The organism is Brevibacillus laterosporus (genome assembly GCA_007833815.1).
In the GTDB taxonomy this organism is placed as follows: Bacteria; Bacillota; Bacilli; order Brevibacillales; family Brevibacillaceae; genus Brevibacillus_B; species Brevibacillus_B laterosporus_D.
The window spans coordinates 4447816-4563158 of record CP033464.1 but is presented as its reverse complement, the minus strand read 5'-3'; the positions used below and the strand labels follow the sequence as shown (position 1 = coordinate 4563158).

General features: G+C 34.7%; 131 protein-coding genes, 1 tRNA gene, 1 pseudogene and 1 riboswitch (2 of these 134 only partly in view). Of the genes and pseudogenes, 78 read left to right on the top strand and 55 right to left on the bottom strand.

Annotated features, from left to right (window positions below; genetic code table 11):
* Both EEL30_22435 and EEL30_22430 read left to right on the top strand, forming a co-directional pair.
* Window positions 1-2 (top strand) — tRNA-Tyr (locus EEL30_22435) (it extends 83 nt beyond the left edge of the window).
* A gap of 418 nt (window positions 3-420) precedes the next feature.
* Window positions 421-612 carry a hypothetical protein gene (locus tag EEL30_22430; protein ID QDX94801.1) on the top strand — a complete coding sequence of 64 codons (192 nt, stop codon included), beginning with the start codon at window positions 421-423 and terminating at the stop codon, window positions 610-612.
* Between the two features lie 173 nt (window positions 613-785).
* Here EEL30_22430 and EEL30_22425 read toward each other — a convergent pair whose 3' ends face one another.
* On the bottom strand, window positions 786-1520 hold the full coding sequence (locus EEL30_22425; protein ID QDX94800.1) for an esterase family protein: 735 nt from the start codon (window positions 1518-1520) through the stop codon (window positions 786-788).
* Window positions 1521-1784: 264 nt separating this feature from the next.
* Between EEL30_22425 and pdhA the strand changes: the two genes are divergently transcribed.
* From pdhA to lpdA, 4 genes are all read left to right on the top strand, one after another.
* Entirely contained in the window at window positions 1785-2870 is a 1086-nt protein-coding gene (gene pdhA / locus EEL30_22420) for a pyruvate dehydrogenase (acetyl-transferring) E1 component subunit alpha (GenBank protein QDX94799.1), read from the top strand.
* Between the two features lie 3 nt (window positions 2871-2873).
* Complete coding sequence (locus tag EEL30_22415; GenBank protein ID QDX94798.1) at window positions 2874-3851, top strand: alpha-ketoacid dehydrogenase subunit beta; 978 nt, start codon at window positions 2874-2876, stop codon at window positions 3849-3851.
* Between the two features lie 70 nt (window positions 3852-3921).
* On the top strand, window positions 3922-5241 hold the full coding sequence (locus EEL30_22410) for a 2-oxo acid dehydrogenase subunit E2 (GenBank protein QDX94797.1): 1320 nt from the start codon (window positions 3922-3924) through the stop codon (window positions 5239-5241).
* A 4-nt stretch (window positions 5242-5245) separates the two neighbouring features.
* Window positions 5246-6658, top strand: a complete 1413-nt coding sequence (lpdA, locus tag EEL30_22405) for a dihydrolipoyl dehydrogenase (GenBank protein ID QDX94796.1) — start codon at window positions 5246-5248, stop codon at window positions 6656-6658.
* A gap of 103 nt (window positions 6659-6761) precedes the next feature.
* On the opposite strand, the gene thiC is transcribed toward lpdA, so the two are convergent.
* The 3 genes from thiC to EEL30_22390 form a co-directional block, all read right to left on the bottom strand.
* Window positions 6762-8534 carry a phosphomethylpyrimidine synthase ThiC gene (gene thiC, locus EEL30_22400; GenBank protein ID QDX94795.1) on the bottom strand — a complete coding sequence of 591 codons (1773 nt, stop codon included), beginning with the start codon at window positions 8532-8534 and terminating at the stop codon, window positions 6762-6764.
* A 121-nt stretch (window positions 8535-8655) separates the two neighbouring features.
* A riboswitch (TPP riboswitch) is annotated at window positions 8656-8772 on the bottom strand.
* Window positions 8773-8809: 37 nt separating this feature from the next.
* Complete coding sequence (locus tag EEL30_22395) at window positions 8810-9577, bottom strand: hypothetical protein (GenBank protein ID QDX94794.1); 768 nt, start codon at window positions 9575-9577, stop codon at window positions 8810-8812.
* Window positions 9578-9684: 107 nt separating this feature from the next.
* A complete protein-coding gene (locus tag EEL30_22390) occupies window positions 9685-9834 on the bottom strand; it encodes a small acid-soluble spore protein P (GenBank protein ID QDX94793.1) in 150 nt (49 codons plus the stop codon).
* A 108-nt stretch (window positions 9835-9942) separates the two neighbouring features.
* Here EEL30_22390 and EEL30_22385 point away from each other — a divergent pair, with 108 nt between their 5' ends.
* Window positions 9943-10623 (top strand): hypothetical protein, encoded by a 681-nt coding sequence (locus EEL30_22385; GenBank protein QDX94792.1) that lies wholly within the window; start codon window positions 9943-9945, stop codon window positions 10621-10623.
* A gap of 68 nt (window positions 10624-10691) precedes the next feature.
* Window positions 10692-11558, top strand: a complete 867-nt coding sequence (locus tag EEL30_22380; GenBank protein QDX94791.1) for a hypothetical protein — start codon at window positions 10692-10694, stop codon at window positions 11556-11558.
* Window positions 11559-11694: 136 nt separating this feature from the next.
* On the opposite strand, the pseudogene EEL30_22375 reads toward EEL30_22380, so the two are convergent.
* A pseudogene (locus tag EEL30_22375) lies at window positions 11695-11889 on the bottom strand (low molecular weight phosphotyrosine protein phosphatase).
* A 115-nt stretch (window positions 11890-12004) separates the two neighbouring features.
* On the bottom strand, window positions 12005-13078 hold the full coding sequence (locus tag EEL30_22370) for a phosphodiester glycosidase family protein (GenBank protein ID QDX94790.1): 1074 nt from the start codon (window positions 13076-13078) through the stop codon (window positions 12005-12007).
* Window positions 13079-13559: 481 nt separating this feature from the next.
* Here EEL30_22370 and EEL30_22365 point away from each other — a divergent pair, with 481 nt between their 5' ends.
* The 3 genes from EEL30_22365 to EEL30_22355 all read left to right on the top strand — a co-directional run bounded on the left by EEL30_22365 (window position 13560) and on the right by EEL30_22355 (window position 17427).
* Window positions 13560-14792 (top strand): DEAD/DEAH box helicase, encoded by a 1233-nt coding sequence (locus EEL30_22365; GenBank protein ID QDX94789.1) that lies wholly within the window; start codon window positions 13560-13562, stop codon window positions 14790-14792.
* 556 nt (window positions 14793-15348) lie between these two features.
* Entirely contained in the window at window positions 15349-16506 is a 1158-nt protein-coding gene (locus tag EEL30_22360) for a DUF3900 domain-containing protein (GenBank protein QDX94788.1), read from the top strand.
* Window positions 16507-16575: 69 nt separating this feature from the next.
* Window positions 16576-17427, top strand: coding sequence for a DUF1444 family protein (locus EEL30_22355; GenBank protein ID QDX94787.1), 852 nt, complete (start codon window positions 16576-16578; stop codon window positions 17425-17427).
* A 357-nt stretch (window positions 17428-17784) separates the two neighbouring features.
* Here the strand turns inward: EEL30_22355 and EEL30_22350 are convergent, their stop codons facing one another.
* The 4 genes from EEL30_22350 to EEL30_22335 form a co-directional block, all read right to left on the bottom strand.
* Complete coding sequence (locus EEL30_22350; GenBank protein QDX94786.1) at window positions 17785-18861, bottom strand: DUF2515 domain-containing protein; 1077 nt, start codon at window positions 18859-18861, stop codon at window positions 17785-17787.
* A 130-nt stretch (window positions 18862-18991) separates the two neighbouring features.
* Window positions 18992-19441, bottom strand: coding sequence for a DUF441 domain-containing protein (locus EEL30_22345; GenBank protein QDX94785.1), 450 nt, complete (start codon window positions 19439-19441; stop codon window positions 18992-18994).
* 28 nt (window positions 19442-19469) lie between these two features.
* Window positions 19470-19778 (bottom strand): DUF1811 family protein, encoded by a 309-nt coding sequence (locus tag EEL30_22340; protein ID QDX94784.1) that lies wholly within the window; start codon window positions 19776-19778, stop codon window positions 19470-19472.
* Window positions 19779-20122: 344 nt separating this feature from the next.
* Entirely contained in the window at window positions 20123-20887 is a 765-nt protein-coding gene (locus EEL30_22335; protein ID QDX94783.1) for a spore cortex-lytic protein, read from the bottom strand.
* A gap of 666 nt (window positions 20888-21553) precedes the next feature.
* Between EEL30_22335 and EEL30_22330 the strand changes: the two genes are divergently transcribed.
* Complete coding sequence (locus EEL30_22330; protein ID QDX94782.1) at window positions 21554-22237, top strand: transposase; 684 nt, start codon at window positions 21554-21556, stop codon at window positions 22235-22237.
* Window positions 22231-23127: an IS3 family transposase gene (locus tag EEL30_22325; GenBank protein QDX94781.1), complete on the top strand. Its 897-nt coding sequence runs from the start codon at window positions 22231-22233 to the stop codon at window positions 23125-23127. The genes EEL30_22330 and EEL30_22325 overlap by 7 nt, the downstream gene beginning before the upstream one ends.
* A gap of 112 nt (window positions 23128-23239) precedes the next feature.
* Here the strand turns inward: EEL30_22325 and EEL30_22320 are convergent, their stop codons facing one another.
* Window positions 23240-23953 carry a peptidylprolyl isomerase gene (locus EEL30_22320; protein QDX94780.1) on the bottom strand — a complete coding sequence of 238 codons (714 nt, stop codon included), beginning with the start codon at window positions 23951-23953 and terminating at the stop codon, window positions 23240-23242.
* 57 nt (window positions 23954-24010) lie between these two features.
* Here EEL30_22320 and EEL30_22315 point away from each other — a divergent pair, with 57 nt between their 5' ends.
* Entirely contained in the window at window positions 24011-24268 is a 258-nt protein-coding gene (locus EEL30_22315; GenBank protein QDX94779.1) for a hypothetical protein, read from the top strand.
* Window positions 24269-24334: 66 nt separating this feature from the next.
* Here the strand turns inward: EEL30_22315 and EEL30_22310 are convergent, their stop codons facing one another.
* The 3 genes from EEL30_22310 to EEL30_22300 are packed head-to-tail and all read right to left on the bottom strand — an operon-like array spanning window position 24335 to window position 25860.
* Window positions 24335-24649: a hypothetical protein gene (locus EEL30_22310; GenBank protein QDX94778.1), complete on the bottom strand. Its 315-nt coding sequence runs from the start codon at window positions 24647-24649 to the stop codon at window positions 24335-24337.
* Window positions 24650-24680: 31 nt separating this feature from the next.
* Entirely contained in the window at window positions 24681-25457 is a 777-nt protein-coding gene (locus EEL30_22305; protein ID QDX94777.1) for an N-acetylmuramoyl-L-alanine amidase, read from the bottom strand.
* Between the two features lie 16 nt (window positions 25458-25473).
* Window positions 25474-25860, bottom strand: a complete 387-nt coding sequence (locus EEL30_22300; protein ID QDX95857.1) for a hypothetical protein — start codon at window positions 25858-25860, stop codon at window positions 25474-25476.
* 257 nt (window positions 25861-26117) lie between these two features.
* Here EEL30_22300 and EEL30_22295 point away from each other — a divergent pair, with 257 nt between their 5' ends.
* Both EEL30_22295 and EEL30_22290 read left to right on the top strand, forming a co-directional pair.
* The gene (locus EEL30_22295) at window positions 26118-27401 is read left to right on the top strand and encodes an XRE family transcriptional regulator (GenBank protein QDX94776.1); all 1284 of its coding nucleotides are present in this window, start codon (window positions 26118-26120) and stop codon (window positions 27399-27401) included.
* Window positions 27402-27837: 436 nt separating this feature from the next.
* Window positions 27838-28014: an aspartyl-phosphate phosphatase Spo0E family protein gene (locus tag EEL30_22290; protein QDX94775.1), complete on the top strand. Its 177-nt coding sequence runs from the start codon at window positions 27838-27840 to the stop codon at window positions 28012-28014.
* A gap of 16 nt (window positions 28015-28030) precedes the next feature.
* Here EEL30_22290 and EEL30_22285 read toward each other — a convergent pair whose 3' ends face one another.
* Complete coding sequence (locus EEL30_22285) at window positions 28031-28255, bottom strand: hypothetical protein (protein QDX94774.1); 225 nt, start codon at window positions 28253-28255, stop codon at window positions 28031-28033.
* A gap of 92 nt (window positions 28256-28347) precedes the next feature.
* Between EEL30_22285 and EEL30_22280 the strand changes: the two genes are divergently transcribed.
* Both EEL30_22280 and EEL30_22275 read left to right on the top strand, forming a co-directional pair.
* The gene (locus EEL30_22280; GenBank protein ID QDX94773.1) at window positions 28348-29145 is read left to right on the top strand and encodes a hypothetical protein; all 798 of its coding nucleotides are present in this window, start codon (window positions 28348-28350) and stop codon (window positions 29143-29145) included.
* A gap of 156 nt (window positions 29146-29301) precedes the next feature.
* The gene (locus EEL30_22275) at window positions 29302-29934 is read left to right on the top strand and encodes a hypothetical protein (protein ID QDX94772.1); all 633 of its coding nucleotides are present in this window, start codon (window positions 29302-29304) and stop codon (window positions 29932-29934) included.
* Between the two features lie 260 nt (window positions 29935-30194).
* Here the strand turns inward: EEL30_22275 and EEL30_22270 are convergent, their stop codons facing one another.
* The 37 genes from EEL30_22270 to EEL30_22090 form a co-directional block, all read right to left on the bottom strand.
* Entirely contained in the window at window positions 30195-31649 is a 1455-nt protein-coding gene (locus EEL30_22270; protein QDX94771.1) for a DNRLRE domain-containing protein, read from the bottom strand.
* A gap of 31 nt (window positions 31650-31680) precedes the next feature.
* Window positions 31681-33837 carry a hypothetical protein gene (locus EEL30_22265; protein ID QDX94770.1) on the bottom strand — a complete coding sequence of 719 codons (2157 nt, stop codon included), beginning with the start codon at window positions 33835-33837 and terminating at the stop codon, window positions 31681-31683.
* A gap of 11 nt (window positions 33838-33848) precedes the next feature.
* Window positions 33849-34511 (bottom strand): hypothetical protein, encoded by a 663-nt coding sequence (locus EEL30_22260; protein ID QDX94769.1) that lies wholly within the window; start codon window positions 34509-34511, stop codon window positions 33849-33851.
* Window positions 34512-35111, bottom strand: coding sequence for a hypothetical protein (locus EEL30_22255; GenBank protein QDX94768.1), 600 nt, complete (start codon window positions 35109-35111; stop codon window positions 34512-34514).
* A gap of 87 nt (window positions 35112-35198) precedes the next feature.
* Window positions 35199-35672, bottom strand: a complete 474-nt coding sequence (locus EEL30_22250) for a hypothetical protein (protein ID QDX94767.1) — start codon at window positions 35670-35672, stop codon at window positions 35199-35201.
* A gap of 24 nt (window positions 35673-35696) precedes the next feature.
* Window positions 35697-36899, bottom strand: coding sequence for a hypothetical protein (locus EEL30_22245; GenBank protein ID QDX94766.1), 1203 nt, complete (start codon window positions 36897-36899; stop codon window positions 35697-35699).
* A gap of 17 nt (window positions 36900-36916) precedes the next feature.
* Entirely contained in the window at window positions 36917-37363 is a 447-nt protein-coding gene (locus EEL30_22240) for a hypothetical protein (GenBank protein QDX94765.1), read from the bottom strand.
* A 36-nt stretch (window positions 37364-37399) separates the two neighbouring features.
* Window positions 37400-38251 carry a hypothetical protein gene (locus EEL30_22235; GenBank protein ID QDX94764.1) on the bottom strand — a complete coding sequence of 284 codons (852 nt, stop codon included), beginning with the start codon at window positions 38249-38251 and terminating at the stop codon, window positions 37400-37402.
* 79 nt (window positions 38252-38330) lie between these two features.
* Complete coding sequence (locus tag EEL30_22230) at window positions 38331-42167, bottom strand: hypothetical protein (protein ID QDX94763.1); 3837 nt, start codon at window positions 42165-42167, stop codon at window positions 38331-38333.
* Window positions 42168-42194: 27 nt separating this feature from the next.
* Entirely contained in the window at window positions 42195-42836 is a 642-nt protein-coding gene (locus EEL30_22225; protein ID QDX94762.1) for a hypothetical protein, read from the bottom strand.
* Between the two features lie 12 nt (window positions 42837-42848).
* Window positions 42849-44171 (bottom strand): hypothetical protein, encoded by a 1323-nt coding sequence (locus EEL30_22220; protein QDX94761.1) that lies wholly within the window; start codon window positions 44169-44171, stop codon window positions 42849-42851.
* Entirely contained in the window at window positions 44146-44763 is a 618-nt protein-coding gene (locus EEL30_22215) for a phage tail protein (protein QDX94760.1), read from the bottom strand. Before EEL30_22215 ends, EEL30_22220 begins: the two co-directional genes overlap by 26 nt.
* Window positions 44760-50945, bottom strand: coding sequence for a phage tail tape measure protein (locus EEL30_22210; protein ID QDX94759.1), 6186 nt, complete (start codon window positions 50943-50945; stop codon window positions 44760-44762). Before EEL30_22210 ends, EEL30_22215 begins: the two co-directional genes overlap by 4 nt.
* Window positions 50946-51120: 175 nt before the next feature.
* Window positions 51121-52134: a site-specific integrase gene (locus EEL30_22205; protein QDX94758.1), complete on the bottom strand. Its 1014-nt coding sequence runs from the start codon at window positions 52132-52134 to the stop codon at window positions 51121-51123.
* Between the two features lie 14 nt (window positions 52135-52148).
* Window positions 52149-52565 carry a hypothetical protein gene (locus tag EEL30_22200; GenBank protein ID QDX94757.1) on the bottom strand — a complete coding sequence of 139 codons (417 nt, stop codon included), beginning with the start codon at window positions 52563-52565 and terminating at the stop codon, window positions 52149-52151.
* A complete protein-coding gene (locus EEL30_22195; protein ID QDX94756.1) occupies window positions 52540-53031 on the bottom strand; it encodes a hypothetical protein in 492 nt (163 codons plus the stop codon). Before EEL30_22195 ends, EEL30_22200 begins: the two co-directional genes overlap by 26 nt.
* Before the next feature lie 27 nt (window positions 53032-53058).
* Window positions 53059-53502 (bottom strand): DUF1617 family protein, encoded by a 444-nt coding sequence (locus EEL30_22190; GenBank protein QDX94755.1) that lies wholly within the window; start codon window positions 53500-53502, stop codon window positions 53059-53061.
* 39 nt (window positions 53503-53541) lie between these two features.
* Window positions 53542-53922 carry a hypothetical protein gene (locus EEL30_22185; protein QDX94754.1) on the bottom strand — a complete coding sequence of 127 codons (381 nt, stop codon included), beginning with the start codon at window positions 53920-53922 and terminating at the stop codon, window positions 53542-53544.
* 3 nt (window positions 53923-53925) lie between these two features.
* Window positions 53926-54198: a hypothetical protein gene (locus EEL30_22180; protein ID QDX94753.1), complete on the bottom strand. Its 273-nt coding sequence runs from the start codon at window positions 54196-54198 to the stop codon at window positions 53926-53928.
* 18 nt (window positions 54199-54216) lie between these two features.
* Window positions 54217-54981: a hypothetical protein gene (locus EEL30_22175; GenBank protein ID QDX94752.1), complete on the bottom strand. Its 765-nt coding sequence runs from the start codon at window positions 54979-54981 to the stop codon at window positions 54217-54219.
* 20 nt (window positions 54982-55001) lie between these two features.
* Window positions 55002-55739, bottom strand: coding sequence for a hypothetical protein (locus EEL30_22170; GenBank protein ID QDX94751.1), 738 nt, complete (start codon window positions 55737-55739; stop codon window positions 55002-55004).
* Complete coding sequence (locus tag EEL30_22165; protein QDX94750.1) at window positions 55736-56233, bottom strand: hypothetical protein; 498 nt, start codon at window positions 56231-56233, stop codon at window positions 55736-55738. Before EEL30_22165 ends, EEL30_22170 begins: the two co-directional genes overlap by 4 nt.
* A gap of 8 nt (window positions 56234-56241) precedes the next feature.
* Window positions 56242-57354 (bottom strand): hypothetical protein, encoded by a 1113-nt coding sequence (locus EEL30_22160; protein QDX94749.1) that lies wholly within the window; start codon window positions 57352-57354, stop codon window positions 56242-56244.
* A 34-nt stretch (window positions 57355-57388) separates the two neighbouring features.
* Complete coding sequence (locus EEL30_22155) at window positions 57389-57619, bottom strand: hypothetical protein (GenBank protein QDX94748.1); 231 nt, start codon at window positions 57617-57619, stop codon at window positions 57389-57391.
* Complete coding sequence (locus EEL30_22150; protein QDX94747.1) at window positions 57616-58017, bottom strand: hypothetical protein; 402 nt, start codon at window positions 58015-58017, stop codon at window positions 57616-57618. The genes EEL30_22155 and EEL30_22150 overlap by 4 nt, the downstream gene beginning before the upstream one ends.
* A gap of 12 nt (window positions 58018-58029) precedes the next feature.
* Window positions 58030-58509: a hypothetical protein gene (locus EEL30_22145; GenBank protein ID QDX94746.1), complete on the bottom strand. Its 480-nt coding sequence runs from the start codon at window positions 58507-58509 to the stop codon at window positions 58030-58032.
* Window positions 58510-58561: 52 nt separating this feature from the next.
* Window positions 58562-59560 carry a hypothetical protein gene (locus EEL30_22140; protein ID QDX94745.1) on the bottom strand — a complete coding sequence of 333 codons (999 nt, stop codon included), beginning with the start codon at window positions 59558-59560 and terminating at the stop codon, window positions 58562-58564.
* 29 nt (window positions 59561-59589) lie between these two features.
* The gene (locus EEL30_22135; protein ID QDX94744.1) at window positions 59590-60123 is read right to left on the bottom strand and encodes a hypothetical protein; all 534 of its coding nucleotides are present in this window, start codon (window positions 60121-60123) and stop codon (window positions 59590-59592) included.
* 31 nt (window positions 60124-60154) lie between these two features.
* On the bottom strand, window positions 60155-61606 hold the full coding sequence (locus EEL30_22130) for a hypothetical protein (GenBank protein QDX94743.1): 1452 nt from the start codon (window positions 61604-61606) through the stop codon (window positions 60155-60157).
* Window positions 61607-61624: 18 nt separating this feature from the next.
* Window positions 61625-63148, bottom strand: a complete 1524-nt coding sequence (locus tag EEL30_22125; GenBank protein QDX94742.1) for a hypothetical protein — start codon at window positions 63146-63148, stop codon at window positions 61625-61627.
* A gap of 11 nt (window positions 63149-63159) precedes the next feature.
* Window positions 63160-64944, bottom strand: a complete 1785-nt coding sequence (locus tag EEL30_22120) for a hypothetical protein (protein QDX94741.1) — start codon at window positions 64942-64944, stop codon at window positions 63160-63162.
* Window positions 64944-65867, bottom strand: coding sequence for a hypothetical protein (locus tag EEL30_22115; GenBank protein QDX94740.1), 924 nt, complete (start codon window positions 65865-65867; stop codon window positions 64944-64946). Before EEL30_22115 ends, EEL30_22120 begins: the two co-directional genes overlap by 1 nt.
* A 259-nt stretch (window positions 65868-66126) precedes the next feature.
* Window positions 66127-66738, bottom strand: coding sequence for a hypothetical protein (locus EEL30_22110; protein ID QDX94739.1), 612 nt, complete (start codon window positions 66736-66738; stop codon window positions 66127-66129).
* 105 nt (window positions 66739-66843) lie between these two features.
* A complete protein-coding gene (locus tag EEL30_22105; GenBank protein ID QDX94738.1) occupies window positions 66844-68055 on the bottom strand; it encodes a hypothetical protein in 1212 nt (403 codons plus the stop codon).
* A gap of 11 nt (window positions 68056-68066) precedes the next feature.
* The gene (locus tag EEL30_22100; GenBank protein QDX94737.1) at window positions 68067-68282 is read right to left on the bottom strand and encodes a hypothetical protein; all 216 of its coding nucleotides are present in this window, start codon (window positions 68280-68282) and stop codon (window positions 68067-68069) included.
* Between the two features lie 256 nt (window positions 68283-68538).
* Window positions 68539-68859 (bottom strand): HU family DNA-binding protein, encoded by a 321-nt coding sequence (locus EEL30_22095; GenBank protein ID QDX94736.1) that lies wholly within the window; start codon window positions 68857-68859, stop codon window positions 68539-68541.
* Window positions 68860-68952: 93 nt separating this feature from the next.
* A complete protein-coding gene (locus EEL30_22090) occupies window positions 68953-70509 on the bottom strand; it encodes a hypothetical protein (protein ID QDX94735.1) in 1557 nt (518 codons plus the stop codon).
* A 128-nt stretch (window positions 70510-70637) separates the two neighbouring features.
* On the opposite strand from EEL30_22090, the gene EEL30_22085 reads away from it, so the two are divergent.
* The 6 genes from EEL30_22085 (at window position 70638) to EEL30_22060 (ending at window position 75586) form a co-directional block, all read left to right on the top strand.
* Entirely contained in the window at window positions 70638-71693 is a 1056-nt protein-coding gene (locus EEL30_22085) for a site-specific integrase (GenBank protein QDX94734.1), read from the top strand.
* An 818-nt stretch (window positions 71694-72511) separates the two neighbouring features.
* Complete coding sequence (locus tag EEL30_22080) at window positions 72512-72973, top strand: hypothetical protein (protein ID QDX94733.1); 462 nt, start codon at window positions 72512-72514, stop codon at window positions 72971-72973.
* On the top strand, window positions 72966-73157 hold the full coding sequence (locus EEL30_22075; GenBank protein ID QDX94732.1) for a hypothetical protein: 192 nt from the start codon (window positions 72966-72968) through the stop codon (window positions 73155-73157). The genes EEL30_22080 and EEL30_22075 overlap by 8 nt, the downstream gene beginning before the upstream one ends.
* 21 nt (window positions 73158-73178) lie before the next feature.
* A complete protein-coding gene (locus EEL30_22070) occupies window positions 73179-74417 on the top strand; it encodes a hypothetical protein (GenBank protein QDX94731.1) in 1239 nt (412 codons plus the stop codon).
* A gap of 275 nt (window positions 74418-74692) precedes the next feature.
* Complete coding sequence (locus tag EEL30_22065) at window positions 74693-75073, top strand: hypothetical protein (GenBank protein QDX94730.1); 381 nt, start codon at window positions 74693-74695, stop codon at window positions 75071-75073.
* 114 nt (window positions 75074-75187) lie between these two features.
* A complete protein-coding gene (locus EEL30_22060) occupies window positions 75188-75586 on the top strand; it encodes a hypothetical protein (protein ID QDX94729.1) in 399 nt (132 codons plus the stop codon).
* A 78-nt stretch (window positions 75587-75664) separates the two neighbouring features.
* On the opposite strand, the gene EEL30_22055 is transcribed toward EEL30_22060, so the two are convergent.
* Window positions 75665-75892, bottom strand: coding sequence for an XRE family transcriptional regulator (locus EEL30_22055; protein QDX94728.1), 228 nt, complete (start codon window positions 75890-75892; stop codon window positions 75665-75667).
* A gap of 144 nt (window positions 75893-76036) precedes the next feature.
* Here EEL30_22055 and EEL30_22050 point away from each other — a divergent pair, with 144 nt between their 5' ends.
* The 14 genes from EEL30_22050 (at window position 76037) to EEL30_21985 (ending at window position 86922) form a co-directional block, all read left to right on the top strand.
* Window positions 76037-76417, top strand: coding sequence for a hypothetical protein (locus tag EEL30_22050; GenBank protein ID QDX94727.1), 381 nt, complete (start codon window positions 76037-76039; stop codon window positions 76415-76417).
* Window positions 76418-76816: 399 nt separating this feature from the next.
* The gene (locus EEL30_22045) at window positions 76817-77434 is read left to right on the top strand and encodes a hypothetical protein (protein ID QDX94726.1); all 618 of its coding nucleotides are present in this window, start codon (window positions 76817-76819) and stop codon (window positions 77432-77434) included.
* Window positions 77435-77531: 97 nt separating this feature from the next.
* Window positions 77532-77792, top strand: coding sequence for a hypothetical protein (locus EEL30_22040; GenBank protein ID QDX94725.1), 261 nt, complete (start codon window positions 77532-77534; stop codon window positions 77790-77792).
* 30 nt (window positions 77793-77822) lie between these two features.
* Complete coding sequence (locus EEL30_22035; GenBank protein ID QDX94724.1) at window positions 77823-79685, top strand: hypothetical protein; 1863 nt, start codon at window positions 77823-77825, stop codon at window positions 79683-79685.
* Between the two features lie 132 nt (window positions 79686-79817).
* Entirely contained in the window at window positions 79818-81422 is a 1605-nt protein-coding gene (locus EEL30_22030) for a DUF4942 domain-containing protein (GenBank protein ID QDX94723.1), read from the top strand.
* Between the two features lie 279 nt (window positions 81423-81701).
* Window positions 81702-82139, top strand: a complete 438-nt coding sequence (locus tag EEL30_22025) for a hypothetical protein (GenBank protein ID QDX94722.1) — start codon at window positions 81702-81704, stop codon at window positions 82137-82139.
* Between the two features lie 72 nt (window positions 82140-82211).
* On the top strand, window positions 82212-82451 hold the full coding sequence (locus EEL30_22020) for a hypothetical protein (protein QDX94721.1): 240 nt from the start codon (window positions 82212-82214) through the stop codon (window positions 82449-82451).
* Window positions 82452-82502: 51 nt separating this feature from the next.
* Window positions 82503-82814, top strand: coding sequence for a hypothetical protein (locus tag EEL30_22015; protein QDX94720.1), 312 nt, complete (start codon window positions 82503-82505; stop codon window positions 82812-82814).
* Between the two features lie 257 nt (window positions 82815-83071).
* The gene (locus tag EEL30_22010; protein QDX94719.1) at window positions 83072-83302 is read left to right on the top strand and encodes a hypothetical protein; all 231 of its coding nucleotides are present in this window, start codon (window positions 83072-83074) and stop codon (window positions 83300-83302) included.
* Between the two features lie 83 nt (window positions 83303-83385).
* Window positions 83386-84936: a DNA cytosine methyltransferase gene (locus EEL30_22005; protein ID QDX94718.1), complete on the top strand. Its 1551-nt coding sequence runs from the start codon at window positions 83386-83388 to the stop codon at window positions 84934-84936.
* A gap of 324 nt (window positions 84937-85260) precedes the next feature.
* Window positions 85261-85596 carry a hypothetical protein gene (locus tag EEL30_22000; protein ID QDX94717.1) on the top strand — a complete coding sequence of 112 codons (336 nt, stop codon included), beginning with the start codon at window positions 85261-85263 and terminating at the stop codon, window positions 85594-85596.
* A gap of 56 nt (window positions 85597-85652) precedes the next feature.
* Window positions 85653-85943: a hypothetical protein gene (locus EEL30_21995; GenBank protein QDX94716.1), complete on the top strand. Its 291-nt coding sequence runs from the start codon at window positions 85653-85655 to the stop codon at window positions 85941-85943.
* A 226-nt stretch (window positions 85944-86169) separates the two neighbouring features.
* A complete protein-coding gene (locus EEL30_21990) occupies window positions 86170-86445 on the top strand; it encodes a hypothetical protein (protein QDX94715.1) in 276 nt (91 codons plus the stop codon).
* Between the two features lie 171 nt (window positions 86446-86616).
* Window positions 86617-86922 carry a hypothetical protein gene (locus tag EEL30_21985; protein QDX94714.1) on the top strand — a complete coding sequence of 102 codons (306 nt, stop codon included), beginning with the start codon at window positions 86617-86619 and terminating at the stop codon, window positions 86920-86922.
* 33 nt (window positions 86923-86955) lie between these two features.
* Here the strand turns inward: EEL30_21985 and EEL30_21980 are convergent, their stop codons facing one another.
* The gene (locus EEL30_21980) at window positions 86956-87348 is read right to left on the bottom strand and encodes a hypothetical protein (GenBank protein ID QDX94713.1); all 393 of its coding nucleotides are present in this window, start codon (window positions 87346-87348) and stop codon (window positions 86956-86958) included.
* A 428-nt stretch (window positions 87349-87776) separates the two neighbouring features.
* On the opposite strand from EEL30_21980, the gene EEL30_21975 reads away from it, so the two are divergent.
* The 6 genes from EEL30_21975 to EEL30_21950 all read left to right on the top strand — a co-directional run bounded on the left by EEL30_21975 (window position 87777) and on the right by EEL30_21950 (window position 92575).
* Entirely contained in the window at window positions 87777-88571 is a 795-nt protein-coding gene (locus EEL30_21975; GenBank protein QDX94712.1) for a hypothetical protein, read from the top strand.
* Window positions 88572-88668: 97 nt separating this feature from the next.
* The gene (locus EEL30_21970; GenBank protein QDX94711.1) at window positions 88669-90102 is read left to right on the top strand and encodes a TIR domain-containing protein; all 1434 of its coding nucleotides are present in this window, start codon (window positions 88669-88671) and stop codon (window positions 90100-90102) included.
* A 293-nt stretch (window positions 90103-90395) separates the two neighbouring features.
* Window positions 90396-91070 (top strand): hypothetical protein, encoded by a 675-nt coding sequence (locus EEL30_21965; protein QDX94710.1) that lies wholly within the window; start codon window positions 90396-90398, stop codon window positions 91068-91070.
* Window positions 91064-91591: an accessory regulator AgrB gene (locus tag EEL30_21960; protein QDX94709.1), complete on the top strand. Its 528-nt coding sequence runs from the start codon at window positions 91064-91066 to the stop codon at window positions 91589-91591. Before EEL30_21965 ends, EEL30_21960 begins: the two co-directional genes overlap by 7 nt.
* Window positions 91592-91710: 119 nt before the next feature.
* Complete coding sequence (locus tag EEL30_21955; protein ID QDX94708.1) at window positions 91711-92097, top strand: hypothetical protein; 387 nt, start codon at window positions 91711-91713, stop codon at window positions 92095-92097.
* Window positions 92098-92305: 208 nt separating this feature from the next.
* Window positions 92306-92575, top strand: a complete 270-nt coding sequence (locus tag EEL30_21950; GenBank protein QDX94707.1) for a hypothetical protein — start codon at window positions 92306-92308, stop codon at window positions 92573-92575.
* 117 nt (window positions 92576-92692) lie between these two features.
* On the opposite strand, the gene EEL30_21945 is transcribed toward EEL30_21950, so the two are convergent.
* Entirely contained in the window at window positions 92693-93013 is a 321-nt protein-coding gene (locus EEL30_21945; GenBank protein ID QDX94706.1) for an XRE family transcriptional regulator, read from the bottom strand.
* A 177-nt stretch (window positions 93014-93190) separates the two neighbouring features.
* Between EEL30_21945 and EEL30_21940 the strand changes: the two genes are divergently transcribed.
* The 34 genes from EEL30_21940 to EEL30_21775 all read left to right on the top strand — a co-directional run.
* Window positions 93191-93496 carry a hypothetical protein gene (locus EEL30_21940; GenBank protein ID QDX94705.1) on the top strand — a complete coding sequence of 102 codons (306 nt, stop codon included), beginning with the start codon at window positions 93191-93193 and terminating at the stop codon, window positions 93494-93496.
* A gap of 98 nt (window positions 93497-93594) precedes the next feature.
* A complete protein-coding gene (locus EEL30_21935) occupies window positions 93595-94737 on the top strand; it encodes a hypothetical protein (protein QDX94704.1) in 1143 nt (380 codons plus the stop codon).
* 79 nt (window positions 94738-94816) lie between these two features.
* Window positions 94817-95104 carry a hypothetical protein gene (locus EEL30_21930; GenBank protein ID QDX94703.1) on the top strand — a complete coding sequence of 96 codons (288 nt, stop codon included), beginning with the start codon at window positions 94817-94819 and terminating at the stop codon, window positions 95102-95104.
* Entirely contained in the window at window positions 95101-96240 is a 1140-nt protein-coding gene (locus tag EEL30_21925) for a hypothetical protein (protein QDX94702.1), read from the top strand. The genes EEL30_21930 and EEL30_21925 overlap by 4 nt, the downstream gene beginning before the upstream one ends.
* A gap of 155 nt (window positions 96241-96395) precedes the next feature.
* On the top strand, window positions 96396-96830 hold the full coding sequence (locus EEL30_21920; GenBank protein ID QDX94701.1) for a type II toxin-antitoxin system PemK/MazF family toxin: 435 nt from the start codon (window positions 96396-96398) through the stop codon (window positions 96828-96830).
* A gap of 161 nt (window positions 96831-96991) precedes the next feature.
* A complete protein-coding gene (locus tag EEL30_21915; protein QDX94700.1) occupies window positions 96992-97192 on the top strand; it encodes a hypothetical protein in 201 nt (66 codons plus the stop codon).
* A gap of 348 nt (window positions 97193-97540) precedes the next feature.
* Window positions 97541-98206 carry an SOS response-associated peptidase gene (locus EEL30_21910; GenBank protein ID QDX94699.1) on the top strand — a complete coding sequence of 222 codons (666 nt, stop codon included), beginning with the start codon at window positions 97541-97543 and terminating at the stop codon, window positions 98204-98206.
* 58 nt (window positions 98207-98264) lie between these two features.
* On the top strand, window positions 98265-98489 hold the full coding sequence (locus tag EEL30_21905; GenBank protein QDX94698.1) for a hypothetical protein: 225 nt from the start codon (window positions 98265-98267) through the stop codon (window positions 98487-98489).
* Between the two features lie 26 nt (window positions 98490-98515).
* Window positions 98516-98959 carry a hypothetical protein gene (locus tag EEL30_21900; GenBank protein QDX94697.1) on the top strand — a complete coding sequence of 148 codons (444 nt, stop codon included), beginning with the start codon at window positions 98516-98518 and terminating at the stop codon, window positions 98957-98959.
* A 66-nt stretch (window positions 98960-99025) separates the two neighbouring features.
* The gene (locus tag EEL30_21895) at window positions 99026-99481 is read left to right on the top strand and encodes a hypothetical protein (GenBank protein ID QDX94696.1); all 456 of its coding nucleotides are present in this window, start codon (window positions 99026-99028) and stop codon (window positions 99479-99481) included.
* 12 nt (window positions 99482-99493) lie between these two features.
* The gene (locus EEL30_21890; GenBank protein QDX94695.1) at window positions 99494-100021 is read left to right on the top strand and encodes a hypothetical protein; all 528 of its coding nucleotides are present in this window, start codon (window positions 99494-99496) and stop codon (window positions 100019-100021) included.
* Between the two features lie 34 nt (window positions 100022-100055).
* On the top strand, window positions 100056-100574 hold the full coding sequence (locus tag EEL30_21885) for a hypothetical protein (protein ID QDX94694.1): 519 nt from the start codon (window positions 100056-100058) through the stop codon (window positions 100572-100574).
* Between the two features lie 46 nt (window positions 100575-100620).
* The gene (locus EEL30_21880) at window positions 100621-102048 is read left to right on the top strand and encodes a hypothetical protein (protein QDX94693.1); all 1428 of its coding nucleotides are present in this window, start codon (window positions 100621-100623) and stop codon (window positions 102046-102048) included.
* Window positions 102049-102080: 32 nt separating this feature from the next.
* A complete protein-coding gene (locus tag EEL30_21875; protein ID QDX94692.1) occupies window positions 102081-102632 on the top strand; it encodes a hypothetical protein in 552 nt (183 codons plus the stop codon).
* Window positions 102633-102729: 97 nt separating this feature from the next.
* Window positions 102730-102918, top strand: a complete 189-nt coding sequence (locus EEL30_21870) for a hypothetical protein (GenBank protein ID QDX94691.1) — start codon at window positions 102730-102732, stop codon at window positions 102916-102918.
* Window positions 102919-102937: 19 nt separating this feature from the next.
* Entirely contained in the window at window positions 102938-103165 is a 228-nt protein-coding gene (locus EEL30_21865) for a hypothetical protein (GenBank protein QDX94690.1), read from the top strand.
* A gap of 30 nt (window positions 103166-103195) precedes the next feature.
* Window positions 103196-103480: a hypothetical protein gene (locus EEL30_21860; GenBank protein ID QDX94689.1), complete on the top strand. Its 285-nt coding sequence runs from the start codon at window positions 103196-103198 to the stop codon at window positions 103478-103480.
* Between the two features lie 91 nt (window positions 103481-103571).
* Complete coding sequence (locus tag EEL30_21855) at window positions 103572-104177, top strand: hypothetical protein (protein ID QDX94688.1); 606 nt, start codon at window positions 103572-103574, stop codon at window positions 104175-104177.
* 148 nt (window positions 104178-104325) lie between these two features.
* Complete coding sequence (locus tag EEL30_21850) at window positions 104326-105654, top strand: hypothetical protein (GenBank protein ID QDX94687.1); 1329 nt, start codon at window positions 104326-104328, stop codon at window positions 105652-105654.
* A gap of 404 nt (window positions 105655-106058) precedes the next feature.
* Window positions 106059-106454: a hypothetical protein gene (locus EEL30_21845; GenBank protein QDX94686.1), complete on the top strand. Its 396-nt coding sequence runs from the start codon at window positions 106059-106061 to the stop codon at window positions 106452-106454.
* Window positions 106455-106520: 66 nt separating this feature from the next.
* On the top strand, window positions 106521-107921 hold the full coding sequence (locus EEL30_21840; protein QDX94685.1) for a hypothetical protein: 1401 nt from the start codon (window positions 106521-106523) through the stop codon (window positions 107919-107921).
* Window positions 107914-108924, top strand: coding sequence for a hypothetical protein (locus tag EEL30_21835; GenBank protein ID QDX94684.1), 1011 nt, complete (start codon window positions 107914-107916; stop codon window positions 108922-108924). The genes EEL30_21840 and EEL30_21835 overlap by 8 nt, the downstream gene beginning before the upstream one ends.
* Before the next feature lie 181 nt (window positions 108925-109105).
* Window positions 109106-109294: a hypothetical protein gene (locus tag EEL30_21830; protein QDX94683.1), complete on the top strand. Its 189-nt coding sequence runs from the start codon at window positions 109106-109108 to the stop codon at window positions 109292-109294.
* Between the two features lie 65 nt (window positions 109295-109359).
* Window positions 109360-109542: a hypothetical protein gene (locus EEL30_21825; protein ID QDX95856.1), complete on the top strand. Its 183-nt coding sequence runs from the start codon at window positions 109360-109362 to the stop codon at window positions 109540-109542.
* Window positions 109543-109611: 69 nt separating this feature from the next.
* Window positions 109612-109977, top strand: coding sequence for a hypothetical protein (locus tag EEL30_21820; protein ID QDX94682.1), 366 nt, complete (start codon window positions 109612-109614; stop codon window positions 109975-109977).
* Window positions 109946-110203: a hypothetical protein gene (locus EEL30_21815; protein QDX94681.1), complete on the top strand. Its 258-nt coding sequence runs from the start codon at window positions 109946-109948 to the stop codon at window positions 110201-110203. Before EEL30_21820 ends, EEL30_21815 begins: the two co-directional genes overlap by 32 nt.
* A gap of 157 nt (window positions 110204-110360) precedes the next feature.
* Window positions 110361-110987, top strand: coding sequence for a hypothetical protein (locus tag EEL30_21810; protein ID QDX94680.1), 627 nt, complete (start codon window positions 110361-110363; stop codon window positions 110985-110987).
* 25 nt (window positions 110988-111012) lie between these two features.
* Window positions 111013-111228: a hypothetical protein gene (locus tag EEL30_21805; GenBank protein ID QDX94679.1), complete on the top strand. Its 216-nt coding sequence runs from the start codon at window positions 111013-111015 to the stop codon at window positions 111226-111228.
* A 75-nt stretch (window positions 111229-111303) separates the two neighbouring features.
* Window positions 111304-111645 (top strand): hypothetical protein, encoded by a 342-nt coding sequence (locus EEL30_21800; protein ID QDX94678.1) that lies wholly within the window; start codon window positions 111304-111306, stop codon window positions 111643-111645.
* A 12-nt stretch (window positions 111646-111657) separates the two neighbouring features.
* Entirely contained in the window at window positions 111658-111858 is a 201-nt protein-coding gene (locus EEL30_21795) for a hypothetical protein (GenBank protein QDX94677.1), read from the top strand.
* 34 nt (window positions 111859-111892) lie between these two features.
* Window positions 111893-112618: a hypothetical protein gene (locus EEL30_21790; GenBank protein QDX94676.1), complete on the top strand. Its 726-nt coding sequence runs from the start codon at window positions 111893-111895 to the stop codon at window positions 112616-112618.
* Window positions 112615-113937: a CCA tRNA nucleotidyltransferase gene (locus EEL30_21785; protein ID QDX94675.1), complete on the top strand. Its 1323-nt coding sequence runs from the start codon at window positions 112615-112617 to the stop codon at window positions 113935-113937. Before EEL30_21790 ends, EEL30_21785 begins: the two co-directional genes overlap by 4 nt.
* Before the next feature lie 17 nt (window positions 113938-113954).
* Window positions 113955-115139 (top strand): hypothetical protein, encoded by a 1185-nt coding sequence (locus EEL30_21780; GenBank protein ID QDX94674.1) that lies wholly within the window; start codon window positions 113955-113957, stop codon window positions 115137-115139.
* Between the two features lie 4 nt (window positions 115140-115143).
* Window positions 115144-115343: the 5' portion of a hypothetical protein gene (locus EEL30_21775; GenBank protein QDX94673.1), read on the top strand. 190 nt of this gene lie beyond the right edge of the window; 200 of the gene's 390 nt are visible here — the first part of the coding sequence; it begins with the start codon at window positions 115144-115146; its stop codon lies beyond the right edge, outside the window.

Sequence of the window (115343 nt, the reverse complement as noted above, 5' to 3'; positions counted from 1 at the left end):
CATATTTGTTAGGTAAGCACCTTGACTGTTGGTCACGGTGCTTTTTTTATACCATCATAACATGTAAAATATTTGGTTGAGATGAATAGGGTAAAACTAAGACTTTGTTTATGTTAGGACATGAGAAAGCTGACTTTGTAAATATAATCAACAGCCAAAATTATCTGGTAGAGCCAAGAAGTACCATAATCACATTTTTATTGAAAATAAATTAAATTTCACCTTGTCTAAATTGTGTATTCTTTTGATATTTCTCGCGTCTGAATAAAATAAGAGGGGTCAATTTGTCTGTTGTTGAGGTAAAGTAATAGGAGAGTTCTCTAAGCGAAAATATGGTGGAAGTAGTTCTTTGTCATGCGATTAAATGGTAGCTCTGTTTGTCATACTAGAAGATAGGAAATTATAAACTGAGGTGGTTACGTGATTTCACGAGAAGATATTATGAAGGTTCAAGAACAAATGAATCGGGAAGTAAGTAAACTTGTCAATATTGTATTATTAGACAGTCAACAAGTGGCCGGTGAAATTTCTGAAGTGACGCATGAGGGGATTCTTTTATCTGATGGGCGAACATACATGTATGAAAATATCAAGGAGATTAACGGATTGTAAAAATGAAAGCGGTAACAATCAGAAACCTGAAAAACAGAACTATCGCTATCTTGTTAGTTCTGTTTTCAATTGTGCTAAAAGGGACCTAAAAACCATCACGTATCAAGCTATTATACGATAAATACATCTTCTTTTTTGAAGGAATAGGGGGCTAAGACACCCCCTGACGTAGTTTACAGACCTGTGATGGGGAAGAAATATTTTAATGCATCGGGTAATACACGTTGCCAGAATCCCCAGACATGATCACCATGATCTTCAATGTAGGCAATACGTGCTTGCTTTTGTTCAAGAACAGTCTTCATTCGCTGGTTGTAATCCAAGAAATCGTAAGTACCTGTACTGGTTTCTACTTGCAACTCTTCCAAACCAACAATCATCCACATATGCATCCAGGATAAATCAGTTGTCTTTTCTGCTTCAACAATGGAGGCATCAAAGAACGCACCTGATAAAGAAATTATTTTATGGAACAGATGAGGGTAATCAAGGGCTAAATGGAAAGAGACTGTACCACCTAAAGAGTCACCAGCTAGAATCCGGCTATCCGTATCTTGGCGGATTGGATATTTTTCTTCAATATAAGGGACAAGTTCCTCTGCGAAGAATCGTTTGTACCCAGGGTTTCTTTCACCTACATGTGAGTATTCGCTGGTGCGTTTACTACGCTCGTTCGAGACACCGACAATAATCATAGGCTCCATGCCTTCTTCAAGAATAAGGCGATTAGCGATTGTAGCAATTCGACCCATTGTAAAGAACTCGTTTCCATCCTGACAGTAGATGACCGGGTAGGAGAGCATGTCGTTGTAGCCCGGTGGTAAATACACTTTCACTTGACGCGGAGCATCTAGGTAGCTACTGGTAAGTTCTTCTTTGATGATGGTTCGTTTTAGAATGTCTGACATCGAATGGAGACCTCCCGACAATTGTTCTCAGTTTAAAAAAATTTAATTAAAGACTTGCAAAAAAATGATACAGAACTTATCATTGATAATAACAGGAACAAGTAAAACCCTGTAATGACTATATTATAACACAAAAAACAGAGTCATGAACTGAAATATAACAGTTAAAATAACTTTTATATAGTTCGCGTATACAGGGCTTCTGTATCTTCTAAAAAATGTAATTTTACTCCAAACAAAAACTCCGTTAATGAGGTGAGCTAAATGACTGTATCTACTGCTGTAGAACATATCGGTCACAATGAGCCGTTGCAAATTCTGGCTCAGGATGGAACTGTCATTAATCCTGAAATGATGCCTAAGCTTTCTGATGAAGAACTTCGCGAAATTATGCGTCGTATGGTATTCACTCGCGTATGGGATCAACGTGCAATTAGTTTGCAACGTCAAGGTCGTCTTGGTTTCGTAGCTCCAGTTTCTGGACAAGAAGCTACTATGGTTGGTTCTGAATTTGCTTTGAGCAAAGAAGATTTCATCCTACCAAGCTACCGTGACCTTCCACAAATGGTATGGCATGGTGTTCCTATGTATCAAGTATTCTTATGGTCCCGTGGACATGTTGAAGGTGGACGTTACCCTGAGGGTGTTAACGTATTGATGCCACAAATCATCATTGCAGCACAATGTACGCAAGCGACTGGTGTAGCAATGGGCTTTAAACTTCGTGGAGAAAAGAAAGTAGCAATCAACTACTTCGGTGATGGTGCTACTTCTCAAGGTGATTTCTATGAAGCAATGAACTATGCGGGTGTATATAACCTGCCAGTTATCTTCTTTAACCAAAACAATGGTTATGCGATCTCCTTGCCGTTTGCTAAACAAACAAAATCCGAAAACATCGCTGTCAAATCTGTAGCAGCTGGTATCTCCAGTGCTCGTATTGATGGTATGGACGTTCTTGCAGTTGTAAAAGCGACTCAAGTTGCGAGAGAGCGCGGTATCAACGGTGGAGGAGCTACATTGATCGAAGCTCTTACATATCGTTTCGGACCTCACTCCATGTCTGGTGATGATCCAACTCGTTACCGTACAGGTGAAGAGCAATCCGAATGGGAACAAAAAGATCCATTAATTCGTTTCCGTAAGTTCTTAGAAACAAAAGGACTATGGAGCGAACAAGATGAAGAAGCAGTAATTGAAGAGGCAAAAGCCCATGTTGCTGAGCAAATCAAGAAAGCTGACGAAACAGCAAAAATGAAAGTTTCTGAGCTTATTGATGTGATGTTCGAAACTTTGCCTCCACACCTAGAAGAACAAAAAGCAGAATATCTGGCAAAGGAGTCGAAGTAAGCCATGGCAAATTTGACAATGATTCAAGCCATTACAGATGCAATGCGTATTGAATTGGCACGCGACCCTCAAGTTCTAGTATTTGGGGAAGACGTGGGTAACAATGGTGGTGTATTCCGTGCAACAGAAAATCTGCAAAAAGAGTTTGGCGAAGATCGCGTATTTGATACGCCTCTAGCTGAATCTGGTTTTGGTGGATTGGCAGTAGGTCTTGGGGTAAACGGATTCCGTCCAGTTGTTGAGATCCAGTTCTTTGGTTTCGTTTTTGAAACAATTGATGCGATTACAACTCAAGCTGCTCGTATGCGTTTCCGTTCTGGTGGAAAATTCACTAGCCCGATCGTATTCCGCTCTCCTTTTGGTGGTGGCGTAAAAACACCTGAGTTGCACTCTGACTCTCTAGAAGGTATTTTCCTTCAAACACCAGGTGTGAAAGTAGTAATTCCTTCTAACCCTTACGATGCAAAAGGCCTTTTGATTTCCGCGATCCGTGATAACGATCCGGTTATCTTCCTTGAGCATATGAAACTATATCGTTCTTTCCGTCAAGAAGTACCAGAAGGCGAGTACACTATTCCATTGGGTAAAGCCAATATCGTTCGTGAAGGTACTGATGTTACCATCATCACATACGGTGCAATGGTACAAACTAGCATGAAGGCTGCTGAAGAATTGGAAAAACAGGGGAAAAGCGTTGAAGTTATCGACTTGCGTACGATTTCTCCATTAGATATGGAAACTATTCTGGCTTCCGTCCAAAAAACAAATCGTGCAATTGTTGTACAAGAAGCTCAACGTACCGCTGGTGTTGCTGCTGAAATCATCGCGCAAATCAACGAAAAAGCTATCTTACATCTAGAAGCGCCTGTTCTTCGTATCGCACCTCCAGATTCCGTGTTCCCTTTTGCACAAGTAGAAGATGCTTGGTTGCCTGACGTAAAAGGTATTGTTGACGGCGTGAACCGCGTATTGGAGTTCTAAGATTCGTATAATCAACGGCGGAAAGTAAGCTTTCCGCCTTCTTTCTCGAAACCGATAGGAGGGAATTATAGTGGCACGATTTGAATTTAAACTGCCAGAAACCGGTGAAGGTATCCACGAAGGCGAAATTGCAAAGTGGCATATTGCTGTAGGAGATACAATTGAAGAGGATCAAGTTATCCTAGAAGTACAAAACGATAAATCCATGGTAGAACTACCGTCTCCTGTAGCAGGTAAAGTTCTTGAGATTACAGTTAGCGAAGGCACTGTTTCCATGCTAGGTGACACACTTTGTGTTATTGAAGTGGAAGGCGCATTACCTGAAGGTCAAGATCATGGTCATGGTGGCGAAAGTCATGCAGCACCAGCTCCTGCTACTCAAGAAGCTACTAAAGCACCTGCGGCAGCTCCTGCTCCACAAGCAGTTGCTCAAGGTGGTGCATCAATTGATCGCAAGCATGTGCTTGCTACTCCTTCCGTGCGTAAATATGCTCGTGAAAAAGAAATCGACTTGACATTTGTACCAGGTACAGGTGGTAAAGTTGGTCGCATTACAAAAGCTGATGTAGATGCTTATCTTGCTGGAGGCGCTACTGCACCTGCTCAAGAAACTGCAGCTCCTCAAGTGGCTCAAACTTCCCAAGCTGCAGCAGCTACACCTACACAACACTATGCAGCACAAGCTTTCGAATTGGAAGAGCGCGTACCTTTGAAAGGTATCCGTAAAGCCATTTCTAAAGCAATGGTTAAATCTAAATATACAGCTCCACATGTTACATTGTTTGACGAAGTAGACGTTACTGGCTTGGTGAACCTACGTAAAGAAGGTAAACCACTAGCTATGGAACAAGGAATTAAATTGACTTACCTTCCATTTATTGTTAAAGCAGTGGTAGCTGGTCTGAAAAAATTCCCAATCCTTAATACTTCTATGGATGATGAAGCACAAGAAATCATCTTCAAGAAGTACTACAACATTGGTATTGCAACATCTACAGAAGACGGCTTACTCGTACCTGTAGTTAAAAGCGCAGATCGCAAATCCATCTTCGAAATCTCAGCTGAGATTAACGAATTAGCTGGTAAAGCTCGTGATCGTAAAGCAACTGCCGATGAAATGAAAGGTTCTACTTTCAGCATCACAAACATCGGTTCCGCTGGTGGAATGTTCTTCACTCCAGTGATCAACCATCCTGAAGTTGCCATTTTGGGTGTAGGTCGCATTGAAGAAAAACCAGTAGTGAAAAACGGCGAGATTGTTATTGCACCAGTTTTAGCGTTGTCTCTAAGCTTTGATCACCGTCTAATCGATGGAGATCCAGCGCAACGTTTTATGAACTTTATCAAGAAGCTTCTGGAGAACCCAACACTATTGGTCATGGAGGGATAACAAGATGGTAGTAGGAGAATTCGTAGAAGAAATTGATGTAGTAGTCATTGGGGCAGGTCCTGGTGGTTATGTCGCAGCAATCCGCGCAGCTCAAATGGGGAAAAGCGTGGTTGTAGTAGAACGTGGTAACGTAGGTGGCGTATGCTTGAACGTGGGTTGTATCCCATCAAAAGCACTTATCCATGCTTCTCACGTTTATGAAAATGCACAACATGGTGAGGCCATGGGTATTACCATGGATAACGTTAAAGTTGACTATGCTAAAGTGCAAGAGTGGAAAAGTGGCATCGTGAAACAATTAACTGGCGGCGTTGCTTCTTTGTTCAAAGGCAATAAAATACGTCTAGTTTCTGGAGAAGCGTTCTTCTTGTCTGAAAATGAGATTAGCGTTTATGACGAAAATGAATCTCATAAATTTAAGTTCAACAATGCGATTATCGCAACTGGTTCCCGTCCGTTCGAACTTCCAGCGTTTAAATGGAGCAAGCGGGTATTGTCCTCTACTGAGGTATTAGGCCTTAGCGAACTTCCTAAACGTATGGTAGTTATCGGTGGTGGATACATTGGTGTTGAGCTAGGTACGGTTCTTGCTAAATTTGGTACAGAACTTACAATCCTTGAAGGTGCTGACCATATTTTACCAGGTTTCGAACAAGACATGACTCGTCTAGTAGAACGTCGTCTGAAAAAGCATAACGTCAAAATTCATACCAAAGCTCTTGCAAAAGGTGTGGAAGAAACAGAAAACGGTGTAGTAGTGAAAGCAGAAGTAAAAGGCGAAGAAATGTCCTTTGAAGCTGATTATGTACTAGTTACTGTTGGCCGTAAGCCTAACACAAATGATATCGGTCTTGAAGCAATCGGCGTGAAAATGAACGATCGCGGACTGATCGAAGTTGATAAACAAGGTCGTACAAGCGTACCAAGCATCTATGCGATTGGTGACATTGTTCCAGGTCTTGCTCTAGCTCACAAAGCTTCTTATGAAGGTAAAGTGGCGGCTGAAGCAATCGCAGGACACGCGGCAGAAGTGGATTACAAGTGCATTCCTTCCGTTGTATTCTCTGATCCAGAAATGTCCAGCGTTGGTATCTCCGAAAAAGAAGCAAAAGAACAAGGTCTAGATGTAGTTGTGGGTCGTTTCCCTTATGCTGCTAACGGACGTGCTCTATCTGTTAATGCAGGCGAAGGATTTGCAAAAATCATCGCTGACAAAGAAACAGGTGTAGTTCTAGGTGCACAATTTGTTGGTGAAGATGCTTCTAACATCGTATCTGAAGTAGCTTTGGCTATTGAAATGGGTGCTACATTAGAAGATATCGAACTAACTATCCATGCTCACCCAACCTTGGGAGAAGTAACATTGGAAGCCGCAGAATTGGCGCTTGGTCGTCCGATTCACGTGGTAGTAAAGTAAAAATATATAATGGCTATATAGAAAAAGGTTGCTGGAATATCCGGCAGCCTTTTTCTTTTTACACGTATAAGAATTCATAACTACTATGTCTTTTATATTTAGATTAAGGATAAATTTTGGAACCAGAGCGTTTAAACTCTTCTGCTTTTTGAGAAAGCCCTGTTTTAATCGTTGGATCATCAAGAATCGGCATATTTTTTTCTGTTATATTTTTGCCAACCATCTCCTTCAATTCATGACTAATCTTCATACTACAAAACTTCGGTCCACACATAGAGCAAAAATGCGCGGTTTTGGCTGGTTCAGCGGGAAGAGCTTCATCATGATAATCGCGAGCACGTTCGGGATCTAATGATAAATGAAATTGATCGTGCCAACGAAATTCAAAACGGGCTTTTGACATAGCATCATCCCAAGATTGAGCTAGTGGATGACCCTTTGCCAGATCAGCTGCATGTGCTGCGATTTTGTAGGCGATGACACCTTCTTTTACATCGTGCTTGTTAGGTAGTCCTAAATGTTCTTTTGGTGTTACATAACATAGCATCGCAGTACCAAACCAGCCGATCATGGCAGCACCAATGGCAGATGTGATGTGATCGTAGCCTGGTGCAATATCTGTAGTAAGTGGTCCCAGTGTATAGAAGGGGGCTTCCTGACAGATTTTTTGTTGAATATCCACGTTTTCTTTAATCTTGTGCATTGGAACATGTCCTGGTCCTTCAATCATGACTTGAACATCATATTCCCAAGCAATTTTAGTTAGTTCCCCTAAGGTTTCTAATTCTGCCATCTGAGCGGCATCATTAGCATCCGCAATAGAACCAGGACGTAGACCATCACCTAAGGAGAGGGAGATATCGTAGGAACTAGCAATCTCACATATCTCACGGAAATGTGTATATAAAAAATTCTCTTGATGATAGGTAAGGCACCAGGAAGCCATAATGGAACCTCCACGAGAAACAATGCCTGTCAGTCGACCCATGGTAAGTGGAATGTAGCGAAGCAAGAGGCCTGCATGCACCGTGAAGTAGTCTACACCTTGTTCCGCCTGTTCAATTAGCGTTTCTCGGTACAACTCCCACGATAAATTCTCGGGCTTTCCTCCTGCTTTCTCCAAAGCTTGATACAAAGGGACGGTTCCAACAGGCACAGGAGCATTGCGGAGAATCCATTCACGGGTCATATGAATGTTTTTGCCAGTAGATAGATCCATAATGGTATCTGCTCCCCAACGAATAGCCCAGACCATTTTTTCCACTTCATCTTCAATAGAAGAGAGAACAGCAGAATTTCCGATATTAGCATTAATTTTTACCAAAAAATGTTTGCCGATAAGCATAGGCTCTACCTCAGGGTGGTTAATATTAGCTGGCAGAATAGCTCGTCCACTGGCAATTTCTTTTCGCACCGTATCTGGATCCATTCCCTCGCGAATGGCTGCAAATTCCATTTCAGGTGTAATGATACCTTTGCGTGCGTAATGAAGCTGCGTAACTCGTTGTCCCAGGCGGGCTCGTAAGGGTTGACGTTTTTCAAAGGATTGAACGGGAAGTGGCTTCGTATTTATTTCAGTAGGGGGAGGATTTTTGCAGTATCCATATGACTCCGTATCATTTCGCTCGATAATCCAAGCAGACCGGAGTGGGGGAAGACCTTTGGTTACATCAAGCTTTTCATGTAGGGCTGCATCTGTGTAAGGACCGCTTGTATCATACACTAGCAAAGAAAGATTCGGTGTAACTCTACCTTGTTGATCGACAGTTGGAGAGAGCGTAATTTCACGAAACGGAACAAGGAGATCAAGTCGTGAGCCTGTCACATACTTTTTGCAGCTTGCAGGAAAAAAAGATGGAGTCGATAAAAAAGACATTGTTAAACCTCCCAACATGTTTTGGCAACTAGCTGGTACGGTAGGAGCGATAAACCAAAAAAGCCGTACAGCAAAGGCTGACGGCTCTTATCCATACAAAACAAACATGCTGAAATAAACGAAAGATTCGTATGGGATCGTTTCCTACGCTGGCATTATCCAGATCAGGTTTCACGGTCGGTAGCAGAGTACTCCACCCTCTCAGCCTGGCTTAATCCAAGCTCCCGTATCCATATGTAGTTGCTCTTATACCTTATCATATGGAAAAATGTGGGTCAATAGGATTGGCGCAACATTAACGATGGAAATGCCATCAGTAAAAGAGGGGGTTGTCCGAATGCTTCAGGTCGATATGTATATACAGGATGGCGTAAATACCAACTAATGTATAAGTGAAGGCTGTTTAGTGTTAACTCAACACCTTTGATTCTATTTTCAAAAAGAAGGATTGTCCCTATGCGATCTCCATTTCTTGCGCTGGGAAACATCGATAATAAAAAATGACTAATATGTTCACGTGAAGAATGAAAATGAGTAAGTAATTGTTGTTGCATGATAGTGAGTACGGGATACTGATTGTTCCAGGTAGAGTGAAAAATGAGTCGTATATAAGAGGTTAAGAATAATATAAATCGGTGGAATAGAAGCTCGGGATCATCATTGTAATCTTGTTCAATTGGAGGTGTATGTGAAGGTCTTCGTTCTTTGTATATGCGCATATTTTGTTCGAAGGAGTGCATAAAGGTACGAAGGGGTAAAGTAGTCACAAATTCAAATTGCTCTTCTAACTCTTGTATGCCACATGTCAGAATAGGGGTAAATAATAGGGGTATTTGATCAACAAACAGCGGGGTAAAGTAAAGTAGTTCATTAAATAAGTGTTCGTGTTTCATCATTTGTATCATTTCTACATACTCAGGGTGATGTAAAAAATGAACAAATCTTTGCGTAAGCATATGCAAGCTACCCGCTACTTCAAGCATAGGAGATATTTCAAGAAATACTAAAGCTTCCTCAGGTATATTCATATCAATTGAAATCATATAATCCCCCTTTCCCACTTATGTTTATCATAAACAAGAGGAGATGGACAAAATTAGAAAAACCGCCGCTCCAACCAAATGGAAAAGGCGATTTTTCTATCAGAAGATTAACCTTTGCGAGTCTTGATTTGATGGGTATGATTCTGTTGTTTTACCTTTTTCGTACCTGGTTGCGGTTCCCCTGTTTGTTCTAAACCACGAAATTGGTTATTATAAGTTTGATGCGGATTTTCTACTAAGAAATCATCTTTAGCCATCCTTATCAACTCCTTCGTGATTAGTATGGGAGGGAAAATGGTATCACATGCACAGGGAAGTGTTTGCAGACCTGTGAATTTTAGTTAAATAGGAGAGGACAGATTTCCATGAAAAAAAGAAGAATGTTTATGGCAGCGATGGCTAGCTTATTACTTGTGACAGGTTGTGGTGGAAACCAATCGGATACTACACCAACTGAACAAGCCCAAGATATAAAGGTAAATCAGGTAGATCTCACAGCTGAACTGAAACTCACAGAGAAAGCAGTTATTGGACAAACTACACTGGCTCAGCTGGAAAAAACATATGGACCTGCTGTAGAAAAAAAGACAATTAAAAGTAATTTTCGAAGCAATTTAAAAGCAGAGAATGGACCAAATCCAGAAGTGGAGCAAGAAGTAGCTTTTATCAAGATTAATCCGTTAACAGGAGCAAAGTGGGACAAGGCTTATCCCTTATATTTCACCAAAACCGCTGATCCTACATTGGTAGCTGCCCAAGTGATGTTAAAACGAGGAGATTTGATGAAAAAACTAGAGGGTGGCAAGCTAAGTATAGAAGATGTTAAAAAGGTTTATGGAGCACCAACTCGCGATTTAGGAAGAGTTCTGGAGTATTATGATTTCAAAAATAAAGCAGTCTTGCATGTAATTGTAACGGAGGATAATCAGATTTCTACCATGTTGACCCATTACGGGCTTTTGTATGCGGACAAGCCTGAAGATAGAATTGAAAATGAAAATATTATTAAACGTTTGAGTCAAGAAAAAGGATCAACTTCAAAATAAAACAGGAATCAGTCATTAAATGACTCACTTGACCTATTAATTAGCCGTAACGAATGGAGGGACACATCATGCCTACCTTGATTGCACCAGTGTTTAATACCGAAACAGATGAACCACTTCGTATACAGCTTAATGAGGATTTCTATTTGGTATCTGGCTTTGAGCCCCTATACAAGATTTGTCATGAACGCTTGCGTCCACAGATGAACGAGAATAGGCTCCATTTTGAAGAGAAAGTGAAACCAAATTCCCTTTTTCTTTATGCGGAGTATCCTACCTTAAAAGTAAAAGAGGATCGCCCCTTTATAACTGAGATAGAAAATCGATTAAATATGGCAAATGGAGAGGGGGTCTGTTCCATTCCTTACCTATTAACTATGGAGGAAAATCGGTATGGGATAAATTATTTAAAACGATCATTAGATGGACCAAAGTTTATGTATACCGATCAAACAGAGGGATTGTTCAAACGCTTGATGAATGAGGATATCTCGTTTCCGACCGTCCCGTATCGCAGGTATTTATTAGCCTTGGAAAAGAAATCGTTAGAGGATGAGTTGTTGGATTTATGGATTGCTTTGGAATCTTTGTTTGTTCCAGATGGAAAAAAGGGAGAAATTACGTACAAGGTGCGTGCCAGAATTGCTTATTATCTGGGGCAAACACCGGAAGAACGTATTAGAATTTCCAATTTTATTAAAACCTCTTACAATCATCGTTCTGAAGTGGTTCACAGTGGTAAGGATTTGGGAAATACGATTAAAGAAGAAATACAAATACTACGCCAGATTGCCAGAGCAACCCTCATTAATTTAGCATTGGAAAAAACGAATTTACAAAAATTGAGGGAACAACTGGATAATTTGGTGCTAACCGGTAAAACTTATAAAGAGCAGTATTCACCAGCCTATTTTGAGAAAATCGTCTTGCCATAGGAACGACGACGGTAAATGAAGTGGAATAGTAAACGGGTTATGTAAAAAGTAAACAAAAAAGCAGCTACTTTTTCTATGAGTAGCTGCTTTTTTTTGCACGCAAACAAATGCTTAAGAACGCTCAAACCTTTTGTTTTTAAGCAAGATTACGAATATGCTTGATTAAACCTATTGAACCTGCTTCGACTAACTCATACACATAATCAAATCTGCCTGTAAAGTATGGGTCTTCTACTTCTGTTTCTTTATAAGCTGGAGCGTAATCCATTAGCATAGTAACATTTTTAGCATCTGGAGCCAATGTGCGTAGTTTTTCTACGTTTGAATTGTCCGCAGACAAATAAAACACGAACCATGTGAAACCCCCTAACCTTCATCTGTACAAAACAAAAACCTCGGCCATCAAATCGCCGAGGTTATTTGTTAACCTGCTCACATACCTTTTATTAGTATACCATCCATGCATTTGGTAACCAACGACCACGTGGGTCGTCATTTGCGGATTTAGTGAGAACGTTACCTTTATCAACCATCATAGAAGAGGTACCGCCGTCCATTGCCATTCCATTTACGGCACCGTATTCTTCTAGCAGATCAGCCATATCTTTCATACTTGCCCCGATAGAATGCTTTTGGCGACCATCAATTACAATGAACAAAATGGTGCCATCAGCTGTCTGTCCAACAGCTGTACGTGGGGCGATTCCCCAGCTAATGGGGTCTTTCCCAGCGAAGAGATTCTTACCATTTACCATCAATTGTGGACGGAATGACATAGCATCTCTGATATTCATTTTCAGAAGTTCTTTGGAGGTATAACGTCCTGTGATTAATTTCCCGTTGTAATCAATCCCAAGCACGGTGTCCCCATTAGATGGATTGTAATCTTGTAGCAGTTTACCATCTACAATGACTAATCCAGCAGCTTGACTGCCGTACCCCATAAAATTGGGATCATAAAAGCCACTTGCATTTACCCCACCTATTGCATTTGTGCGCTCTGAAAACTCACTAATCCATTCACCACGTGGTTTTCCGCGGTTCTGCTTGTTCCCAGTGGTTTGAATTAAATGAACGCGATTTGGATCTGACACTTTCATGACGTATCCTTTAAAGTAATGAGCAGGATTAAAGTTTTTCTCAACGGGAATAACTTCAGTCAGTTCTTTTTGAACAGGATTTTCTTCTGGTTTATCTACTTTAGCAGGAGTTGTACTAATCTCTGCGGGCGAAACTGAATTAATCGCTTCTGGATTATTAATCTCAGCACGTAGGGAATTAAGCGCGTCTTCCCCTACCAGTGTATATTTAGCCCAACTGGAGTGTTGTGTGGTTAGCAACGTTCCAGCAAGCCATAGCCGCAAGTCATGTGTCAGGTAAAAGCCAGCGACTAGTACAACGAAGGTTACAATACTTGCGATCATTACTTTCATTCTGCGTTTCGCTTTCCTCTTTTTTGATCTTCGCATAGGCGGTTGATCTTTAGAGCTGCGAGAACGGGTTAAAGGTGCCTCTGACATGTATCTCATTCCTATCTAGCTTAATATGATATTCGAACGTGCAAGTAGTTCCATTTATATGACGCACATCTGAATAAAAGGTTACGACCTTTTTCACCTAGATCTAGCATAGCCTTTTGTCGTGCCATCAGCATGCTTTATCTGGATCTGGGCAAACTACTTGTGGAGGTGAGGTTCATGCGTGAATTTGATAAAGAGTTCCAAGACCAAGTAGAAGAGTACAGGAAAAATCCACCGGGTACTCTTAACCAGCATAGTGAGAAAGACCGTCATGACAAAATGGAAAAACGGGAGACGCGAGTGGACTCTAACTCCTAACCTGATACGTAAAGGCGATGACTCTCTATGAGAAATCGCCTTTTTAGTAAATACATATAATTAATAGAAGTAAGGATCGATTTTCATACCTTGGGTTTTCTTCTTGCCAAGAAAATGGTAAGCTAGTCTGTACGAACTATTTGGTTGTAGGAGGATTTCTTCAGTGTCTAACGATTTTATGCAAATTACACGAGGCCCCATTGTAACATTTCTAAGGGAACGTGGCTATGAAAAGCTAACTCCTATTCAAGCACAAACCTTACCTGTCATTCTAGAGGGAAAAGATGTCATAGCCGAATCCCCTACTGGATCGGGCAAAACGATGGCATATCTATTACCTCTTGTCCAAAAATTAGATGAAACAAAAAAAGAATTACAAGTGTTAGTTTTGGCACCTACTCAAGAGTTAGTTATGCAAATCTATCGCGAGGCAACGCAATTATTAGCTTCTATAGGTATGCATGCCGCTGCACTTATTGGTGGTGTCGATACGAAGCGCCAGGTGGAAAAGCTAAAAACCCATCCAGCTATTGTAATTGGAACGCCAGGCCGTGTAAAAGAACTACTGGAATTACGTAAATTAAAAGTTCACACAGTGCAAAGTGTAGTAATCGATGAGGCCGACCGCATGCTGGACCGTGGATTTGCTAATCCAGTACAGGACGTACTGCGCCGTTTAATGCGTGACACGCAACGTTTGTTTTTCTCAGCGACATTATCTAAACAAACACAAACCATGATAAACGGTATGGCTCGTGAACCGATAGTCATTGCGACTGAGGCTCCAGATAGCAAATACGAGGTGCTACATTTTTACTTAGTGGAAGAGGGACGTAAAAAAGCAGATGCGCTTCGTCGTCTAATTCGTTTGGTAGATGCCAAAAAAACACTTGTTTTTTTGAATACCATTGAACGAGTTGACGAAATCACAGATAAGTTAACTTACCATCATTTAGAGTGCGAGCTTTTACACCGTGATACGCCTAAAGTGGATCGAGCCAAAGCTCTGCAACATTTCCGTGATGGAAAACTCCCTGTACTGATCGTGACAGACGTGGCCGCCCGTGGTATTGATATCTCTGACGTTGAGCTGGTCATTCACTACGATCCAGCTACAGATGCGGATACCTATGTTCACCGGAGTGGTAGAACGGGACGTATGGGCAAGGCTGGGTTGGTGTTTTCAATTGTGTTGCCAAACCAGCGTTTTATCATCCAAAAATTCTCTAAACAAAAACAAATTCTTATCCAGGAAAAAACGATGTCTCATGGCGCATTAGTTGATCCGAGTGGGGAGCGAAAGCCTTATTCCGGGCAGAAAATGACACCACGTCGCGAGTCTTCAAATGGAGATCGCACACAAGGTAAGCGCGATCCTTCGAAAGGTCGTTCCTAAAACATTGTTCATTTGCCGAGAAAGTACATAAGCCTCCCCTAACTGTGACACATTAGTAGGGTACAAACATTCCTTGTTAACGGAAGGTGGAAGGGCTTGTGCGTAGAAATCGGTTGTATGAAGAGAAGCTATTGGTAAATGGGCCGATTGGTGGCGAAAAGTTGTCCAGTCAGGAGCGCCAAACCTTGCAAAACGAAGCAGAAGAATTAAAAGAGCGTATGGAACAAGCAAAACAGGAAGAGATTGTCGAATAGGGTTCCACGCTAAAAAGAGCGGCTGCTTAAGCCGCTCTTTTACCTTGATACAGTGATATCCTGATGGATGGTTTATTTAGGGCGTTTGGATAGCAGATAAAATAAAAAGCAAAAACTGATGCCAAGAATGATCATCCAGATAATGCTAGTAAAAGGCAAATTGCTCAATGTATTCTCTCCTCCTAATATGCCTAACCTGTTTATGCAAAATTGCTCCGTATCTCCAATGTAAGCAAATCATCTGTTATAATCAAGTTCTGATAGCTAGAACGTGGGAAATAGAGAGAAGGGGAAACATTTTTATGAATTTTAGTATCGACTGGATTTCCTTTTTTGTATTGGAGCAAATAGATGATGAGGGAACGAAGCAGGTACGCATGTCAAAAATTCTCTCGCATGATGAGTATGAGCGTAGCGAACTAAAAACGTTCCTTGATGGCGAATTTACAAAGATTGCTAAACGAAAAGTAGAGAAAAATCCCTTACATGATGCGGCTGCAACCAAATTAGGGCAATTTATTTTAGAGCCTGGACATCCGTTAGACTCTAATCCCAATTATGGATTGTTTAAACGTTTGTTGCATTCTACATCAAAAGAAGATATCAAAGCAAATTCTCTGGACCTGCTCCAATCCTATTTAAAAACTCCGCAAGTTCGTGGTGGCGTGCTTTTAATAGTCAAAGCCAAGTTGGACAAGCTGGATGATCATTTCTTATTTTTGTTAAAATGTGATTTTGAACAAAAAACAGCAGTGATTACGGATGAAAACAGCTTGATATCCAATGTAGAAATGGCGATTAATGCGAAAAATATGAAATCAATCATGTATCCTTTCATGGAAGAAGAGGGTATGGTAGACATCTATCATGTTAAAATTCACCAATTCTCGCATGCTCGCTATTTCGAAGAGTTTCTCAAGTTTATTGAGTATCCTAGAACCATCACGGAAATTGTCTCCCAAGAAGTAATCTCGCTTGCAAAGCAGCATATTGAATACACCTATCCGGATGACTCACCGCAACGTCAGCAAGAGGAAGAAGAAATTGAGCTGATCGCTGCTAGTCCGAAACGTGAGCTTGCAGAGAAATGGGAACATGAGACGGTTATGGAAGCTATGCATATCATTACCGATCACCAGCCCGAAATTGAACTGAAATTTAAGCTGGATCACTTGCAAGTAAGAGCAATGCTGTCCGATTACGGCACACAAATGCATATTGCCAAGGTGGCTGGTCGTTATGTTGTCCTGTTGGAAGGAGACATCTTGCAATTTGAAAAAGGTTTTTCTCCTGTGGAATTTTTAAAACCCAAAACTCTTCATGAACTAGTAGACGATATTGAGAAAAGGGCTAATGAAGCTACTACTCATCCTGGGTACCCAGAGGATAACATTGAAAAAACTCCTAGTATGGAAGCAGTACCAGCATCAGCGCCTACAGATGATACTCCACCTTGGTAGAATCACATATCCTAGAACGCGTCAAATAGAAAGAAAATATAGCTATCAGACAAAGCGAGGGGTGAGCAGATGAGCTACAATCATGATCAGGAACAAAGTCACGATGAAAAGGGTCGTGAATCCATCCAGAAGCGTGTAAAAGAACTATTGGAGCGAGAATTACCTGTAGGCTGGAGCTGTCTTGTAGATGGAGAGCAGATTACGTTACAAGTTGCCATTGAAGGCGAAATTCATGAGCGGTCCATTCCGCTACAGTCTCTATACAAGCAAGTTGAAGACTCACCTGACAACCGTCGTGAACTCTTATATCGCTACATACAGCATATTATGGCGGCAGTTAAAGGGGCTACTGATACGCCTACATTGGCTGGCAACGAACAACATGTGTACCCAGTGTTACGTCATTCATCATTTTTTGATCATCCTAAAGCTAAAACACTATTAACTCATCCCCATACAGCAGAAACGAAAATTGCCTATGCATTGGATCGAGAGGATGGTTATGTTTTACTTGATGAAAAAATGTTGCAAGAGGCGGAGTGGAGCAAAGAACAGTTGCATGACCTAGCTATGGACAATCTTGAGGCATCTCCCTACACGATCAAAGCCGATCAGGTAGGGGAGCATGTTCTTTATTTTCTCAATTCCCAAGATGGATATGCTGCAAGTCGTATTTTAATACCGAGTATCCTACATGAATTTGAGGGGAAAAAGAAAGGTAAGTTGCTGGGAACGGCGATTCCTCATCAGGACGTCATGATTATTGGTGATCTGGCAAATGATAAAGGGGCACAATTGTTAGCTCAAGTGACACACCATTTTGCAAGTAAAGGTGACGTGCCTATATGCCCGTTGCCCTTCATCTATCAACAAGGGGAGCTGGAGACCTATTTGGTCGTCAGTCCCAATCAGAAAGGATAAGAATGATGTTAACGAAAATTGAAAAAGAATTACTAGAAGAATGTATGGATGATCTGTATGCTGATTTTAGCGATTACAAAAAAAGCTTGAAGCCCGGTGAAGAAATGAATGCAACGTATAAGACGTTTGTAAGCATCACGAAAAAGTTGGGGTTGAGTCAGCCTAAGTAAGCATAGAAATAACATCACTGCTACAGGTAGAAGGTTTATCAGCCTTCATCTTTAGCAAAAGTTTGCAAAGACTCCAGAGGAAAGCAACCTAGTACGGATGCTTTCCTTTTTTACGTATAATAACTCCACGTAGTCTATAGGAAGATAACGGTTATCCTATTTCAGATAATGGTTATGTTCGTTGTCTTTAATGAAACCACTGACCTGTTTTTAAAAAGGGAGAAAACCAATGAGTCCCTGTTTTGATAATATCCAATGATGTTTTGTATTCAGATTCCCCTATAACTGGTAAAAGCGTTTCCTGCACTAATTGAGCGTACCAAGACACGTCACAAAACCAGTCCATTCCTCCAGCAGTCATATGCTGCACTGGTGGCCACACTTGTTCCAATGCAGGGCTGTAGGAGAGAGAGGGGGAATAGTTACTAGAAGATGTTACAGCTTTATTAGGAGTAAATCTATCAGGCCAGTAATCAGCCCTTGAGCCTGTATGTGGAATCTCTCGACAAAACTGACAGATAGCTTTCAAACGCTCAAAATCAGCAAATAGGTGATGATATAGGGTTTTTCCGATCTGAATACGAATGGATAGCTCCTCAAAATTCGTGACACTAAGCCCTAACATTTTGTCATAGGTATTGCTACATGACATTCGATAAGGGAATAGTACTTGTTCTAAGGAAAACATCGCAGGTAAGGTAAAGTCGAGTCGTTCTAATACATGTGTGACAAAGTAAGGATGAGTAATGACACGCTGGTGTATGTAATTTTGCTCGTTAATAATGAGTCCCCAGGTTAAAAGATTACGCTCATTTCTCATGAAGGTACCAAAAGGCTCCCATACTTTCCTTTCAGGTTGGCCAAAAGCGTGCCAAAATCTAGACCAAATAGGAATCATAAATTGAGAAACACCAAGTTCAGGTAACCATGAGGAAAAATCCTGTGTATGTGATTTCATGGCTGCATATAGCAATAACTGTGGGTATGCATCCTGGAATATGAGCCAATTACATCGCTCCAAAAAGGCAAAAAAATCTTCTATTTCTTGTTGTGGTAACAGTTTTGGTAACCATTCTCCTTGTAAGTCGGTCATTTGCCATCCGCCGTTACGCGAGACCAAATGAGCTAGCAAGGCCCAATCTATTTCAGGATAAGCTTGATAAAAAGAGTAATAGGCATTCGTACGAGTAATATTATTTGCATTTGCTTCTTTTACTTCATGGCGAATGTTATTTAGAATTTGTTTTTTTGTAAAAGTAGGCATGACGGCATGAACATCCTTTCTTTTACAGATAATGCTAGCTTCTCCTGTTACAAGAAGAACATTCAACATCAGTAGAGAAAAGCAAAGAAAACAGGCTTCTCGCCAAAAAGGGCAGAAGCCTGTTTTCTTTTTATTTCGGTAAAACTTGCAGTAACAATGATACGATACCAGCAGCGATTAAAGGTCCAACAGGAACACCCTTAAACAGTGATACCCCGACAATCGTTCCAACTAATAGCCCTGTCACAATAACAGGGTTAGTCGTCATGAGTCCAGCGCCTCTTCCTCCTAAATAAGCAACAAAAATTCCTATAACTACAGCTAGCAACGACTGCCAGTTCGTAAACGTGCCCCAAATCATCTGCGGTGTAATTTTGCCACTAGCAAGAGGGGTCATGACGCCAATGGTTAAAATAATAATTCCAATATGCAAACCGTTTTGCTCTAAAAACGGAAAAACACGCTCCAATTGTAATAATCGTACAAATAGTAAAAAAGAAACCGCAATCGCTACGGCATTATTACTACCTACAATTGCCAAGCCTAGCAATAATAATAGAAGTAAGCTGGTGATATCCATGATTTTGTCTCACTTTCTGCTCATAAAGTTATTCCTCTAGCATACCGACTGGAAAACCTACAGCTTCCGCCTCTCTGTTATGTTGAAAGGTTCCCCATGCAAAGACACCGTTAAAATATTCGATGACAAAGGGCTCTTGTTGTCCATGTACCTGATAGCATTTCCCAATACGGAATTCTTGGGTCCCCACATAATAAGATTTAGCCATAAAAAATTTTTGTTCAAGAATACCAATGCTCACTTGATCATCTTGTTTCTTTTTTTCATCAATCTGTTTACGGAGCATTTCCATTTCTTCTTGTAGTTCGGCTAAGGTAAACTGGCTGTATAAACGCATGTTCTGCCTCCTCTATGCTTGACTCCTAGTTCAATCTTATCTTTCTAACTCTTTATTGTAACAAGAAAAAAGGAAAAGCGTGAGCAAAAATGGAAAAAAAAAAAGCACTCATCCGGCGTTGAATGGGTGCAGAGGATATGGGGGTTTTGAGAAGGTATACTCACAAATCAATTTATTCGCTCTCACCCGAATAACCGGACTTGTGATAAGACCTCTGAAGAACAGTTCTCCAGATTATACTCAAAATTTGAAACGACTGATTAGCAATTACTATAGCAAATAAAAATAAATTGAAAATAAAGGAAAAATAAAAGAGTGTGAAATCACATGTAAGCTTGTTTTTATTAAATAGCGAACACGTGGTTATCAATCACAACTGTTGTTGTCCGACTGAAAATCCATCGTGAGGTAGAGATGTCAGGATTGTAAAAATAGAGTGCCCCATGAGAGGGATCTTCTCCAAATAAAGCATCACGTACAGCTAATTGGGTTTCTTTGTTTTTAGCTGAAGACAACCGACCGTTTTGAATAACACTAAACGCATTTCGGGCAAAAATGACCCCTTTTATAGTAGAAGGAAATTGCTCAGATTTGACTCGATTTAAAACAACCGCTGCTACAGCGACCTTACCTTCATAGGATTCACCACGACTTTCCGCATAAACCAGACGCTCTAACATATCAATTTCCCCGGGAATATTAGAGCTTTGTTGTAACCAGGAAAAAGTTTCTTCAGTAAGCAAACCATCTGCTGGTATGCCCTTTAAACGCTGAAAGGCAGCTACTGCTTGTCCTAGCTCTTCACTGGAACGCCCATCAATTGGTCCATCATAGAAGCCCACTTTTTTTAGTTTGGCTTGGGCTTTCCGAATATTTTCCCAACTGCCTTCTGCTGGTGGTTCCTCTACAGACTCCGAATTTGCTGTACGCTGTTGAGGAGCGGAAGCATAGGAAGAGGGTTGTTCCTTTGCCTTGTTAGCAGATACAGGTTGGATGGCAGGTGCAGCAACACCTGCTGGCGTAAAGAAAAAAGCAATAGAACTAACGCCGGCTAACAGGCCAACGTGCAATGTCATACGGATCAAGGGTAAAGTCCTTATTGATATCAAGGGAGTGCCTCCTTTATAGTTCGGGCGGGAGCCTACACAGCTTCACCACACTTCAAATTTGGCAATTTATTCATGTAATAGAAAAGGACGTAGAGGTAAACGCCCTTTTATTTTTGTCCTCAATTTATGCCGTTGAGTCTTTTTATCTTCAATCATTCTAGTCATAGGGAAAAGCCTAGGACAATAGTAGGATATTGGAAACAATTTCGAGAGGAGATACGCTGAAAAATTGAGGATCGGCATGTAAATGAAAAAGTTTTCCTTTTAAAATAAGCGACGAACAAAGAAAAAAGGGGAGATTTGTTATACTCGTTGGTCAAAAAAATAGGAATGGGACAGGGATAGAGGCTGAGGATGTCTTTACATTGATACGGGGAAATGATGTGAAATGAAAGGTCGAATACAACAGAATAAAGAAGAAAATGAGCAGATAGAAAGGTAATAGGTGGTTTATCCTGCAAAGAAATATCCCGAAGATTGGCGGGTGTACCTCTAATTCCCATGGAAAACGTATGAAATCATATTGAAAAAAATTGAACGAATCCTACTTTTTATGAATTTATGGACCATTATGCAGAAAGCCCTTGGATGTGCCAGTTGATATGCTCCCCTTGTGGTAGACAGTTGAAATAATATAACTGTTTCCTTACAAGGAGGAGCATTTTTATGTCCCATAAAGCAAAAATATCTGGGTCAGAAAAGATTGCAGCTATTGAAAAATATCTTCGTGGGGAAGATTCGCTTAATCATTTAGCAAATCTTCTAGATGTTTCCTTTCCATCTATTAAACAATGGCTTCAAACTTATCAATCATTAGGTCCAAACGGATTGCTCAATACATCCAAGAACTCCTCCTATTCCACAGAATTAAAGAAAACAGCTGTCGAGGATTATCTGGCTAGTCGTGGTTCTCACATGGATATATGTAAAAGATATGGCATCAAATCAACCCGCCAACTGCGTAACTGGATCCTGAAGTATAATGGTCATGAGAAGCCGAAAGCTTCCGGCTCAGGAGGAACGCCAATCATGACAAAAGGACGAGCAACTACTTACAAGGAAAGAATTGAAATCGTAAGATTCTGTATAGAACATCAACACAATTATGCCCAAACCGCACAGAAATTTCAGGTATCCTATCAGCAAGTTTATTCTTGGACAAATAAATACATTAAATCTGGTGTAGATGCACTTCAGGATAAACGTGGAAAGCGAAAATCTGAAGATGAGATGTCCGAAGTGGAGAAACTGAGGGCACATAATAAGCTGCTTCAAGCTGAGAACAGAAGAAAGCAAATGGAGATTGACTTACTAAAAAAGCTGGACGAAATCCAAAGGGGGCGATTCTAAGCCAAGTCCGATATGAACCTGTATATTTTGCCATACGCGATCTTCATGACAGTAAATTATATCCCATTAGTCAACTCTGTGAAAACATGGGGATTCAACGTTCTTCGTATTATAAATGGCTAAACAGGAAAGAAAGTAATAACGAGAAATTCAACAAAGAGTTGCTTCTCATGATTAAGGATGCCTATGAAGAAAGAGATGGAATCCTTGGATATCGTCAGATGACAATCAAACTAAACCGACAACACAATCTTACTGTTAACCATAAACGGATATACAGACTCATGTGTATCTTACAAATAAAATCGGTATGCCGCAGAAAGAAAAAGAATTACATTCCTTCAACGCCTGAAATTACGACGGAAAATGTCTTGAACAGAGATTTCGAATCCGATGGATTCGGTACAAAATGGCTCACTGACGTGACGGAAATGAAGTATGGCCTTCAAAGCAAGGCTTATTTGAGTGCAATCCTGGATTTGTCAGATAAAAGTATTGTTTCTTTTGTGATCGGGCATTCCAACAACAATGAACTTGTTTTTAGAACTTTTGATATTGCACATCAGTCATATCCTAATGCTAAACCTATCTTTCATAGTGACCGAGGGTTCCAATATACGAGCAAAAAATTCAAGAAAAAACTGGACGATGCAGGAATGATACAAAGCATGTCGAGGGTATCTAGGTGCATAGACAATGGCCCGATGGAATCGTTTTGGGGAATGATAAAATCCGAAATGTATGATCTCAATAAATTCAATACATACAAAGAGCTGGAAGTAGCAATTATGGAATACATAAATTACTACAATAACCATCGATACCAGAAAAGACTAAACTGTATGACACCTTTGGAATACAGGCAATACCTTCAAAGTTCAGCATCATAAGAAAGACACCAACCTAAGTGAATAGTTGGTGTCTGATCTTTTATTTTTCCATTGTCTACTTGACGGGGGGCAGTTCAAGTAGGCAATCCAAGGGCTTTCTATTTTGATACGTTTATTTTTCTGTAACTGTAATCTTTTGAATGGTGATGGTTTCGGTTGGGGTACTATTTTCACCGAATCCACCTGCTTTTACAGGTGTAGCTGCAATCTTGTCTATGGTATCGATACCTGCTGTTATTTTTCCGAAAATCGTGTAGTTTGGTTGGCTATCCAAATTTTTTACATCTTCACCAGAACCAATGAAGAACTGACTACCATTCGTATTTGGACCTGCATTAGCCATTGCTACAACACCCTTATCATAGGAGTGACCATTTTTTAATTCATCTTCAAAAGAGTAACCTGGACCACCCGTGCCATCTGCTACGGTATTGTTATCGCCCCGACTAGTTGGATCACCAGTCTGAATCATGAAGCTCTGGATGATGCGGTGAAATTTTATCCCATCGTAAAAATGATCGTTTGCGAGAAAAACAAAGCTATTGACGGTTTTAGGAGCGTCTTTGGCAAACAATTGGATGGTAAATGAGCCTTTGTTCGTTTCCACAACGGCTTCATAATTTTTGTTTGGATCAATCTTCATCTCAGGAGCCTTATCATATTGTTTACTAGGCTGCTTAGTAGTTTCATCCTTTTTGTCTGTAGGGGTGGTTTGACCAGAAGTAGCGTTATTTTGTTGCTGATCAGTAGCTGGAGCTGTTTTTGTCCCACACCCTGTTACGACAAGAGTGAAGCCCAATAATAGTGCAATCGGTAGACGTTTCATGATGTCCCTCCTCATTTTTTCTTTATTGTAACAGACAACCTATGAAGAGGTGAAATTATGGTGGCTAAAGGTCAATATACACAAGACGAAGTTAAAAGTTGGTTTGAGAGTTATCAATGTAGGCTGTTAAGCTCCTATGTGAATCAAAAAAGTGAATTAGTATACTCATGCAAATGCGGAAAAGAAATGCACAATACATTTCAGCGTCTAAAGAAATTCTGTAAAGACCCATACTGCATCAATTGTCGTAGAGAAGAGAATCGGAAAAAGATTTACGAGGAAGTCATTGAGGTAATAATGAAGTACAACTTATAGGATAGGAGATTCCTATAAAAACAAAAAAATCCCCTTCCAGCATATAGCCAGAAGGGGTAAATTACTCTACTTCATTTGTTTGTTCAATTCATCTTTCCATTCGCAAAGGGTAGATTCAATCAATCCTTTAACTTCTTCATCAGTTACTTTAATTTTATTCCGAGCCATACTAGCGACAAAGTACGTAACAGCTTCATTGTATTTCTCTGAACCTTTCAAATGAACAAAAGCTTGTTCAACATATTGCACAGCACGTAGTGCATGCTCTTTTTTGATTTTACCTTTGAGAAACGTAACTAAATAAAAAATAGCCCATGTTCCTACTGCTAACAGTAGAAGATGAGCTACATCTAATACGATTTGACCTAATAAAATACTCATTTCATCATACTCCTTTTTAAATAATTGCTTCTTATTTAACTTCTTTCAGGACATATTCAACTGCCCGATCAATAAAAGTGATTACTTCTGCACGAGTAGCAGGTTGATCTGGATGTAAATTACCTTTCTCATCTCCTAGTACAATGCCTTTCTCATACAAACGATCAGCAGGATCAGAAACCCATTTCATCTTTTCAGGAATGTCTTTAAAGTATTTTGACATGATATATAGCACCTTTTCTTTTGTAATATTTTCTGTATTTTTAGAAGTGTCACCGTGTAATTCTTGTCCAACTTTCTCTTTAAACAAAGCCCACTCATCAGGATTATTTACAAACCATCGGTGACAATCCTTCCAGCCAACAACTTCCTTATGTAGCCAAAGATCATTTTCAGTTAGGTTATATCGCTTTAATAGCTGTACACAGAAATCTAAAAGAGATTGATAAGTTTCAGAAGTCATCTTCCCACTCATATCTATATGATTACATTCAATGCCAATCGTGCAGTTGTTAGGATATGTACTTAAACGTTTCAAAGCAGAAGTAGTGTATGTAGTTGAACCTACGTGATAAGCCATTTCATTTTCAGGAACGCATCTTAAAATATCACCATTTAAATCTATAATGTAGTGAGCTGATCCATAGTTTGTTTTTCCAAATTTACGATTCTCAAAAAATCCCCATGTATTAATTGCCTTTTGCATGGGTGCAGCTACCCAATGTATGACAATTCCTTTGATCGTTTTAACTTTTAAACGAGGTCTGGAGTAGTCGTTAGGGGTAAGTAGTTTTTCAATCATTTTCAAATATAATCGCCTCCAGTTATTGCAAAAAATTCACAGCAGATGCATTCAAACCGAGTAATACACAGAGGATTAAGCCAATCAGCATAATCAACTTATTAGTGGTTTCTTGATACCATTTCTTTTCATCATTACCTTGAGAAACTTTTATCTCAGAAGACTTAGATTCTCGAATTAGCCTGATTTCCTCACGTTGTTGACGCATCTCTTCACGTTGCTGGTCAGCAATAGTAGTTAGCTTGGTAATGTTTTCGGTCATAGTCACAATAGCATCATTAAAAAGCTTCTCGCTTTGTTTAATACTCAAATTAATATCTCGAATATCTTCTTTTGTCTCCTCTTTGAAAGAATTGAGTTCTCTGTGTAGATTCTCAATTTTCACTTCTAAAACTTGATTACTGGACATGATAGCAGTTCCTTTCAACGTAGAGTTATATGAAACATGTATATATTTCTAACCTCCTTTCCAACGAATAGGGATAGATTTACAAGGCTTTGAAGTAAAAATTTAAAAGACCGCCTTTCCTGTTTAAAAAAATAAAAAAATTATTTAATCCAATATTTTTTATTGTTATTTACAAAAAAATACAATAAAGTTAGAATTAAGTTAAGATTGATAAAGGAATCAATGTGATTACTTATAAATTATGGAAGGGGATTAACATGAGTGTAAATCTGACTTTCACAACATTGGGGGAACTTATAAAGGAAAAAAGAGAAGAGTTAGGTGTCAGTCTGTCAGAAGTGTCCAGAATGACAGGGATTAGTAAAGGGGTTTTATCGAAGATTGAATCTGGAGATACGAAACGTCCAGAGTTAAGAACTTTAAAGCCAATTGCGGATGTTTTGGCAATTCCCTATGAAGGCATAATTGAATGGTATATCGAAGTAGAGCATCGGATCGAAGTATTTGACGATTTTTTATCGTTATGCATTGAAACCTCAAATGCTTCTTTGATGACAAAAGTGGCAATGAAATTCCTTGAAAACTCCAAAGAAGAAACACATATACTATTAGAGCACATATATAGGCTTGCCAATAGTAGTACGAACAATGAAATGAAGTTAGCACTTTTTAATACTATAATTTCATATTCAAGAGTGCATGGGATACCACACTTCATTGCTAAATCCTCCTTACAGAAATATTTGATTGAAAGACAAGATTTTAAAAATATGGAGGAATCATTTAAAATTGGTGAAGAGGTTGTTCATTATGCAGATTTTTTAACTGAAGAGGAGCGGATAATTTTATACTTTAGAATGGGACTTCAGGCTTATGCTATAAAAAAATACGAAACATGTATTGAACTATGCGAAGCAGGGATTGCATTAGAAAAAAATGATACTGAGCTGAAAGCTAGAGCATATTTAGCTATGATTAATTCATATTCTGACTTACATAATTATGACTCTGTTGAAAACTTGCTTGATATTTTTGAAAAATTTGAACATAAGTTTGTTCTGGAATCATCCATGATTACACGAGCTATAACTAAAGCTAAGAAGAAAGAATATGAGATAGCGATTCCTATGTTAAAAAAATATATGGATGAATTAAGTAAGGATAATAAAGTACACGTAGTAAATGAACTGCTTGGGATATATGTTCATTTCAACATTGTACAGTCAATAAATGAAATAATAAGCAGAGAAAGGGAATTACTTCCAGACAATGCATACACACCTTATAAATTAACCTCGCTTGCAAGGTACTACCGTCAAAAAGCCGATTTCCAAATAAGCAAGGAACTTCTAGAAGAAGGTATGGAAAGCTACATTAACAGCATAACAACATACGGGAAAATAAATGATCACATCGAAATAGCAAAATGTTTGCAGGAAATTTTCAAATATTTCTCAAAAAATTCAAAGCCAATTGATTTGCACTATGTAAAACAGTTAGAAGAAGCATATAATGAGATAAATGGAAAAAAGAGTATGTAAAAGGAGGATTCCAATGAAGAAAAAAATTGTTCTAATGTTATTAACTTTAGGTTTAATTACAAATATTGGTTTTGTTTCGGTTGAAACAGAAGAAGTAAATAATCTGAACGAGTTCAGTATGCGTGCCAATAATGCTGATCCGGGCTATTGATATTTTTGTTACTTTCGAACGCTTTTAAATAGCGTTCTTTTTTTATGTTTTTTCAATGATATTTTGTCGTAATTTGTAAAACGTTTCAAGAAAATAGCTTTTTAAGTAAAAAATAGAACATAATGGAAAATAATACTCAGGAGGAATAAAGGAGGTGTTAACTTCAATCTAGATGACTTATCAACTAAAAGGAGCGTTCCCGTTAGTTTGAAGACCAGCGGAACGCCCCCACCTTGAGAAACAAAAAATGTTTCTCAAGTTCATTTTACCACTCACTTACAGAATATGAAAACAGAAAATTCTCAACTAGGAAATGATTTACAAAAAAATATTGAACTCCTCCGCAAAGAATTAGAGATGTTGTATTTCAAAGAAGGCTCATTTTCAAGTCCAATAGTATTGCAACTAAGTCAACAGCTAGATGAGTACATTGTTGCACTTCAAAAAATACAATACATTTGATTGTAAAATTAGTATATCAGTCTCTTTTGTTCAATTCGTTCCACAAAATATAAAGGAGTCCAAAAGCTATAAAGAAGTAACCTAAGTAGAGGGGGATGCTTCCTACAAACACCATTATTTTTTCAAATGAAAATTCTCCCCACTTATCACTTAGGCTATATATAGCTGATGTTAGGAACTGTACCGCTATTAAAAATGCTCCAATGGCACAAAAATAAACACCTGCGGCTCTTCTGTTCATATCCACCCTCCTTTTTATTAACACCCTAACTTACACACAAATTTCAGTCAATATATTTTTACAAAAAATTACATGAGAGGATTGATTAACTAATGAAAAAAACATTCTTGTCAGGTCTTAGTGCGCTTTTAGTGGGAAGTGCGTTATTTACTGGAGGAGGTTTTGCCACTAAAGTCAACGCACAGTCTTCCGAATCGTATGATGAGTATTTCACTAATAGTATTGAAGACGATGAAACTATTGTTTCTGTGTATCGTAACACAGCAAATGGTTTAAAGAAATTATCAATTGAAGATGTAAAAGCACTTTCCGATACCACCGAACAGAACGATCTAGATAAGAAAAAGTCCTTTGAGAGTATAAATCATCTTAATAAGGAAGATGAAGTAAATCCTCTTTGGATTATAATTCGCCAATGGCATGAATATGAGTACAAAAAAAGAGGTGGGAAAGAAGTTACTTATGAGAAAGAGCGAAAGCGTGCTTCAAGCGTTTGGTACAACACTAAATCAACACCTGTAGAACGTAGTTTTAAGGTTTCAGGAAGCACACAACTAACTAAAAATGTCACACTTAATTCTGATGCTTTCAAAATTTTAAAAGCATCTATATCATCATCTGCCGTAGAATCAGCTTCATTTGAGGACTCTATTAAAGAAACTGTTAGTCCGGGCTATAGTGCGTGGATAGAATTTGTGCCTATAAAATACAACACATGGGGTACAATGTATGACTGGGTATATAAAATAACTGACATTTCTAATGGCACTCCAGATAAGTCTTTGGATACTGTTGATGAAATTGATTACTACTTTCCACTAGAGACTAGATATGGTGAGGCAGACGGTATCTTTGTATTAAAAGAGAAAAAGGGAGAATATACTCCGTAGCATTAGAAAAAAGAAAACTTCAAACAATGTCAGATGAGAAACGTACAGAATTAGGTATACATTTGGAATAAAATGACAAATACTTATCCCCCCTTTATAATGAGGGGGGATTGTGCTTTTCAAATAAAAAATGAACACAGAATGGAGAGTTTGGTGATGAAAAAAGTTTATCTTTTCTTGCTGATTTCCATCCTAGCTATCACTTCAATTTCATCTTGGAATCCAACCAAAGCTGAAGCAGCAAAAGCCAGTGTTGCCGCCAAAAAAAATGACAAACTAACAAAAGAAAATATAACTTTCATAGCATCTCTTTTAGAAAACTCTGCTCCTGATGTACTGACTGATAAAGTACTAACCAGTAAAGGTGATATACCTAAATTATTATGGTTTGATAAATTACAAACATGGACGGGGGATTTTATATCTCTCTCAAGGGCAAAACGGTTTATTGATGGCAACTCGAAAGAAGTTATCATTTCAACATTAAAAAAATACTATACCTCCTCTAAAGCAGAAGAAATCTTTGCCTTTTACTTTAAAAAGAGAGACAACGGTACTTATGAATGCATAGAGACAGAAGGATTCTCATCAAGTATGCAAGGTATTGTGGAAGGTCTAAAAGTAACTATTCAAAAGAAGAATGCGACAAATACAATTGTTTTATTCGAAGGCATTGGATATGACTCCTTAAACTTTAAAGAGATATTAAAACGTACAACAAAGGTACAATTCAATCTTGTCAAAAACAAGAATCATTATCTCATTGACGATATGATTGACCTAGATTGAGCTTTAATCAAAGCTTACTTGCTTAAACTTAAACCACTACAAATAAACAAAATGTTATGATTGCATTTTTACCAATATGTGTTATGCTATAGTTAATATACTGACATGGGTTCAAAAAGACCGTAGGTGCTGGTAACACCTACGGTTTGTACAAAAGACTGTCCCTTCAAAGGGGTGGCTCATTTTTGTCGGATGAAGTAGATCACTAAGCTGCGATGCTCAAGGGTGATCTACTTCTTTTTTGTCATTTATACTACCTCTTATAAGATAAATACATAGCCAGCATCTGCATCATATTTTATATTTCTCACAGTAATCCTCGCATGTATGTCACTAATCCTTCTTACTCTTACTGTAATCCTAGCTGGAATTTTTACATCCCGATATCCTCTAACCTTAATTTCTGCATTTAAGAATCCTGAGTTGACCTGAATGCTACAAGGGAAATCTCTAGCATGTCGAACAAACATTTGACTAGAGAAAAACTTCCTTGATGAAATAACAATTGAGCTACTGAGTTTATTATTTTCTCGTTGTCGAACAGTTAATGAACTTGTAAGATCACGATTTCTTTCCTTTTTCTCAATACTGAAGGTAGATGGCAAATTCTTTACATAAGCAACTTTAATATTGGCACGTAGCTGTTTGAAGCGTTCTTTTTTCTCAATAGTCAGATTGGAAAATAACTGTTGATACTTTGCTACACGTACAGTCAATGAAGTATCTAGTTGCCCCATACGTGGCTTTTTCTCAATTGCCATAGAGCTTAGTAAGGATGAGTCTTCTAACCGTCTTACAGTAAGTTGAGCAGGAATTACAGTTTCTTTAGGTTTTTTCTCAATAGACATGAAAGCTGACATTGAGCTGTTTCGTTTGCCTACTACATCCATCGAGCAACTTAATTCAGTATCTACTGATTTCCTTAAAATAGATAGTTGTGCAGCTAAGTCTTTTGTTTTGTATTTACTGTTTACATTAATGGAAGCAGCTAGGCTGTCCTCACCGTTAGCACGTATAGATAAAGTTGCTGGTAATTTGCCCAAAGCTAAACTGGAAATTAGCTTATAAAACCCTACTTCTAATATAGGGGGAGTGAACGATTCCCTAGTCTGTAGCTGAATAGTTGATTGCTCATTTTGTTCTTCTGCAAATAAAAAAACACCATGGTTAGGTGTTTTACCTTCATACCATTCTTTAACTAAAGTAAAGACATCAATCTCAATATATCCATCAGCATGAGTAATGTACTTCTCAGTTATCTTTCTGCCTTGAGGTGGTTGATTACTCCATGTTACATCATGTTCTCGCCAATCATCGAGAATTTCAAATAAAGCAAGATTAATGGGTGATTCTAAATATCCACAATATAGCTTTAACTTAGCTCGTTTTAACTCTTTTTCTTTTGGTAACTTAGATAAATCAAACTCAACCAATCCACGAAAACGTTCTGAATTAGTCTTACCAATTAGCATGCTTGGATCTGATCCATAGCTAAGAGTAGGGATACCCTCACGGATTGTACTATCTTTTATTGAAGTTAATTCGTGAATCTCTAATGGTCGCTCAATAGTTTCGAAACGACCTGTCATTTTGTTTTTTGGAGTAATTGTAATAGAGGCTGGAAAATGATTTAAAAAGGGGATACTTATAGAAGCAGGAATGGTAGGCTGCCTAAACCCCCATACAGAAAACTTCCCCTTCATAGTATTGTTCAAATATAATCACACCTTCTCATTGTATTGAGAATTAACTTTCAGAGGCAGGTTCAGCTTCTGCATAAATATCAAATTCACCAGAGTGAGCTACATCATCTGCATTAGTTACAATCCGCACATAAAAAGATACGTTCTCATCTCTCTTTTGAATATCTGTGAAGGTTAGCACTTGTTCAGGAATAAAAGGATTTTCCGTTTTGGATATTTGAATTTGAGTTTGATAATATGTAGGAGCATGCAACTCAACTTTTAGATTCTTAATATCCATTCCTTCTTTGTTTGTTAAGTTAACTTTAACAGGAAGGGTTGTTTGTCCTGCAATGATAGAGCCAAAGCTAAGATATTGAAGTACTTCACCAGCATCAGTTGAGTAGTATTTTCCTTTTTCATCAGAAAATATCAATCCGATATAATCACCAATAAAACTTGTGATATCTTTACTTTCTTTCCCGTATGAATCAAAGGCAATTGTCTCAATAGTATTTGAGGAATCGATATTAATATCTTTTGTATTAAGATAGATTGTTTGAACGTGAGGAGTTGGGAGAAAATCTGTAAATCCATCAGAAGGATAAATTTGCTTACCATTTAAATTAACTTTAAACTTAATTTTATCTTGCTCGTCGTCTCCAATTTCTATTTTTAAATTCTTTCCTTCTAATTTTACTAACAACTTTGGTTCAGTATCATATAGTAAAATATTACCTTCCTCAGTTATTACAGTCCCATCTGGTTGTTCAACAGTTATTTTTATTGTATATGGATTAGTTGCTTGTTGAAACATATCAGAAGTTAGTGATACCGTACTATGAGTTTCCTCCGTTAAAATAGGAGTCCATTCTTTTAATAAAACATATGGCTCAAGCATTTCGATTTTATAACGATATGGTGCTGTATAATCTCCACATAAAACGATATTTAAATCTTCATCATTAGTAGAATCTTGTACCCAACAAGCTATATCAATATTTGAAAAGGACTTTAAAGCTTCTATCATATAAACATTTAAATATTCAACCCCATACTGGATAAAATCTTGTTCAGAATAAGGTGTTTTACTAGCAACAACCCATTTATCTCCGTTAAAGGCTAAGATATTATCCTGATCTATAAGTAGTATTTTTTCTTGAAGAGGAGGTTGTTCTGCCAAAAATAGAGCGTCATCAAAAAGTTTAACAGGGTAAGGTATGCCTTTATCATTTCGGGGGTTACCTAGCTGCCCTGAACTGTTGCTCCCAAAACCCCAAAGAATCCCATCTTTCTTGATAACATTTGTATGCTCTGAGCCACACGATACATATCTTACATCTTTCATGACCTCTGTGGGGTATGGATTGGCACGTACTCCACCAAAATTTGTTGAAAACCCTAATTGCCCTCTATAATTAAGACCCCATCCGTAAAGAGAATTGTCGATTGTAATTGCCATAGTAAATTTCCCACCACAAGACACATACTTTACGTTATTCAGAATAAGCCTTGGGGTGGGATTTGGATTTGAAGTGTCAATATTACTCGAATGCCCTAATTGCCCACGTTGATTATTACCGAAACTCCAAAGAGTATTGTCCATTTTGATAACCATAGTGAAATTGTCTGAACAAGTTACATATTTAACATCATCCATTATTTTTTGAGGAATTGGATTAGGAGTATATGAACCAATATTTGTAGAATGCCCTAATTGTCCATTTCTATTATTACCAAAACTCCATAATGAATTATCCATTTTAATAACCATTGTGTATCCACCAAGACCACAAGATACATATCGTACATCGTCCATGATCTTTGTGGGAGTTGCATTTGCATTATCTGTCTTTAAGTTTGCATAATGCCCTAATTCTCCATGTGCATTTCTACCAAACCCCCAAAGTGTATTGTCTTTCTTTATGACCATTGTATGGTATTCAAGAGCTGAAGCTTGTTTAACACCGTCCATTATCTTCCTATGGTGACTAATAAAAGTTTCATTGGGTATTCCTAATTGTCCATAGTTATTATATCCTTGTACCCAAAGAGAGTCATCGGTTTTAATAGCGACTGAGATTCCATAGTTACTAGAATTAAAATATTTAACATCATTCATTATCTTAATAGGAGAATCATATCCATAACCTAAAAATGCACCATAGCACCATAGTGTATTATCATTTTTTATTGTAAAACTACCAGAATGAAGACTCATATTGTTTCACCTCAATAGCTAAAATTGATTGCATTAATATTTTCCCAATTTTCCAAGTCAATTGTTGATTTGTAAACAATCCCAGTTTTTACTTGACTTTTATCAGAGGGAACTAACTTTCTTTTATGAGATATTTGAATTGACTGAGATGGTAAAATTTTAAATTCGTAATCATATTTAGTATTTCTTGGCATCAATAAATCTTTTTCTTTAAAATTTGCAGATGCTTTAACAGTAGAATTAGGAAGTATAATATCTCCATCAAAGCCTACATCAATTGCATCTAGACCAATTTTTGAAGATGTGTTGTTGAAAATTTCAACTACATAAACTCCCGATCTTAAATTATTTTTTTCATATACAAGAGTCTGAAACTGGGTTACAGAACTATACATAGAAAAAGAGTCTATAAATTTTCCATTTATCTTTACTAGACACTCTTCAGAGTAGTCGTTGCCGATTCCAGAAATTATACGGAATCTATCTCCTCTAAGTATAAAAGCATAAGATACACCATTATTAGAAGAATACCTACATGTTGAATTATAATGTTCTTCGATGTTATTAGAGTTCCAGTAGCCAGAATCAGGTAGATAATGGATATTCGGATTAGTATCATCAATTCTTTTCCAACCATCTTCAGGTTTTAAAAGTTGTTCTCCAATCTTTGGCATTTAATTCATCTCCCAGTTAAATTCTTGACTAGCTTCTTTGGTGAGGTTTGAAACCGATTCACTTACGATTTTCCCATTAAGCTTAATTCCAACACTACCTTCCACATCTCTATTTGAAACTAATCGAAGAGTGAGGGCAGGGGATTTTTCAGATAATCCAACTAAAACTTTTATATGAAAAGAAATATCTTCGAATTGTAATTTATGCTTATACCCAAACACATATTCTGTGATAACAGGGCTTAATTCTCCAGAGCTATTTAACAAGTCTATTTCTGCCTCAGCTCTCTTAAAAGTAATCAAATCCTGATAAAACTCATTGTGTCCTGTTAGTGGATATTCTTTTTCTCCAGACTTATAGACCAGATCAATTTGTCCATTTCCTAATTTAAAATGACCACCAAATGTTTCATAGTAAAGCTTATGTCCATGACCGATTAATCCAAAACGAACAGCAGCCTTTTTATCTATAGAGTAAAAATCATTTTCTTGTTTTGTATTAAAATCAAATTCTGATAGATGAGTGCCATCTGTGTATTCTGCCAACCAGATGAATTCCCTTTGTGACACAGGAGAGTAGGGGATAATGTGAGATAACATTGTATTGACCTCCGATATAAAAAGGCTGTCACTCAAATTGAGAAACAGCCCATAGGTTATTTTATATATAATGAAATATCTTTTTTATTAGGTGAACGTATAAGAAACTCGCACGTTAAAATTAAAAGTGCCAGCAGGGGCATTTAGTGGGGGAGTGGCTTGGAGAATAAATTCAGCAAAGTTTGCCTTTGAGTTTTCTTTAACTGCATCATTTACAGCTCCAGCAATAGTACCGTCTTCTTGACCACTAGCCTTGATCTTTTTAGTTGATTGATTGCCACCAATTGCAGTGAAATTAACTTCAGACATAGATACCACTTTAGTGGAAACCCATTTACCTGTAACAACAGGACTATTAGAGCCACCCTGAGTATCTACTGTAGTGAGAGTGCAGTCGTTCATATCTGATACAGCCGATGTGCCACCCCTGTTATTCCAAAGTAGTACCCCTAATTGTGGAGAAGTATCTCCTGCATTAATAGTTCCTATTTTCCAACCGCCATTAGCAGCTAAATCTAATGTATTGTCCTGTGAATACCAGCTAATTAATGGTTCTGCCATATGTAAACCTCCATTAAAATTATTTTATAAAACAACATCAATTTGTATTGAAATCCCTTCTTGTAGAGGATCGAATTTGTCAGCTTCTACAAATAAACGCAATACATCATCCTTTTTTATCTCACTAATTAACAGGGGAGGAATAAAGGCTGAATAATGGTCTGTTTTGAATTGAATAGGTAGATCGGTTATTTTCTCCCATTCACTATGAGTACCAAAGTCACTACCTGATATTTTTTCAATAAATATATGAGTAGGGGAGGCACTGGAAGGCTTATTGCATATTGCCTTTATAGATTTAATCTTACAATCGAAAGGAATAGAGGTAATAATTTTTTGCACTCCATCCGTTATGATTGTGGGAATGACAAAATGAATGGATCTGTTTTGTAGTTTATCATGCATCAAGTTAAAATCATCTGAAGACATAAGACCATCTATCTTTTCATTTACTAATGGGATTGAGCCTCTAGTGTAGTTGTCAATTTCTTTCCAATTGCCATCACCTTCATATCGATATCGACTACCCGTACTTAAAACCATTGTGGTAGAACCGATTTCAGGATTGGGGTAGACTAAGGAAATATCCTCATATTTATCAACTGGCTTTAACCAGATTAGGCGAGTAGTCATAGCAGCCTTATAAGCTAAATCAGCTTTTTCATCTGCATTATCACCAGCTTTGATTGCCTTATCTGAGGCTGATAGAGCCATTTCAGTTGCTTGATTCGCTCGATTGGCAGCAAAAAAAGCCCCTTCGGCAGCCATGTTAGCATTTTTGGCAGCTTCAAGAGCTTTGTCTATAGAATCTTCCACTTCAATTATTCTAATTAGAGCTGTATCAATGATATGCTGTAAATTTTCCACAACATCACTATTGGGATTATGTGAGTAGATTCGACAGGCAGGATATTGAATCATCCCTCTTCCTTTATAGGTAACAGCAACAGTTTTACCTTCTTGAGAAGGATGAAAAGTAACAATACCATTGTAATAGGTGACAATAAACTCATCTTCTAACGGAATAGGTTTGGAGTCTGGCTTACGTTGATCAAGCTCCGCATAATTGGGAATTTGTACACGATGAAACTCAGCAGGAATTTCTGTTAATACTACACGATTATTGATAATCTTTAGTATCTCTGTCCTATCAACATAGGGATCTAATTCATTCCCCTCTCTCCATGTAATAAGAATGGGGTCATTGTAATCAAACTGAAAGGGCAATTAATTACCTCCTTTCTTTAGGAGCCGACATATACATTTTTGCAACCAGTTTCTATAACGGTAGAAGGAGAGGTGTGGGTTTTTACTTGACTTCCAACGATAGCTGCTAGTACACCTTCAACATAAACACGATTACTATTGCCAACGATAATTTTGCCTGTGCCACCCTCATGATTGCTTACATTAACTGCATTGCTTGGAATGTGTGTCTGCTCGGTTTCTTTAACAGAATCATTTAGTTTAGCAACCTTTTGACCATTTACATATACTTTATTGCTTGAAGCTTGAACGACACCTTTGACAGTGGATGAACCAGTATGATTTTCATAACCACCGACACATACACAGCCCGCATCGTTACAAATTTGTGTAATACAAGGATTCCATATTTGATATCGAATGTCGTTAGCTGTAACATCTCTTGTTTTACTACCTTCAAATGCTAATAGGGGAATAATAATCACTCCTAATAAAAAAGCCCCTCAAGTGAAGGACTGATATCATTCTTGAATAGTTGTCACATAGCCATTATCGAAATAAATGTACTTTTTAATGGAATAAACCCATTGTTCATGTACTCCATTAGCGGTAGTTGTTTTATTAATGTTATTTGGTTTTCCCCATGTAGAATTTAGCACCTCTTCTTTAGTCATTCCGATAGTGGGTGTTAGAATAGTTGATAGGGAAGAAGATACCGTATTTTTACTTTGAGTAATTGATGAGGGTACGATTTTATACTTCTTCCATGCAAGTTTTATCTCATCTATATAATAACTATCATATTCTTCAGGAATCTCATATAAATGCTGTGTAGCTTCCACGATGTTACTTTTTTCTTTTTTAACGAAACTTAAATAATGGTAGATTGAATTTGGTATTTTATCCTTTGTTTCACGGAAGGCTTCAATCAAAATATCAATCTTCCCATTTTTTATTAGTGTGTTCATCTCGTTTTGAAAAGATTTTTTTTCTTTCAGAATTTCATCTTTATGGAAATCCGAATAGCTATTTGGTATTAAAGCTAGAGGGACTCCCATATATTTAAACCTTTTTGATTCTTCCTCAAAATTGTCTTTAGCACGCATTGCATTCTTAAAGTTAGAAAGTGTTTTATACTCACCTCTATATTCATAGAACTTAGAGTTGTTTAAAAGTTTTTCAGCTTGCAAATAATCTTTATCAGATATTAGTTGATATATATTCTCAAGTTCTTTATTAGCTTCTTCTTTCTCATTAATTTGAGAAATTGGGTTATCAGTGCTACTTTCATTAATCAAAAGAGGTTCTGATTGCGTGTTGCTACAGGCGCTCAAACTTAGTATCAAAAAGAGGGCTAACAAATATTTTTTCATATGATAGCTCCTTTACATTGTAAATAAACTTTGTGTAAATATTTGTTAGTATCTATATCGGTTAGATTACTAAAGATTTTTAATTTAGGTACAGATTACCAGCAGATACAATGCGAACATCACGACCAAGTTCAATGTAACTTCCAGATAGAGATTGTAATTTTATATTGCCATTAGACTCCATTTTAATAGAACTCATTCCTGATCCTTGTAATTTAATTTCGATTTCATTGTTTGTCATTTTTAATGATGTTTGTGCTGCTCCAACATTTGAAGAAATGTTGATTTCATCATTGCTTAATACTATACTGCGTTTCCCTTGTCCTGATGAAGAGGATGTGTAGTAGTCAATAGCGAATTTATCTGTGTCTTTATAAATCCAAGCTTTCTCTGCTTGACCCTTACCCGAACCAGCACCCATTTCAATAATTGGATAAGCAGAAGGATCGTCACCATTAAAATAAATCTGCATTTTTATTAATTCATCATAGGTGTAGGCTTCAACTGGATAACCAGTATCCTCTATTGTAGTAGAAGAGCGATCAGAGTCAAGCCAGTAGAGTAAATCACCATTTCTGTTGGTGGCTTGTGTGCTTCCTGTAGCTTGACCTGTTATCCATTTAATATATTGATCGTGGATGTGGATGTAGTTGCGTGTACCTGTTTCAGCAGAAGGATTGATTGTTTTTAGTTGATTAACACATAGATCAGCTATAAAACCTTGATCTGCTGTGATTACCTTAGCTGTAATGTTTTCTGCCTGTATATTACCTACGATTTTATCAAATTGGTTTAAGTCTAGAAACTTTGTATTTGCATCAAGAATTAAATCCTCCCCAGATTCACCACCAAGAAGTATGAGACGTTTGGCAACCAAGTCTTCTGCATATAAAATCCCATTCGTATCTACGTAGAATTTCTTTTCCCATGAGCCACCTTCTTTACGTTCAATTTTAATACCTTCTGTAGCATTTAGGGTGGTTTTTACTAGATTGTCTCCACGAGTGACAGTGATGCCATTTTCAGCATCAATAACAACGTTATTATAATCTCGCCCAAGCTGAAGAGAGCTTTTTTCTAAAAAGTTCTCAAGAGAATTCCTTGCGGACGTTGCTGCATCATGATAATCCTTAAAGACTTGATAAAATTCGGTACGATTTGAATGCAAGTCTTTTGTGATACTCGTAGATTTATTCATATCGATAAAGACAGGAGTTACATAAGAGATTAATCGATTATATTTGGCTACAAGATTGCTTTTTGCAGTTTCCAATGCACGTTTTGCTTTGTCCAATTCGGGATAACTTTTTTCTCTATCTGTAAATACTTTACCAAGGTAGGTGTCAATTTGGGAAAGTAGAGTTTGATATGTTTGTTGTAAGGAGCGAACTTGATTAAGGAGAGTTACTTTTTCAGAGGATATAATAACATCATCTAAGATAATAGAATCAAGAGTCGTAAAATCAAAGTTGAGCGCATCCTCATCTAAGAGGATTTCCCCTCTGGCGTTAACAATCGTTAGTTTCTTGGCAACTAATTCCTCAGCAACCAACCTTCCATCTAAATCTACATAGAAGGTTTTGAACCAGCGACCTTCCTTTTTCTTTTCAATGGCAATGCCTAAATCAGCGTTCAGCCAAATACGATTCAATTCATTTCCACGAGTAACACAAATACCATCTTTAGTACTAAGGGTAATATTTTGTCCTAAGTGACCATTAATAGGTCGAAGGTCGATAATACCTGCTTCTGCATCCAATAGAATTTCGTTTTTATCAGAGAATATCTTGATGTTTTTGGTAACAAGACCTTCAGAGTGGATAATGCCATTCGTGTCTAACCATAAAATCTTATGCCATTCTGTTCCCTTTTTGCGTGTGATGGTAAATCCGTCATCTCTATCCATGATGACTTGATTAATATCATTTTCAAGCTTAACACCAAAGCGATCAGGCTTAGTATCATAAAGCCCAAACCACATAACCTCACGTTTGTTTCGATCAGTAATAACCATTTTGTTTCCGCGGATTTCAAGTATGCCATCAGGATCACCGACAACAACACGCTCACCAGTGATGATACGTCCGTAAATCCGTTCACCAACAATTCCAATACCTGTAATAGCATGTTTATATGTATTACCACCGTCATTAGTGATCGCTAAACAACCGTGTGTGGCACGAAGAAAGGTGAGAGGGTCATTAGGATCAATAATTGTAATCCCAGATCGGTCAATAATCACAGTCTCATTAAAAGCCATTGTAAGCTGTTCTTTCACATAGTCATACATGTTCTGAATGATTTTACTTACATCGCCAAGATCGTGTTCATACTTGTCCCATTTGTATTTGCTCATATCTACTTTAGTAGAGGTAGAAATAGATTTATAAAGGGACTTAATGAACTTATCTTCATTTGTTTCGATGTCATTCACATTTGCGATAGTAAGTTTAATATTAGCATCTTCAAAATTAAATTCCATTTCAGTGATTTTTGCAGTTACATTAACATCAAGCTTTTCATATTGAATCGTCACTGTATCACCAATATTGAGCTTATCCCAGTTGCGTTGCTCCTCAATGATTTCGAAGAAGTTTACAATGTCCATGTTTATTACAGTCTTTGGCTTTGCAAATTCCTCAAATACTTTAATACCAGCATCGTACAAATCTTTATCATCGATAATTTGTTCATTGACCCATTCTTTTTCAATGATATATTGATTGCGCTCTTTAATTAGCTCTGAAGTAAAGTTTTTTTCAACAGAAATCTTGTCTTTAAGAGTGTTAATCTTAGAATCTACAGTTGCAATCAAACTTTCTATTCTTCTAAGTACTGCTTTTTGGTTGGTGATATCTTGAAGTTTACTGGCTTTTTGGGCTTGATAAAATTCATCAGGTTGTAAGGTAGTTTGTGCAACAAATAAGTTGTCCAAAATTACCTGCAATTCATTTTCTAACTTTACCAATGTGGCTTTCTCAGCAAGTAATATTTTTTGATATCCTTCTTTTTCAGTTAGGTATTTTTTAAATTCATCTTTATGATCTTCTATCAATTTCACATAATCAAGAATGGCATGACATAATTCATCTGACATATAATAACTATGCGAAATGACGTTTCTTTTTTCATCACGGTAAAAGGGGAACATGAAATAGCCAAAGTTTTCTATGTAGTTACTACCAGTCGGATTTACTCTTTGAATTGAAAGATTATCTTTCCCAAATACTTTTAGGCGAGTAACCATTTCATCTGGCTGTATTTCTTTCTCTAAAGTTTTTAAATAACGACCATAAGAAAACTTTAAGCCTTTGTTATTACCAAGATTCTCGTGTTTGTAAAGATTAATTTGCCTTTTCTTTGTGTCCCATACAATAAGTGCATTAAAAGTTTTAGCAATCTCATAGACAAAATCTAAAACAGTAGTGGAGGTTATTTCAAAGGAGCGGAACTTTAAATCGAACTCTGCATCAACATATCCAATATTCCAAATAGTTCCTCTTAATGCGTCTAATAGCACAGCAGATGCGGATACAGAAATTTCCTTGTATTCCCGTACATTTTTGTCTGTAAGTTCATATCCCAAAGAAAAAGCATGGATTTGTTTCACATCACCTTTTTCATTCATTGTTCCAGTTGGAACATCAATAATAAACCATTCTTCATAATTACCTTTTACGAACTTAAGCAAAAAACGATGTCGTAATTGATCTATATTGGGATTACGCTTGTTTTGATGGTGAATTTCACGTTCATAGGGGATATCAAAGGTTAACTCATTAAGAGAGCCAAGGCGAGAGGTAAAAACGATGTTGTGAGCTTCTGTTAACTTTGCAATTATTTTGCGATTTGGTTTAGCGAGAAAAATCTCAGGTTGAACAGGTTTTTTATCGAAATCGATTTTCCCCATTTGCATGATATCAATAGACAGATAGGTGCCTCCTTATCCCTGACTAGTTTTAAATTCATATCTGAACCTTACTTTGAAACTTCCTTTAAATTCTAGAATGTTTCGTCCACGAACAAGCTCTAAATACTGATTATTAAAGTTATCGTAACGGTAAACATTGTAGATATCTGTCTCGATATGTTCTCTTTCACAATCAATATATAGCTTTTCCTTATCTTTAATATCTTTAAAGGAAAACTCAAGATTCTTATTTGATTTGTTAATGATGCTAAAATCTCCATCACCAATCTTTTCAATCCATATTTCTGGTTTACAAGGAATATCGCCATTGCTTAGAAAAAGATAGGTGGGAGTAACAGTTAAAGTGAAATCATGGAGGAGGGGGAGGGATGCACTTGTTTCAGAAATAGCTACATAACGATATTGAAAAACAGTAGACTTTGAATTAGTATCGATTTTAAAATTTGGTAGAGGAGAGTTACCTTTTACCTTTCTCCATCCTTGCCAATTAAGACCACCATCATAAGAAACATTAGTTTCAATATAGGTTTTTGAGCCAATTGGAGATGTTTCATTCCAATTAATCAAGGAGTACCCACTACCAGTATCTTTTGCAATGCTAAAAATAGGGGAGGTGCGACTGCCACGAATTAAACGTAAATCATTCCATTTCACTCAACATCCCCCTTAGAAAATCATAATTGTAACTTTGGTGTTTGGATTATCCCCACGTATGAAAATCTTTTTATCAGTCCATAGAGAATAGCCATCATATATCCGTACAGGTTTATCGCTTCGCACAATAATATATCCTTTAGGAATTCGATTGAGTTCATGGGGAACTTCCTCTTCATAATAATTGGATTCATATTTTCCAATGGTAAATGAACGATACTCTGCATTTAGCTTTCCAGCTTTTGTTCCATCTGAAACAGTACCCAATGAGATATCCGCATCACGTAACTTGGGATTGTTAACAACCTGATCTTTAATATGATGATTGAGAACGGCATCTTGAAAAATTTTAGAACTGGTAATAGAGTTATTACCGATTTTAGAGTTTGTAACAGCATTGGAGGCAATTTTTGATTCTGTCACTTGTCCATCTGCCAAAGTAGGACTAACTTCAAATGCACTTAAATTGCGTTTATCAATGACTTCAATTATCTCGTAAGAACTGGTCAGCACTTTTGCTAACAATAGTGATTCATCAGGTGTAGTAGGCTGACTTGAACCAACTGGTACTTCTTTAAATATGTAGTTGCTTTTTCTATCAATAAATAAGTAGGTTTCACGATAAGACGAAAAGGTGCGCTGCATAGAAGTTTTGACAATTCGACTCCCTTGAACATATGCTTTACCTTCTGAAATAGTAGTATCTAGGTTAACCCCATTAATATAATCCAACCATAGAATACAAGCACCTTTGTCTACCTGCATGAGTGTGCCAACAGATATAATATTTTTAAGTTGATTATTTGTTCCTAGTGGTAATTCAACTAGAGTCCACGTATTAGCTATTAGTGAAGGGAAATTTAATTTCTTTTTGTGATTTGCTGCCAATGGAGCATCACTTAATACAAGAGCAAAATCCCCTTCTTTGGTATTGATGTTACACTTCACCCATAACTTAATTGTTTTTGTTGTCGTTAAATCAATTGGATAAATTGTAGTAGAAGCAAGCAAGCCAATAGAGGCATTTTCAAGCATATTTATTTTTAAACTTGCCACTCCTGATTTAAAATCTACAGTATCCTTCTGCAATGAAACTCCAGTTGGTGATGCAATTTCGTCCCAAACTGAATCACAATCATGAATACGAACTCCTGTAGTTGTTGAAGGTAGTAGACCTTCTACTACATAATCTTTGTATAAATCTGCATGTCTTTCTACAACGTTTCGACCCAGCCAATCATCAACAGTCTGGAAGTTCTTTGTGATGTCTAATACATCAACATCATCTTCATATCTAATCTCCTTTAATTTAAGTAGAGGAGTATTCGTTGCCATTCTTTAAATCACCCCATTTATTCTTTAATAAGTCCTTCCATTTTGGTTTTTTACTATCTAATCGCAAATCTCCTGACGGGAGGGTAATCATATTATTCAGTTTACCTTTTTGGAAATCTGCTTGAGTTGTTTCGGTGATTACAGTAGTATGACCTTTGATTTCATACCATTCAGATACATACTGTGGAGAGTAAGAATAGGGTGAATCGCATCTCATTTCTAACTCTACGTAGCCTTGTTTTAGACCGTTGTGGAATAAGGTTGAATCCGAATGTAACATACAAAAGAAAATTCTATTTGGATTATCGGTTGTATAAAAAGGTTTGTAATAATCTTGATCGAGCCATCTAGCCACTTCACGTATTTTCTCATGGTCATAATAATGTTCAAATGCAAATGTAAGTGAAAAAGAAAGAGGGGAGCGAGTCACACCTTGAAAGTATGGCTTGTCATTCCCTCTTACAGTAATTTCATTTATTTGTTTCTCTGCAACAAAAGACTCTTCAAAGAAACCATTAGACATTTTAACATTAAGTAATCCCATATCGGTTGACTTTATCCCGTCATAATAAAAATCTAATCCTTCTTTTATATTTTTCCACCTCTTCTTTTTACACCATTAATAAATGTGTCAACAAGTGAACTAGCTTCTTTTTTTGTACCCATTAATTTATCGATATTAAAATTTACTGTTATTGGTGGGGAAGATGGTGCTATTTGAGGTGTTAAGGTTGGGAAGGAATTAGGTGTAAATGACTTTATTAGATTTTGGAGGTTAGGAATGAAATTCTTTGTAATATTCTCTGGAGGGATCATCAACTCTCCACCAAGCGCTTTAATTATGCCTTCATCTGGCTTCAAGTTGAACATGTTGTTTGCAATATTAGTCAATTGATCAGGAGTGCCACCAGGGACAATGCCACCTTTATGGAAAGTGCCTTTATACCAGTCATAGGCTTCTTTATGTTCCATACCTTTTAATTTGTTGGCTAACTCTGCTGGTATTTGAGCGTAGTAAGGCTTGGCTCGGTCTTCCCAATATTTCTGGTTTTTTTTATCTCCCTTATCATAAGCTTCTGTCCATTTCCCTTTAGCGTAGACAATTTCATTTACTTGAGCTTTATATTGTTGCCATTTGTTTGGTGACTTACCGCTGCTATCACCACCAACACTGCCTCCACCTGAACTTGATCCACCACCAATTGGTAGATTATTTAATTGATTGATAGCTCTTTTAGCTTCTTCAATCTTAGCGAGAAGGTTGTTTGCAATACTTTCACCGATAGTAGACATATTTTCCTTGATAAACTTGGCAAACTTATCAAGATCAGAGGACATTGCTGTTAAATTCCCGTTGAGAATGTTTTGGCGCATTTGAGCAAATCTACGCTCATCATTTATCAATTCATCATATTTTTCTTGTGTGCGTTTTTTCTCTTCCTCAATGTTTTTAAGAAGGCGATCATGTTTATTATTTTCAAGCTCAATTTGTCTATTGATGTACTCTTTGTATTCATCAAGTAGTTTCTCAAGATCACGTTTTTCTCGATTTAAACGATCTTTGGTGGCATCGTATTTTGCATCTTCTGCTTTTTTCTTGGCATCGATCTCTTTTTGAAACTTGTCAAGATTGTCATTTAAATTATCCTTGCGTAGTTCAACGCCACGCTTATAATTTAATTCTTCAATTGCTCGATCTTTCTCATCTAATTGTTTTTTTAATTCACTAAGTTGATATTGCCCTTCAACAGAGTCATCTAAATATAATTCGTTGTATTTCTCTTGAAGTTCTTGTCGTTCCTTCTGTAAATGAGCTAATTCGTCGTTATACTCTTTTTCACTAACTTCACGATCAATGGATTTCAAGCGTTCATTAACTATATCTTTATAGCGATTTAGTTCTTCATCTAAGCCGTCCATAACTTTTCTATGACGTTTTTCTTCTTTATCAATTTGTTCTTCAATCGCTTCAATGTCTGCTTTGACTGCCTTTTCCTTTTCTTTTAATTCTTTCTTAAGGTTATCGAGCTTTTTCTTGTGTCGTTTGTCTTCTGCGTCTTTCTCGTCCTCAAGAGCCTTCAAAGCAGCTTTCTTTTGTTGCTCATATACTCCTTTATAGACATCACTAAAAGTAGAGAGGATAGAGTCTTGGAGCGATTTTTTTAGTCTTAACTGTTCAATTTGGAGTGCTACAATTTCACTGTTTAATTGCTTTACAAGACTAATTTCAGTTTGATGCTGAGAAATAACCTCTCTACGCAAAGAAATTTCTTGTTGGAGACTGTTATATTTTTGTTGTCCCAATCTCAGATAGTTGTCATATTCGCTCAAGTACATTTTATTGGTGTTGTCACCAATAGTGTCCATAGTGGCTTGAGCAAGCTCTATTTGTTGAGTTAATTCGTCTGTCTTTTGTTTTTGTTCACCAAGTAGGCTATTAACGGAAGCCAATTTTTTCTCACTAATGGAATTATTCACTGCTAACCAAGCACTGCTATTATCCGCAAGAGTTTTATTTAACTCTTTTATTTGTAGATCGGTTAGTCCACCTAAAGCCAGTTGTTTACGAATGGCTTGATTAGCTTCGTGCAAATTAGACTGTTTTTTCTTTAGAAGACTAACTTCCTCTGTTAGTGAATCTCTATAGGGTTGAGAGGCTGAATCATATTGATGTAGTCTAGTTTCAACATCCTGTAATTGATGATCGAGAATGGCATTCTTATCTGCAAACTCCTCAACTTGAGACGTAATAAACGCAAATGATACAGTAGATATTTTATTTTGAATGTCTGCAATAGTGCGTTTTAATTCTTCTGCCTTTTTGAAAGTCTCATCTGAACCTTCTACACCTTTTTTATTTTTTTTGCCACCAATTTTTCCAGAAGAGAGTAGAGCCTTTTGTTCTTTTTCATAAAGATTGAGTTTCTGATAGAGTGCATCTCGCTCATCTGATAAAGCTTTACGATAGTCACTAGTAGTGGAAGGATATTTAGCTTTACGCTGTTCAATAAGAGCTAAGGCAGTATCTAACCGTTCAAGCGCTTTTTGCTGTTCCGTTAGAGCGGAATACTCAGCTTTCGATTTAGTAGAAGGAGTTTTAGTTTTTGAAGTTCCATAAGTAGGGGATGAGATCATTTTTTTTAGAGCTTCAATTTGATCTATTTGGGACTTAACTGATTCAACTTGTCTTTGTGTCTTCTCAATATCCATAGCCTCAGAAATACTAGATGCTTGGTTCATTTTCGTGCTTAATCCACTCAATGCGTTTTGGGCATCAGCAACGCTTTCTATAGCCCTAATTTCGATTCCATAGTTTTGCAATTTAGCAAAAAGAGTTTGATTTTGACTGTTCAAATCTCTTACTCTGGCTTGTCCAATATCAGCAAAAATATTTAATTTCGTATTTCTTAGCTGAATGATAGCATGTTGATTAACCTTTACCATTCCATTTTCAATGGAGAAAGCATTAGCTAAACCTGCTTCTTTTGCAATTAGTTCTGCTGCTTCTCGTGCTGTAATTGATTTTCCTTGAGCTAAATCAGATAGGAGATTATTCAACTCACCTACAGCCTCTGATGTCTTTTTATATGAATCTTGAAGTTGTTCTTCTGTGGCTAATATCCCTTCAGCACCATCAAGAGAGGCGGGTCTAATTGCCATTAGATCTTCTACCAGACTATCAATTATCGACCTATCTAAACCAATTTCCTGAAGCCCTTTCTTAATTGACTCTAATGCTGAACCAAGTGAAGTAGAGCTAAAATTTCCAGATTGCATAGCCGTTTGAATTGATTGTATTTTGAGCAATGTTTTCTCTAACAAATCAATTTTAGTGGGGTCAGTCAGAAATTTACCATCTAATGATTTTCCTAAATTTTTTAAGTAATCATCAACTTTAGGATCTAGCTTTATATTGTTTATTTCTTTTAAAGAATTAACGGTATCGTTAACGAATCCTTGAGTCTTTACAAGCTCCGATCTCATTTCACGTTGCAAAGAATAGAGCTTACTTTTATTGGTTTTCAGCATATCTTCAAAACTTTTTTTGAAGATACTAAAAACACCTGCTTCCTTCAACCGATTATTAGCATTCTCTACAATTCGTTCAACAGACTCGATTTGAGCCTGTAACTCTTTAATTTTAGGTAGAGACTCTTCTGTATCAATTGAATATTTGTAAATTTGTTCCTTGCTTTTTAAATTTGCTAACTCTCGAAGAGTGTCAATTTCTTCACGAACAGCAGTAGCATTTTTTAATCTTGCTTTTCCAGATTCATCATAATGGTCAATTAGAGAGGGGAGGAGAGTGCCCAAATCATTTTGGATTTTAAGATATTCTCTTTCTTGTTCATTGGTTGTTGCTGAACTGATACTCTTATCTTTATAAATTTTGTTAAGTTTTGTATATTCGTTCACAAGAGCTTGTATATGCTCTTTTTGATTTGATAAGCTCTCAACTAAAGAGTCATTGAACTTGTTTGTTTCTTCTCTTGCTTCTTTTTGTTTACCTGTTAGATAGATAAACGAACCAGCTAATAAAGTGATTGCTGTTATCGCCAAGCCAATAGGGTTTGAAATTAAGGCAGCAGTGAAAGCTCTAGTTGCATTTGTTGCCAAGCCCATAACGCCGGTAGTAGCTGTCAATGAAGTGGCTGTTGTCTTTGTGGCAATATCAAACATTATCAAGCCACCAATAACGCCTAAGATAACATTTTTTAAGATTTCACCATTGCTGATTACCTCGGTAAATCCCTTGATAAAGGTTGTAGTTACAGAGAGCGTGTCAGACATTGCACCTTTAAGACCATTTTCACCAACAGAAAACGCCAGTTCTTGTGTTGCTGAAGTAACTTGACTCAATTTGGATTCTAAAGATTTCATATGTTTCTCATTCTCTTCGAGAGCAGAACCCATTGAATTTTGAGCTGTTTCAGTAACTTCATCAAGTCGACTAAATCCTTCTAACATAGCGATCATACGGGTAATGTGATGCTTACCAGATAAAGCTTCGGCAACCATCGTTTTTTGTGATTTTGTCAGACCGTCCATTGCTACAGCAGTATCCCTATAAATATCTACAGCATTTCTTAAATCTCCATTAAGATCACGGACTTTTACACCAATACTTGCTAATGCGTCTTGTGCTTTATTTGAATTCAAACGAGGTAGTACCGTTTTGAGCATGTTACCTACTACATTACCACTTTCGCGAGTTTTCTCTGAGATAACTGTGATCATTCCTATTAACTGATCGAGCGTGACACCAAAGGCTTGAGCTGTTTCAGCACTTTTTGTCAAACCTTGAGCTAGTCCAGCAGAAGTAACAGAGTAGTTATTATCAACTTCATTCAGTTTATCAATAACAGAAACAGCATCTTCAGCGTGGAGATTCAACTGTTTTAGTATCCCTGTCAGATAGCTTGCTGTATCTGCTACTTTGGTTCCCATAACATTAGAGCCTAATAAAGTGGCATTAAGCATTTTTGTGGCATCGGATGCTTCAAAACCAGCTTTTCCATATTCAACAAGTGCGTCAGTTGTTTCACTCAAGGAACGACCGTATGTATTAGCTATTGCCAATGTATTATCCATAAGCTGACCGAAATCTGTCCCAGAAGACAATACCTTAGAAAGTTCAGTTAGCTTAGTATCAATATCAACAATAACTCCAAGCATGTTTTGCAAAGCTTGGGTAGCCCCATAGAATATTCCAGTGGCAGCAGCCCAAAGACTGATCTTTTCAAAAGCAGTCTTAAAGGCAGAACCTAAGTCATAGGAACGAGTGTTTAAATCTTTAAGTGACTCACTTAATTTGTGAGTCTCACCCGTGGCTTTATTGATGTACGCAGATACGGTTGAAATTTGTGATCCATTGCGTAGTTGTTGAGTAACCTTGATGTACCTTTCCGTTTCAGTAACATTTGCACTAATTAATTTCCTGCCCTCAACTAAAGACTGATGATAGTATCTGTCTGCATTGGTGACTTGTTGAATGGCATTAGCCATCTTTGGATATTGACTAAAATCTAACCCTTTTGAGTTACTAGATGACATTCTAGAAGCATCATAAACACGTTTTAAACGCTCTTCTAGATTGGATAATTTTCTTAATTGATCATTTGAGACTATTTCACCTAGAGAAGCCTTCTTTTGGAAATCAGAAAGAATATTTTTATATCTAGCGAGGTTACGTTCTAATTTAGCAGAGGAGGTGGGGGAGAGATTATCAAGTTTAACTTCTAATTTTAAAGCATTCTGATACTTTTTATTTAAGGTATTGACTATATCATTAAGTTTTTTATCAGCCTTTGCTTTGTCGTCGACAAAAGTAAATCCCGTTGTTTGAAATATTTTTTTAGAGCCATCAGGGGTTTTAAACTGAGTCCACTTTAACTGTTCTTTTACTAATCTGCCTAATTCGTCCCTATATTCTATTGTTGCAGATTTTAGGTTTTTGGTGTTTTTATAAGTTTGAACAGTCGCTTTTGCATACTGGTCAGTGGAATTCCGGATATCCTTTAATCGATTTTGGAGATCAGAATAACCTTCATTGCTTAATTTGGTTTTTTGAAAAATCGTTTCAATTTTCTTTTGAGTTAATTCTGCCTGATCCTTATATGTTTTTAAGGTTGAACTATCAACTTTAAAGCTTAATTTTAACGGTGAAGCAAGGAGTTTTTGCTCAATTTCTTTTAATTGTTTTAAAATGGTTTGACTTGATAACTGCTTATCTAATTCAGCTTGAATCAATATACGGAGAGGGTTGTTAGGCAAATATTCACTTCCTTTCAGAAAAAGTTCGCAAAACAAAAAAGCCCTGCTAGTAGGCGGAGCTTGTGAATAAAAATGTTGTCATAATATACTCTCAAGACTGTCGGCAGAGGAAACAATCTGCACGACACTTTTGAAAACATATTTTCATAGAATAAAATTCATCTTTCATCAGATGTTATTTAAAACCAAACATATCATCAATAACATCCTCATCATGATTTTTGGAATAATCCTGAGTAGTTTTTGGATCGGAATGATGCATAAATTTTTGCACTTCTTCTAATGAGAATTTTTTAGGTTTTCCATGCTCATCAAGCAAGCGAGGGTCTTCACCTTGTAAGAGACATTCGCAACGGCTGTGTCGAAGAGAATGGGGGAAGAATTCAATTTTAGCTCCTTCAATTTCACTTAATACCTTTGACATGAAAACAACACGTTCATAAAGTGATTCATATGTAGCAGCACGCTTGTTTTCCCCTTTACCTGAAATCCACAAGGAGTCTATATTATCTTCCCCACGTTCATTTAAATAGCATATAATTAATTCTTTAGTGTCATCTAGATATACAAGTGGGAAAGCCTTTCCTCGCTTACCAATTACGATATTGGTTTTATTTCCTTCAAGTAGTCCATGTTTTTTCACTTGGGCTACTTCATTTCTACGACCAGCAGAATCAAACATAACCATTAATAGAGTTGCATATTGAAGTCTATTGCGTTTAATCAATTCATCACGCAATTTTATTACCTGAGTATAAGCTAAGAAAAAGTTATCTTCATTTGTTTTGACAGCTTCTTTTGGAAGACCTTTTACTTTTTTTGCAACGTTATTGTCATAATCATAATCATCATCATCTTCAACGAAAGTTAAAAGCGAGCGAACAGCACTCATTAAACGATTAGCTCTTGCATTACTTACTTTTAAATCTTCTGAGAGCCACAAACTAAAACGCCTGAAATCTTTTTTAGTAAGCTCTAATAAGCTTCGGTTTTTTAATTTCCGTTTTATGTATAACAAAACAATCCTCAAATCGTTTTTATACTGGCTTATCGTAGAGGGTTTAATTTTTCTTTGCCTATACTCTTCAAGAAAATCTTCAACTATGTTTTTGTTCTCTTCATTTACTTCAAGCCATTCATTTTCATCAAATATCCTGTTGTAGACACGTCCACGTTTTTTATCAGTCAATACAACACCTCTTTTTATTCAACAATTATTTTCTTTTGCTTTAAAGAAGACTTCAGGGTTTTAATGTGGAGTTTTTTATCGACTATTTCCTCTTTAGTGTTTTGAACAAAGGGGCGCTTTTGTTTAGTCTTGTAGATTCTTGAATTTATCCAATCGTAGCCTTCACCAGTTTCAATGATACGGGGGATATATTTTTCATTCTCTGAGCGAGTAGGGGAGATTGATACAGTATTATGGGAGAGGGATATTTCAATGTCATTTTTTAATTTACCTGTTCTTTTGTCAATGGTTGGTGTGTAGCTTTCATACACGTCTTTATCAATTCGGTCTTGCATAGTTTTTTTTGTTTCTTCACCAACATTCATAAGAGAAGAACTAATTTGACTAGCTAGATAGGAATTTAACTCATGAAGACTTTTGAACTTTTTCAATTTCATCATCCTGTAGTGAATTGGTATATACTTGATCAATCATTTTCTGTACTTGGGGAGCATTTCTAAAATATTCAGCCAGCTTTTCCTCTACCTTCCGAAATTCTTTAGAATCAAACTTTTTTTCAATTTCATCTAACATTTCTGTATCATATAGTTCAATGAAAACTTGAGTAAGTGTAGATAAATCGTTCTCTTTTGGAATTGGGAAGTCAGTAAAGTGACGAAGAAAAAATACATGCCCAAGTTGTATAATTGATTGAAGGTCTTCAGGAGTGAAATTTTTATCTGAAGAAAAAGTAGAAATAAGTTGACTGATATCAGATAGCATATCAATCAACTTGCTATTACGAATATGTTCGTCAATTTTCACTTCATATTGCCCATTCAGTATATGTATTACCTTTTGACCTGAAATTTTTTTATGTTCTTTGTTAAGATCATTTAAAGTCATCCGTTTAGCCATTCATTTTCCTCCTATTATCCTTAATTGTTACTTTGCATATGAAAGATTTTCCAACACTTCGCAGTATCTATCATAATAAAGAGCATTTTCTTTACTAAATGGAGTTTCAATATTTAGGATGATATTAGAAACAGTAAGTAACATTTCTTTTCGCTCTTCTGTTTCGTCCAAAATGAAATCTTCCCTCATAAGAATATCCATTTCCCTATTAAATGCTGCTACATTTACATCTTTAATGGTGAAGAGATTTTTACCTTCTTCATTCTTTTTCATAACAATTTGTCCATTTTCATCATACTCAGCATACTGATGAATTAATTTGTTTTTTTCTTCTTCCATTTCAATAATTCTATCCTCAAGGAGTTTACAAAAACGTGTTCGCATACGTGATTGTTTACTGGTAAGTTCAAGCTCATATAGAATCTTGTGTAGGGTTGGTAACTCATAGTTAGCAAGTTTCACGTGAATCATCTCCTTTAATAAAAATAGTGGGGGAGTAAACTCCCACCACTATACCTTCAATTGTTCCGTTCCACTAAAATCATCAATATTAGCACGAAGTTCATTCATTTTCTTCTCAATTTGAGTTTGAACATGCTGTTCCCAAGCAAGCGCCACCGCTTTCTCTTTTCCGTTATAGCTCACTTTTGAAAATTTATTAAAGATAGGGAATTGGGTAGGAAATCTACGGAAACTTTGGGGGAGAGTAACTTCTGATTCTACACTTTTACCATCTTCAAACGTAGTAATTTTAATTGTTCCACCAGTGTTAATTTCAATGTCTCCAAAATCTTTAAATAGCTCTTCATCCGTCTCAGGAATTTCTTTTACGGCGATTTCAATTGAATATACATTGTTTTCCAAATTTTTCTTTACATCAAGTGTAATCAATAATTAAGCCTCCGTAGTTCTCATATTTTTAATTTGCTTAGCAAAACTTTGAATTAATTTAAGGTGATCACCTAATTCTTCGGAAGAGAGTATTAATTCAGTTTCATGAGCGATTGTTTCATCGACACGTCTAATAGATAGGTGAGGAAGGGGAATGTCATTTACTGTTTTCAAAATGATCCTAAACTCTTCAAATGTATTATCATCTATTGGGATTCGAGCACTTTCAATCTCCGTGACTTCTCCAAAACGAAGGTATTCTACTTTCATTTTCATTGCTTCACTTCCGATTTTTTATTCTTCAAGTAAGTCAATAAATACCATTCCATCTCCAGATTTCTTGTCAGCTAGAACTTCAGCTTCAAAATTAAATACAGAAGGATCGCCAGCAGCACCGTGTGTCAGAGTGAAGTTAGGCTTAATTTTCAACTTAGGAATGGTGTATTTAGCCTCAAAGTCTTCGTCATCTTCATTGCGCCATAAAGTGTCAGCCTCAAGTAGGTATGTACCAGGGAACGTTTTACTTGTAATGTCCATTGACTGGCTTTTTGTTGGTGCGTCAATATAATAATCAGCAATTACCATATCTCCAGATTCGATAGAACCGGTAAGTTTAACTTTTGTTGTTGATCCTGTAGTAGTTACAGAACCAGACAATTTTTCAAGCATGGAAGATCCATCATCTGTTTTAAAGAAAAAGGTATTGTAGCCTTTGGTAGTTGTAGGCTTTTTAGTCAGTTTAATAATTTTATCAGTACCATCTTCTTCAACTGTAAGAACTTCTTTTTTATGGATAGGTCGGGTGGTAGCTTTAAACGTTGTTCCAGTTGCAATTGCGAATGTTTCTTTCGAAATTAAACCATCTTCCATTTTCATGGAAATTTCACGGTCACTGTCCCAACCAATACGTTTGGGATTACCTCTACCACCAGTAGCATATACGGTACTTCCACTAAACTCCAATGTTGAAGTTTTTAAAGTTTCAAAGTATGCTACAGGCTCCTTTGTTACAATGTCTTTCAATACAACATTGCAAATTTCACGTACACCATATTGCATGTATAGAATTCCTCCAATATTTATTTAATTTTAGTCATCCAGTGTTTTAGCTCAATTGATTTTGAATCCGCACCATGCATTAATGCCTGAATATTTACTTGATAATCATCAAGTAATTTCATTCGATTAAATTGATCATTAAACTGAACCATATTCATATCAAAGACATTAAAAATGCTAATACCATTGGCATTAGCAGAAGTTATTGATATTAAGTCTAAGAGAGAAAGAGATTCTTCTTGAATAGCATTAGACTTTGATTTGACTTCTTGAACCCTTTTTCTACCTGCAAGAAGTATTTGCTTAATCTTCTCAGCTCCACTATTAGCAGGTTTGTAGTCATTTTCCTCAATAGAATGATAATTATTTTGAATCTTTATAATCTCTATCAGTTCCACAAAATTATCCTTAGAGATAATTTTTGAATCACTAATGTCTCCGAAAACAAAACCAAGCTCACTGTCATAATGAATTTCTTTTTCACGCAGAAAATAGAGCAGGGCACTTACAAACAAAGTCAGATAATTTGTGTCAACTAATGCTAAGTCGTAAAGTGAAAAGTGAGGGGATAATCTTGAAAAATCTTGTGGAGAGAGTAAGGAGGATATATCTAAAGTTAAGATATGAAGATGTTGGTTATGCTTATCATATCCGTATTGAACAATTTCTCTTAAGGTAAAAGGGGATACAGTGAAAGCATCTAGTGGGGTAGGAAGTCCAGCCATTGTTCTTAATTTGATTAGTTCGTTAGTGTTCATTTTTTTCTTCCTGTCCCGATAGTCTCCATCACAGCGGTTAACTCATATCCATTAAACTTTGAATTATATTTTACAAACCTAGCATTGAGGAAATTAAGTCTCCCAACTTTTTCAATACTCTTATCAGCAAGCTGGTCTAAAATCTCACTCAATATCTCAAAAGGACGAAGAGCTGTCTCGCTATCTGTACTGATGCTCCACAGATTCTTTGACATGACAACTTCAAATAAGACATCTGTATTTTCGATAACTCTGTGTTTAATATTCAGCTCTGGATAACTTATCCTAAGTTGGACGCAATCAGAATCTGTAGTTTCAAGATCAAATGGATAGGGAAAGATATTCTTCATTATTAATGAAGAAGGCTTCAAGATATCAGGTTGTTCTAAAGGATTCTCATTATTATAGTGAATTAGTTTGCATAGTCTTTGATTTTTAATTAGCTCCAAAATAATAGATTGTAAATTTGGACTCCATAGCCTTAATCTTTTCATGTATCCTCCTATCCAAATAAGCTTTTTACTTTGATTTCTTTGTAATCAGTTATCTCTCCAGCTTTTGCCCATAACCTAAAATAACCAAGCTTCTTAGTAGCTTGGACAGTACACGATTTTTGATTAGCATTTGCTATGGTAAGATAATTGATTGGTTTATCATGATCATCTGTGATCAACCATGATACTTGAATATCATCAATTTCAATTCCATTATTACTAAAGATCACTGAATATCTTTCTGTATCACTTTGCACTATTGTTTCACTACCAATGATATCTATTAAGAAATTATCTCTTACATCTTCAGTTACATTAACCAAGATAGAGGAGGATAAAGAACCCATAGATACTGTGATATTTGCTTGACCAATATCTAACCCATGACAAATTCCATTCTTATCAACATTTACGACATTAGGGAAGTTGCTTGTATAAGAAAGTGGGGGAGAGGGAAGTGGAGAGCCATTCTGAAGAACATCAACTTTTAATTTAAAAGAGCTTCCTTTTTGTAGCTCATACTCAAGTGATGAAATTCTTATTTCATTGGAGCATGGAGTGTAGTCAGCTATACCAAGATTGAAGTTATCTTTAATGTTACTAACATCTTCCGCTACAACAAGATCAATCAAGCCATCATTTAAAAGATTGAGGTCTATGACTTTAAAAACAGAATGGTTAAATATAAAACGCCTATCACGTCTAATCCTTGATGTAGCCTCTGTTTCAGGAATGATTACTCTCATTTGCTTATCTGGTAGGGTGAAATTCTTATCTTCTTCAGTACCACCAATGTACCCCAACTTAGTTACATAACATGGCGATTCATAAACAACAAACTGGTCTTGCCATCTTATTGTTTGATTACAAAAGATCATTGTTCCTTTTTGATATAAGGGGTTCTCTTGATCAAGCAAAGTAACGAGCCAGTTTCGTCCATTTACCTTAACAATGTCGCCTACACTAAAATCACCATTTCGCATAATTAGAGTTTTCAACCACTGTTCTGTTTTAGAATATTTACTAAGAATACTAGCTAATTTAATAACTCCATTAATGACTACCTCAGTTCCACCAAGCCCGTTTAAAGTCATGTCTAAAAGCTTGTTCCCATCTCTCATATACTTCTCTGTAATATTTGCATTGTGATAATTTTTATAGCTTTTTATCGCAATCACATCCGCAGGCTAACTTACTAGGAAGACGTGAAATCTCACCACTGACCGACAATATAATTTCTCGTATCTCTCTCAATTCTTCTTCTTGTAATAATTTTAGTCCAGTAAACTTTTCAAGACGGAAAAGAGTAGAATTATTTTTTCTGCTTAGACGTTCACAATATACTTGGATATTTTCTAATTGATCGAACTCATTATTAATCATCATAAATAGTCATCAGCTCGATTCTGTATGATGTTCTCGACTTTTTTTTCTTCATTTGCCACAAGGGTATCAAGTGATCGTAATTGAGCCTGATAATTCTTTAATCCGATATCTTTTGTGAATGGTTGCCAAGTATTAGTGAAGTAAATTAACTGGTTTTTTAAAAAGGTAATCCTTAGATAGTGAGCAAGTAGGAGAAGGTCATCATTTGGTAATTTTTTTGAAACTGTCTCACTTGTGTCATCCCAATCAATATCTTCACGAAGACGATTGTTGTAATCCATTATTGCTCCGTGGATGAAATCATAGATTTGTTCATCATTTTGGGGAAGTTCCAGATCGTCAACTTTACAACGAGTGATAAAAGTGGTGTAGATTTGATCGTAGGTAGTGTTCTTCATGGCAACACCAGCTTATTCTTTTTCTTCGTCTTCAAACAGAATGTCTTGAGGAATTTCAGACCAATCAGCCAATACTTTTCGAGTAGCAGCACTATCAATTTTTTCTTCTTTGGCAACGTCTAGAATGAACCTTTTTTCAGAATCAGAAGTTACTTTTTTCAATTCAGTCTTCAACTTAGTAGGATTCATTTTAAGTAACGTAACAATTTCTTGACGTGTACGTGTATTACTTTCGTAATTTTCCTTATCAGTGATATTTTCAAGGGCTTCCTTGGCTTCATCGGAATCGTTAACGATAACTAATTCACCATCACGGAATGTTTGACTGGACATAAGTAAATAATCAACGAGTTGCTGAGGAACTGACTTAATATCAACCTTAGCCTTAGTGCTCCCAGTCCATTGATACGTTTTTTCATTACCATTATTAAACTGATAATTTACTACGTAAGGTGTGTTACGATATCTTGCCACATTAATCATTTTTTCCATGTGAATTTATCCTCCTTAATGTCATCTGAAGAGAAGAAATCTCTTCTATTTATTAGATTGCTACAGCAGCGTCTTCTTTTAGAATTCCTAAGATTTGTCCAAATAGGAGTCTGATATCTGCAAATTGAACAATTTTCATCTTAATCCGTTCATCTTCCATGTTTTGCTCAGTCATTTGTTGAAGAGCACCAAATTCTGTTACAGCAAAAGGCTTTTGTTTAACATCACCTGCGAACATATAACCTACGTTTACTGGAAGCTCAACTTTAGAATTGAAATCATCAATAAATGGATTGACAAGATTAACTGCATTAGTTCTACCCACTGTAGAGATATTTAGCGATGTAAGAAGCTCATCTTTTCTAGGATCACTAATTAGATTTGCTGGTTGTTGCATTGCAAAATAGTCAATCAACAAGCTATCAGCAACAAAAATTGGACGACCACCATATCTTGATAGAACAGAAGCTAAACTGTTGTAATCTGTAATTTTTAAATTTGCACCTTGCTTAACATTTTTTGCAGGAATTTTACCAGAGAGGATTGCTTTTTGTGTAATTTTTGAAATAGCGTCTAAATACAGGCGAACTTTTGCATTTGCTACATCATCAATTAATTTATTAAAATACTCAACAACTTCTTTGGTATCACCGAAAGGTTCATAGTAAAATCCAGTAGAGAACTTGTTAGGAATAGCAGTTACATATTTTTTTCCATCGATACGTACCAAATCTACTCCAGAACCATTAGCACTCCATTGTACCTTTGCTTTAAATTTTTGGGGAAGTTCATATTTTACAACAGTATTTCGATCGGCTGTTTTTAAAGTTGCTAACAATCCAATAATCTCAGTCACCTTGGGTTTAGCAATTTCATCTGCCTTTTGCACAATTAGAGAGTTAAATTGATGAAGAAGAGAGGGATCAGGATAACTTGTGCTAAAAACCTTACTGCAATAGGTTTTTAAGTCTTCTTGATCAGTTTTATCCATTTTGCTATTGTAAACTCTATTAAAAAGTTCTTTTAATTTACCATTATCGATTTGCTTCATTTACATTGCTCCTTATTCTATTTAATTGATTAAAATTCTTGAACTTCTAACTTAACAAGCGGTTTACCACAGGTGTATTCCAGATTATCTTCATTACTGACAACAAGGAATTTAGTTTTAGATTTTACGTAATCGGCATGAGGCGAGGAAGCCAAAGAAATAATGTATTTTTTTGATGTGGGGTCAAAGTGTGCGACTTGATTTTCTTTCACTTCAGTTACGCCAGAATTGAGCTTAAAAGCAGAAGTGTCATAACGAAAACCTTTATACCAATAAACGATACGAGCACGCTCTCCTTCAGCATTAAAGAAATCAATTAATTCCTCACCTAAATAGCGATCTTCTGGTGTTGCAATAAGATAAGATTCATTTTCAACATTAGTTAATTGCTTACAAGTTCTTTCACCCTCTGCATTAAAACCTAGTTCAACTAGAGTAAAGTTATCAATATCACCACCTTCTACAATCGCACCATTTGCTAAAGTGCGTACCTTAATTGCATTTAAATTACCAACTTCGTGATTACCACGTTGAGTTAGAGTTTGCATTTGACGAGTAGTCATTTATATAAGCCTCCTATTAAAATTTGTTTAATTAAATTCCATATCTACTTTCAAAATCGTCACCATCGGGTAAAAGCTTACTTGTCTGTGAGGCATACTCTTTAATAAAAGAGTGTTCTTCTTGTTTCTTAGGCGCTGTAGCAACCATATCAACTAGCATAGTATTAAGTTGCAAAACAGCATCCTTTCCTTCCAGTGAAGAATTCAAAGAAAGCTTAATTAGAGTTTGAACCTCATCAGTTTCATACTTTTCCTTACCATTAACAGCTTCAAATTTATCTGCATAGTAGGATTTTTTCTCGTTTAAAGATTTTTCAAGTTGTTCAGTTTCATACTTTTCTTTATATGTTTGCAACTCTTGATATTGAGAACTCAAAGAAATTAGCTTGTCCGAGGCTTCGTTGAATTGTTTCTCAAGCTGACCTTTATCTTGGGTGAGCTGGTTCAAAGAAGAGGAGAGAATTTGACTTTCTGAGGCTAATTGTTCTGCTTTTTTATTTGCTTCATTTAATTGAGTTTGCATTTGCTCAACTTCAGTTGTTGTAATCCATGTCCTTTGCTCAACAACTTCAGTTTTTGAATCCATATTTACTGTCAGGACATCACCATTTTTACCGTAATCAACTTTATAATGCTTAACCCCATCATGTTCATTCCAACTTTCAAAAATGAAAGAAGTATCAAAAACACTGACAATATAAGAACTGTTGTATTCTTGCTCTGCCATCTGTGTTGAGATTTGATTATAAAGTTTTGAACGAACGTCTTCATGTGACAGTTCACATATTTTTTTGAAAAACATTGATTCACCTTCCTTTTCTTTCTGATTGATAGCTTGTGCAATAAGCCTGTTAAATTGTTTTAAATCATTAAAACTGAGTAGGGTAGAGGAATCGTATGCTGGAGCAACTACCTTATGCCCGTTTCGCTCTTCAGAATTTAATAGGGCGTGACCATCATAAATTATGGGTGATTCCACATATTCAATTCCATCTTTGAAAGAATAATTTCTGTACAAAAATTCCACACTCGAAAAAATCTGAATGCCACGACTATACCACTCCAGTAATAAATCACATACATCACTAAAGCGAAAACGCCATAGAACTGCATCGGCTGCGAGAACTTCTTTTTCTTGACCATTTTCATTGATAACCATTAAGTACCCCTCCGAAGAGAATACGCCAATCGGAATAGTGTCAGTTTTTACTGTTCGTTCGCCATATCGATCATAGTCAAGGTGCTCTTCATGACCCCCAAGAGCATCAGATAATGTTCCAAATTGAGAAACAGGATAATATTTAGCTACAATTGGTTTATTCAATAAAGTGTGTGCGGCTCCCATTGAAACTTCTTTTGAAACAATTTGTCCATGCCATGACTCTTCAAAATCATGGATGATAAAAGTAGCTGATAGAAGAGTGGGGTCATCAGATTGTTTAATTTCATTTAGTTGAAGCTTGAAGCTCGATTTCTTATCCACTTATATTTCTCACCTCCTTTAAGTGGGTTGTTCATTACCATTGTTAGTTTTGCTTTTAATGGTATTTTCAGAGGTGGGTTCATCATTATTTGGTCTTCCAGTTTTATTTGATTCAGTGGCGGTATAAGCACTCGCATACGGCTTAATTTTTTCTTGAAGCTTCATTTCTTCTTGTTCATAAATTGACTGATTTACATACTCGTTAAAATCTAATCCACTCATCAAATCGATTACTGCTTTTAAACTAAAGCCTTCCTGAGTGTGGAGTTTCATTAGGATATCTACTTTTTCTTTAAGGGTAAGAGGAGGTTCTTTGTCATAAACGAGGTAGTAATCATCGAAAACAGAAGAGGGGAGGATGATTTTGAAGAGTTTTTGATAAACATCTTGCTCAATATCTTCAAGAAGAATAGCTATTCTCTTGTAGAAGACTTCCAGACTGATCTTAGCAGAGGCAAAGTTCCCACCTGTACCATTTAAAATGGCAGGACTTGTCCCAAAGGCAGAGGTAACATCATTGTTTATCGAATCAAATTTTTTAGGGTCTAACGCATCTGATTTCATTTCAGGAAACTCTAAGCTGGCAAAGTCGGGGATTGATACGACAGTGATTCCTTTAGACTGGTTCTTTTCAAGAGCAGCCTTAACACCAGAGTGGATTTTTTGTTTAATAGTTTTATTTAACTTTAAATTTCCTAACTCTGTATTTTTTTCGCTACCGATAGTCAAAACAGCAACCGCAGAGATGATTTTATTGGCAATAGACTTTTCTATATCTTTTAGTTTTTTCTTATGCTGTAAATCAAAAAAACCCGTTAAAGCCCAATTTAATCCATAAGCTTGATTCCTTTTTAAAGTATGTGTACGTAAGCAAACAGTACGATCTTGGGGGAGATAAACAAATTTCTTTGAGGAATCTATTCTATAGTCTTCATACATTTTTTCTGTGACATAGGGAGTAAGATTATCGAGAAAAGCTTTTCTTTGCAAATCATCAAGGCTACCAATAGCAGATAGATCAACTTGAATAATCCATTCGCCATTCACTCTATAGGCTGGCGATGCTATCTTTAAATCATCAAAAATGTAAAAGTAGGGGTTCTTTTTATCGCCAAGCCAAATTCCCACAAGTGTGCCAGTTGAAATGAGCTGAGTTATAATATCTCTAGACAGTTGCTTGTGTTTCACTTTTCTTAAAGCTTTATTGCATGTCATTAAATTCTTTTCGTAGTTTTTACCTTTGTCATACACTTCAATCTTATAATTTAGAGTAGGAAGAACCTTAGTTAATTCGAACAATTGGAAAACTTCACCAGAAGTAATGTAATAGTAATGAGCTAAATTATTCAACTCAGTTATGTAATTATCAGGATCAGAAAGATAAGTAAGCAATTGTTTTGAGGATACTTCGCTCAATATTCCATCATTAAACATGTTTGAAACAAAGCCTTCTGCAAAAAGAGCGGTATATTCTTCTATAGCATTTAGCTGTCTTTCTGTTTCAAAATCAACCTTCGGTTTTTTAGGTCGTCCACGGGGCATAATTCACCTCCTTAGTTGTAATATACAAAATCATCATCTTCATCGAAAATATCTTGTTTTAGAAGCTGCCGTTCTAGTTCAGTGGCAATATAGTTCCCATAAGTTATAGAGCTGTAACGGTCTTTACGCTTAGATCTAGGCTCTTTTAATCTAATTAACCCACTATCTAGACGTTCACCTTCGAGATTAATCATTTCATTAATTAAGGCAGTGATTTGAATATACACAGATTCAAATCTAACTTTTTGTTCAATTGGTAAAGAACTGAATCCTTTAAGTTTTTCAAGATATTCTTTGCCTTCTGTTTCTTTTGCTAACATTTTCATACTTCCACGCTTTAGTACGTCTCTAAGCAGAACTGCACATTCACTATTAAATTGAGGGTTCCCTTTTATGCTGTAGATTCTTTTGGGCGAATTTTGATAGGTGCATCGTTCACCCATTCGCTGATCATTTATGCAAGTCCAAGGTTCGTATTCTACTTGTCTTTCTCGATCATAAAGGGGCTGAACTAATTGATCATAAATCCCCAAACCAAAACTTTGAGTATCTAACACTAGGAAATCACAATCAAGATCCTCCATGAGCTGCCGAATTCTCACAGCTTGTGAAGTTGTATGACCTCCCACCATACTTTCCATATAACTAATATGTCTCTCAAAGCCTTTGGAAGTAGGTATCAGTCTCAGCATGGAATAAGCACTTGCGTCATTTTCCTTTCCTGCCATTCCTGCGATGTCACAAGTTAATAGTCTAATTTCATCATTTTTCTTATTTTCATATCTAAAAGAGGTATCTTTTATTATGTAATACATGGGTTTTGGAAATATTGGCTTAGGCAGCTTTCTATTTTTTTCAAGGTCTTCATACTTAAAAAAAGCTTTTTCTGATTCACCAAAAAATAAACATTCCATCTCCATAGAAAAACCAACTTCATCAAAGTCAGATTCCGACATTTCATCTTCAACTTGCTCTGTCATCAACAATCCTTCTTTAATTGCCATTTGATAGGGGAGTCCACATACAAAATATTGTTTACTGTCCGTCATGGATTTAAAAAATGCTTGCAGCTTTGCCCACGACCAGTGTATTTTGTACCAGCATGAAGAAAGATATATTTCCTTATTTCTTTCTTTTAAATGAGCGTATTCAGGCTTTCCAAGATACTTAGGCTGTCTTGGAGCAGTTAAAAACTTCCTCAGCACTTTATTGATTATTTCAAGATCAATCATCCTGAACTCATCTGCTATTAATAAGTTGGCTCGTTTACTTCGTGCGCCATCGTTTGATGCAACTACTTTTATCCAACTACCATTGTGAAATTCCACCTTGGGGTCATTAGCAGAAGTAGACAGGTTGCTGATTTCTCTAAAGAGATTTGGACAATTTTTCTTTAAATCGTCTATTTTTTCTATTACTTCTCTTGCTTGAGCTTTAGTACCTGAAGCAATTACTATTTTGGTTTCGGGATATAAAATAGAACGTATACAACAATAAATCGCAGTTAACCAAGTTTTACCTTGTCCACGGCTAGCTAGATACATGAAGTAATGAGAAACGCTCATCATATAAATCAGGATGACTTGAAAGAGTTTTAGATCAATACCTAAATACTCTTTTGCAAAACGATGGGGGTTTGATCGATAGTAGCTAGTCCATACGCCAATTCCAGTCATTAATCTTTCTGATTTATTATGGTTGCTTAGAGCCTTGTTAAAGTTCCTACCTTTTTGAAAAATACTAATTCCTTTGTGAGCTTTGTTTCTATCAACTTGATAATTTGGAATTCCAGCCATTATTGATCACCTTCGTTTGTTTCATCATCTTCAAATTTAGGTGGCTCCGCTGTGTATTTTTCCATTTCTTCATCATAGGCAATAGAGTATTCATTCTTGATACCAATCATTTTGCATAAATGTCCTAAGAACCATATGTTTATGTACTTACGAATGCTATCAACATCTCTCCAAGTAGGGTCTGGTTCAGGTATGGGACGTTCATTCTCGTATTTTTTTATCAATGTGCCAAAAGTGGCGTGTTCTGTTGCATTAGCACCAGTTTCTTGAACAGGCTTAATATTTGCTGATCCAAGTAAGTCTTGTAGCGTCTTTAGTTCTTTATCAACGGGCTGGTTCTTTTCACGTTTTCTCTTGATGGTTAATCTTGTGTGTGAAGCTTCTTGAAAGAGTAGTTCCATAGTATAACCATCGCACTCATATGAATTTATAAAACGATTGAATTCATTTTGTAAGAATTCATAATCCTCATTTTTAAAACCTCTGCCCCAAAAATCAATTAAACTTTGCAATTCATCTGATGAAAATTCAATCTTTGTAAATTCGGGGTCAGGTTGCAAAGAGCTTTCAAAACTATCGTTTGCTGCTTGGCTAAAGACACTGTCAGCAAAGGTTTTTCCTTTGTATTGTGGGAAAGATGAAATTGGTGGAATGTACTTAGACCAATCTCCTTCGAGATTTTCCCATTGATCATAGAAAAATGGTTTATCCAGCATAGATAGAACATGAATAACACGTTCAAAATAACCTTCTGTTGCTTTTTCACCTATGTATTCATTCAGACAATCTTTACAAACTATAAATTTTTTTGTAGTTAGAAGGGGATTGGTGTTTACATAAAAGCTACTTGCAACTCTTTTTTTTACGCACTTTAAACATTCAATTTTTTCTTTTTCTTTGTTATTTACTTTTTTTATTGACATTGAAACACTTCCTTATAAATCAGAACAACTAGTGGAGTGTCTTGCTGGAATTGAACCAGCTATATTGCACAGCCTTGAGACACATGAAATACCCCCGAATGGGGGAAAGGGAGGGGAAATAGTACAATAAAAATCACATTTTATCTGTAGGGGATGGGAGGAAGGGGAGTAATATAAAAAGCCACCATCAGTTTTTGATGGCAACCTAGTAATTAAAGTAGAATTTTATAAGTGCAAATTTGACCTGACTTAAGTAGTACTAAAGATGACTCCACGTTTTTCCATGCTTTATTTTAGAAATGCATGCTGCTTTTACATTAGACATTGATGCTATCTGTACTACTTTCATCTTTGATTCTGCCAATAGCTTCTTAATTTTTTTCACATCCTGATCTGTTAAAACAGCACCTGCATGCGATTCACCGACAGCATAATTTCTACTTCTTATTTTTTCGATACTTTCTTTCGTATGTTTCCTTCCAAAAAAGGGATTATTTTTACCACTTGAATCTGCGTGATTTTTACTTATCTTACGCTTTGTTTCATCAGGCACTTGTTTCATGCAATTTCCGCCATATTCAATGTTGTATCCATAATCTCTGTGAGAACTTTTGTAGTATTTAATCCATTGTATTTCTTTATAGTCTAAATTATCGATTTCTACTGTCTCTAAAACTTTAAATATGAATTTTTCTTCTCCGTATTTATTCCATGCGTTTTGTAATCGTCCATTACCATGTTTATTATTTCTTAATCGAGATTTATGCTCTCTAAATCTTTGATGAATATTCACACTTTGTCCTATATATACATGATGATTTAATATATTTTTTATTATGTAAATACCGCATATTTTAGCATTACTAATCACTACCTATCCTCCAGATAAAGAAAGGAACTGATTATATCATGAGATATTGTCAGTTCCTTTGTATTAGAGGTTAGTGAATGCTTCACAGTAGACATAACCTTATTTTTAATTAAGTTTAAATGTGTGACTTGTAACTTTTCCTTTGCCTTCTTCGAATATCAACATCTTACCAGCAGCTTTGGCTCCAGTCATTAGCCTATCACTAAATTTATCAGACCCCATCACTGAAGGAAGAATAATAATTTCACAGTCATTAGTTACACCTTCTCCAACAGTGATTTCTTCTGCGTGATGAAAGTGAGAAAGAATAAGATAATCAATAAATTCACGATGTAACATAGACAGATCTCTCAATGCGGTCTTAACATTCTTAATTTGATGTCCATGTTTTGCGTGGAAGCGATATCCGCAAATCTCAAAACGGGCATAGTCATCTGTATAAAGTGGAACTTCAATCCGTGGATTATTTACAAGCATGTCATGGATGTAGATAGCAATTAGCCGTTCAACGTCCTCTTTCACGAACTGTCCGGCTTTTGTTCCAAGTGGTCTAATTTCAGTATGATTTGACGAAGGGACATGATGATATGTAATTTTCACATGAGAAGATAAACGATTTAGCCATTCAACAATTAATCGCTGATAACGAATAACTTGATCCATTAGACCAAATTGAAGACTCATTAGCTGACTAATGCGAAGTCCAATGCCTTCAACATTATCTGCACCATTAACAATATGTAAATGAGTTAGTTTTTCTTGTTTTATTTTATTTACAGTTTGAGTAAACAAATCTGCAAGGCGCAGTCGAACTTCATCTTCATCATATTTATTGTTAACACTTTCAAAAATCTTACCAAAGTGGACATCGCCAAATCCAAGTAAAGCACCTTTTTGTCCGGTAGAGTGGGGAAGTGCATGAAAATCAGGTGGGTGTAATGAATTCTCTCTTACTGCACGAGTGAATTCTTCAATGAGAAGTTCTTTTCTGGCATCCTCACGAGTAATACGATTGATATGAAGTCCAAGAGTTTGATTTTTAATGCGCTCCTTTTGAAGAGAGTAAACCTTATCATCAATAACGGAACCAACTTCATCGGCGCTACTCTTTACCCCATCTTCATAACCCTCGATGTAGTTTGCATACCATTTGCGATATTTTGATTCGCCAAAATTTTCACCAGTTTCCTTATTGATTAAATCAGCAATTTGATTCCAATTAATAGAGTAGAGGTGTTTTGCCCTCGCTAATCTAAGTTTATATGCCTTAATAGTCTCATCTGGTTTTCTTTTTAACTCATCTGGAGTAACTATCATTAAGTCACTCCTTATACCAATTCATTTTCATCAACGGATTCAATTTCATCATCTTCTTTAATAGTAATACTAACTTGTCTACCATCAAATTCTTTTAGCAAATCATACAATTTATAATAACGTATATCAATTTCTTTTGTTTCTTTATTCTTTGTTGCTTCTTCAATTAAACCAGTCTGATGAACAAATAGACCTTTCAGACTCAAAGAGTGGGAACGCTTCGCCATATTGTTTCCTCCTGTTATCAAATAAAAATACACCGTATTAAGGGAACGGTGTAAACCCAGATATAAAATCTCAGTCCTACGGGTACATAGACCCAAGATATATGTATGCAAGGTGGGGCGGCGTATCCCACATCTCTTTTGACTAGTTTAAGCAGGACTGCGCCCTTTAAATAGCGTGACGGGAACCTTTCCGTCCTCTTGCAAATTATTAGAATAGCCTCAACGGGCAATATATGTATTAAATTTTTTATTATTTTTATTTAATTAAATCTTTTAGTGGTTTAGCTACTTTAAATGCTGGATACTTAGAGGCAGCAATATCTAATTGAGCTTGAGCTTTTGCTTCCTCTTCGTTAACACCTTGTTCTTTTAGCTCTTTTAGCATTTTTGGGTTATACCCTTTACGAGCTGCACGATCACGAACTTCAAATGTACCAAAACCTGCTAATTTCACTTTGTCACCTGTAACTAAGGCATCTGTAATAGCGTCTAAAACTGCATCAACATATACACCTGCACCTTTTTTACTGACCTCTAATTTCTCTGCTACCTTTGCGCTAAGTTCCGTTTTGTTCATAATAATAAATCCTCCTTGGTTATCCGTTAATTTATTTTTTATATCCTTACACTATATATAGGGACTTGAAGGCTGTTTTTTGCATTAAAACTGTCACTTTTCACAAAACCTGCATTTGTTATAATAGCCGTCCCCTTTTTTATCTGACCTTTTTCTATAATATTTTTCAGATAACAGTTTGTTAGTGCCACAGCTTTTGCACTTTTTGTACTTTCCTTTAACTTTGTATGTATAAAGCCATTCTTCATGATCATTAAGGTATGTATCGGCAATCATCTTAGGGATAAATGAATTAAATATCTTTGAAATCCTGTCGTCATTTAAAGTGAGTTTATATTTATCAAAAAGGTAAGAAGTTATCTCGTTACCTGGTGCACCTTCAATTTTCATAGTAAGAATGTCTTTAACATAATTTTCAAAATTTACTTTCTCGATTAACTCATCTAATACATATAAGATATGCCACATGTCAGAGCTAGGCTTGTCAGCACAGCCTTTTTTCAATGAATAGTAGTGGTTAAGTAATTCAAGAATGTGTTTTTCATTTTTAAAGTCAATTTTATTTTCAGATACAGAAACATAAGTGCCCAATTCATCGAAATAACCAGTGTCACAATCATAATCAATTCTTGTTGTCCCTTTTTGAAGTTTTTTAAAGTGAATAGTTCCTGCTAGTTTTTCTTTCATGATAAGAATTTCTTTTGATAAATCTTTGTAGAAATCTTTAAGTAGATTTAAATTCCTTTTCCCATGTAATTTTTCAATTTGTTTTTGGAGTGTTTCGCGGTCATTCTTAGGTAATCCATAGCCTAATTGCATACTTAACTTCTTAAGAAAAACATCTAGTTCTTTAATCTCTTCATACTTTTCTATGTCTTGTTCTGTGATGCATTGCTCAAAGAAATGTTTGGTTCCTTTTTCTATATCTAATGCAAAATTGCTAGTATGTAACTCTTTCTTTTTAATTTCCTTCAGTTTACTTTTAGTCAAATGATTCTTTGGGGAACGTCTCTGTGATTTGGGGTTATTCTTAATCAACTCTTCCTGAACAAAATCATCGTATCTTGGATGAAGAAGGTAGTTAGCCAAACCTTCTAGTCTTTTTAGGAAAGAGTCTGTTTCGGATTCAATTAGGTAATCCTTGCTTGTCTTGACTTGCTTATCCCAGAAGGCAGGCGAGGATACGTACTCAATCATCCAATAGGATAAGCTGTCTTCAAGAGTGTTATGGAGTAACTGAGTTCTTTCTTTAGCGTAAGGTAAATTGAAATCCAAAAGGCTGTAAATCTTTTTAAATACATCTCTATAATCATCTTGTACATTCCAGCAATTTTTAGTTGTTTTAAAGTTATAGCCATGTGAGTACAGAAAAGCTTTAAATTGTTTAACCCAATGTTCTTTACGCTGCTTTAATAAGGCGTTTAATTTCTTTGAATTTTCAGCTTTAACATTTTCTATTACTTGAAATTTGAAATTTTCTTTACCATATAGAGAGTAGTCGATTTGCAAAACTCGATTATCATGAATTCCTGAATTTAATAGAGAATATGTATTTAAGATTTCTTTAGGAATATCACTGGAAAATTCCACAAAAACTTTATCGTTGATGTTATTTGAAATTAAAAAAATACCTGATTGCTTATACTTCAAATTAATCCTCCTTCATAGTTTTTATATCTATAATCAGTATACATCTAATTAAAGATTAATTCAATATATATTTTTTATATTGTATTATTGAACCCACTCTTATATAATTTGCTTAGGTAAGGGGGGAAATGAATATGAACAATACTCAAGGCTATACGAAAGTAATAGGCATTCACATACCTACTGTACATAAAGCGATCTTATCATTCTTAGAAGAGAGAAGAGGAGCTAGTCAAAATACTGCTATTAGTTATAAGCAACACATTGAACAATTTTTTGGATATACAAGAGGGAAAAAACTAAATGAATTAAATGAAGAAGATTTAATGTTTACAAGGCAAGAGGTTGTAGAGTATAGAAATTACTTAATTAACTTAATGGATGAAAATGGGGTAAAAAAAAGGTATTCAAATTCTTCTATTAATACAAAAATTTCCATAGTGAAATCACTATTTGATTTTTTACCGAACTATGATTATCAAGTTAACTCATTGGTATTTAAGTTGATTCCTTTAACCGAAAATAATTCTAAACCTAATGGCTTTTTGACTTGGAATGAAATGCAACAAATTATAATTAAGGTTAAGAATCAGAAGAATGGATGGGAAAAATCAATAATCTTAAAATTAGCAGCTCAAACAGCAATTAGAAAAAATGCATTGTTCAATTTGAAACGTACCGAAATACTATTAATAAACAATGAAATACCAGTAATTAAAGCTTATGACAAAAAAGGAAAACTGGATAATAAACCTATTCCAATTGTTATTTACAATGAGCTAATGGAATTTATAAAAGTACACGGAAAGGGAGAAAGAGTATTTACTATTAGATCCCAAGCTACATTAAATAATGCCATTGCTAAAGCATGTGAAGAATTGCAGATTTCTAAGGATAGAAAGATAACATTTCACTCGTTTAAAAAGGGTAGCGTAGATACGACTCAAAAAGTATTTAAAGACGTAAAAATTACTCAGCAGCATGCTAATCATGCGAATCCAAGTACGACTTTAAACATTTATACAGACTCTATTCATGATTATAAGATGATGCCTTCCTTCTTACTTGGGCAAGAGATTGATTTATCTAAGTTAGAAGAGATGAGTAAAGAGGAAATTATCAATGTCATTCAAGGACTGGATATTGGAATTAAGGCAGAGATTGGGAGAAAAATTAATAAATAATGTTTAAATACATGGGTAAACGTAGCGTTTTGATGGCTGCGTTTTTTTGTTTTATAATAATGTATCGTGACATGTAGATAATATAAAGGTTTTCGGGACATTTACTGTTGTTTTAGGGTGTATTATCTATGATCGTGTTCTCTGTATCGTTAAAAGGTAGTTATATCAAGGGAAAGTAGTCATTTATAAGGTCGAAATAGGTAAAGATGCAATTTTTGATGGGATTGATAAGAAAGGAAAAGCGTTGATATGATTAGAGTTTATCGAGCTGCTTACGATCCAATTTACGATCCAAATTTCATGGTGTGGAAGTGGATGTGTTGCACCTGAAATGCGAACATATATTCTTGTTTTGGATGTAAAAGTACCCCCCCATACCTCTATAAGCCTTTGTTTAAGGGCTTTTTATTTTGTATATAAGATACATTATATACAAAGTTGAGTAATCACCTTCTTAACTCACCAATATATACAAATGACCATATAAAACCCTCAATAGAAGATGAGCATAAACATTTCAACTATTTTAAGGAAATTCAGAATGTAATAAATAGCTATTATATAAGCCTATTCGATTTATAACATGTAAGCCGGAGCCGAACACTTCATATCCCATTTACTATGCCCATCTGTCACACTGTTACCTTACAACTATCACATATACACTCAAATATTAAGTAAAAATATGTATACATGATAAGTCTAATATGATATAATATAAATATAAAGAACCTCAGATAATAAAATGTTTTTCCTCGATATGTTCCTCTAACTATCCACTTATAATCCTCTAACTTTAACTAAAGGAGATGCTTATAATGCAGAATGTTCTATATCATGGTACATGGGAAACGGATATCAATTTCATTGATCTACCAGTAGCCAACTATAACTCAATTGGTACATGGCTAACTGAATCACCTGATAAAGCTAATATGTATGGGAAGAATGTAGTATCTGTTAATGTAGAAATCAATAACCCCTTTTTTGCACATACTGATAACTTTGATGAATTCTTTTTCAATATTCCTATCTCAAATAAATATATTGACACTAATAAGCCAACTAGAGAAGACATGAAATTCCTTTTAAATAATGCTGAATACATTCAGGAGTTCAAAAATCTGATTGTCAACGCTGGTTATGATACGATCATTTTTACAGATTCAAAGATTGATCTTTCGAACGATGAAGGAACGCAAACAGTTTATATACTCTTGAAGCCAAATGTGCAAATAGCTTCACATAAATATTTACAAGAGGTGAATTGCTGTGCTTAATGAATTTGTAAGATACATGTCTGTATTAACTAACGATGATACTGTAACCATCGCTAATAACAATGAAGCGTTTGAACAAGGTGATATGGTTCAATTAATTACTGACATTCTAGATGGCTTAAAGGTTGATTATGATACACATGTAAATGATGATTTGACTATTAACATTGATCTGTATGAATAGTAAACGCATCAGGGGGAATAAATGACACAGCCAATAATTAAAGTAGTTGACTCCATTATGGGTAGTGGTAAATCATCAGCGGCAATTAACATGATCAACTCAGACACAGAAAACAATTACATCTATATCACACCTTACTTACCAGAAGTGGAACGTATTAAGAAGTTTTGTTCAGATAGGAAATTTTACGACCCTAAAGTATTTTCAAAAGATGGAGAAACATTCTATAAGCTTGATTCATTTCATAATCTACTCAAGGATAATAAGAACATAGCAACCACTCATGTGTTATTCCAGATGGCTACAGAAGAGACTAAGGAATTGATCTATAGTGGTAACTACATTTTAGTTTTAGATGAGGTAATAGAAGTTGTTAAGGAATTACATATTAAACCACATGATATAAATATGCTTTTCGAAAATCAATGGATGTATGAAAGCGATGGTATAGTTTATTGGAACACCGATAAAGAGCAGAGTGAGGGGGTTTATGATGGAGAATTTAAGCTCATAAGAAGGTATGCACTAAATCATAACCTAGTATTACACAATGGTAAAATGTTATTGTGGACGTTTCCAGTAGAGATATTCAAACAGTTCAAAGAGGTCTATGTATTAACTTATCTGTTTGAAGCTCAATATCAAAAGTATTTTTATGACATTAATTCAATTCAATATAAAAAATATATTGCAACTAAAGAGGGTGATCTGTATCTATTTAAAGAAACCACTGGGCAGTGTAATACAGAAATTAAGAAATCCTTAAAAGAGAAAATTCATATTTATCAAGGGGATGAACTAAATAAAATAGGGGATAAGGATCATTCATTGTCTAAGAAGTGGTATCATGAAAAGAAGCATATGCATGGTAAAATGAAAAACAATGTGTTAAATTTTTTTACCAACAAACTCAAATCTAAATCAGATGCCAATATGTGGACTACCTTTGCAGATTATGAATCCAAGCTCAAAGGAAAGGGTTATGCAAAAGGGTTTGTATCTTGTACGAGTCGAGCCACTAATGAATATAAAGACAAGACAGCCTTAGCATATACAATCAATCGTTTCTTACATCCAGTCATAGCTAACTATTTCATATCAAAAGGTGTAAAGGTGAATGATGATCTAAATGCGTTGCAGGAATTACTACAATGGATATGGAGGTCAGCTATTAGAGAAGGTAAGGAAATCAATCTGTATATACCAAGCAAAAGAATGAGAGAGTTATTAATAAATTGGCTGGATGATGATATCAAATAAAATGTTATTGCTTCAAAGGCAATAAACCGAAAAAAAAAGCATTGGTATGACTGCGTTTTTGGGCTGTAGGTCTTAAAGGAAAGGTTTATATAAAAAGATAAAATATATAATAAATTAATTCATAAAAGTATAAAAGATACACACTCATTTTACTACGTAAAAGGAGTGTTCATAACGCAACATGTTGCGTTATGAGATAGAAGTATATTTTCATTAGGAATTAAATGTAATTAAACTATATAAAATTAATATATAACTAAGAAGTGGTGATATTTATGTTGATTAAATATGAATTAGGTCAACTAATTAAAATTGTATCAGGTAACTTTAAAGGTGAAACTGGATTCATTACAGGTAAATCAGCAGATAAATATAGCATTATGTTTATGAATGGAATTGAAATGATGGCTAAAGCTGATTGCATCGTAAAAGAAAATTCTAGAAAGGTATGGAGAAGGTTTCTATTCACTCCTATTGGAGATGAAATTGGTTATAAAGATGAAATATACCAAATCATGAAAACTAGTAGATATTATGTATTGTATGTAAAAAATAGTAAAACAGGTAGCGTTTTACCTTCTCACTGTAGGTTGTTTTTAACTGAAGAGGAGCCACAGAGTATCATTAGCTCCTTTCAATCTGATATAGAAGGATAGATAAGCTAACGAGGTCATAAACTTGAGGTATGCAGTACTTCTTCAGCTATAGTAGAATTAATCTTGGCTATACTACATAAACACTAATTCTACTAGTATCAACAGGGGGAAAGTATGTGGAAATTTAATGACGGAAGAAAATATTATAGGGAAACAAAGAATTTTTGGAGAGGATACCGTTTTGAAAGTACGGCTGATTCATTTTTTTGGGGTATTATGGCTGAATTGCTTGTCTTTTTGTGTGGTATAGTTCATTATGCATGGAGTACTGTTTTTATGAATACTTTGGTAATATTAAGTTTAGTTTTTCTTGTTTATTTTGGAGTCAAACTCTATCTTTCAAAATATCATATTGCATTCTGTATCACCTTATCAGTTATTATCACATCAGTCTGGGCAGTAACCTTTTATATCAATCCCTATGGGCAAGAGCAAGGAACTTCTCTAATTTTTGCGGTAATAGTTTCGATAATTTCACTTTATTTTCACCTTGTTGGACTAATTAGAGTATAGACTTTTTAACAATAAAATCTACCTTTCATTACATAAAAAAAGCATCTCCAGTATACTCGCTGCGAGGTGCTTTTTTGGTTATTCATCTTCATCAAGTTTAAATAATTCATTCATATCAGTTATTTGAAGAACTTTTGCAATTTTAGTCAAATGGCTGCGGTTAAATGTTGTCCGCATATTATTTGCTATTTCGGCTATTGTTGTAGGCTGTATTCCAGTTTCTTGGGCTAGTCTCTTTTGTGTGTATTCGGGTTTACTCTCAAGAATTTCCTTTAGTCGCACTTTAAGCAAATAATTCACCCCAATTTATTTAATAAATACATTATAACACTTAAAAATAAAATTGTATATATGCATCCATAAATATTGACATCCATATATTTATGGATTATAATTAAGACATAAGAACGGTTATAGTACGTTAAATAAATAATTAAAGGAGCTGTTCAGATGTCTTTCATCAATATATACATAAAAAAAATTGACGAATGGAACACCCATGCGATTTTTCTATCGGACAAACAAGAGAAGCGTTTTGTAACTAAACGTGAGAGGTTTGAAAAAGACGGCTACGAATTATTGTTCGATAGTGCGAAATCATTAGAGCAGGCTATGAAATATTGTGAAATCTTTGATGTGTCCCCTTGCGAGTGTGTGGGTTGCGGCTGTAATGTAGAAACGGCACTATATCGAGGAAAACGTTGGATAGAAGTTAAGCATATCGAAGAAAGAGAAATCCCTTTTAATGGATATTTGTGTGACGGCTGTGCAAATGACCATGACCTGTTTAATGTCGTTTACATAGCTGATTACAAACCTAGATTGTACTAAAATTGAAAAGAAAATTAAGTGAGAATAATTCACCAGTGCAAATGAAATGACTATTTTATTGGAAAAATATAAAATAAAAATTTATAATTGTAATCAAGAAAGAAATACATAGGAGGCGATTTATGATGGGTAAATATGAAATCAGAGCAGTGCGTTTTGATAATAACGTAGGTAAAATGGTTTATGATATTCATTACATCATGGCAACGTCTAGAGAGCATGCAGAAGATATTTTTGAATCAGATCTATCTAATATAGGTGAAGTTGTAGGAGTTGCAAGAGTGGCATAAAAATGGTGTAGATTACAGAAGATGAAGAACCAAGTTATATACGGTCAATTATTACTTTCAAAGTAAAATGTAAACATAAATAATAATAGTTAAAAAGGAGATAAAAAAGATGATAAAACAACAATTCGAAAAAGTGGTTAATGAAGTAATTTCAGGCGAAAGATATACATTGTTTGGCTTTAATGAATTCGGGTTTCCAAATGCTCAACATGTAGTAATCAAAGAAGCTGAAGTAAAAAAATATGCTCAGTATGACTATGCACTGTATATCACATTCAAGCCAAAAGGTAAACGAACTTGGTATCAAACAGTATTCACCCCTAGAAAAACTTTAGTCATTTGGAAAGGGTGGCAAAACGTAGCAGATGAAATGTATGCAACAGATAAAATAGCAGGAATTGTAACTCAAACATCCTATAGTTGCTTTGATGAAAAATATCTATACCAAGGGTTAAATTCTGTAAGCGAAGAACCTCTTGTGATCTTAAATGAAGATTACTATAAGAGCATAGAAGATTTTGAATTTATTTATCAGGTGGCAGATGCAAAAGGCAGAAGATTTTACAATGATATATCAGATTTAAAAAAAGAATACGAAGAAACAGGAATCTTGCAAAAAACAAATGTAAGAAAGGAGCTAAGAGGTCAACCAACTTTTAAAAATTTGCTAGGTCCTATGTGGAATGGTATGGAAGGCAATAAACATATTATTAGATATGAAGGTTGATAATAACTCGATTGAGCGAGTATAAACAGACCTTAGGCTCAAAGCGTTGAGAAGCAAAAAGCTTCTCAGGTGGTTCAAATAAAAGGAGGATGAATACATGAATAAAACAATCACTCTTAACACCTATGCTAGTAACATTCAATATCTGCTTCCTGTTTCGGACGTAGATAGCTTAAATGGTTCACTTTGGTTCGATGTAAAAGCAGAATGGCTATTGAAAGAGATAATAGATTTACCGGAGTTTCTTTCTGAATATACATATGATGATGCAGAAGAATTACTATTACAAGCTAGGAAAGATAATGCCTTAGTTAAATTCTTAGATCCAATTACAAATAGCATTATAGACGTAGCATAAAACGAAAAACATACTTAGGAGGAACAATAAATGGGAACAGCAACATTGAAGATCAATGAGGAATTAAATGGAATTGAATTATTCTTTAATTCTAAGCCTGTACAAAAAGTAATTGACAACTTGAAAGAAAATGGTTTTAGATGGTCAGGATTTAAAAAATGCTGGTACACAAAGCAATCAGAAAGGGCTTTCCAAATTGCTAGAAGTCTTACAATTGACAGTGAACAAGTCGCAATATCAACAGAAAAAGTAGTTAAAAAAACTAAAACTAAAAATAATAATATTAGTTTGTGGGATTCTACACAATGGACTGATATTGAAGTTAACAGGGAACAGTATACAAAAGAAATGGCAAAGGAAATTCGCACACACGTCAGAAAAAGATTTCCTCAGTGCAAATTTTCAGTAACAAGTGATTACAATAGCATTAATTTTTACATTGTATCTTCTCCATATGAGAAGGAAAGTAAATACTTGATAGCAATCAGAGAATATTGCAGTAAGCTTTTAAATGCTTATAATCATTGCTATGATCCAGCGGACCCTTACACTGATTATGCAGGAAGTTACAATTTTTATGGATGGGTAGAAATTGACTGGCAATATTCACAAACTAAAGTAACAGAAGAAATTGAAAACAATATGAAAGATTTTGATATTAAATTTGAAGAAGCTCAAAAAGCTGAAGAAGAAAAAAGACATCAAGAATTTTTAGAATGGCAACAACAAAGGGAACTAGAAGAAATTGAATATAAAAAACACCAACAAGAGGAACAAAAACAAATTGAATTTATTTATAACAGCGTAGATGTAAAAACACTAGAAGAAAACGAACAATATTTTGTAATCGGCTCTGAATTTGCAAATATGAATAAAAATAATACAATCGATGAATATAAGGAAGAAGTTGAACAGGGCGAATACTCACTCGAAAACGTGAAAATAACAAAAGAAGTACATTTTAACAATGAAGAAGCGTTAACATATTTTACTAACATGTTATTACATGATTTTGACTTTCTATGTGAAACTGGTGGAAGTTATACAGACGATAACAGAATTAATTCAATGGCAGATTTCTATAACATGGATGAAGACGAAAAGAAAACTGTAAAATGGAATTTACTAGGAGTTGCAGTATATCTTAATAACAAATTGCAATTCGTGATAGATGCACAGGGATATAGTTATGCTCGATATGTTGGACTAGTAAATAACGCAACAATAGAAATGACGTTCAAATACGAACAGGTAATAAGTGAAGAAAAAATAACAGCATTAAAAGAACAGGCTGACCAATTAGAGAATATTTCTACCAATATTATTTCTGATTTAGATATCATTGAAACATGGCAAAATGAAAGCTGGAAAGAGTACAAAGAAGCAATCAAAGAGAAATTTAAGCAATACAATATGAAGTTAACAAAGAAAATTATACAACAGTTGTACACTGAACCCCTAAAAGTAAGCATGTATAAATTACTGCAAGAAGTGGATGGAATACAGGAGCAATTCAAAAATGCAGACATACAACAAGGCGAAAAACTCACACTGTTTTATATTTCTGACTTTGGAACAATTGTCACGAATCGTATAACATTTGACAGCGTAGAATCTACAACATACGCACAATATAAAAATGCTGTAAAATTAACTTTTAAACCTGTGAATAAAAGACAATTATATTACAACTACTTTTATTCTACTTTGTTAGTATATAAAGGCTGGCATGATCTACCTGAAACCGTATTACATGATGTAGAAGTGTGTAATGGTTACACATTAACCAAAAGTAAGTACTTGTCATGTGACAAAAAGCTGTATGATGAGATTTTAAATCTCTTTGAACAACAGGGAATCAGACCAATTGTAAACACGTATAAACCGATATAACAGAGCAGTGTATTCCATGCAGTTTTAGGGGTATCTGCATAATAAAAATCCCTAAGCTCCATATATATTATATGATGCTATGGTTGCTTATAAAATTGAAATAACAGACTGAATATAAGGAGGATATAGCAAATGTTAAATAACAATCCAGACTTTTATCCGACACCAGGTAAATTAATTCATAAAATGTTATCGCTTATAGACTTTAAAACAATTAGGACAATCTTAGAACCAAGTGCAGGAAAGGGAAATCTTGCGGAAGCAATAACAGAAAAATTTAAATATAGTCAGTCATATTACAGAAATGAAAAATACGACATCGACACAATAGAAATAGATAACAACTTGCAATACATATTGAAAGGGAAACAGTTTAGACTAGTGCATGATGACTTTTTAACATATAACACATTTAAAAATTACGATGCTATTTTTATGAATCCTCCTTTTTCTCAAGGAGAGAAACATTTATTAAAAGCAATTGAAATGCAACAATCAGGAGGGAAAATTGTCTGCTTGTTAAATGCTGAAACATTGAGAAACCCTTACACTAACAGTAGGAAAGAACTTATACGGCAATTAGATCAATACAATGCCCAAATTGAATATATAGAAAATGCTTTTACGGATGCAGAAAGAAAAACAAATGTAGAAATAGCTCTGATTTATTTAGACATTCCTAAAATTGAGTATAACAGCGTCATTTTGGACGAATTGAAACAAGAACAAAAATATAACATAAATACAAATTATACCAGTGATAAATTGATAAATTCTGATTTCATCAAGGGAATAGTTGATCAGTATAATTATGAAGTAAAAGTAGGGTTAGCACTCATAAATGAATATAACAGTTTAAAACCTTTCATGCTAAATAGTTTTACAAATAATAACAGACCAGTGTTAAAATTAGAATTAGAATATAGTGACAAGGAAGGAAGTAGTATAGAAAATGCATATATAAAACAAATTCGATCAAAATACTGGAGCGCATTATTCACCAATGAACAGTTTATAGGGTTGTTTACAAGCAATTTAAAACAGAAATATTTGGAGTCTGTAGATGAATTAGAGGATTATGATTTTTCCTTATACAACATTTATTCCCTAAGAATCCAACTAAGTAAAGAAATGATTCAAGGAGTAGAGGAAACGATTTTAAACCTATTCGAAGAGTTTAGTCATAAACACTATTTTGACGAAGCATCAAAAAATATTCATTACTATAACGGATGGAAAACTAATAAAGCATATAAAATTAACAAAAAAGTGATTATACCTTTGAATGGATTTAGGGATTTGCAATATTCTTGGGGGAGGTATGAGCCTAGTAATTATAAAGTATTAAACAAATTAAAAGACATTGAAAAAGTCTTCAACTATTTGGACAATGGGAAAACTGAAGAAATAGATATAACACAGGCTTTAAAAATGGCTGAATACTACAATGAAAACAAAAAAATTAGTTTAAAATATTTTTATGTCACTTTCTACAAAAAAGGCACATGCCATATTGAATTCAAAAACATGGAGTTATTGCACAAGTTTAATTTATTTGGATCACAAAAAAGAAACTGGCTACCTCCTTCGTACGGAAAGGTTAAATACAAAGATATGACAACGGAAGATAAAGAAGTAATAAACCAATTTGAAGGAGAGCAGTCTTATAACAAAGTAATGAGCAATAAGTCATATTACATCGTGGATACAATTGAATTATTGAAGTTGACTTCATAACCCAATATCAGATCTCACATAACAGAAAAACAAGGAGGATACAAACATATTTGAAGGTGATTACACAATCTTCAATCCATCAAAATGGAGTTACAGAGGTCAAACAGGTAACGGGCTGGAGATTTACGAACACATGGAAAGAGGTTGGATCAATCTATATAACCCGATAACAGGTGAGTGTGTTTCTTTCTATAAGTAAAAAATGAAAATGCAAAATACTTGTTGTATATGATGAAATGACACTATTTTATTAAATCTAAAATTATAGGAGTGACTAAAATGGATAATAAAGTTAGAAAAATGGAATTTTTAGGCGTTGACGATTGGGATAGACCAGTTTACAAATGTATTGAATCAAACATGCTATGGAAAGATGTAACATTAGGAAGTGAGAAACCAGAGCTATATAGTTGCCAAAACAGCTTTGACGGTGAACCTGATAGCCCCATAAAATCAGATTTGGAAATACACTTTAAGAACCAGTACGTTAAAGAGGAAAACAGATTTAACTATATGATGCTCGATAGGTTAAGAAGTGACTGTGATTATTACCTTGGTTATGGAAATAGGAATAAAAATCGGTTGTATCTTAATGATGAACAAAAACACATTGACCAAATGAAAGAATTGTACAATAGTTTTCCAAACAATAAAAAACCTGAATGGCTAACATATGAACAGATTTTAAATTATGAAAAGTTAATGGTAAATCCATAACGATATTTTCTGATTCCTATAAAAGCGGTCTTTCATTCAAATAATAAAATTAAAATAAATGGAGTGAATAAAATGAAAAACTTTACTTTTGAAGGATTACAATTCAAACCATTAAACACTCTAAAGGGGAAACAAGGGGAATTTTTCGCAATATCCAAAAGGATTTCAGATAAGGGATTGACCCCCGAAGATTGGAATTATGATGAGTTCTATCAAGTTGCAAAAGAAAATGGAGCAGGCGAAATTGATCTATTTGAAATGAATGGGAAAGTAGTAATACCAGCAGAAAATTATCTATTTGAATATAAATAAATGATAAAAGAGTCTTATAACAGATCAATAAAAATAATGGAGTGATTCTTAATGCAAACACTAGAAATAGGGGCTTTTACTGATTCAGATTTTGCTGACTTAATTAATGAGAAATTCTTTTCACTCGACGAACGTTTCACTAACAAATGGTATCCTGTCACTTTGGATACTCCAAAGGGTGCTATTCAATTAGATATTGGAATGAGCAAACAACATTTCATACATTTTAGAAAACCTCTGAAACCATCGCACAAGAATGCAGAAGGACAAACAGTATTCCTTTATTTTAATTATAGAATCACAAAGAAAAAGGAATTTAAAGAGAATGGTTATAGTTATGACGTAGCCCCACAGTTTAGATAAATGCGGTCTAGTGAAAGAACGAGTTTTGGAAGAAATTAAAGTATGGGATATTGATAGGCTCAGAAGTGAGTTGTCAATGTTTATTAATCAAGAGTCTGAGAGTGAACTTATTAACCTATATTTTGACGATATTGCAACAGAGGATGAACAGCTAAAAGGATACCTTGCGGAATAAGAAAATAAAAGTATTCTGAATGTGGGTTTTGTTTAACATTATAAATGAACTGACTATATTATCCAAAAGGATGAGATGATAAATGAGAGTTGGTAAAGTTGTTTGTAAGTACATGGGAATGGTAATCAGGAATACCAAAGTGAAATTTATTTATGATATGACAACAATTAACGGTCACGTATTTATTCGGGAAGATTACAAGAATGGATTTACATTAAACGATGAGCAGTTAGAACTATTCTTAAATAGAAAGAAGTGTAAGGTGGATTTTGGAGTGTCAAAAGGGATATTCTGGGCAGAGTTACAATCCTAATATTGTCTAATAAAAGCGTTCTTTAATAGATTAATAAAAATAAATATATTAATTAAAATAAAAAAATGAATGGATGATTATAAATGATAAAAGAAAGAAAAGCTAAAAATTCTAGTCGTGGAATCTATCTGCAAGATAAAGAATTAAAACAAACAAGCTTTCAACCGAGTAGTCATTTCAAATATATAGTCGATCCAGTTAACAAGAAAGTAATAATTGTACCTTCTGATAATGAAAAGGATAACACAGTTTCCAAGAGATCAATGGGCGATGGTGTCAAACCAGTAATAGACATACGTAATCAGCAAGCATTGGCGGTATTTAAAGAATGTGATTACTTACAAGTTCAAATTTATGAAGAACAGATCATTGTAGAAGGGTATCAACAAGCGGAAGAGAGTATTGTAACTAAGGTTGGTAACAAGATAAAAAAAGCCTTTGGTCGTAAAACCAAGGTAACAGATATTACAAATATACTGTCAGTAAAAAAGAAAGTCACAGTTGCAGTATCAAGGGAAGAATTAAAAAAGGTAGTTGGCTCTACGTTTGATATTTCAGAAGATTCATTCGAATTCGTTTCCCAAGATGAAGATATAAATGAAGGTTTCTTCCATAAGATAAAAGAAAGTCTAAAAAACCTAGCTATACCTTTGCAGATAGCATCATTGTTTAGTGGTGCAGGTATTATGGACTTAGGTTTTAAGCAAGCAGGATTTGACATTGTGTTTGCTTTAGAACAGGATGCTGAAGCAGTAGAGACATATCGTTATAATCATGGGGAGCATGTCGTACAAGCTGACATAAGGGAATTTAATAAGTCTGATATAACAAAAGCACCTATCATGATTGGTGGCACACCATGCAAAGGATTTTCAAATTCGAATAGATACACAAATTTTCTCGATAACCCTGATAACCTACTTGTGAGAGAATACATAGAAGCCATAAAAAGCAATGATAATTGCAAAGTGTTTGTGTTAGAAAACGTACCACAAATTCTCACTGCTGGTAATGGACAATTTAAGAATGAAATTTATGAACAGTTATCAGATTTCGAGATAACGTCTGGAGTGCTTAAGGCGGTGTCATATGGCGCACCCCAATTTAGAGAAAGGGCTATTATTATAGGCAGTAAAGTGGGGCGTATAGAGTTACCAGTGCCTACATTCGAGCCAGAATACTATAAGACAGTAAGAGACGCTTTCGAAGGGTTAAATGATAACACACCCAATCAACTGGATGTATCCAAAGCGAAAGAGCTTACAGTTAAGCGTATGAGTTACGTTCCGCAAGGAGGTAATGTATTCAATATTCCAGAAGAGATAAGACCAAAGGGAAAGCATAGCGATTTATATAAGCGTTTAGAATGGGACAAACCATCTATAACAATCGTTAACCCTAGAAAAGCTACAATAACCCATCCAGAAGAGAACAGAATAATTTCAGTGAGAGAAGCTGCCAGACTTCAAGGTGTACCCGATGATTTCATTTTTCAAGGATCACTTAGTGCAAAACAACAGCAAGTAGCAAATGGAGTACCAGTAAATTTAGTATACGCAGTAGCTAAAGTGATCAAGAAAGCAATCATGAAATTTAATTTTAATAATTGGAATCTTCAAACAGGTCTTCTATAGGATTGAATAAGAGGAGGAAAGTATAATGAAAAAGGTAATCTGGGTAGAGTCAAAAGAAGAATTAGAAGAGTTGGCGAGGCTCCATCCAGCACAAGTATGCAGATTAAGTGAAGTTATAAGTTTTCCGTGCGAGGTTGAGTTGGTAGGAAATGAATACGAGAAGTTCATAATCATATAATGAAATTCAGATTTTAATAGAAATATAGAAGTTGCAATTTTAAAATCCAAATACTATATAATGAAAAAGATATATACTAATGATAAATCAACTTTTTGGAAGTTTGAAAAAATGTGACTTTAATTGAGAGTGGAGGAACTGTATTCATGGATAAGAATACATTTGATGTTATTAAAAAGTTTGAAAGCTTAGCAAGTGAGTTGTATTTTGAGCTTGAAAATGAACTAGGAGTAGAGAGAGCAGATAAATTACTTAAAGGATTTGATGCTTATCAGTCTCAATTATTGAAGCTTGGCAAATATGCTGATGAAGAAAAGATGCTTGATAAGCAAGGGTTCTTAAAGGATAATTATGATGGTTTTCCACGATATTTAAAATTGACTGTTATTTACGAATATAACAACGGATTCTCTTTATGTGAAACGACATCTGGATTGATATTGCTTGCTCCTACTGAGTTGATAAGTACTGATACCGAATAATAAATTAAAGGATTATAAATAAAACGAATCTTTTATTGAGAAATGAGGTTTTATCATTGGGGAAATTTGAAAAGATGTTATCAAAAATTAACGAAGAGCATATTGAATTTGCGCAAGAAATTGATTTTGACTTATGGAACTTTGCACTGCAACAGTATCCGCAAGGATTATTTGATATGCTTTTTCTTGATGCACAAGATTTAAGCGAGGAGGAGATTAAAGAGCGCAAAGCAGTCTTGGATGCGGCTTATGTGTACCTTCAATCGACTATGGAGGAGATAAGTAGAGAACTTAAAAAGAAATATCCGAATGAAGTAGAAACAGAGCATAGTAGGTTGAATTATTAGCTTGAACAGGGTTGTGAGTTAAAATTATAAATTTTTTATTTAGAAAGGAGCGATAGTAAATGCTAAAATACAAAGATTGTTTAACTTGTGGCAATTCGGTTAGTACCGACGGGGAAAACGGAGAACACATCTTGTACTGCACCATCCATGAGAACAATGTTCATGAAGAAGATATGTGTAATGACTTTAATTGAATGACTATTATTAAGAGAGAGGTAGATACTAAATGGAACAAGTAAAAAAATTAAGAGTAAGCCACTTTCCACAAATTCCATGCAAGCCATTCGTTGTTGAAGTAGATAATTTGGAGCAAGCAAGACTTGTACACAATACACTTGCCGACTATGATTTATTTCAGTATGACAATAACATCAAACCGGATTATGCAAATGCTACAGTAGTAGAACAATGGGATGAAGAAGAACAAGAATGGTTGTCTTGGTCTGATGAAGAGACTGGAATTGATGATATTAACGAATATTTTGAGGAGAACGAGTCCTAAAAAACGATAACCTGCATATCTCCCATATAAGAAATAAATGCAGGTTACATCGTTCTATTAATAATCTATACCTTATGTGACAGAAATATACTAGCTAGCAATATATATTAAAAGTGGAATTTCATTATATGGCATTAAAAAATAAAAATAATAAATTTAGGAGTTGTTATGATGTCTAATTTCAAATTAGCACTGAGTATGTTCGTTTTGGTAACAGCAGCGGTATTCAATCAGCAGAATGTTTCAGCTTGCAACCAGTATACAACATTCACATATGAGGTAACACAGATTGATAACGATCAATTTTATGGCACAGGAGTAAATGATAATAGCAATATCTATTTCTTGGAGGAGAATGTGAAACAAAGTAACACAATTAAGGTGGGGGACGTAGTAGTTGCTTACTTTGATCCGAGCAACATTGAAGATGGATTAATGCGTGTAGAGAATGCTGAATCTATTACAGTTGGAAAGTAGATGTAATGAAGGTTTATTAAGAGAGACAACGGTTTAAACTGTTGTCTCTGAGGTTTTAGATTTGTTTTTGAATGTTAACATATATTCTATGTATGACATTGCAACCAAGCTACTGAAGAATGTTGGAAAAAGTATTGAATGAACATTGACTTGTATATTGAATAAACCAAATATTTCATATGAAATTAATAGCAATGAGTTAGAAATAAAAAGTGCTAACTTAGAATCTTGTAAGAAATTAGATATTCCTTTGCCGATTAATATTAACAAGAAAAACAAAATTAATATTATGAATGTGCAAAATAATAACGTAGCTGTACTATTGAATTTTTTATAATATTGTTCAACTATATTTGAAAGTCCTGCTGTAATTGTTATTCCAAGTATGAACCCTATAAAGGTGAAATATAAAACCAGCAAAAACAAGCGAAAATTCCTCTTTTCAAGAGAGATACTGCAAATCTTCCTTGAGCAAAACACAGATGTTGACAATATACTAATTAAAAGAAAGACATTAGGCATCCATTTTTCAAAGGCGCTAAAAACGGCATAGCAGAGTAATACAAAAGTAGCTGTTATTGATAATAAGCTAGAAATTGTTAACGCAATTTCTGTTCTGGATAATTTCATACTTGTCCCCTTTTTACCTAAATATTATCAAATAAAACAGACAAATCAATGATAAAATAAATTGTTACTATATGGTACATACGTTCTCTAAATGGTATGATGAATTTATAGGAACTTACATTTCAAAAAAGACTTCCGATGTTTATTGATGATTTTAAACTTTTTACACATTAATACTGTATATAAATCTACTATTAATGTGTAATGACTATTGGGAGGTGCTTATGAGCGATATATATAGTTTAGTCCAACGTATTTTTTCCGATAAATACCTTTCCCAACAACTAAATAATGCTTCTTTAATGATAAACAGCGAAACATTTAAACAAGCTATCACTTTAAGCGAAGAGTTTAAAAAGAAGGGTATTTTTACAAAAGATTTTTTCAGCGCTATACATAATGCTATTGCTGCAAATAATTTTGTTGATAAGTTCAATGCTATCATGCTAGAAATAGACTTCCCACCTCTTTTAGAAGTGGAACTTGATGAAATGAAAGAAATTGTAGCATTCTATGAAAAAAATGGTGTTCGGAAAAGTAAAACAAAAATTGAGAGTTATATTGAATCATTTTATAATAATGAAGTAATACAAGGAATAATTGAAGATTGGTATAGTAATGAAATAGTTAAAAAAAGGATTGAAGTTTTTAAAGAAATACTTGCAAATCATTCTGATCAAAGGTACTTTTCTTCTATTTCTTTGTTAATAGCGCAATATGAGGGAACTATTGTTGATAAATTTAACTATAAGGGGAAAATGAAAGGAAAAGAGTATCAAGAATTAAGAAACAGGCTTTTTAAATCAAAAATATCAAGCTCCTTTGATAAAAACGTTGATGAGCTATTTAATGTAAAAATACTTTGTCAATTTGAACATGGACAGACTATTGGTTCACCATTAAGTCGACATGCAATAGTTCATGGAAGTGATACAGCTTTTGGGACTAAAATTAATTCTATTAGATGTATACTTATTTATGATTACATTATTAAAAAGTTAGATTGGATTGTAGAATAAAAGGGACATTTTATTATTTCTTTAGGTTCCTCTATACTGATCAATTTTAATAACGATAAAATTACTCTAATAAATGAGAGAGGATATGGTCTAACAAATGTCTATGACTATCGCCAATCCAAAAGTTTTTATTTCTTATGCTTGGACTTCAACAGAGCATGAAGAGTGGGTTGTCTCTTTAGCTACACGACTTAGAGAGTCAGGAGTGGATGTAAAACTTGACAAATGGGATTTAAAAGAGGGACAGGACACATACGCTTTTATGGAAGGCATGGTTAGAGCAGAGGAAACAGATAAGGTATTAATTATCTGTGATAAAGGATATAAAGAACGTTCAGAAACTAGAAAAGGCGGTGTGGGAACAGAAACACAAATAATTAGTCCAGAGGTATACTTAGATGTAAAGCAGGAAAAATTTATTCCCATCGTTTCCGAGAGAAGTGACAATGGCGAGGATTATGTTCCAATATATATGAGAACAAGATTGTATATTGATTTATCCTTGGATGATAGATTTGAAGAGGGCTTTGAAAAACTACTTAGGAATATCTATAATCGACCACTTTATAAAAAACCAGCGCTAGGTGATGCTCCTGAATGGCTTTTCTCTGAAGAAATTTCACATTACACAACAACAAACATTCTAAAACAACTTAAAGACGCTATAATTAGAAACCCCAAAAGAGTTAATTCACTATCTCAAAACTTTGTCGAAGAGTTATTACATAGTCTAGAACCTCTTAAAATTGACAGTGTAGAGGATCGAGATACTTTTGACGATGTTATTAAAGATAATATTGATAAGATGTTACCTTTACGTAATGACTACATAAGCTTTTTAGAATTGAGCGTTGACTCTGGAGATTTCGATATAGATACACTCATAGACTTATTTGAAAACTTGTGGAGTTTAACTGATGGGAATGATTCCCACGACATAAAGACAGATCATTATAAATTTTTTGTGCATGAACTATTTTTATACACGTGTATGATTCTTCTCGATAAAAAGAATTATGGGGAATTGTACCAACTCCTAGTGACTGAATATTATTTAAAAACACAATATAACCAAAAAACTCCAGAAACTTTCACTAAGTTTAGATTTTATTTAAGGTCAATTAATGAAATACGCAATCAAAGGCTAGAAATGAGAAAGTATAGTCTTCAAGCTCAGTATCTGATTGAACGATGTACGCTAAGAAATTATTCCAAACAACAATTAGTTGCGACAGATAAACTGCTTTATTATTGGTCTATTATCCTTATTGAGGATACTGATTATGATCCTAAATGGTTTCCGATTACTTACATTTATGGAGGTCATCAAAAAATAGAACTTTTACAGAAACTAAGATCTAAAAAGCACTTTGAGCGTATTAAAGTATTATTTAATGTTATTAATGCAGAAGAGCTGGTATCCATCATAGAAAATTTTGATAATAAATACCGAGAAGGCTATGGATCGGCAAATTCTATTGAAACCATAGCTTATCACATAAAGCCAGATGATATTTGTGTAAAGCCTTAATAAAATACGCATTTCATCACATAAAAGAGGCGTGAATAAGCGTCTCTAAAATTTATGTTTACAATACAAAAATAATAAATTATGATATAATAGTTGGTATTTAATAGAAACCTAAAGGGGATTTAAAAGGAGGGATGCATATTTTATATTAAAATTATAGGTACACTAGACATACATTTTCTTGCTTGTTATTAACTAAAAAAACACTATAATTAGAATGTAACGAAACTAGACAATTTTATCAACAGTAATTAGAAATAGCGATTCCAAAACACAAACATGGAGAAATTACAATGGATATCGTACTTTATTTAGTTCTTGGTTTTGTAGATGTCATGGCAATTTTGGCTGTTATTTTTCGGTTCTTTCGTTTCCCGATCAGAATGTTTATAAGAGAGCTTGTAACTATAGGAGTTGCGCTTTCAGTTATCTCATTTTTTATGAGATTGGTATTTAATGTCCCAGAACTAGATATGGGTATTCAATTTATTCTTTATGTTGTATTTTTTAGGTATTTGATCAAAATAAAGATTTTTGACTCTTTCTTACTAGCTTCTATTGGTTATTTATCAAATACTGTTTCACAGCTTGCAATTTATTATTTTCTCTCATTTACTGGCATTGTTACGCCGGAGGATATACAAAGTACTTCTAACTTTGGGACATATCTAATTCAATTCTCTTCCGAAGTATTTTTGTTTTTAGTCGCTTGGTGTTTTTATAAGTCAAATCTGGGGTTCTCATTTATCATTTGTCCACCTCAAGATGTTCACTTAAAGGTAAAAATGAGAGGGGTTAATTTGTTCTTACTTATAGGGATAATGCTTAGTGTTGCTACGCTTTTTTTAGCCCCTTACTTACTAATTTATTATCTGAACTGGTTACACATTCTTGCTTTTATCATGACGATTGTGTTTTGTCTGCTATACTTTGTGGCTAATAGAAGGGATGCGGAAGATTTATGGTAGAAAGAGTCGCATCAACTATAGCCCATATAATAAAAAAGGCAACTCCTGAAGAATCGGCAAGTGAAGAGGTTTTAGCTTATTCATTAGCTATACAACTGAACGGAATAGCGATTATTGTTAGCTCCTTGATTATAGGCGTTATTACTGGTAAAGCGATTGATACGTTAATAGCTCTAGTTTCTTTCTCATTGCTGCGTTTAGTTTCTGGAGGATGGCACGCAAAAACCATGACTTTGTGCTATTGGGTGTCTACAACAATAATATCACTTATACCACATTTGCAGATTGATAAAAGCCTTTTATTGTATTTTAATTTAATCACTTTTTTGTTGGTTGCTATATATGCACCCAAAAGTAAAGAGGAAAATAATATTCCTTTATCAGCATTACCATACCTCAAGATTGTTTCAGTATTGATTGTAGGTATTGGTTTTTATCTAGAGAACACAGTCGTTAGTTTAGCTTTATTTGTACAAGCGTTAACGTTAATTCCTGCACTTGAAAGGAGGTGTCAGCCATGAATAAGACTATCGCAAAATTAGCTTCAAAATATCTTCAAAAAACTGCAAAAACGTTCACTGTCTCCTACAAGTCTTTTGTTGGAGCGCCAAAAGTTCCAACTGAACTTATTAAAAAATAATTGAAAAAAATGGCTGAATATATGAAAATCACAGGTATTCGTGCTGACAGAAAGTATGACGAAACAGACTACAGATTATTAGATTTAGATGATATTCTTTATATTGGTTTTATTTATCAGGGGAAAATTAAAATTCTTACCTTCCATACGATATACGGCAAATACCATCCGATTGCTACCCTAGAAGGATTTCGAGTATTGCTTAAAGACCATGGGTTTCGTTCGTTAGATTCTGTAAATGTAGTAAATATGAGCAAGATTAAGTCTGTAGTGGAAAGCGATGCGGACATTAGGGTTTATTTCGAGGATGGTACATACACTACTGTATCTAGAGCAAAATCAGCTTTATTAAAAAATTTTCCAAAAAAGACTATCGATTTAGGATAGTCTTTTTTTGTACTAGTTTTTAGATATAGCACACTTTACTCTAGAAGTAAACAACAATTGGATACCTATTCTATTTATGGGTATTAAATGACAACATTCGACATATTTTTCAAAATACTAATGATATTATTTTACTATAAATAAAGATTATCAATCAAAAATTATCAACCATAAACTTCATGGGTATGCAAAAAAGGAGAGGTGAACGGTGGAAATTGTTGTAACCGATATATTTAAGTGCAATTTTAACTATAAATCAAATACAGACACATGGGAATGGGATCTGGTTACAAGTCCTGTTGAAGCTCAAAAAATTGATCCAGAATATAAGTTGGCATCATTAAATGATTTACATGAATATATAGCAGCTTGCGGTTACATATTTAAAGGGGTAGTGAGAGTTGCAGAAGGGGATTTTACATGGTCTGAATATCACGATAAACAAGGGGAATATTTTTGTGAGTATGTGCATGTATAAATCTAAGCGCTTACAGGGGGATTTAGCAAAATCAAGAAAGCAGATCGATCTTGAGCAACGGCTGTAGTCTACTTTCTTGATTTTGTACCTTAAAAAACATCATTTATTTGTATTTTATTATTGAGTTGGCATTTTTCTATTTAATGTCAATTCAATGTACTTAGTCAAAGCTCGTTGTTCTTCAGGAGACAGTTCTTTTGCAATCTCAATCAGTTCTATTAGATTTGGGTGAAGATTAGATATGCCAGTATTGAAAAAATAGCCAATATCTACTTCTAAGGCTGAGAGAATTTTGTATAAAGTTTCGACACTTGGAGATGTTTTCTCGTTTTCAATATCGCTAATAGAAGATTGTGCAATTCCAGCCTTTTCTGCAAGCTCTTTTGCTGTTAAGTCTCTGTTTTTACGATAGACTCTGATTTTTTCACCTAACTTCATAAGAAAACCACCTAGTTATTAATCAATATAATCATATCTATACTGTAACTCATAAATTGTAGAGAAAACAACAGATTCTCTTATACCGATATTTTAGTTGACTTAAATCGATATTCCGATTAATATAAAGATATAGGAAATACCGATTTTAAAAAGTGTATGGAAGGATTGATATTAATGATTACATCCTCACAGCCCACACTAGTATACATAGTACATGATTTTGAAAATATATCTGCAAATTGGGAACTGACAACTGATTGTTTTATGGTAGCAAAAGGTTATCCTCATCGTTCTCTAGCTTCACTCAACGATTTGCATGAATATGTAGCTGCTTGCGGACATGTTTTTGAAGGAGTTCTTAAAGTGCAAGAAGGATTTTGTAAATGGTTCGAATCGTCTACTGAAACAGAAGAATTGCTAGAAGATTACACTTGTGAATATAGATTAATAGAGATGGGCAGTTTTAAAGAGTTGCAATAGATTAGTTGTTGATATTTTATTATTTTTATATTATATTAAGAAAGAAGATTGGGATTTAAAAGTTGGTTTTTTAAAAAAATATCATGGAGGAATTTAACATGACACAAAACAATGCAAGACACTTAGATTTGATTCAAGGGTCAAAAGACCAAAGAGATAAATACATAGGAAGAGTAGATATTTTAGAAAAGATAAAAAAGCTAGTTTTACTTGGAGACAATGAATATACCACTATAGAACTTGTATCTAATTATTATGAAGTTAGCATAGCTGCAATTAGGAAATTAGCACAAAGACACCAAGGAGAACTGGAATCAGATGGTATGAAGATAATTAAAGGTCAAGATTTAAAGAATTACAAAGAAAGTCTAAAGATTAAACTAGGACACCCTGTCTTAGTTAACAATCGGTCACTTTTAACCATTATTCCTAAGCGTGCTATATTACGTATAGGTATGCTACTAACTGAATCATCTATAGCAGAACAAGTGAGAACTTATCTACTTAACATTGAAGATCAAGCTACAGATGAACAAAAAAGCAACGCAGTCATTAGATCTCTAGTTTGGGATGAAGCAACGGATGAGTTACTAATAAACACAGTAACCGCATTCGCTCATACAGAAAAGACATTACAACAAGCCTTTCATAAGGTATCTGAATTGACAGGATTCTCTAAGAATAAGATTCATGGTAGATGGTATCAAAACTTAAAGGAAAAATGTGATACTAAAACACTTGATCTTATCTCAAACAATAGAGGGAGTGTCTTAAAAAAAGATGAAGTAGTTGAAAGTGCTACAAGTGTGTTAGATAATACTGCCCTTTTAGAGATGAAAAGTTGGCTTGAAAATTCAATGGCTCATCAAATCAAAGAGATAACAGAAAACTTACATCACAAAGAAACTGAATGGCTGTCTAGGAATCAAGAACTTGCTTTAAAGTTAGATGCTAAGACAGTTGAAATTAACTATTTAAAATCCAATATTATTCAATCGGAGCAGACAATTGAATTACTACAAGATTCTCTAAAAATAAAAGATGACTCTATTAAAGAAAAAGATAGACGCATCGATAAGCTTTCTAAAGAAACAAGAGAAATGAAAAAACGCATGGAAGCAGTCTCTTTATTGTTCGATAAGAAAGCGGTGATAAAAGAAACTAATGGAAAAGCTGAAGTTAAACGTCCGAAAACAGCCTTTAAGATGGATAAGAACGGTAACTTAGATAAGATGTATTGAAATTCGTTTTTTATTGGATACATAGCGATATACAAACATTGCTGTTGATCGAGGATGATCTTTAAGGAGGTGACATAGTATGAATGAGTATTATTCTGAAGTTATAAAATCATTAACATTTAATGATTTACAGGTATTGAGTTTTTTGTCGGATGAAGATGCTACAGCCTCATTTAAAGCCAAAAAGAATAAAAAAATATGTGAACACACAAATTTAACTGAGGCTATGTTGAGAACATCAATCACGAGACTATTAGCGTGCCGATTGATTGATGTTGTATCTGGTCTTAAAGAGAAAGCGTATTATCTTAGTAAGTATGGCATTACTGCCATTGATATATCTTTCAAAGGAGTGGATAAAGAATGATAGCTGTTATTGGTTGTGGAGGAGCAGGAGGAAATATTGCAGATGAGGCATCAAGAGTGGGATTTGCTACTGGAGCAATTAATTTCTCACAGCAGGATTTAGATTCGCTAGAGTATGTACAACTCAAATTACGTATACCAGGAAGTGAGGGAGTAGGTCACAATCGAGATGAGGCAAAGCGACTGCTTTCAAAACACTATCAAATGTGTATAGATTGGATTATTGAACATTTCTCAAATCCCTCGATTGAGGCAATTATTTTTGCAACATCATCAGGCGGTGGATCTGGGAGTGCAATAACTCCAATGTTATTAGATTTGATGAAACAGATGATGCCAGATAAGGTGTATTCTGTTATAGTGGCAACTCCAGATTTGTCAGAGGTAGACATTAGTCAAGCGAACACCTTAAATACAGTAGAAGAGCTGTCCAGTTTAGATGTTAGTATAATTCCTATAGATAATAATCAAATAAAAATATACCATAATATAAATACAAAAAACGAAATATATCAACTTACTAATACTACTGTAATTAATCACCTTGCCAATCTACATGGATATACTGAAAGAGCTTCTAAAAATGGAACATTTGATAAAAGAGATTTTAAAACGACTCTAGGAACAAAGGGGATACTTGTTTTTTCTGAGTTTAATATTTTCTCTGCAATAAATAATACATTTGTAGTTTCTTCTGAGTCAGTTGCAGATCGTATCCATGATGAATGGCGTAAATCTGTTTATGTGCCTGTTCCCAATGATTTTGTCACAAGAGCGGCTGTCATTTTTGATGGAAGGGAAGACATGTTGCAACATATTAACCATGAATTGATATTCTCTTACTTTAATCAAGGAGCGCCAATTGATCTATTTGAAGGGTTTTACTCTAGTCAAGAGACTAATAGAGTAATGACTGTTCTAAGTGGGCTTCCTTGGATTACTACGCGCTTAACACAGATTGATAATCAAATTGAAAATAATAAAGATAAGATACAACACATTTTTTCAAGAGAGAACCAATTCCAAGCCAAATCATCTAACCTATTTAACAAGCTGAGAGGCACTAATGAAGTTGAGGGTAATAAGTCATCTACTAAAGTGTCTGCAATGGATATATTGAAAAAATATCGAAATTGAAGATTTGATATTTGAACACCCTAAAATACCTGATATTTTACAGGTATTTTTTATTTTTACTTGATATATCGTATAAAATAATGGTATTATTTAGATACAGATAACTATATCAAATCTTAATATAAAATAAAAAATATAATAACGGAGTTGATAAAATGGAGATCAATCGTAAGAAGATTCTAAGAGGCGATGTTTACTTAGCGGATCTGTTCGGGAATACGGGATCAGAGCAGGGTGGACAAAGACCAGTATTAGTTATTCAGAACAATATAGGGAATACTTTTAGTCCGACCGTCATCGTTGCGTGCATTACAAAAAAGATCAAGAAGGCAAATTTACCAACCCATATAGAAGCAAGCGCTGAATTGAATGGACTCGATTATGACAGCGTAGTACTAATGGAGCAATTGCGTACCATTGATAAAGCACGTCTATTTGAAAAAGTAGCGCACTTAGATGAAAAGACAATGGAACAAGTTAACTATGCAATAATGGTAAGTTTAGGTTTGATTGATAGAAAAGTAGTAACGGGGTTGCAACCTTATCAGATAGCAGCAAGTATGAAATTCAAAAATTCTATGGTGGTATAACGGAGGGAAATATTAATGGGATTAGTTGTTGCAATATTCTTTTTTATAGGTTCTCAATTATTTAATAAATAAGTGCTATCTGGATATCTTTAACAACTGATATAATAGTCTATGGATCAAGTACATAATAGAGTTTAGTTTGTAGAAATGAGGAAACTTGTGTGATACTAGTCAAATTAAAAGATGGAACTGTTTATGAAAATGATACTAGCTTAGGATTGAATTTGGATAAAATGGGAATTCAAGATTGTTTGTTGGATACTGCCGAGTATAATCTAACCTTCAAAAAGTCAGAAAGTTTATTTGATACAGATTGGATCAGGATTAATCGAGAAGATGTGCAAGAAATAATTGAGGATTAAATAGACATCTCTTATTCGAAAGGAGAGGACAGAATATAAAAAAAACAAGAGAATCATTATTAGAGAAAGGTTTTATCTCAGTAGGTACACTTAAGGGTTGCGAATATTTAGCAAAGAAGCTAGAACATGACGGATTCGCTTACTTTGTAATTACACCAAACGGGCAGGTAATGCCTGAAATTGCTCAAACCAGCTCAATTGAACAAGTACATATTCTTAATGTAATTAAGGAAAAACTTATGGATAAATAGAAACTACGCTGTGCAGACGAACGGCAATAGAAGGTTAACAAACGCTTGTAAAGAACATCCTTATAGTAGATGCAAAACTATTGTAGGGGTGAATATCATGTGCGGACGTTTCACATTGTTTGTAAAACCTGATGACCTTAAAGAAAGATATAGCTTAGAAGAAATACCATTTGAGCTTATACCAAGATACAATATAGCTCCTACTCAACATATAACTGCAATAATAAATGATAAAGGTAGAAATCGAATTGGGCAGCTAAAATGGGGGCTGATTCCTTCTTGGTCGAAAGATGAGAAAATGGCTTATAAAATGATTAATGCCAAAGCGGAAACAATCCGAGAAAAGCCTTCCTTTAAGAAATTGTTTATTAGAAAACGTTGTATAATTCCTGCTGATGGTTTCTATGAGTGGAAGAAGATTGATAGTGATAAACAGCCAATGAGAATCATGATGAAAGATGAAGGAATATTTTCATTGGCAGGATTATACGATACTTGGACAAGCCCAGAGGGAGTAAGAATAAATACATGTACCATAATCACAACAAAGCCTAATACATTAATGGCTGACATACATGATCGTATGCCTGTAATAATCAAGAGAGAAGATGAATCATTATGGCTAAATAGGGATGTTCAAGATGGTGAGTTGTTAGAATCTCTACTATTGCCATTTGATGAAGAACAAATGAAAGCATATCCTGTGTCTAAAATGGTAGGCAACGTTAGAAATGATTTACCTGAGTGCATAGCTGAAATTTAAGAGGACAAATATAAGTTTCAAGGCAATCTTGCTAGAGTAGAATAAAAGGAGAATTTTAATGGACATAGATCAATTGGGAATAGACAAAAGAAACTTTAATAATGATTTAAAGGAAAATGAATTATTCGAGCAAGTTCACAAGTCATTTATGGAATTCCTGAACAATCCTACAATAGATAATAGAATCGAACATGAGAAAGCTGATGAGCAGTACAAAGAATATAAACAACAAAGGTTGGAGCGTCTTAAAACTGAAGCTAAGAATGAACTGGGAAGCGAATAAAGAAGATACTTAAGGAGAATCAATGTATGGCTCAATGGACTACAAAAATTAATCCGTCAGCTATGGATTTTGCATTCCGCTTGAGTAAGTATGATTGCTACAGAAAAAGGACAGGTAAATGTTCATTGCTTTTAACAGAAAAAGAGTATGCAACTGAGATACAAAAAGAAAAACAAAGCAAGAAAAGCTACGGAGATGGTTCTGTAAGAAAATGTGTGGATTTAAAGAACAGTCTTCTTGAACATGGCAATCAAAGTGACATAAGAATTACAAGCAATTCTTGTAATCATTGGGCTATAACTGACGGGCAGCATAGACTTTGTATTTATAAAACACTTAATATTAGTAACATTGAGGTTATAGAATCACAAGGCTCTGATTACATCTGTCGGGTTTGCTATTTTAAAAAAAAGAGTTTCAAATTTAGAATCAAATCGTACTTAGGGCTTGAAAGAGAGTTTGTCAGATAAAAAATGATATGAAGGAAAGGGTTAGGCAAATGGGAATTCTAGATTAGGTTGAAAGGGTTGATAAAAATGAATGAACCCTACGTTCACGAGATTGATCTGGGTATCTTAAAAACAAGTATAGAAAATTCTAAGATGTTCCAAGTAATGGCAACATATAAGGTTATCTTAGGAATAATGGAGGAAGGAACGGACAAAAGTGGTTTTGTAAAGGTAAATCAATCTGAACTTGGAAGAATGCTTGAATTATCTCAAACTTCAATTGCAAACAAATTGAAATTCTTATTAAAGTACGGATTGATAAAGAAAAGCAGAACTAAAAAAGGGTTTTACAAAGTCTTGAGTGTTAACCTACTTGAGAAAACCCCTTTTGGTACTATGATAGCTATAATCAATATAGTAGAAGATCATCCAGAAGTCTTTAGTAGTTTTGCCAAACAATCGGAAATGTTGGGAGTTTCTTTGAATGAAATTCAGACTGCATGGGGGTTCTTTTCTTACTGTAATGGCTCAAAATATAACTAAAGCGGTGTTTTGATGGATAGTTTGATTAGTGAATTCAAAAGTAGATTAAGGAACGGCAATGGGAATCATTTGTATCTTAATATAACGTTAGATGAGTTAGAGATGCTTGGTGGAGCTAAAAAAATTGTGAAGTTTGCCACAGGAATATCAAGAGGAAATCTTTCTATATCGGTTTTAAAGAGCGGCACAATTAATTTTGTTCATGTGACCACGCCTAATAAAATTGAAGCAATAAAGGAAAGTGGGCTAATATCAATAACTGAAGGAATGTATGCCCTTGGTAAAGGAATTTATCTTGCAGACAGAATGGATTTATTTAGTTTCACAAATTTACAAATGTGGGTAGCAACCCATGTGAGCAATTTAGAGCTAAGTGTTGTATTTGGGAGATTTGATGGTATTTATACCAAATGTATATATCCGTCTAATAGGCAGGGCTTCATAGTTGTAAGTCAAACAATACATCCTCAATGTTTTACTAAAATTGAACCTAGCGTAAATCGTGAGGAATTTTTGAATAGAAGACTACAAGATTTATAATGAAAAGGTAATTTTAAGGGGGTAGAGATTAATTATGTTAGAATTAGTGTATGTTGAAACTTATTCCAATGATAAAAAGAAAATTCTTGAAAAAGAATCTGTTACTACGCCCGGTTTCAATTGTGTACTTGATGTAGCTAAATATCTTTATTTGGAACGAGAATTTGATTTAAAACATTGCGTAGACGAACATCTGATTTCAGAAGATTGGTTTGTGCATGGAGATAATTTCGCTAATGAAACTGGGTACAGATATTCTAAATCCTATTATTTCATTAACAATTTCCAAGAAATAAAGGGTATTAGTTTGAAAGCAGCAATGGAAATAGTCGATGCATTATACTTGATAGAAGAACACACTCACACAATAAGCAAAGAGGTTAATGAATTTGAAAAAAGATTTGCAAATGATGTGTATCTAGATAACATTAAATGTTCAATGGATATTGTTAGAATTAAAAAGAATGTTCTTTTGCGATATGGCTATTCTCAAGCTCAAATGACAGAAATGATAAGGTGCTTATATCACAAAAATTATCATTTTGCGAGATAAGTAATGAAATTGGTATTTTAACTATTATGGATTTGGGGGAATAAATATGGCGAAGAATACTACAGAAGATTTCATAAAGGCTATAGAGCAAAAAGCATTTATTATCCAAGAAGGAGAGGACGAGTTTAGATTTAGAAATTACATATCAGCAGCAGATATATTTTTTGACAAACATCAAAAGTACACAACAGATAGAGAATTTTTCTTGAAATTCATAGCGGACAAAGTGATAAGCCCAAACGAGGATGAAGACATATTTCAAAGATTAAGCTTACTACAAGATAAAAATTTAATAGAACTAGGGTATCTGTATGTTAATGGAAATGCAAAGTTTAAAGGTTATTTTGAAGAAATAAATGATCAAGATGATTTTTTCATACGGTTTAAGCTAGCATTGGATAGCTATAAAAAGGAAGAAAATGATTTACACAATCAAAAGATGGAAAAAATTCTAGGGGTTCAGAGATTGAAAGGGCTGGATACTATTACAAAACTTGCACAGCAAGTATCTCGCCCCTATTCAAGTATTCGTGATCTAAATGTTGTTTATCCTGAAATGCACCTATTAAAGCATATAAGTCAACATGAAAAGACATTTAATGATTTTTCAAGAGTACTGTCTCTCGGTAAAAATATTAATGATACATTATATTATGGGTCATTGGCTACCAAAGCAATGCAAGAACAAATGAAAATTCCAAATGTAGAATTGCGAAAATTACCTGATTTTAATAAGGTTTACAATATTACAAGAGTTGCTTTAGAAGCATTTAAGTCAAGTAGTGAGATAAGCAGAGCAACTTCATTGAGATATAATTTTGATATTTACAATAGTATAAAAAACAACTTGGATTATCTAGTAGAAAATAGCAGGATAAATAATACTATTTTGGAAACAGCGAGAAAATCTGCTTTTAGTTTATCATCTTTAGAAACATATGCTCATCATTTTAGATCATATCTAAATTTTGATGATTTTGATGAAACTAGCCTCCCTGAAAAGGAGCTATTGCATTCAGCTTTAGATGCTGAATTGCAAGATTCAGGATTCTTTGAGTCTAATTTATCAGCAGAAGAGAAGTTAGAAGCATTAGACCAAAAATTGCAAAATCCTACTGAAAGACCAGAATGGGTAAATCAAGTTTTATTATGGTTTACAATTCATATTGTTAATTATTTAATACTCTTAATAATTAGCAGTTCTATTTCTGGTAGCTTTAGTGCAGCAGTTCCATCAATAGATTCTGCTATGTTTATTGCTTTACTATGGCAAAAGCCTTTTAGATATTCAAAAAAAGACAAGCTTGAAGTAAAAGAAAATCCATGGCATCGTTCAAAGACGATTGCTTATCTTGAAAAGGAGCAAGAAGTTATTTTCATGAGAAAACGAAAAGATTGGTCTTATGTTGATTTTGAATACCATAACGAAAGAAAAAGGGGATGGGTTCTATCAAGATATATAGAAAGAAAGTAGAATCAACATATTGAAGAAGGGAGGGGAGGTTATTGCAGAGAACTTCGATAATAAATAAACACGTTTTTCAATTTAAAGGTAAAAAATATTTCTTCAACGTTGATCACGACTCTACTAGGTTATATCTAAACGTATTCCAGCAAAAAGGTGCTCCTGTCATCTGTGAAAGGTTTTCCCCTCTTTTCAATCAAATAATGAACATTCTATCCGAGCGGTACTCCTCATCTTTATCTAAATCATTAAATACTGAAGAACAGCTAATAAGTGAGCAAGCTAGAAGAGAATATAAAATCGATTTTGACACCAGTGGTATTGAGGGTGAAATTAATTTGTTTGTTCAGGAATATTTTGGATGCTATTCAGAAATTAATCTGACTAAAAGAATTTATAGTTACATTAAGTATCATCATCCCGATGCAATTCTCACTGAATATGATGGACGTTTTTTTGTCTCAAAGAATAACCAAGGACATGAAGCAGTAAGAAAAAGATTATTGGCATGTGGAGATGAAATGAGAACAAAGCTAAAAGAACTGGAAAGTGTAGTTGATAAATTGAGTTATGCTATTTTAGATGAAAAGTAAATAGGAACACTAGAAAAAGCGATTGTTATATCTACGATAGTCGATATTGAAAACAAATATGATGGGATAACAATTCGTAATAAGGAGAAAATGTCGTATGAACTTTTTATTAGAGTACTATGTAGAAGGAGCACCAGTACACAAAGCAGAGTATACTGGAAGTTTAAGAAGTGCTTTACGTTATGCACTAAACAGCATCTCTAGCAAGAATGCAATTGCAAATGTAGTAGAAGTTTATAAAGTGGAGAATGGTGAGCAAATCTGGATAAAAGAGTACGGAGTATGAACGAATAAGGGATGATCATATGAAGAAGTTTGTTAACGAACTAGCTCCTAAACAGAAAAAGATATACGATTATATAACAAGTAATGTAACAGATGATGGAAGTGATTTAATTGGTCTACTAGAAGAAGTTTCTGAATACTATGAGGCAGTGCCAGAACATATTTGTGAATACTATACAGAATTGAAAGAGATAGAAAAAATTGAAGTAATACATTTTGTTACGAGATACATACTTAGAAAGAATTGATAAAATACTGTTTTTATTGGAGGGGAACCTTTGATTAGATGTCCAAAATGTAATAGTGACGATACAAAGATTCATGTTGAAGCAATTTACGCAGATAGTATTTCTTTTGATTGGAAAATGAAAGGAAAAGGAATTAAACAAATTAAGTATAATATAAGAAACAGAGCATTACCCTATCCAGAAATTAGAGTATTTTTTGATTGTAATTCATGTAGTTATTCTTCAGACAATCTGAATGGTTTTGACACGCTTGAAGGTACTGATGAAGAAGTTCAGCTAATCTTACACCAGATTCATAAGTCTATTAATGGGTAAAGCCAAAAAATAGAATAATTATACAGCATGCTTTTCTTATTGCCTTGCACTATTATTTTACTTATAATCATCTGGGTGAGGTGATTATAAAATGTCATTAATAGTTAAAATTTCCATTAAAGATGATAAGGGTAAAGAAGCTGAATTAGAGTTACAAGAAACTGATAGTCTTTCAAAATTGGTTATCGTTCAAAATGTGTTTAACATATTTGGTATTGATAAAGATATTTTGAAAACAGTAAAAGAGTTTGAAAAAATAGGTAAGGCTTATAGTCATTTCTTTGACAATATGAAGCAAGAAGAAGAGCAGGTAGAAGAGAAGCAGCAAATTAACAATGAAGAAATTCGAGAGCAAATGATTGAAGGACTTCAAGAGATTCATAAATCTCCAGAGAATCAGGGGGATCGAGACACTCAAACGGACACTGTTCCTGATAATGTTGTACAGGTTTCAGATTATCAAACAACAGGAATTAAGGAAGATTCTAATGGAAAAAAAAGATATAAATTAAGATACGAATGTCCAATTTGTATGAATAAGGGAGTTCATTACATTTATAGCAATTCGACCGAAACGTGGTGTCATGCTTGTGGAAGTAAGATGCCAATTAAGTCAGCTCATAAAGAGGGATTTCCCAATAGAGATTCACATGGAAATTTTTATAGAGCAGGTGATTATTGCGACTACTCTTACTAATAGGGGTAGTCGGTTTTTGGATAGTGACTGTTCAATTTAATGGCATACATAGAAAAATATATCATTATATAAAATAAAAATTTGTATTAAATAACAAAGTGTGTTATAATGAAGGTGTGGGGAATTAATTGGCTGTGGAGGTAATTTTATGATTTATTCTGAATATCAGGAATTGCAAGTGCACCTTAGACAAGAGATTAATATTAAGCGAAAATCTCAAGGTTTAAAATTAAATAAATTAGCTGAACTGTTAGGAATAGATAATGTAACCACATTAACACGAATTCTAAAACCCAGTGATTCGGTAGATAGAAAGTTTAATGTAGAAATGATTGATTCCATTACCTCTATTCTAAAGCTGCCAGAAGGATACTTTTATCCTTGGTTTTTAGGTGAACTGAGAAGAAAAACAAAGAAAAATGAAAGTGGTACATTTATCGAAGGGAAAACGAAGGACTTTATTAAGAGATGTTTAGACATTTCGCTGTATAGTATTGTGTCAGAGTTAATTGAAGAAGTTATCAATGAGAAAAATACAAAAGTGATCTTTGATCTAGCTGAAGAAATTTTTTCTCACGCAGAAGTAAAGTATCCTTATGATCCAAGCACTGTAAACTACAATCAACCAGAATACACTCACGCACTTTATCTATACCAGCTTATTTCAGAAAAAGAAAAAAGCTTTTCTCCACAGTTAGCAGTTTGCTATCTGAGAATTTTTTACTTACTCAGATTTGATCCACAGCAAGTACATGAACGATTTGTCTTAATGAAAAACTTTATACGATTTATGCCAGAGGATGAGCAATTAGTTGCTTATGAACGAGCTTGTGCTTACTATAAGATGTATTATAACTGGGACAAGTTATATGAATCATCAGTTGCGCTAGAAAATTTGGCGAAAGGAAAAAACGAAGATAAATTTGGCTTTTCCTTAGTTTCAAAAGGGTTTGCCCTCAATGGGCTTCACAGGTTCAATGAAGCTTTAGAAGTTATTAATGAGTATAAAAATATTGATCTTTTTGAAGACCAAGCTAAAATAAACCAATTAATAACGCACATACATCTTGGAGATATGACCAAGGCTGATGAGCTTATTGAAATTGCATTGAAAAATCCTTCACCAACTAGAGAATCCACACTCGCAATAGTGCTTGAAAAATACTCGGAAACAAGCCAATTAGATCCAGCATTAAAACTGATTGAAAAATGCAATCAGCATTTAAACTTAGATAAGGATGATAAAACTCATCTTGCTTTTAAGATTATGAAGTTTAAAAGGGCAGAGGGGTTAATACATATACAAAATGATATGTACGATAAAGGGATAAACAGGATATTAGAAGCGGCAGAGATAGCAATAAATCTCGATCTGACACCAGAGTTTGGTGAGTTGGTCGCTTTATTAAGTCAAAATATTGAATATGCAAATAAAGAACAGAAAAACAAGCTGTATGACTTATATAAGAAACGATGAAAGGAGGTGATTCTATGAAGAAGTTATTACTTTCAATGTTTGCAGTGTTATGCCTTGTATCAATGGCATCAGTGGCTAGTGCAGACGCAGGAGAACGCCCAGTAGCATTAATGGACGCAGGAGAACGACCTTAGAATTACATAAGTATCTTAAAACCTCTCAATGTCTTTGGGAGGTTTTTTTTTGTTGTAGATATTGTCGAATATTGTCGCAACAATTCCATTTTACTTATATTTTATTTCTTTTGGAACTGTGTTTAAATGTAAATAGTAATAAAAAAATAATAACAACAGTAAACGTACCAAACAAAACAAAAAATTGAGAAGTGAAAAATCAGATTATAAAAATACAAAAGAACGAACTTTCATTCTCGACAATGGTAAACGAGAGGAGTATTTATTGAAATGTTAGTTTATCTAGAAGACTATACAAAAAAAATAGTTTTTGCAAATGGTATTTTTACATTTGAAATTGACAACTCAGATTTTGATGTTTGCGGTTCAATATTAAATCAGCAAATCCTAGTGGGTACAACCAGTGGCACAGATATTAAGTTAGATGTGACAAAGGTAACTTTCGAAGCAGAGGAAGAAATTGATGAAGTCACACACTATGAGATACATATGAATGTTCGTATGGCGCTAGGAGATTCAGAAGAGATTGACGGGGAAAGTCCTGTCACCTGTGCATACTGGATGCTTTCAGATTTAAATATGGACTGTGAGTTTCTTGAATTAGAATTTAAAAAACAAACACATTGTTTTAAAGTTCTTTCATCAAATATCACTTGGATAAATTGACTCCTTTCTTGAGGGGTCAATTTTTGTTGTCAGATCATCCTATTAAACTGTATAATAGAAATAAAAATGACTACAATTAATTATTATTATATTAATTTCCTGAAAGAGGCTGATCAGATGCAAGTTGGCGTAACTAGAGATATGGTTGAGGAAGTGTTATCTCAAGGCTTGACTGAAATAAAGACCAGTAGAAAAACTGTAAACTCTTTTAAAAAACAGTTAACTGTACATGGAGTGGGGTTAGCAGATTCTCAGCGCATTATTAATGGGAAAACACCTTTAAATAAAGTAGAAAATAGTGTATTATGCTTGTTCCTTATTCACATTAGAGGATTTATAGAAGATCAGGATTTGAAAAATAAGATAGCTGCTGAAAACTATTTTACTCAACATGAGATAAATGAGATAAATTTAATGGAGCTTTCCCCAGAGGATGAGGAGTTGCTACCATATACTTTTTCTGACGTGAAGCAGTTTGAGTTAGATGATTATGATACATCAATTGATGCTGAACAACTTCTTAAATTGAGTGAAGGAAATGTCATTCAATACAATTTTAACACTCAAAGGGAAGCTAAATTAGTGAAAACAGTAACCAGCATAATAAAAGCTCCTAAATTAAATCAAAAAGCGGTAAAGGAAATCACTCAATTAATTCTTGAAGACAAATTGTTTAGAACAACAATCACATTTAATGCTAGATTAAACTCCTCTGATTCGGGACAAGAATTAATTTTTGACACAAGAAATAAAACATTAACCGTCACCGAAGGTACAAAGTTAGACTGTCTGGATGGCTTTCATAGGTTAACTGCTACAATTAATGCTATCAAATTAAATCCTGATAGTAAAATGACATTCGGATTAAGGATCGTTAATTACAGTGAGAAAAAAGCACAGAGCCTGTTCTCTCAAATTAATACTTTTACCAGTCAAAGTGTGTCAAGGTTAGCAGAAATGCGTCAAAGCCATTCCTCATATGTTGTTAAACAACTTAGAGAAGAGAGCATGCTTGGAGACAAGATATCTTCAAGTGATCATCTTTCAACTGATCAGTTAGTAACTTTCACGGTTTTAGATTCAATTATAGATGAAGTGTTCCATCCATCAAACATCATTGAAGCAAAAGAGATTGTAGGTCTTCTAAAAGAAACGTTTGATTCAATTGCGATGAGATATCCTAAAGAATTTGTAACTAACATTGGTGAAACTAGAAAAGAAACGATCATAAACAGCAATCAAATGTTCAATGCGTATGTAATTCTAGCTAAGAAATTGAAGGATGTGGGGCTACCTCCAAGTCACATTGCAACGCTCATAGATAAGATTGATTTTTCACGTAGCAATCCACTATGGAGAGAAATAGGGGTATTGGACAATAACAATTCGATTATGACCAAGCCTAAGAGTAAAATAGTAAACTTTTTTAAAAAATTGGATGTTAAAGAGGAGATAAACAATGTCTAATTTACGGTATGAGGATGGCTATTATAACGAAGCCTTAAAATATGCTTTTTTGGAAGAGTATTCAAACAATCCTAGAACATGCGACACATATTCTAGGATTCTGAAAGCAAGTAAGGACATTGAAGAAGAAAAAGGAAAAGACTTGGGTAGTTTTAATGTTGGTGACTTGGAGGATTTATTTACCCATTTAAATCCTTCTAGTATATGGTCTAGTCAAACGAATATAAGCATTGTTAAGAGCTATCTAAACTGGATAATAGAAAATGGGCATAGAGAAAATAATATTAATCCATTAGTGATGGTTAAAAGCATCGAGGGATATGCGAGACAATTTATTGATGAAAGTGCAAAACAGTATTTTTCTAAAAAAACAATTGAGGAAATTGTTCAATTTGCAGTAAATCGTCAAGATGCTGTTATTCCATTGGCTTTGTTTGAGGGTTTTGCAGGAAAAGAAAACTGTGAAATAAGAAATCTAAAATGGCACGAGGTAGACGTAAATAATAATAGTGTTTTGCTAACTGATATAGATAGCTCTAAAAGAGAATTGATTGTCTCTGATAAATTAATTGAGCTTTTAAAAGCTGCTCATCATGAAGCAGAATACCTTAAAAATAATGGGAATGAACTACCAGATACATCACGTAATATAAGAGAAGGTATCGATCTAGTGGAAACAGGCTATGTATTGAAGCCAGCTAAGACTAGAGTCGTCAATACTGATGCAGTAGGTAAGCATGTTGTTTCAAGACGTTTAACTGCATTGGGTGAGTATTTTGGAATCCATAACTTTACTGCTTTAAAAATAATGAGATCAGGTATGATCTATATGGGCTATGAGTTATACAAGAGAGATGGAGTTTTAGATAAAGAGCAATTCGGAGAAATATGCGTAAGATTTAATATACCCAAAGCTTATTATGCTAATATGTATGATTATAATTACAATCGGATTAAAGAGTATATAAATCTAGACACGATTAAAGAACTATATGGTGAATAAGAGCGAAGCCCTCAGAATGTCTGGGGGTTTATTTATACCATAGACTGAGAAGTTGAAGTGAATATAAAAACAAAAATAATTTATTTAATTCCTAAAAGGGTATTTACAAGTCTGAAAAGAAGATGTAATATAAAATAAAAATATGTATTTAAATATCTTATTTATAAGAGGTAGGTATTCAATGAGTAGTGTTTGGGATGAAGGAGAGCCAATGTCAACAAAAGATTTAGTTTCACTGTATGAGTGTGGCATTAGAAAACAGGAAGCAAAGTTAATTAAACTCAAAGAGTCGTACAGTGATTGCAGTATGCTTGAAGAAGAAATTCAAGATATGAAAGATAAACTAAAGCAAAATAAAGCCATGAAATGAAAGACACTTTTTATTAAAGGGGAGAAAGGGAAATGGAAAGTGAAATATTAACAGGTCTAAAACCAATGTTTGATGAAGCAGAGAAAAAAGGATTGTGGTTTTATTCTAGTTATCATGACATTTGGTTTTCTCCAAGTGAGCTTAAACAAAAACAAGAAAATGGAAAGTTTCTATGGGGGGCGGTTAACTGGCAACTTCGTGATCCTCTAGAGAGAGTAGTAGAACTTAAGTTTAGAAGAAATCAATGACAAATAAAATTTAATAATTAAAGCAAGAACCTAATAAAAGCTGGCTTTCATCAGATAGGAGGGATTCAAATGAAATACCTAGAGCGAATCGTTAAGATTCTAGATGATCCAAGCTACAGTGAAACAGTAAATAAGATAATTAACAATATAATTTCAGAATCAGAAGAAGACCATAGGATTGCTGATGGAATTAAACTTTATTATCCAGAAACAAATAAAAGGGTAAGAATAGGTGACAGAGTGATTTCTAACGAGGAAGAAGAATACTGGGGAGAACAAGTAACACGAATCAATGAAGATGGAACAATTAATGTAACCTCACCACTAGATATCCTTAAGGGAATTTCGCATAAAAACTATAGATTACATACAAATAAAAACGTCTTTTTTGAGGAGTGCGCAAATGCTACCCGAAAATGTAAAACAAGAACTTGAAAGTGCTTTTGAGCATATAGAAGCTGCATATGATTTACTACATGGACAAGATGGTTACTATGATTCAAAACAATCACTTTCTGATTTCATATATTATTTTGATGAGAGTAAAGACACTGTTAGAGGTAAGGTTAATGTTCTTTATCGAGCTTTGTTGGAATTAACCTCAGAATACAAACCAGATCCTGCTGATGACAAGAGTTGGAGGGAAGAATATTGTGACTGATGAAGAAAAACAACGTGCAATTGAGTTAGGTAAGCAACTGGGATTAGAGGTTACATTCGGCAATGAAGAACCAGGTACTTTTATTGGGGACAACAAATTGAGTTTTGGGGAATTGTTTAAGGATTGGTTTGATGATGTAAACGAGGAGGCATAGCTAATGTTTGCGAGAGTTAGTTTTGATAGTGATAATCGTATTAAAATTCAAGAAAAGGAAGAGCTTGAATTATTTATTGGTGATGTGGTCGATTGTAAACCATTGGTGCTGGAAAATGGTGAGTTAAAAGAATTCTATAGTTGGTCGCATACATATAAAGAAGAGGAAGCTGCTCTATCTGAAGGGAAAATGAAATTTGTAACCACATCTGATTATGTAGAATTGAAACCAAGTAAGGAATATTTAATAGAGGTAGAATCTTTTATTCAAAAGTTTCCAACGATAATAATTAAAATTAGAGGCACAGTCCAAGCATCAAATAGTGCTGTAGCTAATATGCTGAAGCAAATGCAAGAGGTACAAGATAAGTTTCAAAAAGCATTGCAGTCATTTGATAAAAAAATTGAGTTTAATCAAAAGTGCGATGTACACATTGGGAACCTTGGGTTGTTGAATATTAATCAGATGGGCTATGCAGTTGATAAATGTACCGAAGAACTACAAGTAATATTGAATCAAGGTTGGAGAATTTTAGCTGTTTGCCCTCAATCAAATCAACGAAGACCAGATTATGTGTTAGGTAGATTCAATGGTGAAGATGACGCTGAAGTGATATGCATTAACTTTTAAAAGTTGTTTAATGAAGGAGGATGAGATGAAAAAATATACCATACGAGACGTAACAGAAATTATCCAATCTGTGGGATTAGGTTATGCAGTTGGCTCTTACCTGAGTCATAAGCATATTGAGGATAAAGAGTTATCTGTACTTTGGAAGCAATGCCATGAAGCGATCCAAAACATTGATCGGGAGCCATACTATGAAGCGATGAGAAAGATTGAGGATAGACTTAGAGGGTATTATGAGTGAAGTAAAAAAGGGAATGAAGGAGGAAGTTAACTGAATACATTTGCCGTAGGGGTATGTAAAAAAGAAATTTCTGAAATGTTAGAGCCATTTAAAGGCACGGGGTACGAAAAGGAATACAAAGTTAAGATAGGGGATCGTAAGACAATCTATTCAGATAATCTTTATAATGAGTCAGATCAAGTTTACTTCTACCTAAGGCATAAAAAAATTCAGATACTTAAAGAGCAGCTTGAAAGTTTATTTGAAATTGAGTGGAAATTTGGATGTTATAATACTTGCATTCGTGATGGAGTGCATTGTGTAAATTTGCCCAACTGTATAGAAAGTGCAAGTCATTTATCTCCAAAAGAAGCTTGGACATGTAACATAGGATGGGAAGTTGGCAGAGCAGATTGTTGCGAGTATAGCCATGCATAGGGAGTTGAGAAAGTGGACAATTTTCAATTTAAACTCAATAAAGAAAAGACAAAATCAGCAGATGGCATTACTTATGTTGCTAAAAGATTGAATGAAGAAAACTATATGATTTCTTGGGAATGTGAAAGAGGAAGAGATGAAGTGCCCTATCCTGTAACAATGGTAGAGGCGTTATTAGAAGACGGAACATGGATTGTTGTAGATAACAAATAAAACATGAATTTTATAGGGAAATGAGGCTGATAAAATGAGTGATTGGGAAAAGAGATTAATATTAAAAGTCTATGCTGGGTCAATAAGCTATGGAACAAATACAAAAGACAGCGATGAAGATTTTCGTGGTATTTGCATACCAGATAAGAATATACTTCTAGGTTTACATACATTTGAAACGAAAGAGAAAAGAGAGTTAGGTGAACTAGACGATGTAACATATTCACTACAGAAGTTCGTTCAGCTTGCTTTACAAAACAATCCAAACATATTGGATACTCTTTTTGTAGCTAATAATCATGTGGTATTCATTAATGAATTTGGGAAAGAGTTACGTGAAATTAGAAAAGAGTTTATCAGTAAGCAAGCATATAAAACCTATGGTGGGTACGCAATTTCTCAACTACAAAGGATGACTAAAGTAGAGAAAAATGCTACAGGAAAACGTGCTGCATTAATTGAGAAATATGGTTATGATACAAAAAATGCAATGCATTTAATTAGACTGTTGCACATGGGGATTGAAATTCTTACTGAAGGCGAAGTACATGTATTGCGACATGATAATAAATATCTGATGGAAATTAGAAATGGCAAGTATACATTAAGCGATATTGAGGATGAGTACAAACATCTTAAACAGTTACTTGATCTTGCATATGTAAATTCTAAGATTCCAAGTCAACCTAATTTCGATAAGATTAATAGTTGGTTAGTAGATGCACATATACGCTCACTAAAGTGGGAGGGCAATAAGTGAATATCCCATCAAATGTACAAATCGTTTTAGATATATTACATGAAAATGGACACTCTGCTTATTTAGTTGGTGGATGTGTAAGAGATCATCTATTGAATAGAGAACCAAAGGATTATGATATTTCAACCTCTGCAAAACCAGAGGAAGTACAACAATTATTTGATAAAACTATTCCTACAGGAATCAAACATGGAACCGTAACAGTGGTTCTTGACGGAGAAAACATTGAGGTAACTACATATCGTAAAGATGGTAATTACTCAGATGGACGTAGACCAGATTCAGTAGAGTTTGCAGAAACAATTGAAGAAGATTTAAGTCGAAGAGATTTTACAATGAATGCAATTGCATTTGATGGTGAAAATTATATAGATCCGTTTAACGGTAGAGAAGATTTACAATATGGATTTATTAGAGCGGTTGGAAAACCATTAGAACGCTTAAAAGAAGATGCTTTAAGAATGCTTAGAGCTATTCGATTTGCTGGTCAATTAGGATTTAACATTAATATAGATACAATGGAAGCAATTAAAACAAGTAGTCATTTAATAAGCAATGTATCTATAGAAAGACAACGTGAAGAGCTTTGTAAGATTCTACAATCAGATAAGCCAAGTATCGCACTACGACTTCTCCATAAATCTACTTTACTTCAATACATAATCCCAGAGCTGAATAGTTGTGTTGGCTTTGATCAATACAGCCCATATCATGATAAATGTGTTTTTGAACATACATTGGAAGTGTTAGATAATGTACCTCCATTTCTTGAAGTTAGACTTGCAGCATTATTTCATGACACAGCAAAACCAAACACTTTTTCTCTTGACGAGAAGGGTATTGGTCACTTTTATGGGCATCAATCTGAAGGGGCTGAATTGACTCAAAAGATTATGCAACGTTTAAAATTTGACACTAGAACGGTTAAAACAGTTAGCATGCTTGTTAATGAGCATATGAGTAGACCAAATATTGATCAAGTAAAAGCTATAAAAAAACTAATTCGAAGAGTAGGGGTAGAGAATTTAAACAGTTTATTCAAGTTGCAAGAAGCAGATATTAAAACGCATAAAAATTATGAGGCTCATCTTGATTCTTTTTTACTAACTGTACAAAAAACAAAAGAAATACTAGAAGAAAAGCAACCATTTTCAGTAAAAGATTTAGATATTAATGGTCATGATTTGATTGAAATTGGATTTGAAAAAGGTAGAAAAATTGGTGAGGTTTTAAATAAACTACTTGAATTAGTGTTAGATCAACCAGAATTAAATACTAAGACGATACTGCTAGGTAAAGCTAAAAACTATATAAAATAAAAAAGGAGAGTGTAGATTTGGAGTTTAAATTTGAAAAGAGTAAATTATACAATTATCTGGGGAAAGAGTTGGTTGGGGAATTAAAAAGAACTAAAGCTTATATTGCAGGTGGTGCAATCACGAGCTTATTTTGCAATCGTGAAATTAATGATTTGGATGTTTATTTTAGAAATGAAGAATCTATGATTGATTTCCTTGAATCACTTTGGGATGAAACTGGTACTTATGTTGCTTCGTTAACAAAGAAATCTATTTTGTTGTTGAAGAATAGCCTACACATTCAATTAATACACGATAGGATGTATGAATTACCAAAAGAAATTTTCAAAGCATTTGATTTCACTGTGTGCATGGGCTGCTACGATTTTACTACAGAATCATTTATCTTACATGAAGATTTTTTAAGACATAATGCACAGCGCCAGTTAAATTTTAATCCTGATACATTGTACCCAGTGGTATCAGCTTTAAGAGTACAAAAATATGAAGATAAAGGATATGAAATATCAAAAACAGAGTTTCTAAAGATTATGCTTTCTTGCATGAAGCTAGAAATTAACTCTTATGATGAACTCAAAAATCATTTGGGTGGTATGTACGGGATCAACCTTGATAAGGCGTTTGATGAAACAAAAGAATTTTCATTAGAAGACGCCATTATTCAAATTAGCAGTCTATTTCACCATGAAAGCTATTTTGTAAAGCCAGTACAAATTGAATTCACTAATTTAGATGACATTATTACTCAAATTTCAAAAACGCCCATTAAATACATAGAACTAAAAAATAAATTCTATAAAATCAAATCTGATGGAACGTTAACTAAAATACATAAAAAGCCTGAGAACGGAATTGAAGTAGATAAAGGAGAGTATTTTGCAGATAAAAAGCTTTATAAATTTGTAGAGAAAAAAGATGGAAGATATTTCAGTTATTATGATAAAGATTTTGAATATACGATAGGAGCCGAGATCCAGCCTAAAAATGATTATCTTTACTTTGGTTTTATTGAAGATGTATTTGATTTCTCTTATAAAGATAGATCGAATAGAGTTTTACTTGAAGCACTGGCTCTTCCAAGTTCCATTAAAGAATATAATGATATAGCTTTTTTAATTGAAAAATGTGAGATTCTTCGAGAAGTTCCAGAAGAAGAGTATAAACGGTTTATTGAAGACAGTGAAATAAATTGGGGAGGATAACCAAATGTATCTCACAATTATTGAGGGAACTGTAGAAGAATTTGAAACCATAGAAGATGTAATCGACCACATTCAAAGTAATGTTTATTTCGAAGTAGATCAGACTGCACTTCGATGGAAATTAGAGCATATGAATTTAAATGAATCAGTCAAATTAAGAAATGATTGCATGGTTGTCAAGTGTTTGAATCAAGATGAAATCAA

Excerpts from the sequence above, each read along its gene's own strand:
- EEL30_22175 (QDX94752.1), bottom strand. The coding sequence starts at position 54,981 with ATGCAATATGGTGTACGTGAAATTTGCAATGTTGTATTGAAAGACATT.
- EEL30_22230 (QDX94763.1), bottom strand. The coding sequence starts at position 42,167 with ATGCAAATGGGGAAAATCGATTTCGATAAAAAACCTGTTCAACCTGAG.
- EEL30_22295 (QDX94776.1), top strand. The coding sequence starts at position 26,118 with ATGAGTGTAAATCTGACTTTCACAACATTGGGGGAACTTATAAAGGAA.
- EEL30_22380 (QDX94791.1), top strand. The coding sequence starts at position 10,692 with ATGCCTACCTTGATTGCACCAGTGTTTAATACCGAAACAGATGAACCA.
- EEL30_22395 (QDX94794.1), bottom strand. The coding sequence starts at position 9,577 with ATGATTTCAATTGATATGAATATACCTGAGGAAGCTTTAGTATTTCTT.
- EEL30_22025 (QDX94722.1), top strand. The coding sequence starts at position 81,702 with ATGGATAATAAAGTTAGAAAAATGGAATTTTTAGGCGTTGACGATTGG.
- EEL30_22320 (QDX94780.1), bottom strand. The coding sequence starts at position 23,953 with ATGAAACGTCTACCGATTGCACTATTATTGGGCTTCACTCTTGTCGTA.
- EEL30_22355 (QDX94787.1), top strand. The coding sequence starts at position 16,576 with ATGAGCTACAATCATGATCAGGAACAAAGTCACGATGAAAAGGGTCGT.
- EEL30_21865 (QDX94690.1), top strand. The coding sequence starts at position 102,938 with ATGAAGAAGTTTGTTAACGAACTAGCTCCTAAACAGAAAAAGATATAC.
- EEL30_22350 (QDX94786.1), bottom strand. The coding sequence starts at position 18,861 with ATGCCTACTTTTACAAAAAAACAAATTCTAAATAACATTCGCCATGAA.
- EEL30_22000 (QDX94717.1), top strand. The coding sequence starts at position 85,261 with ATGGATAAGAATACATTTGATGTTATTAAAAAGTTTGAAAGCTTAGCA.
- EEL30_22340 (QDX94784.1), bottom strand. The coding sequence starts at position 19,778 with ATGCGTTTATACAGCCAGTTTACCTTAGCCGAACTACAAGAAGAAATG.
- EEL30_22030 (QDX94723.1), top strand. The coding sequence starts at position 79,818 with ATGTTAAATAACAATCCAGACTTTTATCCGACACCAGGTAAATTAATT.
- EEL30_21920 (QDX94701.1), top strand. The coding sequence starts at position 96,396 with ATGGAGATCAATCGTAAGAAGATTCTAAGAGGCGATGTTTACTTAGCG.
- EEL30_22035 (QDX94724.1), top strand. The coding sequence starts at position 77,823 with ATGGGAACAGCAACATTGAAGATCAATGAGGAATTAAATGGAATTGAA.
- EEL30_22065 (QDX94730.1), top strand. The coding sequence starts at position 74,693 with ATGTTGATTAAATATGAATTAGGTCAACTAATTAAAATTGTATCAGGT.
- EEL30_21945 (QDX94706.1), bottom strand. The coding sequence starts at position 93,013 with ATGAAGTTAGGTGAAAAAATCAGAGTCTATCGTAAAAACAGAGACTTA.
- EEL30_21800 (QDX94678.1), top strand. The coding sequence starts at position 111,304 with ATGTTAGAGCCATTTAAAGGCACGGGGTACGAAAAGGAATACAAAGTT.
- EEL30_22080 (QDX94733.1), top strand. The coding sequence starts at position 72,512 with ATGCAGAATGTTCTATATCATGGTACATGGGAAACGGATATCAATTTC.
- EEL30_21930 (QDX94703.1), top strand. The coding sequence starts at position 94,817 with ATGAATGAGTATTATTCTGAAGTTATAAAATCATTAACATTTAATGAT.
- EEL30_22385 (QDX94792.1), top strand. The coding sequence starts at position 9,943 with ATGAAAAAAAGAAGAATGTTTATGGCAGCGATGGCTAGCTTATTACTT.
- EEL30_22390 (QDX94793.1), bottom strand. The coding sequence starts at position 9,834 with ATGGCTAAAGATGATTTCTTAGTAGAAAATCCGCATCAAACTTATAAT.
- EEL30_21925 (QDX94702.1), top strand. The coding sequence starts at position 95,101 with ATGATAGCTGTTATTGGTTGTGGAGGAGCAGGAGGAAATATTGCAGAT.
- EEL30_22120 (QDX94741.1), bottom strand. The coding sequence starts at position 64,944 with ATGGCTGGAATTCCAAATTATCAAGTTGATAGAAACAAAGCTCACAAA.
- EEL30_22220 (QDX94761.1), bottom strand. The coding sequence starts at position 44,171 with ATGGCAACGAATACTCCTCTACTTAAATTAAAGGAGATTAGATATGAA.
- EEL30_22330 (QDX94782.1), top strand. The coding sequence starts at position 21,554 with ATGTCCCATAAAGCAAAAATATCTGGGTCAGAAAAGATTGCAGCTATT.
- EEL30_21890 (QDX94695.1), top strand. The coding sequence starts at position 99,494 with ATGGATAGTTTGATTAGTGAATTCAAAAGTAGATTAAGGAACGGCAAT.
- EEL30_22170 (QDX94751.1), bottom strand. The coding sequence starts at position 55,739 with ATGAACACTAACGAACTAATCAAATTAAGAACAATGGCTGGACTTCCT.
- thiC (QDX94795.1), bottom strand. The coding sequence starts at position 8,534 with ATGTCTTTTTTATCGACTCCATCTTTTTTTCCTGCAAGCTGCAAAAAG.
- EEL30_21835 (QDX94684.1), top strand. The coding sequence starts at position 107,914 with ATGTCTAATTTACGGTATGAGGATGGCTATTATAACGAAGCCTTAAAA.
- EEL30_21985 (QDX94714.1), top strand. The coding sequence starts at position 86,617 with ATGTCTAATTTCAAATTAGCACTGAGTATGTTCGTTTTGGTAACAGCA.
- EEL30_22190 (QDX94755.1), bottom strand. The coding sequence starts at position 53,502 with ATGATTCACGTGAAACTTGCTAACTATGAGTTACCAACCCTACACAAG.
- EEL30_21900 (QDX94697.1), top strand. The coding sequence starts at position 98,516 with ATGGCTCAATGGACTACAAAAATTAATCCGTCAGCTATGGATTTTGCA.
- EEL30_22255 (QDX94768.1), bottom strand. The coding sequence starts at position 35,111 with ATGTTATCTCACATTATCCCCTACTCTCCTGTGTCACAAAGGGAATTC.
- EEL30_22155 (QDX94748.1), bottom strand. The coding sequence starts at position 57,619 with ATGATGATTAATAATGAGTTCGATCAATTAGAAAATATCCAAGTATAT.
- EEL30_22100 (QDX94737.1), bottom strand. The coding sequence starts at position 68,282 with ATGGCGAAGCGTTCCCACTCTTTGAGTCTGAAAGGTCTATTTGTTCAT.
- EEL30_22105 (QDX94738.1), bottom strand. The coding sequence starts at position 68,055 with ATGATAGTTACTCCAGATGAGTTAAAAAGAAAACCAGATGAGACTATT.
- EEL30_21905 (QDX94698.1), top strand. The coding sequence starts at position 98,265 with ATGGACATAGATCAATTGGGAATAGACAAAAGAAACTTTAATAATGAT.
- EEL30_22370 (QDX94790.1), bottom strand. The coding sequence starts at position 13,078 with ATGTCAGAGGCACCTTTAACCCGTTCTCGCAGCTCTAAAGATCAACCG.
- EEL30_22020 (QDX94721.1), top strand. The coding sequence starts at position 82,212 with ATGAAAAACTTTACTTTTGAAGGATTACAATTCAAACCATTAAACACT.
- EEL30_21850 (QDX94687.1), top strand. The coding sequence starts at position 104,326 with ATGATTTATTCTGAATATCAGGAATTGCAAGTGCACCTTAGACAAGAG.
- EEL30_21810 (QDX94680.1), top strand. The coding sequence starts at position 110,361 with ATGTTTGCGAGAGTTAGTTTTGATAGTGATAATCGTATTAAAATTCAA.
- EEL30_22315 (QDX94779.1), top strand. The coding sequence starts at position 24,011 with ATGGTGGCTAAAGGTCAATATACACAAGACGAAGTTAAAAGTTGGTTT.
- EEL30_22415 (QDX94798.1), top strand. The coding sequence starts at position 2,874 with ATGGCAAATTTGACAATGATTCAAGCCATTACAGATGCAATGCGTATT.
- EEL30_21825 (QDX95856.1), top strand. The coding sequence starts at position 109,360 with ATGTTTGATGAAGCAGAGAAAAAAGGATTGTGGTTTTATTCTAGTTAT.
- EEL30_22145 (QDX94746.1), bottom strand. The coding sequence starts at position 58,509 with ATGGAAAAAATGATTAATGTGGCAAGATATCGTAACACACCTTACGTA.
- EEL30_22095 (QDX94736.1), bottom strand. The coding sequence starts at position 68,859 with ATGAACAAAACGGAACTTAGCGCAAAGGTAGCAGAGAAATTAGAGGTC.
- EEL30_22125 (QDX94742.1), bottom strand. The coding sequence starts at position 63,148 with ATGCCCCGTGGACGACCTAAAAAACCGAAGGTTGATTTTGAAACAGAA.
- EEL30_22040 (QDX94725.1), top strand. The coding sequence starts at position 77,532 with ATGAATAAAACAATCACTCTTAACACCTATGCTAGTAACATTCAATAT.
- EEL30_22275 (QDX94772.1), top strand. The coding sequence starts at position 29,302 with ATGAAAAAAGTTTATCTTTTCTTGCTGATTTCCATCCTAGCTATCACT.
- EEL30_22280 (QDX94773.1), top strand. The coding sequence starts at position 28,348 with ATGAAAAAAACATTCTTGTCAGGTCTTAGTGCGCTTTTAGTGGGAAGT.
- EEL30_21790 (QDX94676.1), top strand. The coding sequence starts at position 111,893 with ATGAGTGATTGGGAAAAGAGATTAATATTAAAAGTCTATGCTGGGTCA.
- EEL30_22195 (QDX94756.1), bottom strand. The coding sequence starts at position 53,031 with ATGGCTAAACGGATGACTTTAAATGATCTTAACAAAGAACATAAAAAA.
- EEL30_22005 (QDX94718.1), top strand. The coding sequence starts at position 83,386 with ATGATAAAAGAAAGAAAAGCTAAAAATTCTAGTCGTGGAATCTATCTG.
- EEL30_22015 (QDX94720.1), top strand. The coding sequence starts at position 82,503 with ATGCAAACACTAGAAATAGGGGCTTTTACTGATTCAGATTTTGCTGAC.
- EEL30_21820 (QDX94682.1), top strand. The coding sequence starts at position 109,612 with ATGAAATACCTAGAGCGAATCGTTAAGATTCTAGATGATCCAAGCTAC.
- EEL30_22250 (QDX94767.1), bottom strand. The coding sequence starts at position 35,672 with ATGGCAGAACCATTAATTAGCTGGTATTCACAGGACAATACATTAGAT.
- EEL30_22260 (QDX94769.1), bottom strand. The coding sequence starts at position 34,511 with ATGCCAAAGATTGGAGAACAACTTTTAAAACCTGAAGATGGTTGGAAA.
- EEL30_21855 (QDX94688.1), top strand. The coding sequence starts at position 103,572 with ATGTCATTAATAGTTAAAATTTCCATTAAAGATGATAAGGGTAAAGAA.
- EEL30_21805 (QDX94679.1), top strand. The coding sequence starts at position 111,013 with ATGAAAAAATATACCATACGAGACGTAACAGAAATTATCCAATCTGTG.
- EEL30_22160 (QDX94749.1), bottom strand. The coding sequence starts at position 57,354 with ATGAGAGATGGGAACAAGCTTTTAGACATGACTTTAAACGGGCTTGGT.
- EEL30_22165 (QDX94750.1), bottom strand. The coding sequence starts at position 56,233 with ATGAAAAGATTAAGGCTATGGAGTCCAAATTTACAATCTATTATTTTG.
- EEL30_21910 (QDX94699.1), top strand. The coding sequence starts at position 97,541 with ATGTGCGGACGTTTCACATTGTTTGTAAAACCTGATGACCTTAAAGAA.
- EEL30_21845 (QDX94686.1), top strand. The coding sequence starts at position 106,059 with ATGTTAGTTTATCTAGAAGACTATACAAAAAAAATAGTTTTTGCAAAT.
- EEL30_22300 (QDX95857.1), bottom strand. The coding sequence starts at position 25,860 with ATGTCCAGTAATCAAGTTTTAGAAGTGAAAATTGAGAATCTACACAGA.
- EEL30_22050 (QDX94727.1), top strand. The coding sequence starts at position 76,037 with ATGTCTTTCATCAATATATACATAAAAAAAATTGACGAATGGAACACC.
- EEL30_22180 (QDX94753.1), bottom strand. The coding sequence starts at position 54,198 with ATGAAAATGAAAGTAGAATACCTTCGTTTTGGAGAAGTCACGGAGATT.
- EEL30_22070 (QDX94731.1), top strand. The coding sequence starts at position 73,179 with ATGACACAGCCAATAATTAAAGTAGTTGACTCCATTATGGGTAGTGGT.
- EEL30_22310 (QDX94778.1), bottom strand. The coding sequence starts at position 24,649 with ATGAGTATTTTATTAGGTCAAATCGTATTAGATGTAGCTCATCTTCTA.
- EEL30_22085 (QDX94734.1), top strand. The coding sequence starts at position 70,638 with ATGAATATGAACAATACTCAAGGCTATACGAAAGTAATAGGCATTCAC.
- EEL30_22045 (QDX94726.1), top strand. The coding sequence starts at position 76,817 with ATGATAAAACAACAATTCGAAAAAGTGGTTAATGAAGTAATTTCAGGC.
- EEL30_21935 (QDX94704.1), top strand. The coding sequence starts at position 93,595 with ATGACACAAAACAATGCAAGACACTTAGATTTGATTCAAGGGTCAAAA.
- EEL30_21870 (QDX94691.1), top strand. The coding sequence starts at position 102,730 with ATGAACTTTTTATTAGAGTACTATGTAGAAGGAGCACCAGTACACAAA.
- lpdA (QDX94796.1), top strand. The coding sequence starts at position 5,246 with ATGGTAGTAGGAGAATTCGTAGAAGAAATTGATGTAGTAGTCATTGGG.
- EEL30_21975 (QDX94712.1), top strand. The coding sequence starts at position 87,777 with ATGAGCGATATATATAGTTTAGTCCAACGTATTTTTTCCGATAAATAC.
- EEL30_22115 (QDX94740.1), bottom strand. The coding sequence starts at position 65,867 with ATGTCAATAAAAAAAGTAAATAACAAAGAAAAAGAAAAAATTGAATGT.
- pdhA (QDX94799.1), top strand. The coding sequence starts at position 1,785 with ATGACTGTATCTACTGCTGTAGAACATATCGGTCACAATGAGCCGTTG.
- EEL30_22010 (QDX94719.1), top strand. The coding sequence starts at position 83,072 with ATGAGAGTTGGTAAAGTTGTTTGTAAGTACATGGGAATGGTAATCAGG.
- EEL30_21970 (QDX94711.1), top strand. The coding sequence starts at position 88,669 with ATGTCTATGACTATCGCCAATCCAAAAGTTTTTATTTCTTATGCTTGG.
- EEL30_22360 (QDX94788.1), top strand. The coding sequence starts at position 15,349 with ATGAATTTTAGTATCGACTGGATTTCCTTTTTTGTATTGGAGCAAATA.
- EEL30_22290 (QDX94775.1), top strand. The coding sequence starts at position 27,838 with ATGAAAACAGAAAATTCTCAACTAGGAAATGATTTACAAAAAAATATT.
- EEL30_21830 (QDX94683.1), top strand. The coding sequence starts at position 109,106 with ATGAGTAGTGTTTGGGATGAAGGAGAGCCAATGTCAACAAAAGATTTA.
- EEL30_22425 (QDX94800.1), bottom strand. The coding sequence starts at position 1,520 with ATGTCAGACATTCTAAAACGAACCATCATCAAAGAAGAACTTACCAGT.
- EEL30_21840 (QDX94685.1), top strand. The coding sequence starts at position 106,521 with ATGACTACAATTAATTATTATTATATTAATTTCCTGAAAGAGGCTGAT.
- EEL30_22140 (QDX94745.1), bottom strand. The coding sequence starts at position 59,560 with ATGAAGCAAATCGATAATGGTAAATTAAAAGAACTTTTTAATAGAGTT.
- EEL30_22150 (QDX94747.1), bottom strand. The coding sequence starts at position 58,017 with ATGAAGAACACTACCTACGATCAAATCTACACCACTTTTATCACTCGT.
- EEL30_21885 (QDX94694.1), top strand. The coding sequence starts at position 100,056 with ATGTTAGAATTAGTGTATGTTGAAACTTATTCCAATGATAAAAAGAAA.
- EEL30_22265 (QDX94770.1), bottom strand. The coding sequence starts at position 33,837 with ATGAGTCTTCATTCTGGTAGTTTTACAATAAAAAATGATAATACACTA.
- EEL30_22235 (QDX94764.1), bottom strand. The coding sequence starts at position 38,251 with ATGAAAAAATATTTGTTAGCCCTCTTTTTGATACTAAGTTTGAGCGCC.
- EEL30_21965 (QDX94710.1), top strand. The coding sequence starts at position 90,396 with ATGGATATCGTACTTTATTTAGTTCTTGGTTTTGTAGATGTCATGGCA.
- EEL30_22060 (QDX94729.1), top strand. The coding sequence starts at position 75,188 with ATGTGGAAATTTAATGACGGAAGAAAATATTATAGGGAAACAAAGAAT.
- EEL30_21880 (QDX94693.1), top strand. The coding sequence starts at position 100,621 with ATGGCGAAGAATACTACAGAAGATTTCATAAAGGCTATAGAGCAAAAA.
- EEL30_21940 (QDX94705.1), top strand. The coding sequence starts at position 93,191 with ATGATTACATCCTCACAGCCCACACTAGTATACATAGTACATGATTTT.
- EEL30_22135 (QDX94744.1), bottom strand. The coding sequence starts at position 60,123 with ATGACTACTCGTCAAATGCAAACTCTAACTCAACGTGGTAATCACGAA.
- EEL30_22285 (QDX94774.1), bottom strand. The coding sequence starts at position 28,255 with ATGAACAGAAGAGCCGCAGGTGTTTATTTTTGTGCCATTGGAGCATTT.
- EEL30_21815 (QDX94681.1), top strand. The coding sequence starts at position 109,946 with ATGCTACCCGAAAATGTAAAACAAGAACTTGAAAGTGCTTTTGAGCAT.
- EEL30_22345 (QDX94785.1), bottom strand. The coding sequence starts at position 19,441 with ATGGATATCACCAGCTTACTTCTATTATTATTGCTAGGCTTGGCAATT.
- EEL30_21960 (QDX94709.1), top strand. The coding sequence starts at position 91,064 with ATGGTAGAAAGAGTCGCATCAACTATAGCCCATATAATAAAAAAGGCA.
- EEL30_21895 (QDX94696.1), top strand. The coding sequence starts at position 99,026 with ATGAATGAACCCTACGTTCACGAGATTGATCTGGGTATCTTAAAAACA.
- EEL30_21990 (QDX94715.1), top strand. The coding sequence starts at position 86,170 with ATGGAACAAGTAAAAAAATTAAGAGTAAGCCACTTTCCACAAATTCCA.